This window comes from Micromonospora sp. NPDC005710, assembly GCF_040630995.1.
Classification (GTDB): Bacteria; Actinomycetota; Actinomycetes; order Mycobacteriales; family Micromonosporaceae; genus Micromonospora.
Genome location: NZ_JBEXYP010000004.1, coordinates 287871 through 400523, shown reverse-complemented (window position 1 = coordinate 400523; position 112653 = coordinate 287871). Strand labels below are relative to the sequence as shown.

Below are 112653 nucleotides of genomic sequence, written 5' to 3'. Positions count from 1 at the left end.
CGGACGGATCCGGTCCAGCTGGTCGAGGCAGGTGCTCGAGACCGGTGTCCGGGGCGACGTCCGGCCGTGGCCGACCTCGTCGGCCAGGGCGTCGTACGCCGATCGCAGGCGCCCGGCGGAGTCCCGCAGCAGGGCCGCCGCCTCGGGCCAACCGGCGAGGCAGCCGGGCGGGTTGCGGCGCAGCAGCGACTCCGCGCCCGGGACGACATGGTGCCCGGTGCTCAGGACGGCATCCCAGTTCACCCGCTGGCGGTGCGGATCGTGCCGCTCCGCGTGGTACTGGCAGTACGACGAGTCGATCAGGACCATCCGCCGACGGACCCGGCGGAGGGCTCCCTCGGGAGCCGGGGCGTCGCCGAGCACCGCCTGGATCGTCTGTTCGACAGCGTCCGCGCTGGCCGTGAGGTAGCGGGTGGCGTTGTGCCGCAGGTCGTGGTCCGCGCCGCGGGGCCACATGGCCACCCCGGCGAGTACGCCGATCACCGCGCCGAGCAGCACGTCGACGAGGCGAGCCTCGGCGAGCCGCCACCCGGCCGGGCTGAGCTGGGCGAAGACGACGGTCAGCAGCAGCGTGAACAGTGCCTGCTGCCACACCGGACCGAGGAGGCGACCGACGCCGAACGCCAGCAGCAGGGTGACCGGCAGGACGACTGCGTACACGATCGGCTCGTCGACGACGAGCATCACCCCGCCGCTGACCACCGCGCCGACGATGGTGCCCAGCACGGCCGGCCGCAGTGCCATGCGGGTGTCGGCGGCCGAGGTGCGCAGAACCGTGAGGGTGGCCAGCAGCACCCAGAAGCCGTGGGTCAGCTGCAGCAGCCCGGCGGCGACCCGGGCGATGGAGAGCGCCACGGCCAGCCGCAGTGAGCTGTGCAGGTGCGCCGAGCGCGGCGCCAGGTGTGAGCGGAACTGCCACCAGTACAGCGTCCACGGGCTGCGGCGGGTGTACTCGAACAGCTCCGACGAGGCGTCGGCGCCGTCGAGCGGCGCCCCGGTGGCCACCCGGCAACCGACGGCGAGGACCCGCACCCGGTCCGCGAGGGCCAGCGCCGTCGCGTCCCGACACAACCGGGGTACGTCCGGCGCGTCGCGGCCCTCGCCCACGGGGTACGCCGACTCGGCTCGTCCGACCGCGACGTCCAGGTCGGCGGGCACCACCGCCGGGGCTCCCGGCGACAGGCTCCGGCCGGCTGCGCGGGTGGTGTCCGCGCAGCAGCGCAGCAGACGCGCCGCCGCCAGATCAGCAATGGGCTCCGGTGGGGCGTCCGCCACCAACCGGTCGGCCTCGGCGAGCACCTCCCGTAACGCGGCCGCGCTGATCCGCAACGCCCGGTCCTGGGCGCCCGCCGCGGTGGGCGCCAGCGCCGGAGGGCTGCGGTTCAACTCGATCGCCGCCACCAGGTCGTACGCCCGCTCGCGCCGGGCGTCCCGATCACCCGCGGCGGCGGGCGGGGCGGTCAACCTCCCGGCGGCGGCGTCGAGGAAGGAGGCGACGCCGTCAGCCGCCTCGGCGAGGCGCTGCCGGTACGAGACCGGCACCGGGTCGGGCCAGAGGAACACCTCGGCCACGGCGAGCAGCACGACGGCGAGCGTCACCCCACCGAGTCGTGCCGGCAGGGCGTCCGGCTGGTACGGCGGGAACGACGCCAGGATGTAGAAGAGTTGGAACGCGCTGGCCAACCCCACCAGGCGCGGGTTGCCGACCCCGGCGAACGCCACCACGAACCCGACGACAAGCATCCCACCGGCGGCCGCCCACGTGCTCCACGCCAACAGTGAGCCCACCGCGATCAGCGCCCACACCGCCGGCAGCGACACCACGAGGATCCGTGCCCGTTGCGGCGCCGGACCGGGCAACTGGGCGAACGACCCGGCGGCGATCGTGCCGAACAGCCCGTAGGTGGCGAGTGTCGAGCTGCCCACTCCGTACCGGCAGCCGTAGAAGACGACTGACGCGACGAGCGTCAGTCGGGCCGCGCGTCGCAGGATGGCGTCGCCGGGGTCACGGCGGCGAAGCCGGCCCAGGAGGCTGGTTCCGAGCACTACCGCTCCCCCGGTTCGTCGCAGCGCCCCTCCCCGGCCCACCATTTTCCACGGCGCCCCGGCGGGAACGGCGGGTTCGGCGACGAATCACCCCCGAAAACGCCCAGCAGACCACCCGCAACGGGCGGTCCGCCGCAGGGCCTCCCCAACCAGCCCCGACCCGATTGATCAAGGGCTTTGCGTCACCGTATCGGCGTGTCGTGACCGAAACCTCTTGATCAACCAGGTGGGGGGTGGGGTGGGGGTGGTGGGGAGCTTTGGGGGGTGGACTTGGGTGTCTACTGTCTACAGCGCCTGCGTACCCGGGGGCCCCGGTGCACGCCCTGGACGTTCCGTCGAGAGGTCAACGCCATGCTGACGGCCGTGGATCTTCCCCCGTTTCAGCGCGCCGTGTCCGACGAGTCGCAGCGCGGCCAGCGCGTCTACGCGACAGTGATCGCACTGCGGCTGTCCCTGCTCCTGGTCGCCGCGGTGGCGGGAGTCGCCACCTGGAAACTCGACGACTTCAGTCTGGGCCCGGCGCTCGCCGCGGGCGCGTTCGCCGCCACCTCGATAGTCGAGGTCTTCCTACTCACCAGTCGTCCCGACGAACGGTGGTACGTCGGCAGGGCGCTCTCCGAATCCGTCAAGTCGCTCACCTGGCGGTTCACCATCGCTGCGGATCCTTTTCCCCGGTCGCAGAGCGACTCGGAAAGCATCGAGGAATTCAGCAGCCGACTGTTGGGCCTGACCCGAGACATGTCGGCCGCTGGGTTGATGGCCCCGGCGATGGCCGGTCACCAGATCACCGAAGGAATGCGGGCACTACGGGCGACCTCCCTCGAGGAGCGCCGCGCCGCGTACGTGACCGGCCGCCTGGAGGCACAGCGAGCCTGGTACGCCGAACGATCGCTGTCGAACCGGACGCGGGCGACCCGGTGGTCGGTCACCATGCTCGTGCTGGAGATCGTCGGGGTGACCCTCGCCGTGTCGAGGGCCGCCGGGCTGACCGACCTCGATCTGCTCGGAGTGGCCGCCGCAGCGGTAGCGGCCGGCGCGGCCTGGACGCAGACGCGGCAACACAGCGCGGTGGCGACCGCCTACGCCCTGGCAAGTCAGGAGCTTGCCGCCATCGGGTCGCTGACCACCCGGATCACGTCGGAGGCGGAGCTGTCCCGGTTCGTGAATGACACCGAGACGGCGATCTCCAGGGAACACACCATGTGGCGGGCCCGCCGCCGCTGACACCTGGACACACCGGCCACCGCCCCTGATCAACTCGATTTTCATAAAGTCGCAGTGTGCGGGCGGCTCGGATGCCCCGATTTTCGGGAAGCGGAGTGGATCACTGCGTGGACCGGGTTCGTGGCGGCCGAGGCGCGCCACGAACCCGGTCCACGCAGTGAATCAGGCCGGGGCTCCGGCCGGCGCGGACTCTTTCTCGTCGGCGCGGGGCTCCGCCTCGTCGTCGTGCTCGTCGAGCATCGTCGCCTCGTCGAACGGGTCGTTGCCGCTCAGCACCGCTGCCGCCTGCTCCCGGTCGAACTCCCCGGTCCACGTTCCCACGAGAACGGTCGCCACCGCGTTGCCGGCGAAGTTGGTGAGCGCCCGGGCCTCCGACATGAACCTGTCGATGCCGACGATCAGCCCGACCCCGTCGACGAGGTCCGGCCGGTGTGACTGGAGGCCCCCGGCCAGCGTGGCGAGCCCCGCGCCGGTGACACCGGCAGCACCCTTCGACGCAATGATCATGAACAGCAGCAGCGAGATCTGCTCGCCGATGGCCAACGGCTTGCCCAGCGCGTCGGCGATGAACAGCGACGCCATGGTCAGGTAGATCGCCGTACCGTCCAGGTTGAACGAGTAACCGGTCGGCACCGTGATGCCGACGACCGGCTTGCTCACGCCGAAGTGCTCCATCTTGGCGATCAACCGCGGCAGCGCCGACTCCGACGACGAGGTGGACAGGATCAGCAGGAACTCCCGGCCCAGGTAACGCAGCAGCGAGAAGATCGAGACCCGGGCCACGAACCACAGCAGCGCGCCCAGGAAGACCAGCACGAAGATCAGGCAGGTGGCGTAGAAGCCCACCATGATCTGCGCGAGGCTCTTGAGGGCGTCCACGCCGGTCGCGCCGACCACTGCTGCCATCGCGCCGAACGCGCCGATCGGCGCCAGCCACATGATCATGGCGAGGACCTTGAAGACGACCCGCTGGATGACGGTGATGGCGCTGAGCACCGGCTCACCCCGCCGGCCCATGGCCTGCACGGCGAAGCCGACCAGCAGGGCGACGAGCAGCGTCTGGAGCACCTTGCCCTCGGTGAGTGAGGAGAGCAGCGTCGTCGGGATGATCCCGAGCAGGAACTCCGCCGTACCGCCGGCCTCGTCACCGGCGGCGGCCTTGCCGGAGCCGGCGAGGTCCGCGCCGAGGTTCAGGCCGGAGCCGGGGTGGATGAGGTTGCCGACGACCAGGCCGATGGCGAGCGCGACAGTCGACATGGTCAGGAAGTAGCCGAGGGCCAGGCCGCCGACCTTGCCGACCTTCGCGGCCTGCCGGACGGAGCCGACGCCGAGCACGATGGTGCAGAAGATGACCGGGCTGATCATCATCTTGATCAGGTTGACGAAGCCGGTGCCGATCGGCTTGAGTTCCTTGCCGAAATCGGGTGCGACCAGGCCGACCACGATGCCGGCGAACACGGCCACGATGACGGCCAGATACAGGTAACGGGTACGGTCCCGGCGGACCGCCGGGGCCGGGGTGGTGGCGGATGCGGTGGTGTCCATGTCGACAATGTGAAACGCGTCTCACCCGTTGACAGCCTTGCGGTCATTCTGTTCACCGCGAACGCGCGACGAGGAGGTGGTGGTGGAGGTGGCCCGACGCCAGTGGAGCATCGCCGGGCAGCTCTTCGCCCTCCAGGCGATGGTGGTGACGCTCCTCGTGCTGGCCGGCGCGGCGGGGGCCGTCTGGCTGGCCCGCAGCGACGCCCGCCAGGCCGCGCAGGAGGAGGTGCTCGCGGTGGCGCAGACAGTGGCCGGCTCCCCCGACGTCCGCGCGGCCCTCACCACCACCGACCCCGCGAGCATCCTCCAGCCGTACGCCGAATCGACCCGGCAGGCCACCGGCATCGACTTCGTGGTGGTGATGGCCCCCGACCGCACCCGCTTCTCGCACCCCACCAGGGAACGGATCGGCGAGCCGTTCGTCGGCGAGATCGGGCCCGCCCTGGCGGGCCACCCGTTCACCACCACGAACGTCGGGACGCTCGGCGAGTCGGTGCGCGCTGTCGTTCCCGTGTACGACGAGCAGCGACACCTCATCGGTCTGGTCTCGGTGGGCATCACCACCCGGGCGATCGACCGGAAGCTGCTCAGCCAGCTGCCTGTGCTCTTCGGGGTGGTCACGCCGGCTCTGGCGCTCGCCGCGACGGGATCGTGGCTGCTCAGCCGCCGGCTTCGTCGCCAGACGCACGGTCTGGGGCCGGCACAGATGACCAGGATGTACGAGTACTACGACGCCGTTCTGCACTCGGTGCGCGAGGGTCTCGTCGTGCTGACCACCGATCGTCGGGTGGCGCTGGTCAACGACGAGGGCCGCCGGCTGTTGGGGCTCGACGCGGACGCACCGGTGATCGACCAGCCGGTGGCCGGTATCGCTCTGCCCCCCGCCGCGGCCGAACTGCTCGACTCCGGGCGCGACGCCCGCGACGAGCCGATCCTCGCCGGTGACCGGGTGCTCGTCGCCAACCAGCTGACCACCCGCTTCGAGGGCGCTGTGCTCGGCACCGTGCTGACCCTGCGCGACCAGACCGAGCTGCGCACGCTGGCCAGCGAGCTGGATTCGGTGCGCGCGCTGACCGAGGCGTTGCAGGCGCAGACCCACGAGTCGGCGAACCGGCTGCACACAGTGCTGACCCTGGTGGAGCTGGGCCGCGCCGACGAGGCGGTCCGGCTCGGCACCAGGGACCTGGTCCTCGCCCAACAACTGACTGACCGGGTGGTCGGCGCGGTGACCGAACCGGCGTTGGCGGCTCTGCTGCTGGGCAAGTCCGCGCAGGCCGGCGAGCGTGGGGTGGACCTGGTCATCGAGCCCGACTGCCACCTCGACGACAGTCCCCTGCCGACCGGCGACCTGCTCACCGTGGTCGGCAACCTGGTCGACAACGCGCTGGAGGCGGTGGCCGGCACGCCGGCCCCACGCCGGGTGCGGGTCTTCGTCGGTACGACAGACGACGAGCTGGTGGTCCGGGTCGCCGACAGCGGCCCCGGGCTGGCGCCCGAGCGGGTGGCCGACGCGTTCCGGCGCGGGTGGTCCACCAAGAGCACCGGCCGTGGCCTCGGCCTGGCGCTCGTCGGGCAGGTGGTACGCCGGCACGGCGGCAGCGCCGAGGTGGGTCGCTCGGAGGACGGCGGCAGCCTGTTCACCGTCCGACTGCCGGGCAGGATCGAGCCGTCATGACCGACATCCGCGTGCTGGTCGTCGAGGACGAACCGCTGCTGGCCGAGGCGCACAGCGCGTACGCCGAACGGGTTCCCGGTTTCGTGGTGGTCGGGGTGGCGCACACCGCACGGGCGGCGATGGCGGCCCTGCGCGCCAATGACGGCGGCGACGTGGACCTCGTACTCCTTGATTTTCGGCTGCCCGACCTGCACGGCCTGGACGTCTGCCGGGCGCTGCGCGCGGCCGGCAGCAGCGTCGACGTGCTCGCGGTGACCTCCGCGCGGGACCTGGCGGTGGTGCGCACCGCCGTGTCCCTCGGGGTGACGCACTACCTGCTCAAACCGTTCACGTTCGCCGCGTTCCGCGACAAGCTGGAGCGGTACGCCGACTACCGCGCCCAGGCGCTCGCCGACGGCGAGGTCGCCGCCCAGCACGAGGTGGACCAGATGTTCGCCACCCTGCGCGGCACCGCCGGGCACAGCCTGCCCAAGGGGCTCGACGCGCAGACCCTCGATCGGGTACGCGCCGCACTCACCGACGGCACCCGCGTGGAGGCCGGGCTGTCCGCGACCGAGGTGAGCGCGCTGACCGGCATGTCCCGGGTGACCGCCCGCCGCTACCTGGAGTATCTGGTGACCGTCGACCGGGCCGCCCGGTCCTCCCGCTACGGGACCCCCGGCCGCCCCGAGGTCGAGTACCGACCCCGCTGAGCCCCGCGCCAACCTCGCCGATCTTGCACTTTCTGTCGAGACTACTGACCACAAGAACGACATTTCGTCAGCAGTAATTGCAAGATCGCCGGGGTGGCCGGAAACTCGGTGGCGGGGTGAAGATCCGTTGTTAGACTCGGCGGAGTTGGGTTAACGGTACGACCAGGGAGACCAGACATGGCGGGTGACGACGACATCTCCGGGTGAGACCGGACATGTTCGGCCATCGGTGCGGCGCGCGTAGACGCAGCCGCCGTGGCCGTGACGTCGTTTCACCGGTTCCCGTTGTCGTCGGGCGGCTCCGGCACGCCCGCCCCACCCTTTGAGGTCACTCGCATGTCTGATGCGTTCATTGTCTGCTCGAATCTGTCCTTCTCCTGGCCGGACGACACCCCGGTCTTCGCGGAGCTGTCCTTCACCGTGCCGGGCGGGCGCACCGGCCTGGTCGCGCCCAACGGCGCCGGTAAGAGCACCCTGCTGCGACTGATCGCCGGGGAGCTGCGGCCCAGCGGCGGCAGCGTCACCGTCGACGGTGTGCTCGGCTACCTCCCGCAGACGTTGCCGCTGGTCGGCGACCTGACCGTGGCGCAGGTGCTGGGCGTGGCCGAACGGATCGGAGCGCTGCACGCCATCGAGGCCGGCGATGCCGGCGAGGAGCACTTCGCCACCATCGGCGACGACTGGGACATCGAGGAACGCACCCGTGCCGAGCTGGACCGGCTCGGCCTTGGTGAGCTGGAACTCGACAGGCGGCTGCACACCCTCAGCGGGGGCCAGGTGGTCTCCCTCGGTCTGGCGGCCCAACTGCTGCGCCGCCCGGACGTGCTGCTGCTCGACGAGCCGACCAACAACCTGGACGTGGTGACCCGGCACAAGCTGTACGACGTGCTGACCGAATGGTCCGGGTGCCTGCTGCTGGTCAGCCACGACCGGGAACTGCTGGACCGGATGGACCGCATCGCCGAGCTGGACCAGGGCGAGATCCGCTGGTACGGGGGCAACTTCACCGCGTACACCGAGGCGGTGCAGGCGGCGCGGGAGGTGGCCGAGAGCAACCTGCGCAACGCCGAGCAGGAGGTCAAGCGGGAGAAACGGGAGATGCAGCAGGCCCGGGAGCGGGCCGACCGCCGGGCCAGCAACGCCTCGAAGAACCTGAAGAACGCCGGCCTGGCCCGGATCGTCGCCGGTGGGCTCAAGCGGAGCGCACAGGAGTCGGCGGGCAGGGCGCAGGAGACCCACTCGTCCCGGCTCGGTCAGGCCAAGGCGCGGCTCGACGAAGCCGGCCGGGCGGTACGCGACGAGGACCGGATCGTCGTGGATCTTCCGGACACCACAGTCCCCGGCGGGCGCACCGTCTTCTCCGGCCACGGGATGCGGGCCCGCTTCGACGACCGGGAGCTGTTCGGCGGCGACGGTGCCGAACTGGTGATCCGGGGGCCGGAACGGATCGCGCTCACCGGGGCGAACGGCGTCGGCAAGTCCACACTGCTGCGGCTGGTGCAGGGTGACCTGGAACCGTCCGGCGGTGAGTTGAAGCGCGGCGACGGGCGGATCGCGTACCTGTCGCAGCGGCTGGACCTGCTGGACCTCGACCGCACGGTGGCGGAGAACTTCGCCGCGTACGCACCGAACCTGCCGGACGCCAAGCGGATGAACCTGCTCGCCCGGTTCCTGTTCCGGGGCGCCCGGGTGAACCTGCCCGTCGGGGTGCTGTCCGGGGGCGAGCGGCTGCGCGCCACCCTCGCCTGTGTGCTGTGCGCCGAACCGGCGCCGCAACTGCTGCTGCTCGACGAGCCGACGAACAACCTGGACCTGGTCAGCGTCGGTCAGTTGGAGAGCGCGCTGTCGGCGTACCAGGGGGCGTTCGTCGTGGTCAGCCACGACGAGCGGTTCCTCGCCGAGATCGGCGTGCAGCGGTGGTTGCGGCTGGCCGACGGCCAGTTGCGGGAGATCAGCGCCCCCGAGCGGGGCTGAGCCCGGCGGTCCGGCCGGCGCACGCCGGCCGGACCGAGGCTCGGCTCAGCTCACGTTGGCCGGGCCGAGGACGCTCTTCAGGTCACCCATCAGCGCGGTCGTCGCCGCCACCCGGAACGGGCCCAGCCGCAGGGTGGTGGTGCGCCCGCCGTTCTGGAGTTTGACGTGCACCTCGGTGTCGCCCGGGTGCAGCACGAGGGTTTCCTTGAGTTTCTCCATGAGTGGCGGTGTGCAGCGGTGCACCGGGATGGTGAGGGTGACCGGCTTGTTGGTGGCGCTGGTGCTGACGTCCGGCATGGACATGTCCATCGCCATGATCCGTGGGGTGTCGTCGCGGCGGTCCACCCGACCCTTGACCACCACGATGGCGTCCTCGGCGATGTACTGCCCGATCACCTCGTAGGTGTTGGGGAAGAACAGCGTCTCCACCCCACCGGCCAGGTCCTCGAGGGTGGCCGACGCCCAGGCCCGGCCCTGCTTGGTGACCCGGCGTTGCACCCCGGAGAGGATGCCGGCGAGGGTGACGATCGCCCCGTCGGGCACCGCGCCCTCCTCGGCCAGGGACGCGATGGTGGTGTCGGCCGCCGCGTTGAGGATGTGCTCCAGGCCGAACAGCGGGTGGTCGGAGACGTACAGGCCGAGCATCTCCCGCTCGAAGGCCAACTTGTCGCGCTTGTCCCACTCGCTGTCGCCGATCGTCGGCATCACAGTGGTGCTGCCGGTGTCGGCGTCACCGAAGCCGGCGCCGAACAGGTCGTACTGGCCGACTGCCTCCTTGCGCTTGACGTCGGCGTACGCGTCGATGGCGTCCGCGTGCACCGCGAGCAGGCCCTTGCGGGGGTGGTCGAGGGAGTCGAACGCGCCCGCCTTGATCAACGATTCGATCGTCTTCTTGTTGCAGACCACAGCGTCCACCTTGGACAGGAAGTCGTAGAAGTCGGTGTACTCGCCCTTGTCATTGCGGCAGCGCATGATCGAGGCGACCACGTTCGCCCCGACGTTGCGGACGGCGGCGAGGCCGAAGCGGATGTCCTTGCCGACCGGGGTGAACGGCCCGGCCGAGGTGTTCACGTCCGGCGGCAGCACCTGGATGCGCATCCGGCGACACTCGGCCAGGTACAGCGCCATCTTGTCCTTGTCGTCGCCGACCGAGGTCAGCAGCCCGGCCATGTACTCGGCCGGGTAGTGCGCCTTCAGGTACGCGGTCCAGTAGGAGACCAGGCCGTACGCGGCGGAGTGCGCCTTGTTGAAGGCGTACCCGGCGAACGGCACCAGGACGTCCCACACCGCCTGGATCGCCTCGTCGGAGTAGCCGCGCTCCCGGCAGCCGTCCCGGAACGGGATGAACTCCTTGTCCAGGATCTCCTTCTTCTTCTTACCCATGGCCCGGCGCAGCAGGTCCGCCTGACCGAGGGTGTAGCCGGCGAGGATCTGCGCGGCGCGCTGCACCTGCTCCTGGTAGACGATCAGGCCGTGGGTGGGTGCCAGGATCTCCCGCAGTGGCTCCTCCAGCTGCGGATGGATCGGCGTGATCTCCTGGAGGTTGTTCTTGCGCAACGCGTAGTTGGTGTGCGAGTCGACACCCATCGGCCCGGGCCGGTACAGGGCCAGGACGGCGGAGATGTCCTCGAAGTTGTCCGGTTTCATCAACCGCAGCAGGGACCGCATCGGCCCGCCGTCGAGCTGGAACACGCCGAGGGTGTCACCGCGGGCCAGCAGCTCGTAGGCGGGCTTGTCGTCGAGCGGCAGGGCCAGCAGGTCGAGCTTGCGGCCGTGGTTCAGCTCGATGTTCTTGACCGCGTCGTCGATGATCGTCAGGTTGCGCAGGCCGAGGAAGTCCATCTTCAGCAGCCCGAGCGACTCGCACGTCGGATAGTCGAACTGCGTGATGATCGCCCCGTCGGCGTCGCGGCGCGTCAACGGGATGTGCTCGATGATCGGCTCGGCGGACATGATGACGCCCGCGGCGTGCACACCTGTCTGCCGGATCAGCCCCTCGATGCCCTTGGCGGTGTCGATCACCTTGCGGACGTCCGGGTCGGAGTCGTACAGGCCACGGATCTCGCCCGCCTCGGCGTAGCGGGGGTGCTTGTTGTCGAAGATGCCGGTGAGCGGGATGTCCTTGCCCATCACCGCCGGTGGCATCGCCTTGGTGATCCGGTCACCGACCGCGTACGGGAAACCGAGCACCCGGGCCGAGTCCTTGATCGCGGCCTTCGCCTTGATCGTGCCGAAGGTGGCGATCTGGGCGACCTTGTCCTCACCCCACTTGTCGGTGACGTACTTGATCACCTCGCCGCGCCGACGCTCGTCGAAGTCGATGTCGACATCCGGCATCGAGACCCGCTCGGGGTTCAGGAACCGCTCGAAGATCAGGCCGTGCTGGATCGGGTCCAGGTCGGTGATGCCCAGCGCGTACGCGACGAGCGACCCGGCGGCCGAACCACGGCCCGGACCCACGGCGATGCCCTGGCTCTTCGCCCACTGGATGAAGTCGGCGACCACGAGGAAGTACGACGGGAAGCCCATCTGGTTGATGACGCCCAGCTCGTACTCCGCCTGGACGACGTGCCCCTCCGGGATGCCGTTCGGGTAACGGCGACCCAGGCCGGCGAAGGTCTCCTTGCGGAACCAGGACTCCTCGGTCTCGCCCTCGGGCACCGGAAAGCGCGGCATCAGGTTGTGGAACTCGAACATGCCCTTCGGGTCGACCTTCTCGGCGACCAGCAGGGTGTTGCGGCAGCCCTCCTGCCACAGCTCGGACGAGTCCACGGCGCGCATCTGGTCGGCGCTCTTGATGAAGTAGCCACCGCCCTCGAACCGGAACCGGTTGGGGTCGTCGATGTTGCTGCCGGTCTGCACGCAGAGCAGCACGTCGTGGGCGGTGGCCTGCGCCTCGTGGGTGTAGTGGGAGTCGTTGGTGACCACCGGCGGGATGTCCAGCTTGCGGGCGATCTCGGTGAGGCCCTCGCGGACCCGGCTCTCGATGGAGAGGCCGTGGTCCATGATCTCCAGGAAGTAGTTGTCCTTGCCGAAGATGTCCTGGTAGCTGGCGGCGACCTTGAGGGCCTCGTCGAACTGGCCCAGCCGCAGCCGGGTCTGCACCGCGCCGGACGGGCAGCCGGTGGTCGCCATGATGCCCTCGGCGTGCTGGGCGATCAGCTCCATGTCCATCCGGGGCCACTTGACGTAGTGACCCTCCATGGAGGCGCGTGAGTTGAGGGTGAAGAGGTTCTTCAGGCCCTGCGCGTTCTTCGCCCACATGGTCTTGTGGGTGATCGCGCCGTTACCGGAGATGTCGTCGCTCTTCTGCTCCGGGCGACCCCACTTGACCCGCGCCTTGTGATAGCGCGACTCCGGCGCCACGTACGCCTCGACGCCGAGGATCGGGGTGATCCCGGCGGCCATCGCCTGGTTGTAGAAGTCGTTCGCGCCGTGCATGTTGCCGTGGTCGGTGATCGCCACGGCGGACATGCCCAGCCGCTTGGCCTCGGCGAACAGGTCCTTCAGCCGGGCCGCTCCGTCGAGCATCGAGTACTCGGTGTGCACGTGCAGATGCGCGAACGAGTCGGCCATGCGTGGCGCCCCCCGGCGGTGTGGATCTTGTTGGTCGGAGCCGACCGGGACCTACCCTACCGAGGCGATCTCGGCGGCTCCACCGTCCGCGCCGAGGGTGTCCCTCGTCTCCTGATCGCCCCGGAGAGGGCCTAGGCTCTTCAGGATGGCGAGGTACTACGACGTGCACCCCGACAACCCACAGCCCCGGGTCATCGGGCAGGTCGCGGACCTGATCCGCGGTGGTGGGCTGGTCGCCTACCCCACCGACTCCTGCTATGCGCTCGGCATCCAGTTGGGCAACCAGGACGGGCTGGACCGCATTCGCCAGATCCGGCATCTCGACGATCGGCACCACTTCACGCTCATCTGCCGGGACTTCGCACAGCTCGGCCAGTTCGTCCGGATCAGCAACGCCGTCTTCCGCCTGGTGAAGGCGTCCACCCCGGGCAGCTACACCTTCATCCTCCCGGCCACCCGGGAGGTGCCGCGCCGGATGCTGCACCCGAAGAAGCGCACCGTCGGTGTCCGTGTCCCCCGGCACACTGTCACCCAGGCGCTGCTGGCCGAGCTGGGCGAGCCGCTGGTGTCGAGCACCCTGGTCCTGCCCGGCGACGACGAGCCGATGACGCAGGGCTGGGAGATCAAGGAACGGCTCGACCACCAGCTCGACGCCGTGCTCGACGCCGGCGAGTGCGGCAGGGAACCGACGACCGTGATCGACCTGTCCGGGCCCGAGCCGGAGATCCTGCGCCGGGGTGCCGGCGACGTGTCCCGCTTCGAGTGACGCGGCGGTCCGGGTCGGGTGCCGGACGGTAAGGGGTCGTCGCGACGTCGCCGGTCGTACGCTCGGGATCGGCACCGGCGAGCATTGGACACCCGCTATGCCCGACGCGGACGACATCGACGCCCTGGCCCGTTCCGCCGCACACGGCGACCCGGCGGCGGTGGACGCCCTGCTGCTCGCGGTGCGCCCGGAGGTGCTGCGGCTGTGCGCCCGGTTCCTGCCCAACCGGGAGGACGCCGAGGAGGCTTGCCAGGACACGTTGCTGGCCCTGGCCAACGGCATCACCCGGTTCGAGGGACGCTCCTCGTTCCGCACCTGGCTGCACCGGCTGGCCGCCAACCGGGCCCGCTCCACGTACCGCACGCTGCGCCGCCGCTGCCGACTGGAGGCCGGCGGCGTGCCGGTGCCCGACCGGGCCGACCCCCGCCGGACCAGTGTGGTCGCGGGCACCCGTCTCGACCTGCTCGACGCCTTCGACGCGGTCCACCCCGACCTCGCCGAGGTGGTGGCCCTGCGCGACGTCCTCGGGCTGAGCTATCCCGAGATCGCCGCCCTGCTCGACGTGCCGGTGGGCACCGTGAAGTCCCGGTTGCACCTGGCCCGCCGGCAGGTCCGACAGCGGCTCGACGCCGGATCGGGCTGAGTCCGCACCGGCGGTGACATTCACGATCCGGGAAGGGGGTCGGGTGGTTCCGCTTCGCCGGGCCGTCGGCCGTGTCGTCACCGCCCTCGCGGCGGCCGCGTCGGTCGCCGCCTGCGGCAGCGACGCGGTCTCGCCACTGCCCGTACAGCCGCCCGGGCCGTCGGCGTCGGCGTCGGCGCTGCCGTCACCGCCGCCCACTCCGTCGGTGACGGCGGGCACCAGCCGGTCGCCAACCCGGCCGCCGTCGGCCGCCGGACGGCCCGTGCCGGTGCCGCCCGCACCGACCAGGACCCGGGGTACGCCCCAACGGCCGACCTCGCCACCTCCGACGCCGACGAGCAGTTGTCAGGGTGCGGTCCGCTACGACCTGCCGGTGGCCGACACCGAACTGGAACTGCTGCGCTCGCTCTGCTTCGCCACCGGCGCGGTGCTGCGGATCCAGGGCATCGGGCCCGGTCTGGTCACCGTCGACCGGCCGGATCTGGTATCGCAGCACTACGAGGCAGGGGTGGTGGACATCCGCTTCGTCCGACCCGGCACCGTCGCGGTCACCATCCCCAAGGATGACCGCGCGCACACCATCGACGTGGTGGTCCGCTGACCGTCGGCTCTGGTGGATGCCGGCGTCAGGGGGTCACCGACGCCGGGGTGGGTCGGCGTCTCCTGCAGACCAGTTCGCCGAGCGCCACACCGGACAGCACCAGGGCGGCCGCCACGCCCATTACCAGCCCGGGCAGGTGCGCGGCGAGCGGCGCGAGGACGACGGTGGCGGCCACGCCGAGGACGTGGGACAGCGCCACCCGCCCGTAGACCTCGTGCTCCAGGAACGCCCGACCGCAGAGGAACAGCCCGGTGCCGCCCAGGATGAGCGCCGTCATCACACTGCCAGGGCGTTCACCGGGCTCCGCGACGACCCGCTCGACGCCGGCCGCCGTGCTCACCACACCGGCCAGCATCAACCAGTGGGCGTACGGGTTGGTCTGCACCAGCCGGGCCCGGTGCGGTGACGCCTCGATGGCGGTACTCAGGGTCGCCCCCGCTCCTCCCGCGTAGCTCCACCACAGCACCACGGCCGTCAGGAACGCCGTGCCGAAGGCGGCTGTCCGGTCCGGCGTGAAGGGCGCGTGGCTCAGGCTGAGGACGGTGACCAGGACGAGTTCGCCCAGGGTGAGGGTGTAGATCTGCTGGTAACGCTCGGCGAGGTGCTCCGGCGCCACCTCGTACTGCGGCAGGGCGGCCCGTCCGGGGACGGGGAAGCGGAACCCGAAACCCACGTAGTCGACGGCCAGCGCGGCGAGCCAGACACCGAGCCGCCAGCCGGGGTCGGCCAGCACACCGCCCACCAGCCAGAGGGCCCCCGCGCTGAGGGACCAGACGAGGGCACGGAGGGAGCGCTCCCGTCCCTGCCCACCGTGCTGTGACCGGACGAGCACCAGCCCCCGGCCCAGGTTTATCGCGGCCCAGGCCCCGCCGAAGACCAGACCGTGGTCGCTGAAGGCCGTCGGCAGTGCGGCGGACATCAGCATGACGCCGAACATGATGCCGAGGATCAGGTAGGGAATCGGCCGCCTGCGCGGGCTGTAGGTGTCGGTGATCAGCGTCGTGGTCACCCACACCGCCCAGAGCGTCGACAGCAGGAGCAGCGCCTGACCGAGGCCGGTCCAGCTCTGCTCGGCGGCCATCTTCTGCGAGACCAGGGTCAGGCTCGCGACGAAGGCGATGTCGAAGAAGAGTTCCAGCAGGTCCGCACGCTGCGGCCCGCCCTTCACCCGGGTCAGCGGCCGACGCGGGTCGTCCGTCACGCTGACAGCCTCACACCGGGAGACACCCGGTCGGGGCCTTTTCCCGCAGCGGGCGGTCAGCGCACCCGCACTCCGGCGAGCAGGGTGTCCACGAACGCGCTGTCGGTGTCTGGCGGTGGCGTGATCTGCACGTACACCAGTGCGGCCGAGCCGGGGTGCAGGGCGGCCGACTCGACGATGCGCGGCCGGCCCTGGTCGCAGCGGTACGCCACCACCGTCCACTCAACGCCCGCCTGGCGGGTCGTGCGGGTCGGCGCGGGTGTGCAGTTCCCGTGCGTCCGCTCGGCCAGGAATCCGGCCGGTGAGGTGCGGGCCGCCGTGGCGGCGGAGAGACCGACGAACGCGCCGGGCAGGCGTGGGTCGGCGGCCCACCGGCGGGGTTGCGGCGACAGCACCAGGGCCGGCTCGGGTTCGCCGTCGGTGCCGTACTGACCGGCCCAGGTGGCGCCCGCCGCCGACCAGCCGGGCGGCAGCGCCACTGTTAGCGGCCCGGTCGTGTACGTGTCGCCGCCCGACCGGGCCGACCCGGTGCCGCCCGGCTCGACGCCCACCGCCCCCACCGCGGCGAGGGCCACCACCGCCGCGGTGGCCCGCCGCCACCGGTGACGGCGGCGTGCCGCTGCCCGGGGGCCCGGTGGTCGCCGCGCATCGGCCGGCGCAGCCCGCCCCGACGGGCCGGCCGACGCGACAGGGCCACTCACGCGGATCAGCGCGGAGTGCAGGGTCGCGGCGTCGGGGTAGCGGTCGGCCGGTCGGTGCGCGGTGGCCCGGGCAAGCACCGCCGCGACCGCCGGAGGCACGCCGTCGCGAAGGAGAAGCCCCGCTGGCTGCCGACCCGGGTCGCGCCGCGTCGGGTTCGGGCGCGACGGCTCGGCGGCCAGCAGTCGGATGCCGAGCCGGCCGAGCCCGTACACGTCGGCGCGGGTGTCAACCACCGCGCCCGGATGGTCCTGCTCGGGGGCCATGTAGCCGGGAGTGCCGGCCCGGGCGGTCAGCCCGGACGCGGCGGCGAGCGCCTTGGCGAGGCCGAGGTCGGCGATCAGCACCTGTTCGCCGCCGGGGCCGCCGGAGCGGAACAGGATGTTGCCGGGCGTGAGGTCGCGGTGCACGACGCCGTGGCGGTGCAGCACGGCGACCCCGGCGCAGATCTCGCCGAGCAGCCGCAACGCCGTGGGCGCGGGGATCTCGCCGGCAGCCAGGCGGTCCCGCAGGCTGCCCCCGTCCGCCCAGGCCAGGACCGCGTACGGGCGGCCGTCGGGTAACTCACCGACGGTGTGCACCCGGATCAACCGCTCGTGCTCCAACCGGCGCAGCAACCGGGCCTCGTCGAGGAAGCGTTCCCGTACCCGCAGGTCATGGCTCCAGTTCTCGGCCAACACCTTGATTGCCACGTACGCGTCGAGCGCAGGGTCGTAGCCCAGCCAGACCATCGCGAACGAACCGACGCCGAGCAGGCGTTCGACGGCGTAGGGCCCGATCCGCAGCGGAGCCGTCACCGTGTCACCTCCGGCGGGCGTCTCCCTGCACGGTAGACCGGGCCAGGCGTGAAACCCACGAACCGTCGGCCCCGGCGCGGTGACTAACAGGGCAGGAGTCCCATCACCGAAGGAGCCACCATGAACCGTCCCGCGACCCTCCTCACCACCGCCGCGCTGGCGCTCGGCACACTCGTCCCGACGACAGTGGCCGGTCCGGCGGCGGCGTCGCCGCTGGCCGACGCTGCCGCGTCCGTAACGGCGCGCGGCCCGCTGCTCGCCGTCGGGCACGGCCACCCGCAGGTGCTCAGCGTCGCCGGCGCCGGGGTGTACCGGATCGGCGCCAGCCTGGCGGCGCTCACCACGAACGGGCACATCGACTGGACCACCCCGGGGTGCGGCGGGGTGGTGAACGCCGGCGCGACCGGCGCCTGGGCGGGTGTGCTCCTGCTGGCCTTCCGCGACGGTCGGCTGGTGGAGGTCGGTACGGCCACCGCGCCGCCGCAGTCCCCCGCCGGCGCCACCGTCGGCATGTCCTTCGCCGAGGTGGCGGCGATCTACGGCGGGCGGGGGTCGCTGATCCGCAACGACGCGGGGGACGCCGAGGCGTACCTGGTCCGGGTCGGGTCGCGGGTGGAGCTGTTCACCGGGCACCCGATCCGGCCGGGGGTGGGCTACTTCCAGGTCGGTCCGGCCAGTTTCGTCGAGCGCAACTTCCGGCAGGGCCCGTCCTGCTGACCGTTTTCCCAGGTACGGGGCGTCCGGTGTCGACCGGGCGCCCCGTTCGTCGTAGCACCGGTGGAGGGTGGGCGGACACGATGATGTCGCGCTAGACAACAGTGTGTGGCACACAGTATGGTGTGACACATGGTTAGCGAGGACGTTCTACGGACGCACCTACAGGAATTGCGTCGAGGCACCGTCGTGGTGGCCAGCCTGGTCGCGCTGCGCCGACCGGACTACGGCTACGCACTGCTGCAACGGCTCAGCGACCACGGCTTCCCGGTCGACGCCAACACCCTCTATCCGCTGCTGCGCCGCCTGGAGGACCAGGGGCTGCTGACCAGCGAGTGGAACACCGAAGAGAGCCGACCGCGCAAGTTCTACCGGACCAGCGACGAGGGCGAGTCGATGCTGAACCGGCTCCTCGACGACCTCGCCGCCGTGCAGACCTCCATCACCAGCCTGATCCAAGGAGTGGACCGATGAACACCCTGACCAACCGCTACCTCGCCGCTACCCTGCGCTCGGTGCCCACCCAACGCCGCGACGAGCTCGCCACCGAGCTGCGCGCCTCCATCGAGGACATGATCGAGGACCGCACCAGCGGTGGCGCGGACCCGACAGCGGCCGAGCGGGAGGTGCTCACCGAGCTGGGCAACCCGGACGAGCTGGCCGCCCGGTACGCCGACCGCCGGTTGCAGCTCATCGGCCCGACCTACTACCTGATCTGGTTGCGACTGCTGAAGCTGCTGCTCAGCTTCATCCCGGCGCTCGCCGGCACCGTCGTCACCATCGTCAAGGTCGCCGAGGGCGGCGGTTTCGGGGCCATCGGGCCAGGCATCGTCGTGGCCATGCAGGTGGCCGTGCAGATCACCTTCTGGCTCACGGTGGTCTTCGCCATCATCGAGCGCACCCAGACGGCAGTGGACCTGCCGACGTGGACCGTCGACCAACTGCCCGACGCACCTGCGCAACGACGCATTCCCCTCGCCGACACCATCGCCTCCGTCATCATGCTGGCGGTCACCATCGCGTACCTGCCGTTCCAGCACTTCCAGTCCTGGGTGGACGGCGCCGACGGCGAGAACATCCCGATCCTCGACCCGGCTCTGTGGTCGTTCTGGCTGCCGGCGCTCATCGTCGTCCTGGCCGCCGGCGCGGTGGTCGAGATCGTCAAGTACCGGATCGGGCGCTGGACCTGGACGCTCTTCGGCATCCGAGCGGTGCTCAACCTGGCGTTCGCGGTGCCGCTGATGTGGCTGGCGCTCTCCGACCGGCTCCTCAACCCGGCCCTGGCCGAGCGACTCAGCTGGCTGGCGGAACCGGACAACCGCAACGTCCTCGGGGCGACCATCGCGGCTGGCGCGGCAGTGGTCGCGATCTGGGACCTGATCGACACCGCCCTGAAGACCCGGCGGCAGCCCGTGTGAGTGGTCCCCGACCCGACGGCCCGGCGCGTACCCCGCGCCGGGCCGTCGCCCGTCGTGGTGACCACGGCGGCGCGCCCGGTTGGAGGGCCCGGTGCGCGGCGTGGCATCGTTCCCGGATGACAGTGGCACCTCGACCGCAATGGCGTCGTCCGGGTCCGACGGCAGAGCAACGCCGTAACGACCTGTGGATCGGGCTGGCGGTGACGGGGTTGGCGCTGGTCAGCCTCACCCTGGCCCGCAGCGCGGGGGCGTTCCTGCTGGGACCACCGCCGTCCGGGCCGGAGCAGGTGTTCTGGACCGTCGCGGTGACGCTGCCGCTGGTGTGGCGGCGGCGTTGGCCGGTTGCCACCCTGCTCGTCGTCGCGGTGGTGTTCGTCGCCGCGCAGGTCCGCTCGGCGCCGGAAACCCAGTTCTCCGCCTGGGCGCTGTTCTGCGTGCTCTACACCTCCGGCGCCTGGGGCAGGGACCACCAGATGGCAAGCCGTGTACGGCTCGGCGTGATCGCCACGATGTTCGCCTGGCTGGGGATCTACTACGCCGTGATGATCGACCACATCCCTCCCGGCGCGTTCGACGAGGCGGTCGGTCCGGTGCCGCCAGTGCTCGCCGCGATGGTCACCGGTGTGCTTGTCAACCTGCTGACGCTCGGTTTCGCGTACTTCTTCGGCGAGACCGCGTGGGTGGCCGCGCGCCGCGAGCACGAGTTGCGCGCCCAGGCCGAGGACCTGCGCCGGTCACAGGCCGAGGCCCGGGAACGCGCGGTGCTCGGCGAACGGGTCCGGATCGCCCGGGAGTTGCACGACGTGGTCGCCCACCACGTCTCCGTGATGGGTGTGCAGGCGTCCGCCTGCCGCCGGGTGTTCGACCGCGACCCGGGCAAGGCCCGCACCGCGCTGACCGCCATCGAGCAGAGCGCCCGCACCGCCGTCGACGAGCTTCGTCGGATGCTCGGCGTGCTGCGGACCTCCGGCGGCGCCGACCCCGAGCCGCCGGCGGCCGGCGGTGTCGAACGCATCGACGAGCTTGTCGAGCGGGCCCGGGCCGCCGGGCTGACAGCCACCCTCGGGGTGTACGGCGAGCCGGTCGCGTTGCCCGAATCGGTGTCCCAGACGGCCTACCGGGTGACCCAGGAGGCGGTGACCAACACCCTGAAGCACGCCGAGGCGGCCCTGCTCGACGTGCGCGTCAGGTATCTGGCCCGGGAGGTGGAGGTCGACGTGACCGACGACGGGCGGGGCGGCGGCCCGGCCGACGCCGTCGGCCTGGGGTTGATCGGGATGCGCGAACGGGTCACCGCACACGACGGTGACCTGGAGGTCGGGCCGAGGGCCGGCGGCGGCTGGCGGGTCCGCGCCCGCTTCCCCCTCGCGCTGTCGGCGGACCCTCCGGTCGGCTGGCAACGGGAGCCGAGCGACGGGCAGCAGGCGGCGGCCGCGGAGCCGACGGCATGAGCGCGGCAGACCCCCACGCGCCCGGGACCGGCCCGACGGTCCGGGTGCTGCTCGCCGACGACCAGCACCTCGTCCGTACCGGCTTCCGGGTCATCCTGGAGGTGGAGGACGACATCACTGTGGTCGGTGAGGCCGCCGACGGCGAACGGGCCGTCAGCATGACCCGGGCCACCCGCCCCGACGTCGTACTCATGGATGTGGAGATGCCCGGGATGGACGGCCTGGAGGCCACCCGGCAGATCGTCGCCGGCGGGCCCGGGGCGCCCGCGGTGCTGATCCTCACCACCTTCGACCGCGACGACTACCTGTTCGCCGCGTTGCGGGCCGGGGCCAGCGGCTTCCTGCTCAAGAACGGCACACCGGAGGAACTGGTCGAGGCGATCCGGGTGCTGGCCAGGGGCGACGGCCTGCTCGCCCCGGAGATCACCCGCCGGGTGATCTCCACATTCGCCCGACCCGGCGACCCGACGGGCACCGCCCACCGGGGCCCGGACGCCGAGGCCGCGCTGGCGGAGCTGACCCCGCGCGAACGGGAGGTCCTGATGCTGCTCGCCGCCGGGTCGAGCAACGCGGAGATCGCCGCGACCATCCACCTCGGCGAGGCGACGGTGAAGACGCACGTGAGTCGGGTCCTGGCCAAACTCGGCCTGCGCGACCGGGTCCAGGCGGTGGTGTTCGCGTACGAGAACGGGGTGGTCCGGCCCGGCGGGTGACATCTGTCCGCCGCGAGGTGGACCCGTCGGCTCACCCGCCGGGCGGACGGCGCGACGGCGTCCGCGATCTAGCGTGAGTACGTGACCAGAACGCTTCGCCTCGACGGCGTCGACCGCAGCTTCGGCGACCGTCAGGTGCTCAGGAACGTGTCCTTCGAGGTGTCCGCCGGCAGGATGACCGGTTTCGTGGGCGCCAACGGCGCCGGCAAGACCACCACCATGCGGATCATCCTGGGTGTCCTCGCCCCCGACGCCGGAGAGGTGAGCTGGGGCGGCACCACACTGACCCGGCAGGACCGGCGGCGCTTCGGCTACATGCCGGAGGAGCGGGGCCTCTACCCCAAGATGACCACCCGCGAGCAGGTGACCTACCTGGGCCGGCTGCACGGGTTGGACGCCGCGGCGGCCCGGCGTTCCACCGACGCGCTGCTGGACCGGGTCGGGCTCGGTGAGCGCGGCGACGACCTGCTGGAGACGCTGTCGCTGGGCAACCAGCAGCGCGCCCAGATCGCCGCCGCGCTGGTGCACGATCCCGAGGTGCTGGTGCTCGACGAACCCTTCTCGGGCCTCGACCCGCTGGCGGTGGAGACCGTCGTGACGGTGCTGCGGGAACGGGCCTCGGCCGGGGCGCCGGTGCTCTTCTCCAGCCACCAGCTCGACGTCGTGGAACGCCTCTGCGACGACCTGGTGATCATCGGGGACGGCGTCATCCGGGCCGCCGGCAGTCGGCAGCAGCTGCGCGACTCGTACACGGTGCCCCGGTTCGAACTCGTCGTCGAGCACGACGCCGGCTGGGTACGCGACCACCCCGCAGTGACAGTGGTCGAGCTGGACGGCGCGCGGGTGGTCTTCGACCTGCCGGCCGGCACCGACGAACAGCCAGTGCTGCGGGCGGCCCTGGCGCGCGGCCCGGTCCGCGCCTTCCGCCCGGTCAGCCCCTCGCTCACCGAGATCTTCCGAGAGGTCACCCAGTGAACGTCACCCAGGCCACCCGGCTGGTCGCCGAACGCGAGATCAGGGTCAAGCTCCGCGACCGTACCTTCCTGTTCGGCACGCTGTTCTTCCTGCTGATCGCCGCGGCGGGCACCATCCTGCCCCCGCTGTTCTCCGGCGGACCGTCGACTGTGGCGGTGACCGAGAGCCTTGCCGCGCCGCTGCGCGCCGCCGGCCTGGAGGTCCGGGTCGTCCCCGACGACCGGGCCGCCGAGCAGGCCGTCCGCGACGACGACGTGGACGCCGCGGTGGTCACCGGACCGGCCGTCCTGGCCATGGACGAGGCCCCCGACGACGTGGTGAAGGCCCTGAGCAGCCAGCCGACCGTACGCCTGCTCGACCCGGACGCCGTCGACCCGGTGGTGGCGTTCCTGGTGCCGTTCGTCTTCGCGTTCGTCTTCTTCCTCACCTCGCAGACGTTCGGCGTGCAGATCGCGCAGAGCGTCATCGAGGAGAAGCAGACCCGCATCGTGGAGATCCTGGTCGCCGCCGTGCCGGTCCGGGCCCTGCTGGCCGGGAAGGTGGTGGCGGGGGCCATCCTGGCGTTCGCCCAGATCGCCCTGATCGCCGTGGTGGCGGTGATCGGGCTGCAGATCGGCGACAGCGGAGGTCTGCTCACCCTGCTCGCCCCGGCGATCGGCTGGTTCGTGCCGTTCTTCCTGGTCGGCTTCGTGCTGCTCGCCGCCATGTGGGCGGCGGCCGGCGCACTGGCCAACAGGCAGGAGGACATCGCCGCCGTCTCGACTCCTGTGCAGCTCGCCGTCATGCTGCCGTTCTTCGCGGTGATCTTCCTGAACGACAACGCCACAGCGATGCGGGTGCTGTCCTACCTGCCGTTCTCGTCGCCCACTGCCATGCCACTGCGACTGTTCACCGGCGACGCGGCCGGGTGGGAGCCGATCGTCTCACTCGTCATCCTGCTGCTCGCCGCCGGCGCGTTCCTCCTCGCCGGGGCCCGGGTGTACGAGGGGTCGCTGCTGCGAACCAACGGCCGGACCTCGCTGCGTACGGCCTGGCGGGAACGGGAGACGATCGGCTGAGCCTCCGGTCCGCCCCCGCGCGGGCGCCGGTGTCCTGATCGGATTCCGGCGCCCGCCGCCATCGTTGGACTGCAGCAGGCCGGACCGCTACGCCGCGCAGTTCCAGTGGCCGAAGTCGCCGGTACGCGACCAGACCTCCCGGGCCGTCCCGATGTTCCACGCCGGATCCAGCGCCGTCCGACGGTCGACGCCGAACCGGGACACCTCCATGTCGCTGAACTGGAACAACCCCCAACGTCGTGACCCGTCCTCGACGGCCTCCACCCGGTACGGGTCCAGTCCGGACAGGCAGCGCGCCACCTCCACGGCACCGGCCGGGTCCTCCGGGAACATCTGCCGCAGGTGCTTACGGATCCTCTCCTGCGGCCAACCGACCGGCACCTTCCGATCACCCGCCAACTCGTCGAACAACCGCGCGTCAGCGGTGCCGCTGACCGGCAGGCCACCAAACGCCTGGAACACCATCACCCGGCTGGTGGTGTCCGGGCCGAACCAACCGTCCACCGGCACGTTGAGGCCGTCGGCCACCAGGTGTTCCTGGAGGCGTAGCACGCAGGGGTCGTGCATGCCCTGGCGCAGCACCGCCGGACAGGCGGCGGTCGGCGAGCTGTCGACAGTGGGAGGGGTGAGTGGTCGCAGCGCCCCGGTCACCCCGACCGTCAGGACGCCGAGCACCACCAGCAGCGCGAGCCGAAGCCAGCGACGGGCCGGCCAGGGCGCTGTGGGTCGCGGCGGGACCAGACCGACGCTCGGGCGGATGGCCGCCGGAACGGTAGCGGACGGGCCGGCAGGGGTCGGTGCCGCGTGGCTCTCCCCCCGCCCCTGCTCGCCGAGGCGGGCCTCGATGTCCCGCCGTGTCTCCAGCCACCTGTCGACCTCGACCGGCGGGATGTCGCATGCGGCCAGCAGGGCGAGGACGGTGCGCTCCCGGGGCAGCGTCGTCCGCCCCAGCATCGTGGCCAGGGTGCTCGGTGGCAGCCAGTGTCCGGCCGCCGAGGCGCGCCTGGCGATCTCCCGGTAGGTCAGGCCGGAGCGCCGCCGCGTCTCCCTGAGCAACGCCACGTAATCTCCCGGCGTGGCCGCCGGCGGCACCGGATTCCGGGCAGCGTCCTCCATCGAACCTCCCCGTGTCGTTCGTGTGGTCGAGCCCGAACCGTTGCCGGCGCGCGCCCGTCGGTCGCACACCGCTCAGCGGGGCGACCGTCGACAAGGACGCTAGGCAAACTGCGGCGCGAGGACAATGCCCTGGTGGCCGTAGCGGGCTGTCCGGGCAGCTCAGGGCCGCCTGTCCGGGTCTGTCCGACCACGTCGGACAGGCGCTGTGGACCCGACTTGCCCACGCGTCGGCGGTGTCTGGACAATCGTGCGATGACCACGGGGGAGCTACGCCCGGACGACGCGTCCGACCCGGCCGCGTTCGTCGAGCTGCTGCGCCAGCTCAAGGACCGGTCGGGGCTCACCTACCGGCAACTGGAGCAGCGCGCCGCGACAGCGGGTGACGTGCTCGCCCGGAGCACCGCTGCCGACATCCTGCGCCGGTCCACACTGCCCCGACCCGAGGTGCTCACCGCATTCGTTCGGGCCTGCGGCGCGGGAGATCAGCTCGACACGTGGCTACGGGCCCGGCACCGCCTCGCGGCAGGTCAGTTCACCGCGCCGTCGCCGACATCGGCCCCAACGCCGGTCGACGCCGGCACTGCCGCGGCCCCGGAGCGCTCCGGCGCGGCCCGCCAACGCTGGTTCGCACGGCCCGCGCCGTTGGCACTGCTTGTCGTCGCCGCCCTGCTGGCCGCGCTCGGCGTGGGCTTCTGGATGGAGCGACGCGACGACGAGCAACGCAGAGCCGGGCAAGACGCCGATCCGACCGCGTCAGCCGGTGGCGGTGCCCGTTCGCCGAGCGCGGGGCGCAGCCAGATCCGCCCCGTCGGCAGCCCGCACCTCTGCCTCACCGAGGGCCGCGACCGCACCGGCCAGTACACGAAGGAGATAGCGGTTCAGCGGCCCTGCACCGAGGCCACCCCACCGGACACCTCGCTGGAACAGGTGGCCGACGGAAGGTACTTCATCACCTGGTTCCACCCGGCGCACGGGAAAGGCTGCCTCACCATCCGCGAGGACGATCCCGGCCGGAATCTGCTCGAACCCTGGGATGAGAAGGATTGCAGCGCGAGCAGGTCGAAGCAGGTGTTCCACTTCGAACCGATCGGACCGGCGCCCGACACGTACCGCATCCGACCCGACCACAGCGAGCTGTGCGTCGGCCTACGCGACGACGACAGCACCGAGTCGGACGCGGCGCTTGTCGAGCCGTGCACCGGCGGCCCGGATCAGGTGTTCCTGGTCAACGCCCGGCCGGCGGACTGACCACCGCGTCGCTCAGCGGGCGGGTGGCACCCGGTCCCAGCCGGCCGGCAGCGGGGGCGCCGTCCAGGCGGGGTCGGGCCGCCAGGTCGCCCACGCCGGGTCCCACCAGCGCTCACCGCCGTCGAGCAGGGCGGCGATCCGGTCGCCCTCGGCCTGGATGGCATCCCCCAGGCCCGGGTAACGCCCCTCGACGAGGCGCTGGGCGAACAACTCCACGTCCTTCCAGACGTACCGGTCGGCGTCCGCTCCCCACCACAGGTCCAGCTCGTGGTCCAGGGTGTCCACCCCGATCGGCGTACGCCGCACCGGGTCCTGGAGGTTGAAGTACCAGCCGGCGAAGTCGCGCCCCGGCCCGCTCCAGAACACGTCGATCGAGTGCGCCTCACCGGGGCGTTGCAGCATCAGCTTGCCGTGCCCGGACCAGGACCGGTGCCCGGCGGTCTCCCACGGGTGCCGGCCGCACGGAAAGGCGCCGGTCTCCGGGAAGCCGAACTGTGCCCCCGGTGGAAGGTAGAGGGCGAGCAGGTCGGGCGAATCCTCGACACAGATCGTCGGACAACCGAACCAGACCTCGCCGCGCAGAACCTCACGCCGTACCACCGTCTCACCGGCCGCGAACCGCTCCGCCACCACTGCACCTCCGCGCTCGACCCGACGGCGCCCGGCGCCGGCGGGACCGACTCCATGTCGGGCCCCCGTGGCAGGGGACAGCCCACATCAGTGGCACCAAGCCGGTCATTGCGCCCATCTGACTCTACCTGCACGTATGCCGACGGCACTGTGAAAGGCCCGGCACCCCAGGTGGCAGACGGGCCGACTCGAAACGGTCGCCGCGCAGGCACTTTCGCACAATCCGTTGTGGACGTTGGGGCGTGTAGCCAGTCGATCGCTGTCGGTAGCCTGTGCTGATGCGCATGGCTGTGGTTGAACCGTCCCGGTCGGCAGAAGGGGCACGTCGATGAGACCCGGTAGCCTGCGTCGAATCCTGCGCTGGGCAGCTGGTGTTCTGGTCACGCTACTGAGCGCCATCATTGTGGTGACGACGGCGACGTTCGTGCCTGCCTACCTGGCCGACAAGACGTTGAGCAACAAAGCCGGCTACCTTGGCACAATTCTGGGCGCGGTCAGCCTTCTCGCCTTCTTGATGCAGCAGTTGGTCGGCTTGTTGCGTCGGGAGAAGCCCGCCGCAGTGATCGAGCAGCTCAGATCGGATCTCCTCCGCGAACTCAGCGCGCGTCTCCGGCAGCTTCGCCGCACATCGGAACACATCGCACTCAGTTACCGGAGCGCCGGTGACTCGTCGGAGGTGCGACTGGAGGCGCTTGCCCAGGCGGTGTTACGCGGACCTCAGCGTGCGGTGCTTCTGGGGCATCCCGGTGGCGGGAAGTCGTACACCGCGCTGCAGCTTGCCCTGGAGATCCTGAAACAGGATCCTGCGGTCGTGCCGCTGGTGGTCCCGGTCGGCCGCTGGATCGACGGCGAAGAGGTCGACGCCTGGCTTCCGCAGTTCATCGCAACCGAGTTCAACGTATCCCGCGGCTCGGCCCAAGACCTTATCGAGTCGGGCCGCATCCTCCCGGTGCTTGATGGCATCGACGAGCTGTGCATCGATGAAACGAGCGTTGAGCCGGCCGAGCGGCTGCTGCGCCAACTCGCCGAGTGGCGGTTGCACGAGGAGCCGGCCCGATTTCTGGCCACCTGCCGGCGAGCCACCTGGAACGCCCTCGACAAGGATCTGCGCGACCATTACACGCTGCGGGTGTACACCATCCGACCCGTCGGCTACGCCGAGGCGACGAGGTACCTGTCCCGATCGATCGGCAGCGCCGACGTTTTCACTCCGGCGCTCGACTTGGCGATGTCACTGCAGGATGCGGGCCGGGCAACTCTGCTCGCCAGCCCCTGGCAGCTGAGCCTCGTCGCGGAACTGGCCAGGAGTCGGCTGGCTGCGCATCGCGACGACCCTGGCCGCACGCTGGTCACAGCGGCGGAGACTGCCAATGCCGCATCTCTGGTAGCGCATTACGTGGAGTCCGTCGGCACCGCCCGAGCAGCACTTCCGATACGGCTGCGGAATGTGCTGGACCTGTGGTGGTTGTCACGTTACGCAAAGTATTTGGAGCTGAATCGGTCTTCGCAGCGGGTCGTCGCCAAGCGTACGTTGCCCGGAGGCGCCATCATTCTGCACCGACTTTGGCCGATCGCCGGGCGGGCAGCGTTGGTCTGGGATTTCATCCTGTGTGTGCTCCTGTCTGTTCCAGGGTTCGTCTGGGCGGCCATGTTTTTCTGGGATCGCGGTTGGATAGCGCGTCTCGGACTCCTGCTCGGCGCTGCCGTCTGGTCGGCCATGCTGATACGGACAAGCACAAAGCCGTGGATGCCAGCCGCCACGCCGGACTGGTCACGGCTGACCGACCTGAGGTTCTCGCTGCGTCAGACCGCCACCGCACTTGTCATTGCGGTGGCGGCATGGCTGGTGCTGGGCCCGTGGATAGCATTGATCAGCTTCGTCACCGCCTGGCTTGCGATCGGGTTGACAGTCGGCTTCGGCCAGACCCTGGCGACGGACACCAGGCCCGAAATCGTCGGCCCGTTGGGCGTCCTGCGCCGCGAACGGACAGTGTCGCGACTATCGGCCGCAGTCATGTTTCCGATCCTGGCATGGGGCTTCAGCCTGGAATGGGGTGTGCTCGCAGGCGCCTCTCTGGCACTGGTCTACTGCGCGGTTGTCGGCGAGACGGTTGCTTGTGCGCTATGGCGGCGCTACCTTGCCATGATCGTCGCCTCGGCGTTCCGACTACCACCCGCCCCTGCCCGATTTCTGCAGCGGATGTGTGGGCTCGGGTTCGTTCGTGTCGCTGGGATCGCCTACCAGTTCCGTCACGAAGAGCTTCTGCGATACTTCGCCGACGGCTACGACGTGCGCGACCATTTTCGGCGGTCATGGCGAACCGGGGGACCGCAGCAGAATCGGACCTCACCGCCGCGAGCCGTGGTCGAGTAACGTACAGCCAACCTCCTGACTGCACCACAAAAACGGAGGGGGCCCGGTGAAGGCCCCCTCCGTTACCGTTGTCCGGGTCCGTTACCGCCCCTGCTCGGCACGGTCGGGCCACCGCCGTCAGGCGTCGACGGCCGCCATGACGTCGTCGCTGATGTCGAAGTTGGCGTAGACGTTCTGGACGTCGTCGCAGTCTTCGAGGACGTCGATCAGCTTGAAGATCTTGCGGGCGCCCTCTTCGTCGAGGGGCACGTTGACGCTGGGGATCAGCGAAGACTCGGCCGACTCGTACTCGATGCCGGCGTCCTGCAACGCCGTCCGCACCGGGACCAGGTCGGTCGGCTCGGAGACCACCTCGTACGCCTCGCCGATGTCGTTGACCTCTTCGGCACCGGCGTCCAGGACGGCGAGCATGACGTCGTCCTCGCTGGTGCCCTCCTTGGGGACGATCACCACACCCTTGCGGGAGAACATGTACGACACCGAACCGGCGTCGGCGAGCGAGCCGCCGTTGCGGGTCAGCGCGGTGCGCACCTCGGTCGCCGCGCGGTTGCGGTTGTCGGTGAGGCACTCGATGAGCATCGCCACGCCGCTCGGGCCGTACCCCTCATACATGATCGTCTGCCAGTCGGCGCCGCCGGCTTCCAGGCCGGAGCCGCGCTTGACGGCGCGATCGATGTTGTCGTTCGGCACCGAACTCTTCTTCGCCTTCTGAATGGCGTCGAAGAGTGTCGGGTTACCGGTGGGGTCGCCGCCGCCGATCCGCGCGGCCACCTCGACGTTCTTGATCAGCTTGGCGAACATCTTGCCGCGCTTGGCGTCGATGACGGCCTTCTTGTGCTTGGTCGTCGCCCACTTTGAGTGGCCGGACATCTTCTACCTCCGTTGCTACCCGCCGTCTGCATCGACCGCACCGCTCACGCCCCGCTCCCACCGGCGCACGCGGAGGTGCCGGTCAGCTCTGGTGGAAGCCGTGGCGGGCAGATGGCCCTGCCGAATCTCCGCAATCCTACCGACGTCCCCCCGGCCGCTGTCATGCACCGCGCGCGGCACTACCGCCCGGGCTCCCCGCACCAGGGCAGACGGGACAAAAAGCCCGGGCGAGCATCATGGACAGCGCGGCGCTGTCGCCCCGCCCCAGTCAGGAGGCGGAGCGGACCAGCTCCACGAAGTACGCGTGCACCCGCAGGTCGCCGGTCAGCTCCGGGTGGAACGAGGTGGCCAGCAGGTTGCCCTGTCGGACCGCCACGATCCGGTCGGCGGCAGGGCCGCCGGCCACCACCCCGATGACCTGGACGCCGGCACCGACCCGCTCGACCCACGGCGCACGGATGAACACCGCGTGGAACGGCTCGCCGGGCACCCCGGCGACGGTCACCGGCGCCTCGAACGAGTCGACCTGCCGACCGAACGCGTTGCGCCGCACCGTCATGTCGATGCCGGCGAAGCCCCGCTGGTCGGGTCGGCCGTCGAGCACCTCGGTCGCCAACATGATCATGCCGGCGCAGGAGCCGTACACCGGCGTGCCGTCGGCGATCCGCTTGTCGATCGGCTCGCGCATCTCGAAGATGTCCGCGAGCTTGCTCATGGTGGTGGACTCGCCACCGGGGATGACCAGGCCGTCGACCGCGTCCAACTCCGCCGGACGGCGGACCGGGCGGGCGTCCGCGCCCGCCGCGGCCAGCGCCGCCACGTGCTCGCGGACGTCGCCCTGGAGCGCGAGCACACCGATCACCGGTGCCGTCACCGTCGCACCATTCCTCTCCGCGTCACGCTCTGCCGTCCTCGACCCGACCGTGGACCGTTCACTCCCAGGGCGCGCAGCTCACCAACCGCGCTCGGCCAGGCGGTGCGGCTGCGGGATCTCGTCGACGTTGATGCCGACCATCGCCTCGCCGAGACCACGGGAGACCTTCGCCAGCACGTCCGGGTCGTCGTGGAAGGTGGTCGCCTTGACGATCGCGGCAGCCCGCTGAGCCGGGTTGCCCGCCTTGAAGATGCCGGAGCCGACGAAGACACCCTCCGCGCCGAGCTGCATCATCATGGCCGCGTCGGCCGGCGTGGCGATGCCACCCGCGGTGAACAGCACCACCGGCAGCTTGCCGCTCTCGGCGACCTCCTTGACCAGCTCGTACGGGGCCTGCAACTCCTTGGCCGCGACGTACAGCTCGTCGGCGGGCAGCGAGGAGAGCCGGCGGATCTCCTGGCGGATCTTTCGCATGTGGGTGGTGGCGTTGGAGACGTCACCGGTGCCGGCCTCACCCTTGGAGCGGATCATGGCCGCGCCCTCGGTGATGCGACGCAGCGCCTCGCCCAGGTTCGTCGCGCCACAGACGAAGGGCACTGTGAACGCCCACTTGTCGATGTGGTTCGCGTAGTCGGCCGGGGTCAACACCTCGGACTCGTCGACGTAGTCCACGCCGAGCGACTGGAGGATCCGCGCCTCCACGAAGTGGCCGATGCGGGCCTTGGCCATCACCGGGATGGACACCGCCTCGATGATCCCGTCGATCATGTCGGGGTCGCTCATCCGGGACACCCCGCCCTGCGCGCGGATGTCGGCGGGCACCCGCTCCAGGGCCATCACCGCGACGGCACCGGCGTCCTCGGCGATCTTGGCCTGCTCGGCGTTGACGACATCCATGATCACGCCGCCCTTGAGCATCTCGGCCATGCCCCGCTTCACGCGGGCGGTGCCGACGACAGGGGCGGTACCGGTGTTCGACGCGGTGTTCTCGGGCACTGGTCATCGCTCCTTGGGCGGGCTCTGCGGGTGGCAGCGAAAATGCTACGCGCGGTCCAACGCCGTACCGACAGCCAATCAGACCCCCGGTGGCCTGCCCTGTGGCAGTGGTCACCGACCCGTCGCGGGAGCCACGGCGACCGTCGGAGGTCAGGCGGCGGGAACGTCCGCGGGGACGACGAGAGTCGGGTCGTCGATGTCGAAGTAACGCGGCCACTGCCGGCCCCGCCCCATTCGCAACAGGCGCACCAGCGGCCGGCTACGCGCCGACCGGGCGTCCCGGACCAGGTCGGTGTGCACCTGCCGGGACAACGCGAGCCGGCGACTCGCGGCGACGACGGCCGCGCAGTCCGGGTCACCCGGGTCCAACTGGACGCCGCGCAACTGCCTGGTGAGGTCGTTCTCCGCGGCCTCCCGCTCGTCCGGGCCGGCGTCCAGGGCGATCCGGGCCGCCGCGTACAGCTCGACGCCGAAACGCCGCTCAGCCAGGACCGCGGCTGCCGCCGCGCGGCGCAGCAGGTGGGCGTCGAGAGCCCGGGCCGCCAGCTCCGCGCGGCTCTGGAGCCGCTCGACCCGGCCGGCGGTCCAGATGAGGTACGCCGCGACCAGCCCCACGACCACGCTCGCGGCCACCACCCACCACATGTGCGGCATCGTAGTGCTGCTCCGTTTCGTCCGATTGGGCGCGGCCGGACCGGTTCCGCCGGTCGCCCCCGCACCGTCCGTCACACCGGCTCAGCCCAACCCCACCCATTCCTGGTCGATGACCCGCCCGTCGGTTGCCTCGATCGCCGCTGCGTATACCTCCACAACACGGCGAGCAACCACCGGCCAGTCGAAATTCGCGACCACCTGATCGCCGCAGGCGCTCAGAGCCGCCCGCCCGACCGGGTCGTCGAGCAGCTCGCTCAGCACGTCACGCAGACCCGCCGAGTCGCCGGTGGGAAAGAGCCGACCGGCCCGCCCGCCGTCGAGCACCCGCCGGAACGCGTCCAGGTCACTGGCCACCACAGTCGTACCCGCCGCCATCGCCTCGGTGAGGATCATGCCGAACGACTCACCGCCGGTGTTCGGTGCGACGTACAGGTGCACACTGCGCAGCATGCGCGCCTTGTCCGCTTCGCTGACCAGGCCGAGAAACGTGATCCGCTCGTGCAGTGCGGCGGGAAACTGGTCGTACAGGTCGTCGGGGTCACCCGGGCCGGCAACGAGCAACCGCAGACCGGGCCGGGTGCGGGCCAACGCCACGAACGCGTCGCGCAGCACCGGGAAGCCCTTACGCGCCTCGGTGAACCGGCCCAGGAAGCCCAGCGTGCCGGCCGCGCTGTCGCCCGGCCAGCCCGGCAACGGCTCGGCGTCGGCGAACTTGGCCACCGCCACCCCGTTGGGGATCTCCACCGCCCCGCCGTCCATGTGCTCGACCTGCACCTTGCGGGCCAGCGCGCTCACCGCGATCCGGGCCGTGATCCGCTCCAACACGATCTGGAGCACACCCTGCGCGGCGGCGAGGACCCGCGAGCGGGTCATCGCGGTGTGGAACGTGGCCACCACCGGACCACGGGCGGAGAGGACGGCCAGCAGCGACAGACTCAGCGTGAGCGGCTCGTGCACGTGCAACACGTCGAAGTCGCCGTTGGTGATCCACCGCCGCACCCGGGCGGTCGACACCGGGCCGAAAGCGATCCGGGCCACCGAACCGTTGTACGGCAGCGGAACGGCGCGGCCGGCGGACACCACGTACGCGGGCAGCGGCGAATCCTCGTCGGCCGGCGCGAGCACGCTGACCTCGTGACCCAGCGCGATGAGCGCCTCGGCGAGATCCATGACGTGGTTCTGCACCCCACCGGGCACGTCGAAGGAGTACGGGCACACGATGCCGATCCGCATGCGTCAGCGCCCCCCGTCCGCGATTGCGGGACACCGTCCCACAGTGCCCACCACCCCCTCAGGCCGGACCGGAGGCCGACGAGGGCAGCGCCGCGCCCTCCCCCGCCCTCCTCTGGTCCAGCCACATCCGCTGCAACATGTGCCAGTCTTCCGGATGCCGGGCGATACCCGCCGCCAGACGGTCAGCGATCAGCTGGGTCAGCGACCGGACCCGCTGGTCCAGCGGCCCCACCTCGGGCCCCGGCATCGGTAGCGGACCGGCGAGCGCCGCACAGGCGGCGTCCGGTTCGTACCACATCGAGGCCACGTAGAGCGGCGCGCCGGTGTGCAACGCGAGCAGCGCCGGCCCCGGGGGCATCTTGGTCTTCGCGCCGAAGAAGTCCACCTCCACCCCTCGGGCGGAGAGGTCCCGGTCGGCCAGCAGCGGCACCACCGCACCAGCACGCAAGCGATCGAGCAGCACGTCGAACGCCGGACGCGGCCCACCGTGGGTCGGCAGGATCTCCATCCCGAGGACCTCTCGGAATGCCAGGAACCGCTTGTACACGCCCTCCGGCTTGAGCCGCTCCATCACGGTGGTGATCGGCCAGCCGGTGGCCGCCACCCAGGCGCCCGCGGCGTCCCAGTTCCCGGCGTGCGGCAGTGCCACCACCGCGCCCCGACCGGCCGCCACGTCGGCGGCGAGCATCTCGGCACCGTCGAGCCGGAAGTTGGAGAGGATCTGCGACCGGCTCAGGCCGGGCAGCCGGAAGATCTCCACCCAGTACCTGGCGTACGAGCGCAACCCGCGCTTGACGAGAGCGTCCAGCTCGGCGTCGGGCAGGTCCGGGCCGACCACCCGGCGCAGGTTCGCGCGGAATCGGGCCGTACCCACGCCACCGGCGCGGTGCGCGCGGTCCGCGCCCGCCCGGAACGCCGTCGCCACCAGCGGCCGGGGCAACGCGCGGATGACCCGCCACCCGGCGAGGTAGCCCAGCTCGGTGAGGTTCACGCGACTCGGCCGCCGGTCGTCCGGCGCCCGGCCGGCGACGCGCCGCTCACGCCTGGCCGTCCGGCTGGAGCTGCTGGGCCTGGCGGTAGACGTGCGTCATCCGCTGGCCCACCGTGAAGATCGACACCGCGGCGAGCAGCCACAGGGCGATCTCCAGGGCCGGATCGACGCCCACGCCGGTGAGAATCCCACCGACCCCGACGATCAACAGCCGCTCGGTGCGCTCGGCGATGCCCACGTTGCAGGTCATGCCGAGCCCTTCGGCGCGGGCCTTCACGTAGGAGACCAGACCACCGGCGGCCAGGCAGACCAACGCGGCGGCCACCCCGGAGTGGTCGTTCTGCGTGGCCAGCCAGTACGCGACAGCGCCGAAGACGGCACTGTCGGCGACCCGGTCCATGCTTGAGTCGAGGAACGCGCCGAACTTGGTGGAGCCACCGCTCATCCGGGCCATCGTCCCGTCGAGCAGGTCGGTGAGCGCGAACAGGGTGACGATCAACGCGCCCGCGACCAGATGGCCGCGGGCACCGAAGCCGAGCGCACCGAAGAGCACACCAACGGTGCCCGCGACGGTGACGGCATTGGGGGTGACGCCCGCGCGCAGTAGGGCGCGGGCAATCGGCTCGACGACGCGGGTCATCCCCGCGCGGGCCGACACTTGGAAGATCTTCGCCATGGCGGTCCCCACGATAACGGTCCGCCCAGGTCCGCCGATACGGACGGTCCCGCCGACGCGCCCGGGAGAGGCTTGTGCCTACCCCGCGACGGGGTGTGAGATCGAGCCGGGAGGTGAGCCAGCTCACCCGTCTGCCCGTCCCGTTCCCGCTGTGCGGCAGACCACCGGAGGATGACGCAGCGCACTCGCCCCGGGCCGCACCCCGTCGCGCGGCGGTCGCCACCACCACCGGCTGAGGGAGGTGCGCCCCATGGCGCAGAAGAGTCACGAGAAGGGTTCCACCGGCGGCATGCCCGTGGTGACCGAACCCGAGCAGGTTCGCAACGTGGTGCTCGTCGGGCACTCCGGGGCGGGCAAGACCACACTCGTCGAGGCCCTGCTCGCGGCGACCGGCACGATCGGCCGCGCCGGCACCGTCGCCGACGGCACCACCGTCGGCGACCACGACCCCGCCGCCGTACGCCAGCAGCGCTCGGTCAGCCTGTCCTGCGCGCCGCTGCTGCACAACGGCATCAAGGTCAACCTGCTGGACACCCCCGGGTACGCCGATTTCGTCGGCGAGCTGCGCGCCGGGCTGCGAGCCGCCGACGCCGCGCTCTTCGTGGTCTCCGCGGCGGGCGGCCTGGACGCGGCCACCGTCGCGCTCTGGGAGGAGTGCGCCGCTGTCGACATGCCCCGCGCGGTAGCGGTGTCCCGACTGGACCAGCCCCGCGCCGACGTGGACGAGACGGTGGCGCTCTGCCAGCGGCTCTTCGGCGACAACGTGATGCCCCTCTACCTGCCGATGCTCGGCGACGACGGGGTCTCCACCGAGGGTCTGCTCGACCTGATCACCCGCCGGGTCTTCGACTACAGCGCCGGGCTCCCCGCCGACGTCCGCGACCCGGACCCGGAGCACCAACGGGCCATCGACGAGTCCCGCGGCGAGCTGATCGAGGGGATCATCGCCGAGAGCGAGAACGAGACCCTGATGGACCGCTACCTCGACGGCGAGGAGATCAGCGACGAGGTGCTCACCGACGACCTGGAGAAGGCCGTCGCCCGGGGCCACTTCTACCCGGTGGTGCCCGTCTGCGCACAGACCGGCGTCGGGCTGGACGTGCTGCTGGAGGTGCTGACCGCCGCGTTCCCGTCGCCGGTGGAACACGAACTGCCGGCGGTGACCGGCGTGGACGGCGACCCGCGTCCGCCGCTGACCTGCGACCCGGCCGGGCCCCTCGTCGCCGAGGTCGTCAAGACCACAGTCGACCGCCACGTCGGTCGGGTCTCGCTGGTCCGGGTCTTCTCCGGCACGCTGCGCCCCAACCAGACCATGCACGTCTCCGGCCACGGGATGACCGAACGTGGGCACCCCGACCACGACGCCGACGAGCGGGTCGGGCACATCTACACCCCGCTGGGCGCCACCCTGCGTGAGGTGCCGCTCTGCGTGGCCGGCGACCTCTGCGCGATCACCACGTCGGGCAGCGCCGAGACCGGCGACACCATCTCGGCCACCGACGATCCGCTGCTGATCGCCCCGTGGGAGATGCCGGAGCCGCTGCTGCCGGTGGCGGTCGTCGCCCGGAGCCGCGCCGACGAGGACTCCCTGGCCCGCAACCTCGCCCGCCTGGTAGCCAGCGACCCCACGCTGCGGCTGGAGCGCAACCCGGACACCCACCAACTGGTGCTCTGGTGCATGGGCGAGGCACACGCCGACGTGGTGCTCGACCGGCTGCGCGCCGGCGGCGTCGAACTGGACACCGAGGCGGTCAAGGTGTCGCCACGCGAGACCTGACCGAGCCCGCGACGGGGCACGGCCGCCACGTCACGCCCTCCGGCGGCCACGGCCAGTACGCGGTCTGCGACATCGAGGTCGAACCCCTGCCCCGACGGCCGCACCCTCGTCCGCGCCGAAATGCCGGCCACCGACCGGCCCGACCGGCCCGACCGGCCCGACCGGCCCGACCGGCCCGACCGGCCCGACCGGCCCGACCGGCCCGACCGGCCCGACCGGCCCGACCGGCGATCTTGCACTTTCTGCTGCCAATTTGTCGCTAATGAAGCATTTGCGCCAGCAGAAAGTGCAAGATCGGCGGAAGGTGGGTCGCGCGCGGATCGATCATGGAGTTTTGGTGGGCGGAAGGTAGGGGTATGCCCGATTCGCGGGGCACCACGAGTGCATGATCGACGCGGGCTGGCGCGAGCCCTCGGGGCGCACGGCGCGAGCAGGGCACGAACCGCCGGGGGGACAGCGTCGCGCGAGCAGGGCACGAGCCAGCAGGGGTGGGCCAGCAGAGCGTGGACCAGCCGAGCGCGGACCAGCCGAGCGCAGACCAGCCAGGCGCAGACCAGCCGAGCGCAGACCAGCCCAACGCAGACCAGCCAGGCGCAGACCAGCCAGGCGCAGACCAGCCGAGCGCAGACCAGCCCAACGCAGACCAGCCAGGCGCAGACCAGCCAGGCGCGCACCAGCAAAGCGCGCACCAGCAAAGCGCGCACCAGCAAAGCGCGCACCAGCAAAGCGCGCACCGGCAGGGTGTGGGCCCGCGCGGGGGCACGGCGTGGTTTGTGGGGCCTCGTTACGGGTGGACTGTGGGGTGGGCGGGGCGGGGCCAGTAGGGGCGGTCGGCGTCGCGGAGGGCGGCGGTGCGGACGGCGGCGAGCTGGCGCTCCACCTCGACGAACTGGTCCGCCGGCAGCGGGCCCAGGTGCAGCGCGGCGGCGTTCTCGTCGACCTGGGCGACCGTACGGCAGCCGGGGATCGGGATGGTGCGACCGCTGCGCGCCCAGATCCAGCCCAACGCGCCCTGGGCGAGGGTGCGCCCGTCGGCGGTGAGCGCGGCACGGACCGCGCCGACGCGGCGCAGCCACTCCGGTGCGGGCCGGCCGCCGCGGAACCACTCCAACCAGCCCGGGGCCAGCCCGCGTACGTCGTCGCGGGGCAGCGTCGAGTTGGCCGAGTACTTGCCGGTGAGCAGCCCCATTCCGAGGGGGCCGCGGTTGACGCTGGCGAGGTCGTACTTGTCGCAGACGGCGAGCAGTTCGGGGGCGTCGCGGAGCACCGACAGGTTGTGTTGCACGGCTGTGGCACCGGCGGCGGCGTGGCCGAACGACGCGGCCCGGTCGGGGCGGTCGGTGCTCCACCCGTACGCGCGGATGAGGCCTTCGGCCACCAGGTCCTCGCAGGTCCCGATCAGCGCCTGCGCCCTGGGCACCGGCAGGTCGGCCAGGTGGAGCTGGTAGAGGTCGATCCGGTCGGTGTGGAGCCGGCGCAGCGAGGCGGTCACGGCGTTGCGCAGGTACCCGGGTGACGCGTCCTCGCCGGTGGCCTGCCGGGCGGCCTCGTCGAAGGTGTAACCCCACTTGGTGGCGATGACGGCGTCGTCGCGACGGCCGGCGAGCGCGCGCCCGAGCACCCGCTCACCGTGCCCTGCCCCGTACGTGTCGGCGGTGTCGAAGAGGGTGATGCCCACCTCGAGTGCGCGGCGTACGGCCCGCACCGACTCGTCGTCGTCGACAGCGCCCCAGCCCAGCGGCTGGGTGCCCTCCGCCCAGGGCCCGCTGATCGCCCAGCACCCCATGCCGAGGGCGCTGACCTCGATGCCGCTGCGCCCCAACATCCGTGTCGTGACTGCCATCGGCCGATCGTGCCACCTTCGGCGGGCCGGGGAGTAGCGGATCCGTGGGCGGACACGCGGACACACGGGGCCGGTCACCCTGCGGCAGGATCGACGTCCGCGACGGCTGGCTGTGGACGTCGGCGGTGTGATGCCGACGGGGGCGCGGACGCGTCGGTTCTTCGGCGCGCACCAAGGCGTACCGCGAAGGTCGTCGTGGTGTGCGACGTGCTCCCGGCGCCGGGCCCGGACCGGCGCGGACGCCGCGCCACGGCGGCCAGGATGTCGTCCCGGAGCCGGGGCCGGGCAGCGGGGGCGGCGGCCGGCCTGCCGCCGGTGCCGGCGGTCAGGACGGCCAGGCGCGGGCGAACAGGTCGCGGGTGTCGCCGAGCAGTTGCGGCAGGACCTTGGTGCGGCCGATCACCGGCATGAAGTTCGCGTCGCCACCCCAGCGCGGCACCACGTGCTGGTGCAGGTGCGCGGCGATGCCGGCGCCGGCCACCCCGCCCTGGTTCATGCCCAGGTTGAAGCCGTGAGCGTTGCTGACCTGGCGGATCACCCGCATGGCCGTCTGGGTGTATGACGCCAGCTCGGTGGTCTCCGGCCCGTCCAGGTCGGTGTAGTCGGCGACGTGCCGGTAGGGGCAGACCAGCAGGTGACCAGGGTTGTACGGGTAGAGGTTGAGCACCGCGAACACGTGCTCACCCCGGGCCACCACCAGGCTCTCGTCCGGGGGCAGCTGGGGCCCTCGGCAGAAGGGGCAGCCGGTGGGCTTCTCGTAGCCTTCGGCCGGGCGGTCCTCGCCGGAGATGTAGGTCATCCGGTGCGGCGTCCAGAGCCGCTCCAGACCGTCCGCCATGCCGTCGATGTCCGTGTGCCGTTCCGCCCCTGTCACGAGCCGATCCTACGGAGCCGCCCGGCCGAGCCGCGACACCCACCGTTGCACAAAACTCGATGATGCAAGTTCTTGACGGATCAAATCCAAGCCCTGAAGATTCCATGCATCCACGAACTTCCATACGGAGGCGAGATGATCCGACGGCTCGGCAAGTTCCTCACGGCACTTGCGCTGACCGCCGCCACCACAGTGGTCGGCGTCACCTTCACCGCCGGCGCGGCCCAGGCGGACGGCTGCTACACCTGGGGACGGACCCTGTCCCAGGGGGCGTCCGGCGAGGACGTCCGGCAACTCCAGATCCGGGTCGCCGGCTACCCCGGCTACGGCGCGGTGCTCACCCTCGACGGCGCGTTCGGCCCGGCCACCCGGTCCGCGGTGATCCGCTTCCAGCAGGCGTACGGGCTGCCGGCCGACGGCATCGCCGGCCCGCAGACGTTCAACCGGCTCTACGCACTCCAGGACGACGACTGCACCCCGGCCAACTTCAGCTACGCCGAGCTGAACAAGTGCAACGGCGACTGGTCCGGCGGCGCGGTCTCGGCGAGCACGGCACGGGCCAACGCGCTGGTCTCCATGTGGAAACTCCAAGCCATGCGACACGCCCTCGGCGACGTGTCCATCTCGATCAGCAGCAGCTTCCGCAGCTACGCCTGCAACAGCGCGGTCGGCGGGGCATCCAACAGCCGGCACCTGTACGGCGACGGGGTGGACCTGGTCGGCTCCCCGTCGTTCTGCCGGCTGGCGCAGCAGGCCCGTAACCACGGCTTCGGGCAGATCCTCGGCCCCGGCTACCCGGACCACAACGACCACACCCACGTCGCGGCGGTCGGCGGTTGGTCAGCGCCCAACTGCGGCGTTTGACACCAGACCCACCAACCGAGCGCGATCTGCACACGCCTGACACCGGGGTCGCGGCGGAGATCACGCTCGAACATGGAAGTAGTGGCCTCCACCACCGTGGAGGCCACTACTTCCTGGATCGAGCACGATCATGCGTGCGCCCCGGCGGAACGCGCGGCCCGCCCAGATCGGCGGAGCGCGCGGCCCGCGCACCGCGCAGGCGGCGAGCCGGCCGACCGGCGGCCGTTACTCGGCGGCGGAGGGGCCGATGTTGGTACGGGAGCTGACCACGTCCAGCACGTGGGTCACCGCCTCGGCGACCGGCACCCCGTTGCGCTGGGAGCCGTCGCGGTAGCGGAAGGACACCGTGCCGGCGGCCACGTCGTCGTCACCGGCGATCACCATGAACGGGATCTTCTGCTGCTGCGCCGTCCGGATCTTCTTCTGCATCCGGTCGTCACCGGCGTCCACCTGGGCCCGGATACCGTCGGCGCGCAGCGCCGCGACGAAGCCGTGCAGGTAGTCGGTGTGGTCCTCGCGGATCGGGATGCCCACCACCTGCACCGGCGCCAGCCAGGCCGGGAAGGCGCCCGCGTAGTGCTCGGTGAGCACCCCGAAGAACCGTTCGATCGACCCGAACAACGCCCGGTGGATCATGACGGGCCGCTGCCGGGTGCCGTCGGCGGCCTGGTACTCCAACGCGAACCGCTCCGGCTGGTTGAAGTCGACCTGGATGGTGGACATCTGCCAGGTCCGACCGATGGCGTCGCGGGCCTGCACGGAGATCTTCGGCCCGTAGAACGCCGCGCCACCCGGGTCGGGCACCAGGTCCAGGCCGGAGGTCGCCGCTGCGGTCCGCAGCGCCTCGGTGGCCTCCCTCCAGTCCTCGTCCGCGCCGATGAACTTGGGCGAGTCGTCCCGGGTCGACAGCTCCAGGTAGAAGTCGTCCAGGCCGTAGTCGCGCAGCAGGTCCAGGACGAAGCTGAGCAGCGTGGACAGCTCGCCGGCCATCTGCTCGCGGGTGCAGTAGATGTGCGAGTCGTCCTGGGTCAGGCCACGGACCCGGGTGAGGCCGTGCACGACGCCGGACTTCTCGTACCGGTAGACGGTGCCGAACTCGAACATCCGCAGCGGCAGTTCCCGGTACGACCGCCCGCGCGACCTGAAGATCAGGTTGTGCATCGGGCAGTTCATCGCCTTGAGGTAGTAGTCCGCGCCCTCCAGTTGCATGGGCGGGAACATGGTGTCCGCGTAGTACGGCAGGTGACCGGAGGTCTGGAACAGCTGCGCCTTGGAGATGTGCGGGCTGTTGACGAACTCGTACCCCGCCTGCTCGTGCCGCTGCCGGGAGTAGTTCTCCATCTCCCGGCGGATGATGCCGCCCTTGGGGTGGAACACCGCGAGGCCGGAACCGATCTCGTCGGGGAAGCTGAACAGGTCGAGGTCCGCGCCGAGCTTGCGGTGGTCGCGCCGGGCGGCCTCCTCCAACAGCTTCAGGTACGCCTTCAGCTCGTCGCGGGTCGGCCACGCGGTGCCGTACACCCGCTGTAGTTGGGGGTTCTTCTCGGAGCCGCGCCAGTAGGCGGCGGCGGAACGCATCAGCTTGAACGCGCCAATGAGTCGGGTCGTCGGCAGGTGCGGGCCCCGGCACAGGTCCGACCAGCAGACCTTGTCCTCCTTGGCGTCGAGGTTGTCGTAGATGGTCAGCTCACCGCCGCCCACCTCCATGACCTCGTCGGTGTCCAGACCCTCGCCCTTGACCTCGATCAACTCCAGCTTGAACGGCTCGTCGGCCAGCTCGGAGCGCGCCTCGTCCAGGCTGCCGAAGCGGCGGCGACGGAACCGCTGCCCGGACTTGATGATCTCCTGCATGCGCTTCTCGAGCTTGCTGAGGTCATCGGGCTGGAACGGCTTGTCGACGTCGAAGTCGTAGTAGAAGCCGTTCTCGATGGGCGGGCCGATGCCCAGCTTGGCCTCGGGGAAGATGTCCTGCACGGCCTGCGCGAGCACGTGCGCGGTGGAGTGGCGCAGCACGGTGAGCCCGTCCGGCGAGTCCAGGCTGACCGGCTCGACGACGGTCTCCTCGGCCGGCGTCCAGTCCAGGTCGCGCAACTGGCCCTGCGGGTCGCGGACCACGACGATCGCCTTGGGGCCGTTCGCGGGCAGTCCGGCCGCGGCCACCGCGTCGGCCGCCGTGGTCCCGGCGGCGACGACGACGGGGTCGGCCACGGCGGGGGTACGGGGTGCGGACACGGTGACTCCTCCAACTGGTACGAAACGGTGCCGATCCTCGGCTCCTGCCGATGCTATCGGTCGCCCAGCCCCCGACCGGGAACGGCACCTCCTTACCGCCGACGTTGAACCTTTCGCGCCTCGCAGCCGAACCAATGGGTGTGGCCGGAAACCGGAGCCGGCCGCGTCGACACGGATGGGGGCACGAGATGGCGAGCACGTACGGCGGTGTCCGCCGGCGGCGGATCGTGGCGGCGACCGCTGTGGCAGCCGCTGGGCTGCTGCTCTGGCCCGGCACGGCCAACGCGGCGGACGTGACGACCACCCCGACCGAGGCCCGGCAGGGCGACGCGGTACGGCTGGAGTTCACCGTTCCGGAGGAGCGGGCCGGCACGAAGACCAACCAGATCGAGGTTCGGTTGCCGGCCGACGCGCTGATCGCCGAGGTCTACCCCATGTCAGTGGACGGCTGGGCGCCCCGGATCAGCTCCCGCGACCTGGACAAGCCGGTGGCCGGCATCCACTCCTCCGGGGTGAGCACTGTGACGACAGCGGTGACCTGGGTCCGGGTCGGTGCGAGTGCGCCCGGGCCGGCCCGGCTGGCGCTCTCCATGGGGCCGATGCCGCAAGCCGAGCGGCTCACCTTCGAGGTCGTCCAGACGTACGCCGACGGCACTGTGGTCCGGTGGGCGGACGCCACCGGGGCGCACCGGGCCCCAGTGCTCAGCCTGTTGCCGGCCGCACCGGGCGCCGCCGGACCGGCAGCGCACGGCGGTGGCCACGCGCCGGCCGCCGGCGGGCCGGCCGGCGAGGCCAGCGGTGTCGACACGGGCCCGCTCGCCCGCGCGGGCGACACCGACGAGGACTCCGGCAACGCGGACGGGATGTTGGCCGCCGGGCTGCTGGCCGGGCTGGGCGGTGGTGCGGCGATCGGTTGGCTGGTCAGCCGCTGGCGCCGACGCAACCCGGACGAGGCCACCGCGCTGGACGGCGTGACGGGCGACCCCGACGAGGCCGACGAGGCCCCGTCGCTGGCCGAGATCACCGGCCGCGTCGAGAACACCACCGCGCCGGCGGAACCAGCCACCCGGCCCGAAACCCCCACCCAGGCCGAGAGCGCCACCCCGGCCGGAAACGCCACGCAGGCCGAACCGGTCACCGCGCAGGCCGAGCCGGTCGCCGCTTCTCGTTGATCCACTCGGGTTCCTGGAAAACGCGGCATCGACGTCGCGCGGGCGACCCGACTTCCAGGAACCCGAGTGGATCACGACCAGGAGGATCAGGTCGCCGGGCACGCCGCAACGCGATCAACTTGCCAGGCCAAGTACGGTCTTGTCGTGGCCTCCGTGCTCCTGGTCGAAGACGATCACGTCGTACGCGGCGCGATGCTGCGGTCCCTCACCGACCGGGGGCATGCCGTGCACGCCGTGGGTACGGCGTTGGACGCGTTGCGTCGGGTCGCCGCGGAGACACCCGACCTCGTGGTGCTCGACCTCGGCCTGCCCGATCTGGACGGCTCGGACGCGCTGCGCATGCTTCGTGGCATCACCGACGTGCCGATCATCATCGCCACCGCCCGCGACGACGAGCAGTCGGTGGTGAAGTTGCTGCGCGCCGGCGCCGACGACTACATGGTGAAGCCGTTCACCGGGGCACACCTGGACGCCCGGATCACCACGGTCCTGCGCCGGGCCGGCCGGGCCAGCCGGTCCGTGCAGCCCGCTGTGCACAGCGTGGGCGGGCTGCGGGTGGACGTGGGTGAGCGCAGCGCCCAGCTCGACGGGGAGCCGTTGGCGTTGACCCGCAAGGAATTTGACCTGTTGGCGTATCTCGCCGCACGACCTGGACGGGTAGTGTCCCGCCGGGAACTTTTGGAGGAGGTATGGCGGCAGCCATCGGTCGGCGAGGATCAGACAATCGACGTTCACCTGTACTGGCTCCGCAGAAAGATGGGCGAGTCCGCGGCGAAGCCGCGCTACCTGCGCACCGTGCGGGGGGTCGGATTCCGGCTGGTGGCACCGGACTGAGGACGGCGCTGGCCCTGCTCACGGCCGGCATGTGCAGTCTCGTCGCGCTCGCGTTCCTGATCCCGCTCGGGCTCAGCCTGCGGGAGCAGAGCCGGGACGAGGCGATCGCGGACGCGGCCCGGCGCAGTGCGCTGGTGACCGGCGCGTTGGCGGTGAGCACCGACCCGGCGGTCGTCGAGCGTGCCGTGGTGGCGAGCGCCGAGGGCGCCCCCACCCGGCCCGTGGTGCACGGGTTGGGGTTGGACGAGTCAGCCGCTCGGGCCAGCGGCAGCGACCTGGAGCGGGCCCGAACCGAGCGCCAGTCGGTGGTCGTCGACGTCGACGGGGGTGTGGCCCGTCTCGACCCGGTCGTCCTCGGTGACCGGACGGCAGTGGTCGAGGTGTTCCTGCCGGACTCGACACTGGGCGAGGGCGGCGGCGGCACCTGGTTGCTGCTGTTCGCGGTCGGCGCGGCGATGGCCGGGGCGGCGGTGCTCGTTGTCGACCGGGTCGCTGCCCGCGCGGTGGACTCCACCAGGGGTCTGGTCAAGGCCGCGCTCTCCATCGGCGACGGCGACCTCGGCGTACGCGTCGAGCCGACCGGTCCCCGCGAGCTGGCCGAGGCCGGCTACGCCTTCAACCGGATGGCGGACCGGCTGGACGGCGTTCGCACCGACGAGCGGGAGTTGGTGGCCGACCTGTCGCATCGTCTGCGTACCCCGTTGACGGTGCTGCGTCTGGACGCGGAGGCGTTGGAGTCGGACGACACGAGCGTGGGTTCGTTCAGCCCCGCGGAGTTGGACCGGCTGCGGGGGATTCGGCGGATCCGGCAGGCGATCGTCACCCTGGAGGGTGAGATCGACGTGCTGATCAAGACCACCCGTAAGTCGGTGGCGCACGAGGTCGGGCCGGCGATGTGCGACGTCAGTGAGGTGGTCCGGGACCGGATGGTGTTCTGGGCGGCGCTGGCCGGCGACCAGAACCGGCCACACCGGGTCAACGGCGCGCAGTTGCGCATTCCGGCACCGGTGCCGCGTGCGGAGCTGGCCGCCGCGCTGGACGCGGTGATCGGCAACGTCTTCCGCTACACGCCGCAGGGCACCGCGTTCGAGGTGGCGGTGTCCCGGCGCGACGGTTATGTGGCGATCCGGATCGACGACGCCGGCCCCGGCATCGCCAACCCGGACCGGGCGCTGCGCCGGGGCACCAGTGACCAGGGCTCGACCGGCCTCGGCCTGGACATCGCCAAGCGGGTGGCGTTGCAGGCCAACGGGTCGGTGAGCATCGACCGCGCCCGGTTGGGCGGGGCCAGCGTGGTGATGCTGCTGGCCGACCCGGAGGCGACGCCCCGGCAGGTCAGCCGCTTCGGTCTGGTCGGGCGGATGGCCCGCGACGCCCGGGACACGAAGGCCACCGGCCGTCGCTGGCCCCGGCAGCGCCCCACCGACGACTGACCCGACCGAACCCCGGGGCTGTGCGGCGGCGCAAGTCTTCCTTAGATCGCGGTTAACGACCGCGTTGGATCGGTCGCGGGCTGACAGGATCACACACGAACCCACCAGTTCCACCGGTCGAACGCACCACGCACCCACTGCCGGTGGAGTCGCGCGCGCGGCGGGAGTCACAGGTCCCCCCACACCCACGCTCCCGCCGCGCGCCCTGCTCGACCGACCGGCCCGGCCCGCCCCCGAGCGGCCGACCAGCTCAGCCTGCGGCGGTGAGGTACGCGTCGATCTCGTCGAGGATCCCCTGCTGACCGGCGGAGTCGAGGAAGGACGCGGTCACCGCGTTGCGGGCCAGCCCGGCCACACCCTCGGCGCCCACCCCGAGCAGGCGGGCCGCGACCGCGTACTCGTCGTTGAGGGTGGTGCCGAACATCGGCGGGTCGTCGGAGTTGATGGTGACCAGCAGCCCGGCGGCCACCAGTTGGGGCAGCGGGTGCTCGTCGAGGGTCGCCACCGCCCGGGTGCGGACGTTCGACGTCGGGCAGATCTCCATCCCGATCTGCCGCTCGGCCAGGTACGCGAGCAGCTGCGGGTCCTGCGCGGCGGAGATGCCGTGCCCGATCCGCTCGGCGCCCAGCTCGTTCAGCGCGTCCCAGACGGTCTGCGGTCCGGTGGTCTCCCCGGCGTGCGGCACCGACCGCAGCCCGGCGGCGCGGGCCTGGTCGAAGTACTGCCGGAACTGTGGCCGGGGCACGCCGATCTCCGGGCCGCCCAGACCGAAACTGACCAGCCCGTCGGGGCGCTCGTCCAGCGCGATGCGCAGCGTCTCCTCGGCTGCCGGCAGGCCTGCCTCGCCGGGGATGTCGAAGCACCAGCGCAGCGCGATGCCGAAGTCGGCCAGGGCGCGCCTGCGGGCGTCCTCGATGGCCTCGCAGAACGCGGGCGCGGGAATGCCCCGTCGAACGTGCGAGTACGGGGTGATGGTCAGCTCGGCGTAGCGGACCTGTTGGCGGGCCAGCTCCCGGGCCACCTCGTGGGTGAGGATCCAGACGTCCTCCGGGTCGCGGATGAGGTCCACGACGCTCAGGTAGACCTCGATGAAGTGCGCGAAGTCGCGGAACTCGAAGTAGCTGGCGAGCGCGTCCGGGTCGGCCGGCACGGGAGTGCGCCCCTCGTGGCGGGCGGCCAGCTCGGCGACGATCCGGGGTGAGGCGGAGCCGACGTGGTGAACGTGCAGCTCCACCTTGGGCAGGCCGGCGATGAAGGTGGGCAGGTCGGTCACAAGTTCTCCTGGGCATGGTCGCCGGTGCGGGCGACGACGAAGACGCGGCGGAACGGGAAGTACACCTGACCCTGCCGCACCGGGTACGCCGCGGTGAGGCGTACTCCCAGCTCGGTGCGGAAGGCGGACCAGCCGGCGGCGTCCAGTGCGGCCCGGACCGGACGCAGCGCGGTGCCCTCCATCCAGGCCAGCACCGGGTGCTCGGCGGCGGGTCGAGCCGGCAGCAGGTGCACGTAGGTAGTCTCCCAGGCGTCCACGGCGCAGCCGGCGGCGGTCAGCAGCGCCGCGTAGTCGGCCGGGTCGTCGACCGGCTCCGCGCGCAGCAGCGGGGCGACGTGGGCCCGCCAGGTCGGCCGGTTGGCGACCTCCCGCAGGGCGCGGTGCGAGTCGGCGTCGAAGTTGCCGGGGACCTGGACGGCGAGCCAGGCGCCGGCGGGCAGCTCGGCGGCCCATCGGCGCAGCAGCTCCTGGTGGCCGGGAACCCACTGCAGCGCCGCGTTGCTGACGACCACGTCCTCGTCACCGCTCGGACGCCAGTCGCGCAGGTCGGCGACAGTGAAGTCGACACGCACGCCGAGGGCTTCGGCCCGCTCGATCATGTCGGGTGAGGAGTCGAGGCCGACCACCCGGCTCGTCGGCCAGCGGTCGGCGAGAACGGCGGTGAGCTGGCCTGGGCCGCAGCCGAGGTCGACCACCGTCCGGGGTCGCTCGGCCGGAACCCGGGCGAGGAGGTCGTGGAACGGCCGGGACCGCTCGTCGCCGAAGCGCAGGTAGGCCGTCGGGTCCCACATGGCCGCCTCCTTAACCGTACGTTCGTACTGTTGAAGGTACGGCTCGCGTGGCAGGGTGGCAACCCGGTCACTAGGCTCGGGGGCATGGAACAGCGCAGCTTCAACCGGCTCGGCCGGACCGTTGGCGCGGTCGGCCTGGGCGCATGGCAACTCGGCGCCGACTGGGGCACCGTCAGCGAGGACGACGCCATGGCGGTGCTCGCCGCCGCCGTGGACGCCGGGGTCACCTTCCTCGACACCGCCGACGTGTACGGCGACGGCCGCAGCGAGCAGCTGATCGGCCGCTTCCTGCGCACCCGGCCCGACGCCGGGCTCACTATCGCCACGAAGATGGGCCGCCGCGTGGAGCAGCAGCCGGAGGCGTACACCCTGGCCAACTTCCGGCAGTGGACCGACCGGTCCCGGGCCAACCTCGGCATGGACACCCTGGACCTGGTCCAGCTGCACTGCCCGCCCACCGAGGTCTTCTCCTCCGACGAGGTCTTCGACGGCCTGGACACCCTGGTCGCCGAGAAGGCCATCGCCGGGTACGGGGTCAGCGTCGAAACCTGCGACCAGGCCCTCACCGCGATCGCGCGACCGGGGGTGGCAAGCGTCCAGATCATCCTCAACGCGGTCCGCCACAAGCCCCTGGAGCAGGTTCTGCCGGCCGCCGCGGCAGCCGGAGTCGGGATCATCGCCCGGGTGCCGCTGGCCAGCGGCCTGCTCTCCGGCCGGTACGACGAGCACACCGAGTTCCCCGCCGACGACCACCGCAACTACAACCGGCACGGCGCGGCCTTCGACGTCGGGGAGACGTTCTCCGGAGTCGACTTCGACAGGGGCCTGGCCGCCGTACGCCGGTTGGCGCCGCTCGTCGACGCGGACCGCACGATGGCGCAGTTCGCGCTGCGCTGGGTGTTGGACCAGGCGGGCGTCACAGTGGTCATCCCCGGCGCCCGCGACGCCGACCAGGCCCGACGCAACGCCGCCGCGGCGACCCTGTCTCCGCTCACCGACGAGCAGTTGGCAGCCGTCCGCGAGACCTACGACGAGCTGATTCGCCCGCAGGTGCACGACAGGTGGTGACCCGCCCGCCCGAGGTGCTCGCGTCGCGCCGCCCGGCCCGCGATGCTGGGCTGGGGCGCGCCGCCCGGGGCGGCGGAAAGGGGACGCGATGAGGGGATGGCTTTCGCTCACCCTCGGCCTGCTGGCCGTGGTGATCGGTGCGGTGTGGACGGTCCAGGGCCTCGGCTACGTCAGCGGCAGCGTGATGACCGACGAGAAGATCTGGGCGGTGATCGGCCCGCTCGTGACGCTCGCCGGGCTGGTGGTGCTCTGGCTCGGCCTGCGCTCGCGTCGACGCTGACCGGCGAGCCCGAGCAGGCGAAAACCCCGCATCCCAACCGGGATGCGGGGCTTTCGCACGACCCGTGAGCCGGATCGCCCCACTGGCCGGCGGGGGCCGGCCGTTCTACTCAGATGGGACGGACCTGCTCAGCCTGCGGGCCCTTCTGACCCTGAGCAATCTCGAACTCCACCCGCTGGTTCTCCTCCAGCGAGCGGTAGCCGCTGGACTGGATGGCCGAGAAGTGGACGAACACGTCAGCACCCCCACCATCGACGGTGATGAAGCCGAAGCCCTTGTCAGCGTTGAACCACTTCACGGTTCCCTGAGCCATGTGAATCTCCCTCTAAAAACTGGCGGCCGTGCACGCCGTCCGGCCGATTGGCCGTTCTTGAGCAGCGGTGCCTGAGGTGGCCCCACGAAGGAGACTTCTCTCAACCCACGCCATCTCGCAACAGCGGGGACCAGCAAATCACGGACGCAAAAAGTCTGTCACGACCTCTCCGACGAATTTCTCCGACATGTGACCTGACGGATGCCTCAGGTGTGCCGGCCGGCGTCCGATGCCATGCGAAAGCCCCCTTCCCATCGATGCGGAAAGGGGGCTGAGGTCGCTGCTGGTCAGTCCGGCCAACTGCCGGTCATCCGGCGTACGCCGACCGCGCCGCCCCGGTCCACTGCGGCCCGGACGACAGCGAAGATGGCGCCCTGCAACGCCGCGGCGGCCAGGATCTCGCCCCAGCCGCGATCCTCGTCCGTCGCATTGGGCGCCTCACCGTCGCCCGCGGTGACCTTCCAGACCTGCCGGAAGATCGCCCCGGCCACGGTGCCCGCGGCGAGACCCAACAACACGCCGACCGGCCGGTACGCGACCCTGCCGATGCTCTTACTCACCTACGCCTCCCCCGCACGATCATCAGCACCACCACTGTGGCCACCGCACCGGCCGCGATGGCCGCCCACGGCACCGGGTTGCGGCGCACCAACTCACCCTTGTCGTACGCCTGCGCGCGCACGAACTCGCCCTTCTCGTACGCCTGCGCCCGCGCCATCCCGGCGCCACGCGCGGCCTGACCGCGGACCCGGGCGACGGTCTGCGCCGCCTGCTCACGCATCCGCTCCTTGGCCTGCTCGGCGGACTCCTTGAGACGCGCCTTGACGTCGGCCTTGGCGGCCAACGCCTCCATCGTCTCGCCCAACTCGACCCGGGTGCGACGGATCTCCTCGCGGAGGGCCTCCGCGTCGCCGGTCCCGTTGCCGGTCATTGCCGCCCCCTGTCCTTCACCGCGGCGGTGACAGTGTCCATGTCTGCCCGAAGGCTGCGGACCGTTGCCGCCGGCATCGGCGGGACGGCACGGCTGACCTGCTTCTTGCCCACCAGGGCGAGGATGCCGGCCACCAGGAAGCAGGCCACCGCCACGATCAGCGCCGCGGCCCAGGCGGGCAACACCAGGTCGAGCAGCAGGATCGCCGTGGCGACCAGCGCGCCCAGGCCGAAGAACGCAAGCGCGCCGCCGCCCCCGAACAGGCCGATCCCGATGCCCGCGTGCTTACCCTTCTGGGTCAACTCCGCTCGGGCCAGCGTCAGTTCGTCCCGTACGAGGCGGGAGATCTGCTCGGTGGCTCGTTGCACCAGCTCGGCGGTGGAGGGCTCGCTCCCGTTCTGGGATGTGCGGGCTTTCGCCACGTCAGCCATGCTGTCCTCCTTTCCTCATCACCGCGCTCTATGCCCGGACTCGCCGCCCGTCAATCCTAAAACGCGCCAAGGGGCTCACCGCCCCCGTTGTCCGGACGCCGCGCCGCCGATACGCGGCCACCCGTCGCGATACACGCCGGAGAAGCCCGGCAGCACATCCCCCACCCAAGCCCGAACAAACCTCGCAAACAAAACCCACCCACGCCCCCACCCTCCCCACCCCCATTCCCACCCTCCGCTCAGCGGCGATCATGAGGTTGCGGGGACAAATGAGGCCTACCGACTCGTCAACCCCATGATCGTCGGAATCCCGCGCCCAAGATCGCGCTCGATTCTGGTTGTGCTTTGGCGCGGTGGAGGGGGGACTACGACCAGGAAGTCGCACGATCTTGCGCGGCGGAGGGCCTTCAGGGGCGGGCTTCCTCGGGGCCGACGAAGGCTTCGCTGCGGGCGTCGCCGTCGTCGCTGCCGCCGAAGACCCGGGCGTCGTCGCGCGCCTCGGTGTCGGACGGGCGGCGGGCCGGCCGTCGCGGCTGCACCCACTGCCAGGACAGGTTGCTGCTGGAGTCGCCGAGTTCGGTGCGCAGCCGGGGCATCGCGGTCGGGCGGTTGTCCCGGATCCAGGCGACCAGGTGTTCCCGGACGAGGCAGCGCAGGTCCCACAGGCTGCCCGCGTCGGCGGCGCTCACCAATGCGCGCATCCGTACCGTCCCGCCGGTGGCGTCGGTGACCTGGAGGACGCAGACCCGCCCGTCCCACAGTTCGGTGCCCTCGACGAGGCGGCGCAGTTCCTCGCGCATGGTCTGCACCGGCACCGCCCAGTCCACGTCGAATTCGGCGGTGCCGAGCACCGCCGCCTCGGTGCGGGTCCAGTTCTGGAACGGTTTGCTGGTGAAGTACGAGGTGGGCAGGATCAACCGGCGGTCGTCCCAGATCTGCACCACGACGTAGCTGAGGGTCAGCTCCTCGATGCGACCCCACTCCCCCTCGACGACGACCACGTCGTCGAGCCGGACGGCGTCGCTGAAGGCGAGCTGGAGGCCGGCGAAGACGTTGCCGAGGAGGCTCTGCGCGGCGAGCGCGGCCACCACACCGACCACACCGGCGGAGGTCAGCACCCCGGCGCCGATGCCCCGCACGCTGGGGAACGTCATGAGCATCACGCCGACGGCCAGGATGACGATCACCGCGATCGTCAGTCGGCGCAGCATCACCACCTGGGTCCGGACCCGACGGGCGTGCCGATTGTCCGGTACGTCGACCCGGAACCGGGCCAGCGCGGTGTCCTCCACGACGATCAGGAGACCGGCGACCAGCCAGGCCACCGTGGCGATGACGCCGAGGACGAGCAGGTGCAGCAGCAGTCGTCGCCAGCCCTCGCCGACCGCGTAGCCGGTGCTGAAGCGGACGGCGAACTGGACGGCCAGGACCGTTGCGGCGACCTGGAACGGGCGGTGCGCGTGATCGGTCAATTCGGTCAACAGCAGTGACCGGCGGCCGAACCGCCGGGTCATCCGGTGCACGACCTCGACCAGGAAGAGCGCGACCGCCGCCGCGATGAGCGCGGCGACGGCCGTTTCGAGATAGTTCTGCACGGCTTCGATGCTTCCCTTCGTTCAGACGTCGGGCACTCCGGGCAAAAGCCCAAGAGTGCCCGACGTCCGTGAGATCGACCAGCTCAGACCTTGCGGTACCGGGACTGGAGGAAGCAGTAGACACCGAAGGCGGCGATGCCGAGGGCGACCAGGGCCAGCAGGAACGTGCCGTACGACTGCTCCCGCAGGGTGTGCAGTGCGGCGTCCAGACCACGGGCCTTCTCCGGGTCGTACTTCACCGCCGCCACGATGACCAGCAGACCGGAGATGCCGTAGGCGACGCCCTTGGCGATGTATCCGGCCATGCCCAGCCGGCGAGCGAGCTGGCGGGTCTTCGGGCTCATCTCGCCGGTCTTGAGGTGCTTCTCGAACTTCTTCAGGGCACCGTAGATCACCAGACCGATGCCGATCGCGGCGACCACCAGCCCGGCCAGGCCAACCAGCCAGCGGCCACCGCTGGAGGTCATCAGCTTGCCGGTCAACGCCTCCTGCTTGTCGGCGCTGTTCGACCCGGCGTCGGAGAAGACCTTGAAGGCCGTCCAGGCGAAGTAGAGGTAGACGATGGTCCGGCCGGCCGAGGCGAGCCGCTCCATGAGCCGCTCCTTGCCCCGCTCGGCGCGGTGCCCGACCGCCGCCTCCAGCCCCTGCCAGATCGCCATCGCGAGCAGGCCGATGCCGACGGCGATGACCAGGAACTTGCCCAGGGGCTGTGCGGAGAGGGTACGCAGCGCGCCGGACTGGTCGCCGTCGTCGGACGACGTGCCGAACGCGATCTGCAACGCCAACCAGGCGAAGAGGAGGTGGACGATGCCGTAGCCGATGAAGCCGGCCCGGGCGAGGAGTTCCAGCCACCGGCTGTCCGCCGTACGGGAGGCGGTGGCTTCGGCGCTACGGGTGAGTGACATGGCGTCACAATCTCCGATTCGGAAGATTCCCAAACGTCGGCCACCGCCGCCCGCCCAGGTCAGCTGCCCGGGTTGCGCGATACCCGAATCTTGACCTGCTGGTCGGTCACGCTGTCCAGGGTGACCGCGAAGCCCCCGGCCTCGGCGGCCTGCTGGCCGGTGGTGAGGGTGAGCTGTTCACCGGCGACCTCGACGGTCACCTGGTCGTTCTCGGCGCCGACCAGTTTGGCCTCGACACCCAGGATGGTGGCGCTGGCGTCGACACCCCGCTCGAAGGTGACTGTGCAGGCGTCCAGCCCGCAGTCGGTGGAGGCACCCTGGGAGCTGCACCCGGCGAGCACGGCGAGGCCGAGCGCCAGACCGGCGAAAAGCCCGGCGGCGCGGCGGACGGGGGGAATGGGCATGGTGGCGGGTCGGTTCGTCACCTCGCCAAGAGTACGAGACAACCGCGACGTCGCCGCCGAACGGTGATCACCTGGCGGCCGACCAGGGCCCGGGGAGCACCGGCTAGGGTCCGGGACATGCCGTTCGACATCGCCCGCACCCGGGCCGCGTATCCCGCCCTGACCGAGGGTTTCGTCCACTTCGACGGTGCCGGGGGCACTCAGACCGCGGCCGGTGTGATCGACGCGGTCACCGACGCCATGCGATCGGCGGTCGGCAACCGCAGCGCCGCCTTCGTTCCAGGTCGCCGCTCGTTGGAGTTGGTGGCCGAGGCCCGTTCGGCGGTGGCCGACCTGCTCGGCGCCGACCCGGCCGGGGTGGTGCTCGGCCCGAGCGCGACGGCGCTGACGTACACCCTGGCCCGCACGCTCGGCGCGACCTGGCGCCCGGGTGACGAGGTGGTGGTCTCCCGGCTCGACCACGACGCGAACGTCCGGCCGTGGGTGCAGGCCGCCGAGGCGGCCGGCGCGACGGTGCGCTGGGCCGAGGTCGACCGGCACACCGGTGAGCTGCCCGCTGCCCAGTACGCGGATCTGGTCGGTGAGCGGACCCGGTTGGTGGCGGTGACCGCCGCCAGCAACGCCATCGGCACCATGCCGGACGTGTCGGCGATCGCCAAGACCGCGCACGCGGTCGGCGCGTTGGTCTACGTCGACGGGGTGCACTCGGTGCCGCACCTGCCGACCGACCTGGCCGCACTCGGCGCCGACGTGCTGGTCACCAGCGCGTACAAGTGGTCCGGTCCGCACCTGGCGGCGATGGTGGCGGACCCGGCCCGGTGGGCGGCGCTGCGCCCGGCGAAGCTGGTGCCGTCCTCGGACGCGGTGCCGGACCGGTTCGAGTACGGCACGCCGAGCTTCCCGCTGCTGGCGGGTGTGGCCGCCGCCGTGGATCACCTGGCCGGCCTGGACCGGGACGCGGTCGGGGACCGGCGGGCGCGGTTGCGGGCCGGGCTGGCCGCCGCCCAGACGCACGAGGAGGCCCTGCTGGACCGGCTGCTCACCGGGCTGGCGCAGCGGCCGGCGATCACCGTCTACGGCTCGCCGGCACGGCGCTGCCCGACGGTCTCGTTCCGGGTGGCCGGGATGTCGCCGGCGGCCACCCAGGAGGCGTTGGGGGCCGCCGGGTTCTGCCTCTCCGTCGGCGACTACTACGCCTACGAGTACTTCCGGCTGATGGGGTTGCGCGACAGCGGCGGCGCGGTGCGGGCCAGCATCTACCACTACAACACCGCCGACGAGGTGGACCTGTTGCTCGGCGAACTCGACGCGCTCGCCGAGGCGGCGGGGAGAATGGCCGGATGAGCACCCTGGTCGAGGACAACCCGGCGAAGCACCGCTTCGAGATCCTGGTCGACGACGCGCTGGCCGGCTTCACCGCCTACCTGCCGCGCGGGGAGGTCCTGGTCTTCACGCACACCGAGGTGGACCGGGCCTTCCAGGGCAAGGGCGTGGGTGGCGCGCTGGTCCGGGGCACCCTGGACCAGCTCCGGGCACGCGGCACGACAGTGGTGCCGCAGTGCCCCTTCATGGCGGCGTTCATCGACAAGCACCCCGAGTACGCCGACCTGGTCGCCGACCTCCCGTAGGGCGGGCCGGTCAGCGGGTGCCGGTGAGCACCTCGGCGGCGGCCCGACCGCTGGCCCGGGTGGCCCCGTGGGTGGCCAGGTGCACCGCACCGGTGACCAGCTCCGGCACGCCCAGTTCGACCACCACCGCGTCCGGCCGGGCGGTCAACGCGCGCTGCACGGCGGCGCGCATCCAGTCGTGCCGGTGCAGGTCACGAACGACAAGGACCAGGGGGCGGCTGCCCGCCCCGGTGCCCGGGTCGGCCGGCACGTCGGGTTCGGCGTAGCGAATCGTGCTGGTGTCGGGCAGCAGTTCGGCCAGCGGGCCGCCGATTCCCCACGGGGTCTCGGCGCCGATGGCGATGTTGCGTACCGGCTCGAACTCGACGACGTGCGCCGCGCGGGTCAGGGGCAGCGCCACTGTCGTGCCGGGGGTGGCGGTGACCCGGACGGCCCGGCGGGCGGCGACGAGCCCGACGTCGGCGGCGTCGCGCGCTCCGGCCGAGCCGGCGCTGCGGGCGGCCACCGTCCAGGCGGCGAGTTGACCGACGCGTTTGGCGGCCTCGGCGAGGCGTTCTTCGGGCAGGTCGCCGGAGACGACGGCGGCGACGATGGCGTCGCGCAGTTCGCGGGCGTCCTGCTCGTCGGCCCGTTCGCCTCCGATGCAGATGGCGTCGGCCCCGGCGGCGAGGGCGCGGACGGTGGCGCCGGCGAAGCCGTACCGGTCGGAGACCGCGCGCATCTCCATCGCGTCGGTGACCACCACGCCGGAGAAGCCCAGCTCGTCGCGGAGCAACCCGCTCAGGATGCGGTGGCTGAGCGTCGCCGGCAGCTGCGGGTCGAGGGCGGGCACCAGCAGGTGGCCGGTCATCACCGCCTGCACGCCCGCTGCCACGGCCGCGCGGAACGGGGCCAGTTCGCAGGCGTCCAGCCGGTCGCGGTCGGCGGTGATCCGGGGCAGGTCGTGGTGTGAGTCGACCCGGGTGTCGCCGTGCCCGGGGAAGTGTTTGGCGCAGGCCGCGACGCCGCCGGCCTGGAGCCCGCGGACCCAGGCGGCGGTGTGCCGCGCGACGAGCACCGGATCGGCGCCGAAGGAGCGGACTCCGATCACCGGGTTCGCCGGGTTGGAGTTGACGTCGGCGTCCGGGGCGTAGTTGAGGGTGACCCCCGCGGCCGCCAGTTCGGCGCCGAGGTCCCGGGCGACGGCCTCGGTCAGCTCCGGGTCGTCGACGACGCCGAGGGCGAAGTTGCCGGGCCGGGAGCTGCCGTGCACCGATTCCAGCCGGGTGACGTCGCCGGCCTCCTCGTCGATCGCCACGATGACGTCCGGCCGTTCCGCGCGCAGCGTCGCGGTGAGCGCGGCCACCTGCTCGGTGTCGACGACGTTGCGGGCGAAGAGCACCACCGAGCCGAGACCGTCACCGAGCCAGCGGCACACCCACTGGGGTGGGGTGGTGCCGACGAAGCCTGGTTGCAGGACGGCGGCGGCGAGCGCCGGGAGGTGCCCGCTGGTCGTGGTCACGCCGCCCCCTGGCAGTGATCGGTGCCGATCGCCGGCGACGGTATGCCCCCGTCGATCCGCTGGTTGCGCTCGCTCATGCGGCCCCCGTACCCCATCTCTCGCGCGCCAACGGCGCACCGCCACCGGCAGGCGGTCCTGCCATGGTCACACTGAGCGATTCAATAGTCAATAAACCTTACAGTTGCTGGAAGCCCGGTTCTCCGGGGAGAGTGCGGGGATGGACCCCGCGCTGCTGGCCGACGCGACGAGCCCGGCCGACATCCCCGGCGTACGCCTGCTCGGCCTGCTGGTCGGCGCCCTGCTGCTGCTCGCCGCGATCCGGGCGATGTTCGGCCGACGCTGACCCGGCCCGGCGCGAACCAGTGTGACCGGGCGCCGCCTGGGTACGGCTCTCCCATCAGCAGGTCCGCGCGCCGAAGGGGAAGCCATGAAGATCGGATATTTCCTGTCCAGTGAGGAGTACACCCCAGCCGAGTTGCTGGAGCAGGCGCGGGGCGCCGAACGGGCCGGCTTCGAGGCACTGTGGATCTCCGACCACTACCACCCCTGGGTCGACGCACAGGGGCAGAGCCCGTTCGTCTGGTCGATGATCGGCGCGCTCAGCCAGGTCTGCTCGCTGCCGGTGACCACCGCGGTGACCTGCCCGACCGTACGGATCCACCCGGCCGTCATCGCGCAGGCGGCGGCGAGCAGCGCGGTGTTGCACGGTGGACGGTTCGTGCTCGGTGTCGGCACCGGCGAGGCGCTCAACGAGCACATCTTCGGCGACGCCTGGCCGCAGGCCGACGTCCGGCTGGAGATGCTGGAGGAAGCCGTCGAGGTGCTCCGGAAGCTGTGGACCGGCAGGTTCGTCAACCACCACGGCACGCACTACACGGTCGAGCACGCCCGGATCTACACGCTGCCCGAGACGCCACCGCCGATCTACGTCTCCGGCTTCGGGCCGAAGGCGATCGACCTGGCCGCCCGGATCGGAGACGGCTACGTGAGCACCATGCCCGACGGCGACATGGTCCGGCGCTTCCGCGAGAACGGTGGCGGCGACAAGCCGTGCCAGGGCGGTTTCAAGGCGGCGTACGCGGACAGCGCCGAGGAGGGGCTGCGCCTCGCATACGAGCGCTGGCCCAACGCGGGGGTGCCGGGCGAGTTGTCCCAGGTGCTGCCGTCGCCACGACACTTCGAGCAGGCCAGTGAGCTGGTCCGACCGGAGATGCTCAAGGAAGCGTTCGTCTGCGGCAACAGCGCCGACGCGCACCTGGAGATGATCGACAAGTACGCGAAGGCCGGCTTCGACGAGGTGTACGTGGCGAACACCGGCCCGCAGTACCAGGGTCTGTTCGACCTGTACCAGCGCGAGGTGCTGCCCCGCCTGCGCTGAGCCCGGGGTCACCCGAGCCCATGATTGTCCGAATGCGTTTCGGTTGTCCTGGGCTCGGGTACCTCCGGCCCTCGATGAAACTGTTCACGCACTCGATGACGTTGCGCCGCGCCGCCCGCAGCCTGTTCGGCTGGAAGGCGCTGCGGCCCAACCAGTTGGCCGCGATGCGCGCGGTGATGAAGCGACGCGACGCGCTTGTCGTGTTGCCCACCGGTGCCGGCAAGTCGGCGATCTACCAGATCCCGGCCAGTCTGATCCCCGGCCCCACCGTGGTGATCTCTCCGCTGCTGGCGCTCCAGCAGGACCAGATCGCCAGCCTCAACGAGCGACAACGCCCGGAGCTGCGGGCGGTGCGGATCAGCTCGAACGAGTCGGCCACCCAGCAGGCCGAGGCGCTCACCGAGGTGCGGGAGGGCCGGGCGGAGTTCCTCTTCATCACCCCGGAGCAGCTCAGCAACCCGGCCCGGATGGCCGAGGTCGCCGCACTGAAGCCGGCGCTCGTGGCGATCGACGAGGCGCACTGCATCTCCGCGTGGGGGCACGACTTCCGCCCCGACTACCTGGCGCTCGGGCACCTCATCGAGGGCATCGGCCGACCGCCGGTGGTAGCGCTCACCGCTACCGCCTCCCCTCCGGTGCGCGACGACATCATCGCCCGGCTGCGGCTGCGGGACCCGGACGTGGTGGTCTCCGGGCTGGACCGGCCGAACCTGTTCTTCGACGTGGCCCACTGCCCGGACGAGGACTACCGGTGGCGACGGCTGATGAAACTGCTGGCCGACGAGGGTCGGCCGGGCATCATCTACGTGCCGACCCGCCGGGCCGCCGAGGAGCTGTCCACCCGGTTGACCGACGCCGGTTTCCCGGCGCAGTTCTACCACGGTGGGATGCCGATGGGCGCCCGCGCGGAACTGCACGAGGCATTCCTCGCGGACCAGGTTCCGATCATGGTGGCGACCTCGGCGTTCGGCATGGGCATCGACAAGCCGAACATCGCCTGGGTGGTGCACATGGCGCTGCCCGACTCGCCGGACAGTTACTTCCAGGAGATCGGCCGGGCCGGGCGTAACGGGCAACCGGCCAGGGTGCTGCTGCTGTGGCGGGCCGAGGACGTGGGACTGCAACGGTTCTTCAGCGGCGGCCTGCCCGACGAGAACGAGCTGCGCGACCTTGCCGCCCTGCTGCGCGAGAAGGCAGCCACGAAGACCGAACTGCGCGAGACCAGCGGCCTCGGGCCGCGCAAGCTCGGCCAGTACCTCTCCCTGCTGGAGCACATCGGCGCCGCCGAGCCGCGCGCCCGGCAGCGCATCGGTGCTCCGCGCTACTCCCCCACCCCGGTGGACGCCGCCGCTGCGGCGCTCGCCGAGGCGGAACGCCAGCAGACGGTGACCCGCTCGCGCACCAACATGATGCGGGCCTTCGCCGAGACCAGGGCCTGTCGGGGGCAGACCCTTCTTGCCTACTTCGGCGAGCAGATGACCGAGGTGTGCGGCCACTGCGACAACTGCCACAACGGCACGAGCGTTGCCGACCAGGGGGCGGTGGGCCCGTTCCCGGTGCACAGCCAGGTGCGGCACCCGGAGTGGGGGCAGGGCATGGTGCTCTCCTACGAGGACGACAAGATGACGGTTCTCTTCGACGAGGTCGGGTACAAGACGCTGTCGGTGCGCGTGGTGTCCGAACAGGGCCTGCTGACCCTGGACTAGCCTGACGCGGGCACCGCTGTCGGGCCCGGTGGATCGACCAAGCGAAGCACCGATTGACCAAGCAGAGCAGGGCGGAAGGGGCATTGCCGTGATCGAGCAACCGGCGTACACCGGTTTCGGTTTCTCCGACGGGGAGTGGGGGCTGTTGGTCGGCCTGCCGCAGTCGGTGCTGACCGCGGCGAGCGCCGCCGAGTCCGACAGCACGCGCCGGACCATGGCGGAGAACGCGGCCGGGCTGGAGACCATCGCCGCCGGCCGGGAGTCGGCCAGCCCGCTGGTCGTCGCCGTGGCCGGCGAGATCGTGACCCGGGTCGGTGACCCGGACACCGGCGAGGAGTTGCCGGTGATCGCGCCCGCCGACCCGGTGGCGTACATCGACGACGTGCTGCTGCGGGCCGGCCAGGCGGCCGAACTGCTGGCCGGCCGGGTCGACGAGGGTGAGGCCGGCGCGTACAAGCACTGGCTCGTGAAGATCGCCGAGCAGGTGGTGGGCGCGGCGTCCAGCGGTGGGCTGCTGGGCATCGGCGGCGAGTCGGTGAGCGACTCGGAGCGCCGTTTCCGCGACCGCCTCGCGCACGTGCTCACCGACTGACCGACGACAACGAGGTGTCGACCGGACCGGTCGGCTCGGCGGCCAGCGCCGCCGGGTCGGCCGGTCGGACGCCGCGCAGCGCGACGAGCGCGGTGACAGCGCCCAGCAGCATCACCACCATGGCGGCGTACGCGGCCAGGTGCAGCCCGTCGGTGAACGCGACACCGGCGGCGTGCCGTACCGCGTCGGCCAGATCCGCCGGCAGCCCCTTGGCGACCGCGAGCGCACCGCCCAGGGTTTCCTGGGCCGCGTCGCCGGCGTCGGTGGGCAGCCCGTCCGGCAGGCCGTCGACGATCTCGCGACGGTAGACGGCAGCGCCCACGCTGCCCAGGATCGCCATTCCCAGCGCACCGCCCAGCTCGCTGCTGGACTCGGTGAGCGCCGACGCGACGCCGGCCTGCTCGGGTGGCGCCGCGCCGACGACCAGCTCGGTGACGAGGGACATCACCATCACCAGGCCACCGGCGTAGACACTCGCGCCGGCGAGCAGCAGCCACAGCGAACTCTCCGGCGTGACCTGGGTCAGCACCGCGAAGCCGACCACCGCGATCCCGAAGCCCGCACCGATCAGGTACGCCCGTTCGACGCGCTGGGCGAGAGCGGCCGCGGCCGGTGCGACACCGCCCACGGCGAGGGACGGTACGAGGCTCCACAGTGCCGCCCGCAGCGGGCTCAGGCCGAGCACCAGTTGCAGGTGCTGGGTGGTGAAGATGGCGAAGCCGACGATGGCGAACATCGCCAGCAGGTTGACGGCGAGCGAGCCGGCGAAGCCGCGCCGGCGGAACAGCGCGAGATCGACCATGGGGTACGGCCGGGTGCGCTGCCGGTGCAGGAAGAGCGCGCCCACCAGCAGACCGCCGACGATGGCGAGCACCCGCACCGGGCTGAGGCCGTCGCGGGCCATCTCCTTGATGCCGTAGATCACCGGCAGCAGCGCGCCGAGGGACAGGGCGGCGCTGACCAGGTCGAACCGCCCGGTCGCCCGGTTGCGGAACTCGGGCACCAGGAGCGGGACGAGCAGGAGCAGCATCAGCATCGCCGGGATGTTGATCAGGAAGATCGAGCCCCACCAGAAGTGCTCCAGCAGGATGCCGCTGAGAACGGGGCCGATCGCGATGCCGCCGGTGAGGGTGGCGGTCCAGATGCCGATGGCGGTGCCGCGCTGTTTCGCGTCGTGGAACATGTTGCGCACGAGGGCGAGGGTCGAGGGCATCAGGGTGGCCCCGCCGACGCCGAGCAGGGCACGCGCGGCGATGAGGGTCGCGGTGCTGTCGGCGTACGCGGCGAGCAGGGATGCCGCCCCGAACGCGGTGGCGCCGATCAGCAGGAGTCGGCGTCGGCCGATCCGGTCACCGAGGGCGCCCATGGTGATGAGCAGCCCGGCCAGCACGAAGCCGTAGATGTCGAAGATCCAGAGCTGTTCGGTGGCGGTGGGGCGCAGCTCCGCGCTGATGAACGGGACGGCGAAGTAGAGCACCGACACGTCCATCGAGACCAGGAGCAGCGGCAGCATCAGCACGGTGAGCCCGATCCACTCGCGTCGGCCCGCTCGCGGTGCCGGTGTAATGGTGATCGTCATGATCAGTTTCCCTTCTGCGTATGACGTACGCTGTTATGCGTAGACCATACGCAGAACTAGGATGCCAAAGCAAGGAGGAAAAGTGGCGGCGAAGACAGACGACAGCGGGCCCGTACTCCCGCCCGCGATCGAGAGCGCGTGGGGGCTACGGGAGCGACCACCCAAGGGCCCCAGGCCGGGAATGAGCGTGCCCGCGATAGTGGACGCCGCCGTCCGCGTGGCCGACGCCGACGGCCTGGCGGCCGTCTCGATGAGCCGGGTGGCCAAGGAGTTGGGCGCCGCGACGATGGCCCTCTACCGGTACGTCGGCTCGAAGGACGAACTGCTGAGGCTCATGGTGGACACCGGGTACGGCCCCTCCCCCGGGCCGCCCGCGCCGCAGGACGACTGGCGTGCCGGCCTCACCCGGTGGGCCTGGGCCGAGCACGAGGTGCTGCGGCAGCGGTCCTGGCTGCTGCACGTGCCGATCAGCGGCCCACCGATCACCCCCCAACTGCTCGGCTGGATGGAGGACGGGCTGCGCTGCCTCGACGGCACCGCGCTCGGCGAGGGCGAGAAGATGTCGGTGCTCCTGCTGATCACCGGGTACATCCGCAACGAGGCCACCCTCACCTCGCAGATCGCCGAGGGCAGTCGGGCGGCCGGCGTCGAGCCCAGCGAGATGATGCCGGCGTACGGTCGACTGGTGGCCCGGCTCATCGAACCGGCCCGTTTCCCCGCGCTGCACCGGGTGCTGAGCGCCGGTGTGCTCGATCAGGACGATGATCCCGACGACGAGTTCACCTTCGGCCTGGACCGGATCCTCGACGGCGTCGAGGCGCTGATCCGGCGCCGGTCGGGCTGAGGGGGCGCGATGCTACCGAAGGACACCGTCGACACCACGGTCCTGCCGCCTGGGGAACGGTTCGGCATGTGGCTGGACCTCGTCGCGCGCACCTCGGTGCCGCTGCGCATCCGGTCCGCGCACAGCGACGACTTCGCCGCCCGCGCCGACTTCATCTCGCTCGGCCCGATCCATCTCGTGCAGTACGAGTATCCGTCGCTGGACGCCACCCGGTCCCGGAAGCTGGTAGGTCAGTCGAGCCCGGACCTGTACATCCTCGCCCTCACCACCGGGGGCGTCGGCACATCCAGTCAGGACGGTCGACGCAGCGAGATCCTGGCCGGTGAGTTCACCTTCTACGACGCGTCCCGGCCACACGACGTGTGCCACCACGCGACCGAGCCGGAGCGGAACCAGGCCACCTCGATCATCACGATGATCCCGCACTCCGCGCTGCCGCTGCCACCACAGCGGATGGCAGCCCTGTATGGCGGCCGGATGTCCGGTAGCGAGGGCATCGGGGCGCTGCTGGCACAGTTCCTCGTGCAGGTGACGAGCCACCCGGAGCAGTACCACGCCGCCGACGCCAGCCGGCTCGGCGCGGTGGGGCTCGATCTGGCCACCACAATGCTCGGCCGACACCTCGTCGCCGAGGACGCCATCCCCACCGAGGTCCGCCGTCGGGCGCTGCTCACCCAGGTGCAGTCGTACATTCACCGCCGCCTCGGCGACGCGGCGCTCGGCCCACAGGTCGTCGCCGACGCCCATCACATCTCGGTGCGGTCCCTGCACCGGTTGTTCGAGGCCGAGGACACCACCGTGGCGTCGTACATCAGGGATCTGCGGTTGGCCCGGTGCCGGCGTGACCTGACCGACCCGGCGCTGCGCAAGCAGCCCGTGCAGACAGTCGCTGCGCGGTGGGGTTTTTCCGACAAGGCCCACTTCAGTCGGGCATTCCGGGCCGCCTACGGCACCACCGCGCAGCAATACCGCGACAGTGGCTCGGATCTGGCACGGATCGTCAACCGCCCGGCATCCACTGTCAACTCGCTGCCGGCAGACTGACACCAACGCGGTCGGCCATCACCTGGCAGGCCGCCAACGGGGGCCGTGGCGAGGCGCCCGCCGCGCGAGCGGCGGGCGGCCGCCCGGTGGCACCCAGCTGACGCCCGAGGCTCCGGCTCCGTCGCGCTTCCCCCCAGAATCGCCGACGGGGCCGGTCAGGCGCCTTCGAGGAGCTTCAGCACGACCTGCTCCGCCTCCTCCCGAGGGGCCTGCGGATCCACCGACGCCACCACCCCGTCGTGGTAGAGGTCGACCACGCGAGGATCCACGTACGACGCTCGGGCCACCGTCGGCGTGTTGCCCAGCAGCTCCGCCACCTCCCGCATGACAGCTACCACCGCCTTGCGGCGCGCGGTCATCGAACGGGCCGGAGCGGCGGTGGCCAGTTCGGTGGCCGCGAGGACTGTGGCGTGCCAGGTGCGGAAGTCCTTGGCGGTCATCTCCCCACCGCTGGCGTCCCGCAGGTAGCCGTTCACCTCGTCGCTGCGCACGTCACGCCACTCGCGACCGTCCCAGTAGCCGAACAGCCGCTCCGCCTGCCGCCGACGACGGCGCAGATTCACCAGCACCTGGCACAGCTCCGGGTCCTCGATCCGGCGTACCTGCTCGATGCCTCCCTTGGCGGGAAACACGAACACCACACAGCCGCGCCGGGACCGGGCATGCTCGGGGCGCAGGGTGGACACCCCGTACGTCGGGTCGTCGCCGTTCGCGTACTGGTCGCTGCCGACCCGGAACATCCCCATGTCCAGCAGCCGGGCCACCGTCGCCAGCACCCGGTCCCGGCCCAGTCCACTGCCGTCCAGGTCGCGCCCCACCCGTTCGCGCAGCGTCGGTAGCCGTCGGGCCACCTCCAGCATGTGGTCGAACTTCGCCTCGTCCTGCTTCTCCCGCCAGCGCGGGTGATAGATGTACTGCTTCCGCCCGGCCGCGTCGATCCCGATCGCCTGGATGTGCCCGTTGGCGTGTGGCGCGATCCAGACGTTCTGCCAGGCCGGAGGGATGACCAGCTCCCGCATCCGGGCCAGGACGTCCGGGTCCCGCACCGGGGCCCCGGACGGGTCGACGAAGAGCCAGCCCCGTCCACGCCGGCGCCGTCCGTACCCCGGTCGACCCGGGTCGCTACGCCGCAACCGCACCGGAGACCCGCACCACCCTCTCCACCTCAGCCACTGCGGCAAGTACCTCGTCGAGGCACAGAGCCGCCATCGTCGGGTGGCTTCCTACCCCGTCCCACCTGGGCCAATCCCCCTCACCTGCCCAGAGCACCCGGTGCCGGGGCCGGTCCGGTGGTGGCCCCCAGTGCGCCGGTGGCACCGGTCCGAAGAGGACCACCGACGGGGTCGCGTACCCGGTGGCCAGGTGGGCGACGCCGGTGTCTCCGCTGACCACCAACCGGGCGTCGGCGACCAGCGCGGCGAGCGCGCCGAGGTCGGTCCGGCCGGCCAGCACGGCGTCCGGGGTCAGGCCCGCCGCGTCGGCCACCCGGGCCGCCAGTGCCCGCTCGTCGGCCGAGCCGGTGAGCAGCACCCGGTGCCCCTGGTCGGTGAGCGCACGGGCCAGCCCGGCAAACCGCTCGGCCGGCCACCGCTTGGCGGGGATCTTGCTGCCCGGGTGCAGCACCGTCACACCACCGGGCAGCCCCGTCGACGCGGGCCGACGCAGGCCGAGGTCGGCGCGGTCGGCCGGGATGTCGAACCAGGACAGCAGCCGGCACCACCGGTCCACCTCGTGCTCGTCGACGGCCCAGCGCGGGCCGTCGACGACGCCGGCCTCCGGGTTGGCGAAGGCGAGCAGCCGGCCCGGCCGGGTGGCCGCCAGCAACAGGTGCGACTGCGGGCCGCGCCCGTGCAGGTTCACCGCGACGCGCGGCGGCGGCCCGACCCGCAGCGGCCGGTCCAGCCCGGCGGTGTCCACCAGCCGATCGACGCCACCGACCAGGTCGACGAGCGGGGCAAGCCAGGCGGGTGCGGCGAGCACCAGCTCCTGAGAGGGGTACGCGGCCCGCAGCGCCCGCAGCGCGGGCACCGCTGTCACCAGGTCGCCGACACCCAGGGCGCGCAGCACGAGGATCACGGGTACGACGTCTCCTGCTCGGCGCAGACCACCATCTCGCGTACCGCGCAGCCGGGCGGCTGGTGGAGCGCGAACATGATCGCGGCGGCGGTGTCGGCGGGATCGTTGAGGATCGCGTCCGGCCCCGGCTTGTACTGCGGGTCGCGTTCGTCGAAGAACGAGGTGCGCATCCCTCCCGGGATGAGCAGGGTCACGCCCACCTGGCCGGCCAGCTCGGCAGCGAGGGCGCGGGTGAAGCCCACCACGCCGAATTTCGCCGCGCAGTACGCGGTGGCGTCACTGACCGCCTTGACGCCCAGCGTGGAGGCGACAGTGACGATGCGACCCCGGGAGGTGAGCAGGAACGGCAGCGCGGCCCGGATCACCGCCGCCGTCGCCAGCAGGTCGACGGCGACGATCCGGTCCCAGGTCTTCCCCGGCACGTCGGCGAGTCGGCCCGGTACGTCGGTGCCGGCGGCGGTGACCACCGCGTCCAGGCCACCGGCCTGCTCGGCGAGGTGCTGGGTGGCCACCTCGGCGGCCCGCGTGTCGGCCAGGTCGCACTCGGTCCAGGACACCCCGTCGACGGGCGGCTGCCGGTCCAGCACGAGTGGTCGACCACCGGACGCCGCGACCGCGGCGACCACCGCGGCGCCGAGTCCGCTGGAGCCGCCGGTGACCAGGACGGTGGGCCCGACACCGGGCTGCGTGGCGGTCATCGGGTCCGCTCCGCGAGGGTGCGGACGATCAGGTCGGTGGTGGAGCGACCATCCAGGTAGGGCACCACCACGGTGTTGCCACCCCAGCGGCGCAGGACCTCCGCCTCCGGCAGGGTGGCGCTCGCGTCCCCACCGCCGGTGGCGTAGTCGCCGCCCTTGACCCAGACGTCGGGGCGTACCCAGGACAGGGCCGCCTCCGGGGTCGGCTCGTCGAAGACGAGCACCGCGTCGACGCAACTCAGGGCGGCCAGCAGCCGGCTGCGATCGCCTTCGGACTGCACCGGCCGATCCGGCCCCTTCAAACCGGCCACGCTGACGTCCGAGTTGAGGCAGACGATCAGGCAGTCGCCGAGCTGCCGGGCCGCCTCCAGGGTGGCCACGTGTCCGGCGTGCAGTAGGTCGAAGCAACCACCGGTCGCCACCACGGTGCCCCCCGCGGCCCGTACCTCACCCAGGAGCGCGGCGACGGCGGGGACCCCCACCCGGTCGGCCATCGCACCGCCGGGTGTCCGGAAACGCGCCTGCGGCGTGTTTCCCGCCCGTGCCGGTGGCAGCGCCGTCGCCACTCCCCCATTCGCGACGTACGCGGACGCCTCGGCCACCGCTGCCTGCACCGCCTCGGAGACCAGCGCGCCCTCGGCCAGCGCGAGGCTGGCCGCCGCCGCGAACCTGTCGCCGGCCCCGCAGGTGTCCCCCTCGGCGCTCCCCGGCCCCGCCACCACGAGCGGCGTCGAGCCGGCGTGGCAGAGCAGCGCGCCGTCACCGCCGAGCGTCACCGCCACCGCGCCCGCTCGCCAGCGCCGCCGCAGCCCCTGGGCGCCGCGGGACGCGGTGGCCAGTCGGGAGGCGCCGGGCAGCGCCGGGACCAACTCGCGCACCTCCGACTCGTTCGGGGTGGCTAGGTGTACGCCGGGAACCGCCGCCGGGCCACGCGGATGTGGATCCCACACCACCGGCGCGCGGGTGGCGGCCAGCGCGTCGCGCAGCGCGGGCTGGCGGGCCACTCCCCGGCCGTAATCGCTGACCAGCACCGCCGACGCCGCGGCGATCACCCGGAGCACCTCGTCGGAGGGCTGTCCCGGTTCCCCGGAGGTCCCGCCCCGGTCGTGGCGCAGCAGCACCCGCCCCCGTGCCCGCAGTCGGATCTTCTCCGGCGTCGCTCCGGAGAGGGCAAGCGGGAACACCTGCACGCCGGCGGCGGCGAGCAGGGCGCTCAGCCGAGCCCCGCCGGCATCGTCGGCGAGCGCTGTCACCAACACCACGTCGGCGCCCTGCGCGGCGGCGAACACGGCCGCCAGCCCGGCGCCCCCGGGTCGGTCGGTGGCCACCGTCTCGTCGAGCACCGGCACCGGGGAATCCGGGCAGAGCCGGTTGACCACACCTTCCACGTCCCGGTCGAGCAGGGTGTCCCCGAGCACCACCAACGGTCCCCTCACGCTTGCCTCCCCATCCTCACGCGTCGACCTGCTGTCCGGCGCCGCCGTCGAGCACCACCTCGACCCCGGTGCGCACCGGAGCCGGCGTCCCCGACGCGGCGTGGACGACCACCGGATCGGCGACTGCCGCCAGCGCGGCGGGCAACTCCTGTTCGAGGTACTCGCAGAGCAGATGACTTGTCACCAGGTGCAGCTCCTGCACGACCTGGGTGTCCGGGGACGCGACGGCAAGCACGTCGTCGCAGGCGTCGGCGAGCGGATTGGGGGCGGTGCCGGTCAACGCCCAGGTGGTCACCCCGATGTCGCGGGCGGCCTGCGCGGCGACAACCAGGTTGTGGCTGGTCCCGCTCGTGCTCAGCAGCAGCAGGACGTCGCCCGGCCGGCCGTGGGCGCGCACCTGGCGGGCGTACACGTCGGCGTAGCCGTAGTCGTTGGCGATGGCGGTGAGCGCGCTCGTCTCGGCGTGCAGCGCGATCGCGGACAGCGGCTGGCGGTCGTCGTGCAGCTTGCCGACCAGCTCGGCGGTGAGGTGCTGGGCCTCGGCGGCGCTGCCGCCGTTGCCGGCGACCAGCAGGCGACCTCCGGCGGCCAGCCGGTGCGCCAGGTCCGCGCCCCAGCGCGCCAACTGTCGCTCACACCGCCGGTACGGCACCAGCGCCGCCGCGAGGTTCGTCAGGTGGGTGTCGAGCAGGCTGCCCGTCGGCATCAGGCCACCACCCGGGTCGGCCGGCGCACTGCCGCCACCTCGCTGTACACCTCGACCAGCCGCTCGGCGGTTGCCGCCCAGGAGTACCGCGACCGGGCCCGCTCACGGGCCGCCGTCGCGTACGCGAAGCGCCTGATCCGGTCGTCGAGCAACCCCGTGATGGCGGTGGCCAACGCGTGCGGGTCCCGGGCCGGCACGAGATCACCTGTCGTCCCGTCGACGACGGTGTCCCGGATGCCACCCACCGCCGTGCCGACGACGGCCACCCCACACGCCATCGCCTCCAGCGGGGTCAACCCGAACGGCTCGTACCAGGGCGCCGCGACCAGCAGGTCCGCGGACCGGTACCAGCGGCCCATCTCCTCCCGGGGCACCGCGCCGACAAGGTGCACCCGGTCGGCCACCCCGCACGACTCGGCGAGGGCCCGCAGCCGGCGGGCGTACGGGTCGGTCTCCAACAGCCCCTCGGGTGGGCCGCCCACGACCACGCACTCGGCGTCCGGGACCAGCGCCATCGCGCGGATCACGGTCTGGAAGCCCTTGCGCTCGACCAGTCGACCCACCGTGAGGATCCGGGCCCGTCCCGGTTCCCGGTCGGCGGCCGGTCCGAGCGGGGCGAAGGTGCCGAGGTTGACCCCGGAGGGCACCACCGTCATCCGGGACCGGGGCACCCCCATCCGGACCAGCTCGCCCACCTCGTCGCGGCACTGCGCGACGATCCGGTCCACCGAGCGGCCCAACTCCCGTTCGTAGGAGACCCGGCGGGCCGGGCTGGTGTCCTGCACACCCTGGTAGCGGCGCTTCACAGTGCCCAACGCGTGGTACGTCTGCACCACCGGCACGCCGGTCTGCCGGCCGGCGGTCAGCCCGGCCAGACCACTCATCCAGAAGTGCGCATGGATCACCTCGGGCACCCAGTCGCCGCGCCAACGCTCGACCAGCCAGGCGCTGAACTCCCGCATGTGTGGCAGCAGCGCGTCCTTGGCCACCGGCTCGGCCGGGCCGGCCGGCACGTGCACCACGTCGTACCCGTCCGGGCTGCGGACTGTCACCGGCAGGTCGGGCGCGTCCCGGCGGGTGTAGACCCGCACCTCGTGCCCGGCGGCGGCGAGCGCGGCGGACAGCTCCGCGACGTGCGTGTTCTGGCCGCCGGCGTCCTCCCCTCCGAGGACGGCGAGCGGGCTGGCGTGCTCCGAGATCATCGCGATCCGCATACTTCCTCCTCCAGCAGCCGGTCCCAGTCAGCGAGGAAACGGTCGAGGCCGTACCTGTCGCGTGCGGCGGTCCGCGCCGCCGCTCCGGCCTGCCGCGCGGTGGCCGGTTCGGCGATGAACCGGCGGGCGGCGTCGAGCAGGGTGTCGGTCCGGGTGGCGAGCGCCCCCGCCTCCGGGGGAACCGCCATCACCGCCTCGGTCGTGGCGAGCGCGACGACGGGCATGCCGATCGCCATCGCCTCGATGAGGCTGAGCCCGAGGGAGGTCCACCGGCACAGGTGCAGGTACGCCCGCCGCCGGGCCAGTTCGGCGTGCATCCGGTCCTGGGGCACGTCGTCGTGGCTGGTGAGTCGTTCGGCGGGCAGCCCGAGGTGGTCGGCCAGACCGGCGACACCCATGCCGAACACGTCCAGTGGCGCGATCTCGGCGAACTGGGCCAGCAGGTCGGTGCCGGTGACCCGACCCCGCCGTACCGGCTCGTTGATCACCACAGCGAGTCGGTCCAGTTCGCCGGTGTACGACGCGGAGGGGGCGACGATCCCGTGGTCGACCACTGTGGTGCGGGTGGCACCGGCGTCCCAGAAGATCTGGTTGAACCCGGTGACGTGGGCGATGAGCAGGTCATCGCGGTCGGCCATCGGGTGGCGGGTGTTGGGCACGTCGCCCTTGGGGGTGTTGTGCTCGACGTAGATCGCGGGGACGTCGCGGCCGGGGCGGCGGCGAAGCCACTCCTCGGCCCGGTCGATCTCCTCGGGCCGTTGCAGGATGACCACGTCGACGTCGGCGTCCGGCAGCTCCTCCGGGCTGACCTCGACCGCGCTGTCCGGCCACTGGTAGGTGCGGGCCCGGCCGAGGCCGTAGGGGCCACGGTCGGGTGTGGTGGGAATCAGGTAGCGGTGGCTGCCGCGCACGAACGACGTGGTCCAGGAGCCGTGCACGTGCCAGAGCAGGATGTTCATCGGCTGCCACCACCGCTGACGGCGAGTGTCCGGAGCGCGTCGACCACCTCGTCCGGGTCGACTCCGCTGAGACACGGATGCCCGGGGACCGGGCAGGTGGCCGCCCTGGTGTCCCGGCACGGCGCGGCGGCGTCACCGAGCCGGACGGTGGGCACCCGGTAGGGCCCCCACTGACCGAACGGGACGGTGGGCGCGAAGAGACTCACCACCGGCACTCCGGCGGCGGCCGCCAGGTGCGCGGGCCCGGTGTTGCCGACCACCACCGCGCGGGCGTCCGCGACGATCGCCGCCAGCCCGGCCAGGTCGGTACGGCCGCCCAGGTCGGTGCCGCCGGCCGCGGCGACCCGGGCGGTGACGGCTCGCTCGTCCGGGCCGCCGGTGACGAGCACCCGGTGCCCGGCATCGGTGAGCGCCCCGACGATCCGGGCCGCCGCCTCGGGCGGGCAGGCCCGGCTCGACGCGTCCGAGCCGGGGTGCAGCACCACGTACCCCGGATCTCCGAGGTCGGCCGGGCGCGGCGGCACGGCATCCCGGCGGAGCCGCAGGACGGGTTCGTCGCCGTCGGGCAGCCGGTGGCCGGCAGCGGCGGCCAGCGAGAGGGCCCGTTCGGGTTCGGGGACGCCGACCGGCACCCGGTGCCGGATGTCCAGCAGCGAGCCCGGATAGTCGTCGCTTATCGCCGCGATCCGGTCGATCCCCGCCATCCGCAACAGCAGCGCCAGCGGCAGGGCGGACTGGTGGAACGAGGTGAACACCACCGCCTGGTCCGCGCCCACAGCGCCCAGCCGCGCGGTCAGGCTGCTCATCGCCGCCCCGTCGAGCGGGCCCGGTGTCGGGTCGATCCACGGCAGCGGATGCTCGATGATCTCGTCGACGCCGGGCAACAAATCGGCGGCGGCCCGCCCACGCGGACCGCACAACAGCACCACCCGCTCCGCCCCGGCCGCGACGGCGCGGATCGCCGGGCCAGTGACCAGCACGTCACCGGCCGAATCCGAGCGGACCACCAGCGCCGTCCGGACCGGGGCGCCGGGCGGGGTCGAGGGCTGCACTGCCTGTTGTCGGCGCAGGATCTCCGCCACCGCCGCCGGCAGGTCGGTGGCCACCCACCCGGCGGCGGCGACCTCCTCCGGCCGGGTCACCGGGGTGGGCACCAGCACCCCCGCCGCCCCGGCGGCGAGCGCGGCGCCGACGTCCCGGCCGATGTCGCCCACCAGCACGCACCGGGACGCGGTAGTGCCCAGCTCACGGGCGGCGGCGTACACCAGACCGGGCGCCGGCTTGCGGCAGTCACAGCCGTCGGCGTCGTCGTGCGGGCAGACCAGCCAGGCGTCGAACCGACCCAGCAACTCCTCGATTCGGGCGTGCACCGCCCGCATCTGCGCACCGGTGAAGTAACCCCGGGCCAGGCCCGACTGGTTCGTGACGACCGCCAGCCGCAGCCCGGCCGCGCGCAGACGGTCCAACGCCGCCCGCGCGCCCGGCACCGGCCGCACCTTCTCCGGGTCGCCGTTGTACGGCACGTCCTCGATCAGGGTGCCGTCACGGTCCAGCAGCACCGCGTCGTAGAGCACCCGTCGAGGGCTTGCGACAGACCCGGAACCGGCGCGGTCAGCAGCGGCGTACAGCTGGGCTGACCTGCGCTGATACGGATCCTCCTGGTCCTGTCGCACAGCCGGCGGGTTCCCTGCGCCCCGCTGAGTAAACGTCGTCGTCGGAGCGGTGGGCCAGCGCCGCCAGCGATGCCCCGCGTCGGCCTTACCCGCCGTCGCGGAGAAGCTAACCCGGTCGGTCGTTAGCCGGTGCCGTGCCCGGGTATGGGACTCAGGTGGCGATTGTGGAGAAAGTGATCGAAGCTCCCCCGCAGCAGGTGTTCGACGTGCTGGCGGACGGTTGGACCTACAGCGACTGGGTGGTCGGCACGGCGCACATGCGGAACGTGGACGACGCCTGGCCCCGGGTGGGCAGCCAACTGCACCACAAGGCCGGGCCCTGGCCGCTCTCCCTGCAGGACGCCTCGACGGTGCTCGTCTGCGAACCGCCGCACCGGCTCGTGCTCAAGGCCGGGCTCTGGCCGGCGGGCGAGGCGATCGTGGCGTTCACCCTGCAACCGGTGGGTGAGAGCGCCACCCGGGTGCGGATCGGGGAGGACTTCGCCGCCGGCCCGCTGCGATGGGCGCACAACAAGATCAACGATCTGGTGCTGCACCTGCGAAACCGGGAGACGCTGGACCGGCTCGCCGACATCGCCGTCCGGCGGAAGGGGGACTCGTGACCCGGACCGTGACCAGGGATTCGACGCCCGGACACGGTGGGCGGCGAGGGCCCGCAACGCCCGGTAGGGGTGCCTCCCTCGGACCGAATGCGGCAACTGGATACCCTTTTGCGTGACCCTTGTCCGCAAACCGAGGATGACCGACATGATCAAGCCGGTGGAGTTGCCGTCACCGTGGCGGGACGCACGCCTGACCGTCGTCGTGCCCACGTACAACGAGGCGGGCAACCTCCCGGCGCTTGTCGAGCGCCTGCTCGCGCTGCCGCTGCCGGGGCTGCGCATCCTCGTCGCCGACGACAACTCTCCCGACGGCACCGGCGAGGTGGCGGACAAGCTGGCCATCGAGCACCCCGACCGGATCGAGGTCGTGCACCGCGCCGGCAAGGAGGGCCTCGGCCGGGCGTATGTGGACGGGATGAGCCGGGCGATCGAGGGCGGCGCCGAGTACGTGGCGCAGATGGACGCCGACCTGTCGCACCCGCCGGAGGCGCTGCCGGGAATGCTTGGCGCGCTGCTCTCCACCCAGGCCAGCGTGGTGATCGGTTCCCGGTACGTGCCCGGCGGCGAGCTGGACGAGAACTGGCCGCTCTACCGTCGGGCGCTCAGTGGCTGGGCCAACCTCTACGTGCACACACTGCTGCGGGTACGCATCCGGGACCTCACCGCCGGCTTCAAGATCTGGCGGGCCGACGCCCTGCGCGACATCGACCTCGAGCGGGTGCAGTCCAACGGCTACAGCTTCCAGGTGGAGATGCACTACCTCGCCACCAAGCTGGGGCACACCATCCTGGAGGTCCCGATCCGCTTCGAGGAGCGGCGCGACGGCATCTCCAAGATGACCACCGCGACAAAGGTGGAGAGCGCGCTCATGCCGTTCCGCCTGCGCAGCAAGCACCGCAACATCACCCGCTGAACCAACCTCAACCCCAACCCGGCCCGGCCCGGCCCGGCCCGGCCGATCATGGAGTTGTGGTGCCCGGTTAGCACCCGGGCGCGTGCTTTGTCACCCACCACAACTCCATGATCGACGCGGTGGGGCGCGGTGAGCCCGGGCGCGGTAAGCCCGGGCGCGGTGAGCCCGGGCGCGGTGAGCCCGGGCCGTGAGGTTTCAGTCGGGGTAGATGGCCCGGTGGGCCGTGGCGATGGCGGCGGCGTAGGCGCGGCCGGTGAGCGCGCGGTCACGGGCCAGCGCCGCGCGGGCCGCGTTCGCACCTGGTGCGCCGTGCACGCCGCCGCCGGGGTGCGCCGACGCGCTGGCCAGGAAGAGCCGGTCCACCGGGGTGTCCGCCCGGCCCAGGCCGGGGATCGGGCGCAGGAAGAGCTGCTGGTACGCGGCGGCGGTCCCGCCGCCGAGCGCCCCACCGACCAGGCTCGGGTTGCCCTTCTCCAGGTCGGCCGGCCCGGCCACGTGTCGGCCCACGATCAACTGCCGGAAACCCGGGGCCGCCGCCTCCAGCACCTCCTCCATCCGCTGCACGTGCCCGGCGATCTCCTCGGCCCGCCAGTTGCGTCGGAACGGCAGATGGGTGTACGACCAGAGCGACTCGGTGCCCGGCGGTGAGTGGCTCGGGTCCGCCACCGACATCTGCCCGACCAGTAGGAACGGGTCGCGGGGCAGCTCGCCACGGGCCAGCTCGCTGGCGTAGTGGGTGAGCCCGTTCAGGTCCGCGCCGAGGTGCACGGTGCCGGCGCCGGCCACCTGCCTGTTGGTCCACGGGACCGGCGCGGAGAGCGCCCAGTCCACCTTCAGCGTGGAGCCGTCCCACCGAAAGTGCGCCAGGTCCTCGACCAGCCGGGGCGGGAGTGCGGCCGCGCCGACCAGGTCGAGGTAGAGCGCCGGCGCCGGGACATCGGCGAGCACTGCCCGCCGGGCCCGCCACAGTGCGCCGCCGACGGTCCGCACGCCCATCGCCCGGCCCCGGGCGGTGAGCACCCGCTCGGCCCGGGCACCGTAGACGATGGTGCCGCCGCGCCCCTGGAGCCGGTCCACGAGGGCGTCGGTGATGCGCTGCGCCCCGCCGTCGGGCACCGGCCAGCCGACCTGCTGGCCGAGCATGGCCAGCAGCCAGCCGTACACCCCGGAGCCGGCCTCCTCCGGGGAGAGGTCGGTGTGCAGGGCGCAGCCGGCCAGCAGGGCCGGCCCGCCGGGACCGTCGAAGAGTTCGTCGCCGAGTTTCCGGACCGGTACGACGAGCCGGCGCGCGAGTCGCAGCGCGCCGGCGACGCGCAGTCGACGTAGCAGACCCACCCCGCCGCGGACCGGCGGGAACGGCGAGGTGATCGCCTCCAGCATCGGCTCGGCCACGTCGAGCCAGTCGGTGTACGCGTTGAGCCAGCGTTTGCCGTCCCCGGGGGCGAACTGCTCCAGCGACGCGGCGGTGACGTCCGGGTCCCGATTGATCACGGCGGCCCGGCCGTCCGGCAGCAGGTGCGCCAACACGTCGGGCGAGTGCCGCCAGGACAGCCCGTGCCGACCGAGGTCGAGGCCGCCCAGCACCGGCGAGGCGTACCCGAGGGGGTAGAACGAGCTGTAGAGGTCGCTCAGGTAGCCGGGCGCGGTGACCTCGGCGGAGCGGACCGCGCCGCCCGGCACGGCCGTCGCCTCCAGCACCACCACGTCCCAGCCGGCGTCCGCCAGCAGGTTGGCCGCGACGAGACCGTTGTGGCCGGCCCCGACGACGACGGCGTCGGCGCTCTGCGCGGCGGTGGTTGTCATCGGATCCGCCTACCCGGCGCGCAACCGGGCGAAACGCGTTTGGCTCGCCGGGGCCGGGGCATCCAGCGCCGCATGTACACGGTTGCGCAGCTGGTGGGCGGGGTGTGGGGTGCGGGCGGTGACGGCGGCGAACTGGTCGTGCACGATCCGGCGGACGACACGCCGGTGAGCACGGTGCCGGTGGCCACTGCCGACGAGGTGGGCAAGGCGACCCAGGCGGCCCGCAACGCGGTGCCCCAGTGGGCGGCGACCGCGCCGGCGGAACGGGCGGCGGCGCTGCACCGGGCCGCGGACGCGGTGGAGGCGGTCGTCGAGGAGTTGGCGGCGGCGGTCACCGCGGAGATGGGCAAGCCCCTCGCGGACGCGCGCGGCGGCGTCGAGGCGGGGATCGGCACCCTGCGACAGTACGCGGAGCTGGCCCCGCTGCGGGGCGGGCGCTCGCTCAACGGTCAGGCCGACGCGCTGGATTTTATGACCCCGCAGCCCCGAGGGGTAGTCGCGGCGATCACCCCGTGGAACGACCCGGTCGCGGTCTCCTGTGGACTGCTCGGCGCGGCACTGGTGACCGGGAACGTGGTGCTCTACAAGCCGAGCGAACGGACACCGGCGACGGGTTGGCTACTGGCCCGGGCACTGGACCAGGCGCTGCCGGCCGGGGTGTTGTCGTTGCTCACCGGCGGCCCGGAGGTCGGTGCGGCGCTGGCGGCGCAGGAGGTCGACGTGGTGGCGCACGTGGGTGCCACCGCGACCGGGCGGGCGATCGCCGCGGCGGCGGCCCGCACCGGCGCGAAAGTGCTCCTGGAGAACGGGGGCAGTGACCCGTTGATCGTGGACGCGGGCGTCGACCCGGAGTGGGCGGCGGAGCAGGCCGCGCTCGGCGCGTTCGCCAACGCCGGGCAGATCTGCGTGGCGGTGGAGCGGCTCTACGTGCACCGGGAGGTGGCCGACGAGTTCGTGGCCGCTCTGGTCCGCCGCGCCGCGGCGCTGCGGCTCGGGCCGGGCCGGGACCCCGGCACCGAACTGGGCCCGCTCGTCGACCGGCGACACCGGGACCACGTGCACGGGCAGGTGGCGGCAGCGGTGGCGGATGGCGCCCGGGTGCGGGTGGGCGGCGAGGTGCCCGACGGGCCGGGGGCGTTCTACCCGGCCACTGTCGTCACCGACTGCCGTCACGACATGCCGCTGGTCCGGGAGGAGACGTTCGGGCCGGTCGCCCCGGTGGTGGTCGTCGACTCGTTCGACGAGGCGCTGCGCTGCGCGGCGGACTCCCCGTACGGGCTGGCCGCCACTGTGTTGACGCCGTCGATGAGTCACGCGCAGCGGGCCTGGCGGGAACTGCCGGTGGGCACTGTGAAGGTCAACGCGGTGTTCGGGGGCGCGCCGGGGGGTGCCGCGCATCCGCGTCGGGCCAGCGGGCAGGGCTTCGGGTACGGCCCGGAGCTGCTGGACGAGTTCACCGCCACGAAGGCGGTGCACATCGAGGCGCCGGGCGGCGGGCACTGGTGAGACCGCACGGGCGGACGCAGGGGTGGAGCGCCCGCCCGTACCGCGTCGGTGGTGGTGGTGCGGTGCGGCGGCGTCAATCGCCGCGGGCCCTGCGGGTGGCGCGGTCGTTGGCCTTCTCGATGGCGGTGACCAGCTCCGGTTTGGTCATGCTGGACCGGCCGGGCACGTCGAGTCTGCGGGCCACCGACATCAGGTGATCCTTTGTGGCGTTGGCGTCCACGCCGCCCGCCGTGGGGGCGCGTCGTTCCGGCCCGCCACCGGCGGCCTGCTGGTCGCTGGGGCCCTTGCGGCCCTTCGGCTCCCAGTGGTCGCCCACCTTCTCGAACTGGTGCTTCACGGCGGCGAAGGCGGTGCGATGCGACCGTTCCCCCTCGCCGTACGTCTCGACCGCCGAGTCGTGCGTCTTCTCCCAGGTGCGCTGCGCCTTCTCCGGGGAGCGCCGCAGCGTGCTGGGCAGGTCCTCGCGCCCGGGCATCTCGTCCTCCTCCGTGTGGACAGGGTGTCGGTAACCGTTCCCGGCTGACGCTGCCGCAAACCACAGCGGTGAATGTCGGCCGCGCTGCGGGTTTGTCGATTTCCGCATCCGGGTACCGGCGGGCCAGGCCAGACCGGACGACCGGTCATCCGGCGGCCGGGGCGCAGGGAGCGGGCATGACGACCACAGACCCCGGTACGACGCTCGACGGCACCCCGGGCACCGGAGTTCCTCGGCGGATGCGGCAGCTGAGCTGGCGGACCTGGCGCGGTGTGCTGGTCCGCAGTGTGCAGAACTTCGTCAACGACAACTGCTCCGACTGGGCCGCCGCGCTCACCTACTACGGCGTCCTGGCGCTCTTTCCGTCCGCCATCGTGGTGGTGGCGCTCGTCGGTCTGGTCTCCGACGGGGAGCGGACCCTGGACACGGTGGTCGACCTGGCCAACCAGGTGGGCGCCGGGTCGGTGCTGACGACGGAGAACGGCGGCGTGGTCGGGGTGATCAAGACCGTGGTGCTCGACCAGAGCAACCCCAAGCTGCTGCTGAGTTTCGGCCTGCTCGGCGCGCTCTGGTCCGCGTCGGGCTTCATCGGCGCGTTCACCCGGGCGTCCAACGCCGTCTACGGGGTGACCGAGGGCCGGCCGGTGTGGAAGCTCCGGCCGGTGCAGATCGGCCTGGCGGCGATCACGCTCGTGCTCCTCGCGGTGGTCGCCCTCGGCCTGATCGTCAGCGGGCCGGTCACCGATGCGGTCGGCGACCTGGTCAACGCCGGCGGCCTGGCCCGCACGGTGTGGAGGGTGGCGAAGTGGCCGGTCCTCGCCATGATCATGATGGTGCTGCTGTCGTTGCTGTTCTGGATCGCGCCGAACGTGCGCCAGCCCCGGTTCCGCTGGCTCACCCCGGGCGGCGCGGTGGCCCTGGTCTCGTGGGCGGCGGCCTCCTTCGGCTTCGGCCTCTACGTGGCCAACTTCAGCTCGTACGACACCACCTACGGCAGCCTCGGGGCGGCCATCGCGTTCCTGGTCTGGCTCTACCTGTCCAACTCGGCACTGATGCTCGGCGTGCAGATCAACGCGGAGGTGCAGCGCGGGCGGCGGTTGCAGGCCGGCGAAACGGACCCGGAGGACCCGGTGCTGCCGCCGCGCAAGCCCGCCGACGACTGAGCCTCCGTTTCCGGCCCCGATGTCCGGCCCGCGCCCGGACCGAGGGCCGGTGCCGGTTTATCGGCCCGGGTGCCGGGTAGCGCAGAAGGCATGGAGCGTGGCAACAGTAAGCACGGACCGAGGATCGACGAGCAGATGAGTCAGGAGGTCAGCGGCCTCGTACAGGGGCCGGGGACCGGTGGCTCTCGGGTCGACGAGTCGCGGGTGCCGGAACCGGCCGGCGAGGACCAGCCGGAGACGACCACCGCCCCGGCCGGCGACCTGCGCACCGGCACTCCGCAGGGCATGAGCTCCACGGACGTCGAGCAGCGCAGCCGGCTCGGCCGGTTCATCTCGATGAGCGCGCTGCCGGGTGACCGTCTGGTGCTCGTTGCCAGCGCCCGCGAGAACGAGGCGCCGGACGACATCGTGGCGGCGCTGGAGCGGCTGCCCGAGGGCACCGTCTACCAGACGGTCTCCGAGGTGTGGGCGGCGCTGGGCAACAAGAACGAGACAACTCGCTGGTGAGCCGGATCGCCCCCGATCCGACCAGCCACCAGCGCTGAAGGAGGTTCCCCGATGAGTGGCGTTACCGAACATGTGGACGTTTCCGTACCCGTGCGTACCGCGTACGACCAGTGGACGCAGTTCGAGGAGTTCCCCCAGTTCATGGAGGGTGTGCAGGAGGTCCGGCAACTCTCCGACACGATGACCCACTGGACCGTGGACATCGCCGGGGTGAAGCGCGAGTTCGACGCCGAGATCACCGAACAGCTCCCCGACGAGCGGGTCGCCTGGCGGTCGACCGACGGCACCCAGCAGGCCGGTGTGGTGACCTTCCACCGACTGGACCAGGACAAGACCCGGGTCACCCTCCAGCTCGAGTTCGAGCCGCACGGGGTGGTCGAGCAGGCCGGTGACAAGCTCGGCATCGTCGACCGGCGGGCCAAGGGCGACCTGGAACGGTTCAAGACCTACATCGAGCGACGCGGTCAGGAGACCGGCGCCTGGCGTGGTTCGGTGGACCGTCCGCAGCCGTGAACTGAGCAGTGACCTGAGATGGCCGCCGGTGTCCCGGCGGCCATCGCCGTGCCCGAGGTCGTTTGCGATCATCGGCCCCGGGTACGGCTGGAGGTATGACCGACGACAACATCAGGGTGTGGCGGGACGAGGAACGGCTTCCGTTGGAGGAGTTGGAGCGCGCGGTGTCGGGCTCCAGCCTTGACGGGCAGGCCGACGACGTGACGGGCAACGACGCCGGCGAGGAGGCCGCGTTCGGGCACGGGCCGGCGGCGTCGGACCGCGACGGGCAGGCCCGGGGCAACAGCCGGGAGGACACCGACCCGCAGCGCGCCTACCGCCCGTCCACCACCGGCCGGACCGGGCCGGACGTCTGACCCTCGGTGCTCCGGGGCTGGACGGACACCGCCCCTTCGGGCTGCCCGTCGGTGGGTCGGCGCGCGCCCCACTCGTAGAGCGCGATCAGCGCCAGCGCGAGCACCAGCAGGGCCGAGCCCAGCACCTGTACCGACGTGTTGCCGATCAGCACGCCCAGCCCGGCCGGGACCAGCGCCGCACCGACGCCCGCGGCACCGATCTGCAACCCGATGGCCCGGTCCGCGTGCGCCGCGCCGACCCGTTCGGCGGTGGTGAGGGTGAGCAGTGGGAACACCGGCGCTGCGGCGAAACCGACCACGACCAGGCCGAGGACCGCGATGGCGGCCGGCCCGGGCACCGCGATGAGCGCCGCGCCGACCGCCATGCCGGCCAGGCTGACGCGCAACACCAGGCCCGCCCCCAGGCGCTCGGCCACCAGACCCTGCACGACCCGGCCGACGAAGAGGCTGCCCCAGTACGCGGAGACGCAGCCGCCGGCCACCGCCGCGCCGAGCCCTCGCCCCTCGGTCAGCAGCAGGAACGCCCACAGACCGGCGGACACCTCGATCGCGACGTACAGCGCGAAGGCGAGCGTGCCCGACCAGACCGCCGGCAGTCGCAGCGTGTCGCGGACCGTCGGTGCCGGCCCGGCTTGCGCGGCCGGGGCGGTGTCGGAGGCCCCGGTGCTGGCCGGGACGTCCCGATGCCAGGCCCGCACGGTGAGCGCGAACGCGGCGGCGAGGACGAGCTGGGCGGCGGCCACGACGGCGTACCCCCACCGCCAGGCGAGCCCGGCGCTCAACACCGCCGTCATGATCAGCGGACCGATGGCCACACCGAGGCCGAAGAAGGCGTGCAACCAGTTCATGTGGCGGGGCCCGAACGCCCCGGCGGCGTACGCGTTGAGCCCCGAGTCGACAGCGCCGGAGCCGAGCCCGAGCAGCAGCGCACAGCCCACGAGCGCCGCCAGCACCGGGCTCACCGCGTAGCCGGTCAGCGCCAGGCTCGCGAGCAGGGTGCTGCCGGCGAGCAGGGCGCCCACGCCGACCCTTGCCAGCGTGAAGCCGGCCAGCACGCTCGAGGTGAGGTAGCCGATGGTGCCGGCGGTGAGCACCCACCCGACCGCCTCGGTCGGTACGTCGAACTCGCCCCGGATCGACGGCCAGCCGACGCCGAGCAGGCCGTCGGGCAGGCCCAGACTGACGAACGCGAGGTAGGCCAGCAGGAGCAGCGAGGCGCGGGGGCGCGCGGACGGGGTGGACATGAGGCACCATCCTGCCGCAACGCGGCCTAGCGCCGTCGGGGCCCGATCGCCCACGGCGCGAAGAAGTCGTGTCCGTACGGTCGAAAAAACGGACAGCTCATCCAGAATCGGCTGATCGGAGGACGGCAGAACGGCTTGTTCGCGTAAGAATTTCGGGATGCATCAAGGCTCCGGAATCCTCTCACCGCGTCAGCGCCAGGTCGCCTGGATCGGTTTCCTGCTCGCCGCGCTGCAGGCACCCGTGTCCGCCTGGCTCGTCAGCGACGAGTCCTGGCTGTTCAGCCTGTGCGTCGCGCTGATGGTGGCCACCGTGATCATCGCCGACGACGCGGCCCGGCGACGCCCAGCCGACGCGACAACCGACTAGCCTCCACCGTCCGGCCGGGCCTCGTGGCCCGGCCGTCCCCGGCTGCGGCGGCGTTCCTTCATCTCCGCCTCGTAGAGGTGGCGCCGCCCACCGACCAGCTCGTCGCGGGCCTGCTGGTCCACCTCCCGGAACAGCGCGTAGTAGCCGTCGTCAAAGTCCTCGACGATCTGGAACGTCCACCGTCCGGCGATGACGTTGCGGCCACGCAACTCAGTGGCGATCCGGTCGGCGAGGTGCGGATGCCCAGCGGCCTGAAGCTGCTCCACCGCGTCGTCGAGCATCAGATCGGCGTGACCGATCAACTGGTGCGTCGAGTAGAGGTGCCCCCGGGCCCGCTCCACACACTCGAGCGCCTCGCTGAGCTTTCCGAGCGCGGCGACCGTCTCGTCGCTGACGCCGTCCGGCCGCCGGTGCCGCTCGTCGGGTGCGTCCGCCTGCTGTCCCATCCGTGCCTCCGTGCCGTGTGCCGTCGCTTCTGGGTGTCTGTCCTGCTGCCCCGTCTGTACCGGATCAATCCCCCAGGTCAGCGGCGTTCACCCCAGTGGCGCAGCCGACATCCGCCGAGCGGACGAGGTCGGCGCCGTCACCGGTCGGTTAGCCTCGGTCACCATGCGTGTGCCGTTCAACCGGGTCGCCTCCCGTACCGCCGTCGACTCGGCGCGGTCCACCCTGGCCGCCCTCACCGTCTCCGTGGGCACTGTCGGGCTCGCCGCCGCCGCCGCGCGACCAGGGCTGCTGGCCCTGGTCGACCAGCACGCGGCGGCCGTCCGGGACAGCCTCGACGGGGACCGCACGCCGCTGACCACCGCGGCGCTCGCCGGCTACGCCGAGGGGGTGCGCACGGCCGCCCTGGAGCACGGGTGGACGCCACCCAGCGGGCCGGTGGACTGGAGTCACCCGGAGTGGCTGCTCGCCCGCCTGGTGGCGGTCTGCGCGTTGGCGCGCGCACTCGACCGGCACTGACACGTGGGGAGGGCACCCCGCGGCGTACGCGGAACGCCCTCCCACCCGTCGTGCCGTTACGCCCGCTACGAGCGGTACTGCTGGGCTTCGTCCACCCGAGGCATCGCCTGGGTGCGGTCACCCCCGCGGTCGGCCATCTGCCGCTCCACGTCGCTCCGCCCGGCCGATGCGGCCTGACGCTGCTGCTGCACCGCACGTGCCTCCTGGGCGGCCCGGTCCAGCCAGCCGTCCCAGCGCTTCTGCATCGGCCTCACGAGACCGCCACCGACACCGACGATCAGGATGCCGGCCACCGTGGCGAGCACCGCGATCAGCACCGGAGTGGTCACCGTCGTGGCGATACCCACCTGGTTCAGGGCGGCGATCACGCCGAGAGCGATGATGAAGATCGCCGTCAGGTCGGCCAGGACCTTGCCGTACGAGAGCCCGCCCAGCGCCCCGGTGACCAGATCCCGGACAGCGTTGGCGATCGCAGCCGCCACCACCACGATGACGATCGCGATGAACGCCCGTGGCAGCCAGGACACCACTCCCCTGATCAGGTCACTGATCGCGTTGGGCCCCCAGACTCCGAACGCGAACTGCAGTGTGAACAGCAGTACGGCGTAGTAGGCCAGTCTGGCCAGGATGTCGCTGGCGTCGTACTTCGTTCTCTCCAGGGCCCGTTTGATGCCGCCACGTTCGACCGCCTGGTCGAAGTGCACCCGTTCCAGCACCGTATCCACGATTTTGAGGACGGCTCTGGCGATGAGCCAGCCGACCACGAGGATGACGATGAAGGCCACTGCCTTCGGGATGAAGAGCAGCACCGACCTCCAGGTGTCGGCGACGGCATCGCCGATGTCGGCCTGCCGGACCGCGAGGGTTTTCAGCATGATGTCCCTCCTGTCGCATGGACTGCGCCGGGCGCATACCCGGCAACTGGTCCGGCAGTCCGCGCAGCGCACGGCGTTTTTTGCGAAGGACCTTCGGACCGGGGCCCTGAACTGCCCGAACGTCCACCTCGAGGGACGCGGCGACGGCCCGCCGCCGTGGTCGGATGCCTTTTCCGGCCGGCCGACTAGGCTGCGAACATGCCAGGAACGGTCGGGCGTGTCCCCACGCCAGCAACTCCGGGCCCGGGCGCACCCTCCGGGTCCGGTCCGGCGGTGGGTGTGCACGCCCACGACTGGGCCGCCACCCCGTTGGGTCCCGTCGACGACTGGGACGTCGCCGTCCGGGCCGTGGTGGAGCTGATCGTCGACTCGCCGATGCCGATGGCCCTGGCCTACGGCGACGACCTCGTGCTGCTCTACAACGCCGGCTACGCCGAACTGCTGGGCACGAAGCACCCGAGTGCCCTCGGCCGTCCGGCCGCCGAGGTGTTCGCGGAGATCTGGGCGCTGCCCGGCGTCGGTGTGGTGATCGAGCGCTGCTACCGGGAGGGGGAGCCCTTCCTGGAGAAGGAGTCCACCCTGCCGCTGGTCCGTGGGCACTCCGCGACGGTGGAGCAGGCGGTCTTCACCAGGGGCTACTCGCCGGTGCGGGACAGCGCCGGGCAGATCGTCGGCGTGTTGACGGTCGCGGCCGAGACCACCCACGTCACCGAGCAGTTGCAGAGCCTCAGCGAGGTGGCCGCGGCGCTCGCCGGCACCCTCACCCTCGACGACGTGGCCCGGGTGGCGCTGCGGTACGCGATCACCACGTTCGACCCCGATCAGGCCTCGTTCGCTGTCGACGAGGGCGGCGGCGGCTGGCGCATGGTGCGTCGGGTCCGCGGCGAGTTGCTTGACGAGGCCGACGAGCGGCTGCCCCCGCTCTGGCGGCGCGCGCCGGCGGACTGGTCGGCCCCGGTGGTGCAGTCGGCCCGCTCCGGCGCCCCGTCGTTCACCAGGGACGGGCAGCCGCTGCGGGACATCGCCGTGGACCGCCACGACCAGAAGATCCGGGCGATGGCGGCCCTGCCGCTGGGCACCTCGGTGGTCCGCGGCGGGCTGGCGGTCGGCTACCAGGTCCCGCACACCTGGTCCCCCGCCGAACGGGCGCTGCTGGCCGCGTCGGCCGAGTTGATCGGTCAGGCCGCCGAGCGGGCCCGCCGGTTCGAGACCCAGCACGGCACCGCCCAACTGCTGCAACGCAGCATGTTGCCGGAGCACCTGCCCGACCTGCCCCGGCTGCGGATCGCGGCGCGCTACGACCCCGGTGTGGACGGCAACGCGGCCGGCGGTGACTTCTACGACGCGTTCCTGCTGCCCGACGGCTCGCTCGGTGTGGTGCTGGGTGACGTCGCCGGGCACGACGTGCAGGCCGCCGCGCGGATGGGGCAGGTGCGGGCGGCGTTGCGCGCCCTGGCCCTGGCCGACCCGACACCCGACGCGGTCCTCGCCGGCCTGGACCGGCTGGTGGACAGCCTCGGCACGGAGGCCGGCACCCACGAACTGTTCGTCACGGTGGCGTTCGGGGTGATCCATTCGGAACGGCGGGAGCTGACAGTGTCCAGCGCCGGCCACCCGGCGCCGCTGATCCGCCGCAGCGACCCGGATGGTCGGTTCCACGCCGAGTACGTCGACGTCCCGCCCGGCCCGCCGCTGGGGCTGGGCCGTCGGCCCGGCACCACTACCGTCCCGTTCCGCCCCGGTGACACGCTGCTGCTGTTCAGCGACGGGGTGGTGGAGCGCCGCCGGCAGAGCCTGAGCGCCGGGCTCGCCACCCTGAGCGACGCCATCGCCAAGGCCGGCAGTGGTGACCCCAGGGCACTCTGCGCGGTGGCCACCGCGGCGGTCCCGGGCGGCACGGAGGACGACGTGGCAGTGCTGGCGGTCGAGCACGCGCTCACACCGAGTCGTTCGGCGAGCATGGAGGTGCCCGCCGAGCCGACCGCGCCCAGCCGGGTCCGGCACTGGCTGACCGGCCAGCTCACCGAGTGGCAGGTGCCCGAGTCGGTGATCGGGGCGGCGGTGCTCTGCACCAGCGAGCTGACCACCAACGCGTTGCTGCACGCCGGCACTGCCGCCCGGGTGGAGATCGATCTCAGCGCCGAGCGGCTGCTCGTCTCGGTGGCGGATTCGGGCACCCGGGGCACCGTCACCCGGGCGCGTACCGACACGTTGAGCAGTCGCGGGCGCGGCCTCGGCCTGATCGAGGAGCTCAGCGACGCCTGGGGCACCGACCCGTCGGTCCGGGGTTCCACTGTCTGGTTCGAGATCCTCGCGCCGCCAGCCGCGCATCCCTGAGCCGCCCGAGGGTAGGAGGACGCCCATGGCTCCCGACCGGCCCGCCGGGGTCCTCTTCGATGTCGACGGCACCCTTGTCGACACCACGTACCTGCACACCGTGAGCTGGTGGGAGGCGCTGCGCCAGACTGACCAGCCGGTGCCGATGGCGGTGGTGCACCGCTCGATCGGCATGGGGTCGGACAAACTCCTCGACCATCTCCTCGGGCCGGAACGGGACCGCGACGCCGACGCGAAGCTGCGCGACGCCCACGACACCCTCTACGCCGAGTACTGGGAGCGCCTCACGCCGCTGCCCCGGGCGGCCGACCTGTTGCGGGCCTGCGCCGAGCGGGGGTTGCGGGTCGTGCTGGCCACCTCCGCCACGGAATCCGAGGTGGGCGCGCTTCGTCGGGCGCTGGCCGCCGACGACGTGATCGACACGGTCACCTCCTCCGCGGACGCCCAGCAGAGCAAACCGGCACCGGACATCCTGGTCGCCGCGTTGGAGCAGTCCGGGTTGGCCGCCGACCGGGTGGTCTTCGTCGGCGACTCGGTGTGGGACGTCGTCGCGGCCGGCAAGGTCAACATCCCGTGTGTGGGCCTCACCTGCGGTGGCACCAGCCGCGGCGAGCTGGCGGGGGCGGGTGCCGTGGCGGTGTACGAGGACCCGGCCGCACTGTTGGCCGAACTGGCCGACTCACCGCTCTCCCGGCTGCCCCGATGAGGATCACTCAGGCTCACCGCCGCGGGCACGCATAGCGGGAGCCTTTGCGGGGCAAGGACTGTCACCACCTGCCCGCGCCTCGCGGGTGCGGCTGAAGGGTGGTGCCGTGGAGCCGGTAGATGTGGCGTTCGCGCTCGTGGGCCTGGGCGCTCTGCTCGCGGGCATCCTGCCGCGGGTGCTGGAGCGGCGCCCGCTGTCCATGCCGATCGCCTTCCTCGCCCTCGGCATGCTGGTGTTCCTGCTGCCGATCGGGCTGCCGTCGCCGGACCCGCTGGCCCACCCGGAGTTGGCGACCCACCTCACCGAGATCGGGGTGATCGTTGCGCTGATGGGTGCCGGGCTGAAGATCGACCGGCCGTTGAGCTGGCGACGGTGGTCATCGACCTGGCGGCTGCTGGCGATCGCGATGCCGCTGTGCATCGCCGCGGTGGCACTGCTCGGCTGGTGGTGGGCGGGGCTGGTACCGGCCGCCGCGCTGTTGCTGGGGGCCGCGCTGGCACCCACCGATCCGGTGCTCGCCGCCGACGTGCAGGTCGGTGAGCCGACCGACGTGGAGGACTCCGAGGACGAGGTCCGGTTCGCGTTGACCTCCGAGGCCGGCCTCAACGACGGGCTGGCGTTCCCGTTCGTCTACGCCGCCATCGCCATCGCGTCGACCAGCCTCGCCCCGAGCGACTGGTTGGCCGAGTGGTTCACGGTGGACGTGCTCTGGAAGGTCGGCGTCGGCGTCGGCGGTGGCCTGCTCATCGGCTGGCTGCTCGGCAAGCTGTTCTTCCGCGCGCCAAGTGAGCTGCGGCTGGCCCGGCACGCCGAGGGTTTCCTGGCGCTGGCGGCGACGTTCCTCGCGTACGGGCTGGTGGAGGTCGTCGGCGGGTACGGCTTCCTGGCGGTGTTCGTGGCCGCCCGGGCGATCCGGGCCGCCGAGCGGACCCACGAGTTCCACTCGGTGCTGCACGACTTCGCCGAGCAGGTCGAACGGCTGCTCACACTGGTGTTGTTGCTGCTGCTCGGGGGCGCGATCGTGGGGGGCCTGCTGGGTCCGCTGACCTGGCCGGCGGCCGCCGTCGGGCTGGCGTTGGTGTTCGTGGTGCGACCGCTGATCGGCTGGTTGTCGCTGCGCGGGGCACCGGGCCGCCCGGCCGAGCACTGGGTCATCTCGTTGTTTGGCATCCGCGGCGTCGGCTCGTTCTACTACCTGGCGTACGCCACCACGAAGGCCGACTTCCCGCAGGCCGAGCTGCTCTGGGCGACCGTCGGGCTGGTGGTGCTCGTCTCCGTCGTGGTGCACGGCGTCACGGCGACCCCGGTGATGCAGCTACTCGACCGGGAGGGCGAACGGACCTCCGACCCGGCCGAGCGCAACGACGCGCGGCCCGTCGCGGCAGCGGGGCACGCCTGAGCACGCGCGTCTCAGGCCAGGCGGGCGGCCAGCGCGCGGCCCAGGTCCCGGCCGGAGCGCCAGGCGCTCTGCACCCGGGGCTTGCCGAACGCGTCACCGGCCAGGCCGACCCCGTCGGCGTCGAGGTGGTGGGTCGCGCCGCCGGCGTTGCTTGTCGGCTTCGCGTACGTCCAGCGGTGCACGTGCACGTCGACGGCCTGCTCGGGCAGCCCGAGCAGATCCTGGACGGCCTGTTCGATGGCCGGGCCGGCCCCGGTGGGTTGGGCCAGGTGCCCGGCCGCGAACTCGGGGACGGTGTGCGCGACGAGCACCGGGGCGCCGTCACCGCGCCGGTCGCCGTCGTCGCAGACGAGGCTGAGGACCGGATGGTCGTTGACGAACGCGCCCTGAAAGTCCGGCCAGCGCCGGGTCGGAAAGCGCAGCACCGCGGCCAGCGACGGCGACCAGCGCTGCGCCTGCACGACCCGGGTGGCGTCGGCGAGGGCCGGGTCGAGCAGCAGGGCGGCCTGCGGGCCCGGCATGGCCAGGGCGACCGCCGCACACGACTCACCGTCCACTACCGGGCCCGGCTCCACTGTGAGTACCAGCCGGTCGACTGTCACGGGCACCGCGCTGGCCAGGTGCTCGACCAACGAGCGCAGCCCACCGGGTGCGGCGAAGCGCGTCGGCCCGGGCACCTCGTGGTTTCCACTCCGGTCGTACGCCTGGAAGGTGTCGGTCCATTCGCGGACCAATCCGGCGGCGCGCCACTGCTCGACGAGCGCGGCGAAGTCCGGGTCGGTGGCGGTGAAGTAGGCGGCGCCGATGTCTGCGGGCCGCCCCTGGAAGCGTTTGCTGGCCATCCGGCCGCCGCGGACATGCCCCCGTTCCCAGACCTGCACCGGCACCCCGGCCAGGGTCAACTCGACAGCACAGGCCACCCCGGCGATGCCCGCCCCGACCACCACCACACCCGACTGGTCCACCGTCATCAGATGATCGTAGGTGGCGGACCGGTCGCCCTCTTTGATCGACTCGGGTTCCTTGAAAACGCGGTATCCAAGAGACTCGTGCACAGCGACATCGAGAAAACCGAGTCGATCACGCGAGCGGTCCGACATCACGGCCCGCAGAAACCCCATACCCCACTGCGACCGATGTGGTTCTGCCGGGCGGACGACCAGCGATGGCCCTGCGCGGAGGCCAGGCTTCTCCTGAGGGCCGAGTTCGGAGACAACAGGCCCAGCCTCTACAGCTCGCCCCGTCGATCAAGGAGTTGTGCTGGTTGACAAGTACCCCAGGTAAGCCCAAATCGGGCACCACAACTCCATGATCGACGGGGTCGAGGTGCCCGCCCTCGCGATCTTGCAGTTGCTGTCGCGGCATAGCAGGCATTCCGGGCATCTCGGCAACCGAAAGTGCAAGATCGGCGCGGGCGGGGAGGTTGTCGGGCTCGCGCGGCGCGTACCGACGACCAGGCAGGAATGAACTGCCGAGATCGGGGTACTGGCACACCTGTTCGAACGAAAGGGTGATGACGATGACGGACCGCAACACTGAGCAGGCCGACCAGAACGCCGCGATCAAGGACCCGGACGAGTGGGTGACCGGCGACGAGCCGCCGACCGCCGCTCAGGAGTCCTACCTGAACACGCTCGCCCGGGAGGCTCACGCCGATCTCCCGGACGACCTGACCAAGGCCGAGGCGTCCAAGCGCATCGACGAACTCCAGGCCAAGACCGGCCGAGGCCAGTAGCACCCCCCGCGATCTTGCACTTTCTGTCGGGACAAAATGGCGCACAAGCCACGAGTCACCAACAGAAAGTGCAAGATCGCGGGACTGGGCCGGGCCGGGCGCGGGAGCGCTCGCGGGGGTCAGGGGCGGTCAGGGGTGGGGCAGGTTGTGCAGGCGCACCTTTGTCAGGCTGGCGGCGTGGACCTCGGCGGTCAGGTAGGTGGCGTGGGGTTGGGATCGGCGGTCGGTGGGTGAGCCGGGGTTGAGCAGGCGCAGCCCGCCGGGTGCCTCGGTGTCCCAGGGGATGTGCGAGTGCCCGAAGACCAGCAGGTCGACGTCGGGAAAGAGGGCCGCACACCGCTTCTCCCGGCCGGTCCGTTGCCCGGTCTCGTGCACCACAGCCATCCGCAGACCGTCCAGCTCGACCCGGGCCACCTCCGGCAGCCGGGCGCGCAGCGCCGGGCCGTCGTTGTTGCCGTACACCCCGACCAGTCGGCGCGATCGTGCGGTCATCGCGTCGAGCAACGCCTCGTCCACCCAGTCGCCGGCGTGCACCACCAGGTCGGCAGCCTCGATGGCAGCCCAGAGAGGCCCGGGTAGGTCCCGGGCCCGCTTCGGTACGTGGGTGTCCGCCGTGAGCACGAGCCGCATAGCGGCATTGTCCCCCCAGTCCCGGCCGCCCACCCGGGGACGCGGGTGGGCGGCCGGGCTTTCGCGCCTCCGCCGCCGTAACCCGGGGCGTCACACCGACACCCCGGGGTACGGGTCAGAGGCTGGTCACGGGAGCGTCCAGCGTTGCGCCCCGGTGCCGTTGCAGGTCCAGATCTGCAGTTGCCGGCCGTCGGTCAGGTCCGAGCTGGGAATGTCCAGGCACCGCCCGGACTGGGGGTTGCGCAGGCTGCCGTCCGACTGGGCGGCCCACTGCTGGGCCCCGCTGCCGTTGCAGTCGTAGAGCTGCACGGGAGTGCCGTCGATGGTGCCGCTCGCCTTCACGTCCAGGCACTTGGCGAGCCCGCGCACCGTACCGTCGCCGGGTAGCGTCCAGCGTTGCGCGGCGGTGCCGTTGCAGGTCCAGGTCTGCACCTTGGTGCCGTTCGCGGTCTGGCTGGAGGCGATGTCCGCGCACTTGCCGAGGGCCTTGACCTCACCGGTGCGCGCCCCGCCGGTGCCGACGCCCGGGCCGGTGAAGGTGTAGCTGTCCACGTCCAGCAGCGCACCGCTGCCGCCGGTCACGACCAGGTACAGGTCGTGGGTGCCGTCGTCGGGCCTGGTCACCGTGGCGCTCAGCTCGGTGTAGTTGTCCCAGCCACCGGTGTTCGGCACCGCGATCCGGGCGACCTCGGTGCCGGTCGGTGAGTCGTACCGGAAGGAGAGGGTGCCGCCGGGGCCGCCGGAGGAGACCCGGGCCCGGACGCCGGTGATGCCCTTGAGGCTGACCGCGTGGTGCCGGACACTCTCGCCGTTCTGGACGTCACCCAGCCGCTTGCCGCCCTCGGCCGCCGCCTGGTCGATCACCTTGGGCCCGTTGAGCTGGACGAAGTGCTCGGCCTGCCACTGTTTCGGGTAGAGGAGGATCTCCTGCTCGCCGGTGAGCGCGACCGAGCCGGTCGCGCCGCGGTCGGTGTAGCTGCCCCGCAGGACGAAGAACAGCACCGAGTCGGGGCCGGCGTGGACTGGGCCGGTGTTGAAGGTGGCGCCGCAGCCGGTCCCCTCCCCCTCCTCGTGGGCGTGCTCCTGGTGGCCGAGCGCGGCCCGGACGACCACCGCCGAGCAGGCCGGTGTGCCGTCCTGCGGGTCGCTGGCGGAGGCGCCCACTGTGAGGTCCTGCTCCCAGTCGAAGAGCCCGCCGGCGGGCAGCCCGGTCAACGTGACGGTCGGCCGGTTGTTGCCGACCACCACCGAGACGACCGTGGTGGCGCTGCGGCCGGTGCCGTCGTTGACGGTGAGCCGGGCGCTGTAGGTGCCGTTCGCGGAGTACGTGAACGACGGGTTCGCGGCTGTCGAGTCGGTGCTGCCGTTGTTGGTGAAGTCCCAGGCGTACGTCAGCGGGTCGCCGTCCGGGTCCGAGCTGCCGGTGCTGGAGAAGGCCACGGACAGGGGGGCCAATCCGTTGTCCCGGTTGACAGTGGCAGTGGCCACCGGCGACCGGCCACCCTGGACGTAGTTGATTTTGTAGAGACCGGCGTCGACGGCGCCCGAGAAGTAGCCGCTGCCGTATTCCAGCAGGTAGAGGGAGCCGTCCGGGCCGAACTGCCAGTCGATCGGGTGCACGAGCTTCATGCCGGCGAGCACGGGCTCGATGACTGTCGGCGCGCCGGTGGACGGGTTGCCGTTGTCGAACTGGACCTCCTTGATCCAGTTGCGGCAGTACTCGGAGATCAGCCACTTGTTGTCGTAGTAGGCCGGCCACTTCACGTCGGAGACGAGGTTCGGGTCGTAGTGGTAGACCTCGACGTGGTTGGGCGACCCGCACCCGCCCGGGTTGTCCAGCGCCGGCCAGTCCTCACTGCCGCCGTGCTGCTCCCAGACCAGTGCCGGTGTGGTCGGCGGAAGCTGTTGGACGCCGGTGTTGCGGGGCGAGTTGTTGACCGGGCCGGTCGAGCCGCCGCAGGGGAACCAGCCGCGCGGGGTGGCGGTGGCGAAGTCCCAGTCGTTGTAGGCGACGTTGGGGCCACCGCAGTACGGCCAGCCGTAGTTGCCGGGCCCGTTGGCCCTGTTGAACTCGTCGTACGCGGCGGGGCCACGGTTGGCGAGGTCGGTGCCCGCGTCCGGGCCGACCTCACCCCAGTAGAGGGTGTTGTTGGCCTTGCGGTCCACCCAGATCCGGTACGGGTTGCGGACGCCCATCACGTAGATCTCGGGGCGGGTCCGCGCGGTGCCGGCAGCGAAGAGGTTGCCGGCGGGGACGGTGTAGCTGCCGTCGTTCTCCGGATGGATTCGGTTGATCTTGCCGCGCAGGTCGTTCGTGTTGCCCGAGGTGCGCTGGGCGTCGTACTGCGCGTTGCGGTTCGTCCGCTCGTCGATGGGCGCCATGCCGGCCGAGTCGCCGCCGGAGTTGGTGTTGTCGCCGACGGCGAAGTACAGGTTGCCGGCGGTGTCCCAGCTCATCGAGCCGGCCGAGTGGCAGCAGAGATCGCGTTCGGTGGGCCACTCGATGAGCATGTCCTCGCTGCCCGGGTCGAGCAGCAGTGTGGACGGGTTGAAGGTGAACCGGCTGATCCGGTTGACGAGTGGGGTGACCTTCGGCGAGTAGAAGAGGTAGACCCACCGGTTGCTCGCGAAGCTCGGGTGCAGGGTGATGCCGATCAGGCCGTCCTCGAAGCGGGCGTCCAACGCCAGGGTCAGGGCGACGGTGGTGGACCTGGTCGCCGGGTTGTAGAGGCGGACCTGGCCACCGGCGTTGCTGGTGCCCCGGTTGATGTAGAAGACCTTGCCGTCGGGGGCGACGGCCAGTTCGATCGGTTCGCCCATGGAGAGACCACCGTCGAGGGCGACCTTCTCGAAGCCGACTGTGGCGGGCGGCGCGAGGGCTACGGCCTGAGTCGGGGACGCGGCGGCCGGGCGGGCGCTCGCCTGCGGGACGAGACAGAGGGTGACCAGGACGGTGAGCAGGGTGGTGGCGCTGACGAGACGTCGGCGCGGTGTGCGGGACACGAGACCTCCAGCTGTCCGGGATCTCGGTGCCGCTCCCGCCGACTGGAGGAGCACCGCAGGGTGTCCCGGACATTAACGTCTTTCACTGGAAAGCGATAGAACTTCGTGTCCACCGATAGAAAGTTGTCACCATCTCCACGAAAGTCCGGCTCAGCGGCCCACCGGCGAGAAGTACGCCGGGGGCATCCCGCACTGACGCAGCGTCGGGTCCCGCTCGACGTCGGTGAGCACACCGGCGGCGTTGATCAGGCCGATGTGGGAGAACGCCTGCGGGAAGTTGCCCAACTGCTCCCCGGTCAGCGGGTCGATCTGCTCGGCGAACAGGCCGAGGTCGTTGACCCGCTCCGCCAACCCTCGGAACAACTCGTGCGCCCGGTCCCGCTCACCGGCGAGCGCCAGGCAGCACACCAGCCAGAACGAGCAGATGAGGAACCCCGCCGGGTCGCCGTCCCAGCGCCGCAGCAGGCCGTCGTGGGAGAGGCGCTGCTCCACCGCGCGGATCGTCGAGAGCATCCGCGGATCGTCGGCCCGCAGGAACCCGACAAGCGGCATCACCAACACCGACGCGTCCAACTCGTCGGATCCAAAACTCCCCGTGTACGCCTGGAGCCGCTCGTTCCAGCCCCGCTCGACGACCTCCGCGCGCACCGCGTCCCGGGCTGCCGCCCAGCGGGCCACGTCCTGCGGCTCGCCGAGCCGGTCACCGAAGCGGACCGCCCGGTCGAGGGCGACCCAGCACTGCACCTTCGAGGAGACGTGGTGGTGCTGGGTGCCACGCTCCTCCCACATGCCCGCGTCCGGCAACTCCCAGTCCCGCTCGGCCTGGTCCGCGAGCACCCGGAGCACGTGGTGCACCTCCGTGCCCAGCGGCTCCAGCTTGTCGCGCATCAACCAGGCCGCGTCCATCGCCTCGCCGAAGATGTCGGTCTGCCGCTGCTGCCACGCGTTGTTGCCGATCACCACCGGAGGGCTGTCCCGGTAGCCACCGAGCTGGTCCAGGCGGTGCTCGGTGAGGTCGCGCTCCCCCAGCACGCCGTACATGATGGGCACCGGCCGGTTGTCGATGCGGCCCATCGCCCGGCCCAACCAGGCGAACTGCCGCTGCACCTCGTCCAGGCACGCCGTCCGCCACAGCGCCCGCAGGGTCAGGCTGAAGTCGCGTACCCACACGTAGCGGTAGTCGTAGTTGCGGTCACCGCCGAGCTTCTCTGGCAGCGAGGTGGTCACCGAGGCGACCACCGCTCCGCTGGGCCGGTACGTCATGCCCTGCACCACGAGCCGGCTGCGCCGCACCTCGTCGGCGTAGAGCCCGTCGTAGGGGTGGCCGCTCGACCAGGAACGCCAGCCGGCGACGGTGTCGGCGATGGTCTGGTCGGCGTCCGGCACCTCGGGCAACGGTGCGTCGTACGTCGGGGCGTACCCGAGGGTGAAGGTGTGTCTCGTGCCGGCGCCGGCGGTGAACGTCCCGGTGGCCTCGCCGTCGCCGGCGGTCAACCGCTCGCTGCCGCGCAGGGTGAGTCGCGCGGCCCCGGCGATGGCCTCCAGCATGTCCTCCCGCTCGATGAGGTACGCGATGGTGCGGCCGTACTCGAAGCGCGGCCGGTAGTGCACCCGCATCGGCACCGAACCCGACAGCCCTTCCACCATTCGGACGAGCACCTGCGGCGAGTGCAGGCCGATGTCGTGATCGCGCGAGCCGGGCTCGAAGGCGAGCGCGTCGGTGAGCGCGACGTCCCCCTGCGGGGTGCGGAAGACCGTCCGCAGCACCAGTGTGTCGTCGAGATAGTCGCGTTCGACGCGGTAGTCGCCCACGGGCTGGATCGACCAGTGCCCGGCGTTGTCGTCGAGCAGCCGCCCGAAGACCGACGGGGCGTCGAACCGACCCGGGCACCACCAGTTCACCGAGCCCGAGCGGTCCACGAGCGCCGCGCTGCGTCCGTCGGCGAGGAAACCGTAGTCGCTGATCTGTCCGCTCTCCACCTGACTGGCTACCCGGGCAGTCCGCGCTCATTCCCCTCCGGCCGCCCGAGCGACACGACGTCACGGCTTTGCGTTACCGCTCGGCCTGGACGGGAACCCGGGGAGCTGACGAGGGAGGATGCTCATGACGTCAGCTTCGGGGCCGACCGCCGCGTGGCGGTCCGGCACACAGGGTGGCGACCTGCTTCCATCCGGGCCGGCCGGCCGCCTGTCGACGCCGACCGGGGACGGCCACGGGCCGGAATCCGGCCCACCGACCGTGACGATCGGCTCGTACCCGGACTATCCGACCGCGCAGCGGGTCGTCGACTACCTGGCCGACAACCGCTTCCCGGTGGAGCACAGCGCCATCGTCGGCACCAACCTCGCCCTGGTGGAGACGGTGCTCGGGCGGATGACCACCGGTCGAGCCGGCCTGCTCGGCGCCGGCACAGGTGCCTGGTTCGGGCTCTTCATCGGCCTGTTGTTCGGTATCTTCACCGTCGGCAACTGGCTGGCGGTGATTTTGGTCGGCCTGGTCATCGGCGCGATCTGGGGTGCCGTCTTCGGCGCTGTCGCGCACGCGATGACAGGCGGGCAACGTGACTTCACGTCGGCCAGCTCACTGCGCGCCGGCCAGTACGCGGTGACCGTCGACGCGCAGCTCGCCGACCAGGCGCGACAGTTGCTCGGTCGGATGCAGATGCCCAACTCGGCGGACAACGCCCGCTGAACGACGACCGACCGGCCGTCCCGGCAGCACGCCGGGGCGGCCGGCCGTTCAGTCGTGGTACGTCAGCTCGCCGGCGCGGATCTCGACCTCGACCCGGTTCTCCGGGGGCGCCAGGGGGCAGGCCCAGCGGTCGTCGTAGGCGCAGCTCGGGTTGTAGAGGAAGTTGGCGTCCAGCCGGACCCGGTCGCCGGGCAGCAGCTCGACACCCCGACCGAAGGTGCCCTTCACCGTGTCGGTGAGGTACCGGCCTCCCCCGTAGCTCTCCCACCCGCAGGTGCCGTCGCGCAGTGGCACGAACAACCCGCCCCCGTACGCCTCGATCCACCACAGGGTCAGCGGCCCCCAGGGTGTCTCGGCCACTGCCACCCGCCGGTAGGCGACCACCCCGTCCGGGCCGCCGGTGTCGATGCGCAGCTCCCCGCTGGCCGGTCGCAGGGGCGCTTCGACAACGGCTTCGGGATTGGGCGGGAAGTACCGCAGCCCGGGAAAGCCGGGCCGATCCGCAGCGGGGATGGGGCTCTGCGAGTGGGTGGCGAAGATTTCGTCGCGGCCGGCGCGGAAGCCGGTCAGGTCGGCGTCGGACAGGTACAGCCGGGCCACCCGCTCGCGCCAGTCGGCCAACTCCAGGTCGGTCAGCATGCTGGGGACTCCTGATCGAATGACAGCTCTCCGGACCGGAGGGGCTCGCCACACGCCCGGCAGCGCACCTCGGCGACGAAGACCTGGCCGCAGACGTCGTGGACGAAGTCGACAGTGGGCACGTCGCCCCCGCTGTAGGTGTCACCCCAGCGCTTGAGCACGAGGATGACCTGCCCGAGGTCCTTGCCCTTCTGGGTGAGTTCGTACCCGGCGGCCTTGCCGTCCTCGATGGCACGGGCCTGGAGGATGCCGGTTTCGGCGAGTTTGCGCAGTCGGGCGGCGAGAACATCCCTGGGCGCACCGACGGCGCGAAGGATCTCGGTGTACCGCGAGGCGCCGAATGCGAGCGCACGCACGATGTGCAGCGACCACCTGTCGTTGACTGCGTCGAGCGCCACAGCGAGGGTGTCCCGCTCCGGTTTGGTTTTCAAACCGTCGGTGCTACGGTTCGTTTGGTTGGACATTCAAACCACACTACCCGAGGAGACACCGATGACGTCGCCATCCGATCCACCTACCAACGGCCCAACACCCGTCGTCACCCAGCGCCGAGCCTGGACGACACTCGTGATCACCGGGCTGATCATCGGCACGGCGTTCATCGCGGTCTATGTCGGGCTGCAACGCAGCCCCCAGCCGAGCCGGCTGCCGATCGCCGTTGTCAGCGCCCAACTGGCGAACACCGCACAGGCCGGCTTCGGCGACACGGTGGCAGTCACCGAGGTCGCGACCGTCGCGGACGGTGAGGCAATGGTGCGACACGGCGACGCCGTCGCCGTCCTCGGCGCGACGTCCCCCAGCACGCTGACACTCGACTACGCGGGCGCGAGCGGGTTCAGCGAGAGTGGCGCCGCGCGCCAGCTCGCCGCCGGCCTCGCCGAGAAGGCCGGGGCGACCGTTCAGGAGAACGACATCGTGCCGCTGGCTACCTACGACAGCCGAGGGCTGTCCGCCTTCTACGTGGTGTTCGGCGTCACCCTTTCGTCGTTCGTCCTCGCGCAGGGGCTCACCGCGGCCACCGCGAAGGTGCGACTGCGCCACCGCATCTACGCGATGGGCGGATTCGCCGTCCTGATCGGGGTGATCGCGGCGACCGTCGCAGGCCCGGTATACGGATCACTGACGGCCCCGTTCCCGCTGCTCGCGCTCTCGCTCATCCTCCTGTCCGCCGCCAGCGCCTTCACGACGAAGGCTCTCGGGGCCTGGCTCGGCCCGGCGGGAATCGCCCTCGCCGTCCTCACCCTCACGACGATCGGCAACGCGACGAGCGGGGCGACGATCGGCGTCGACCTGCTGCCGGACTGGGCGCAGGCGATCTCGGGCAAGCTCCCGCCGGGAGCGGCGGTGCGGGCCGTCAACAACTTCGGCTACTTCGACGGCGCGCACACAGTGGCACCCCTCGTCATCCTCGCCACCTGGTTCCTGGCGGGCCTCGGGTTCGTCCTGCTCCGCCAGCGAACCGCGCAACGCCGCCCGGTCCGCGCTGAGGTGGCACGGTGACCGCCCGGAACCGACTGGCTGGTGAACGTCACCGCGCCGGCGACGCTGTGACCTGAGCGCCGGCCGGGCGGGGAGACGCAGGCCCGGCCGGCCGTCAGCGCGACGGCCAGTTGGTGAGGACGGCGTCGAGGGCGTCCAGGGTGCGCGACCACGAGTCGTCGGTGGGGCGTGGGGTGTGCCGGAAGCCGCCCGTTCGCTCCAGGCTCACGAACCCGTGGAACGTGCTGTGCATCATCCGCACCGCGTCGGTCTGGTCCGGCTCGGAGAGCCGGTAGCCGCGCAGGATCGCCCTGGTCATCTCGGCGTGCCGGATGCCCGCGCTGGCGGCGGCGGTCTCCGGGTCGAGGTCGATCTGCATGGCGGCGTAGCGGCCCGGGTGCTCTCGCGCGTAGTCGCGGTACGCGTTGGCGAAGGCCACCAGCGCGTCCTTGCCGGCCCGGCCGGCGAGCGCGGCGGCGACCCGGTCGGCCAGCTCCGCCAACGCCAGCAGGGCGATCCTGACCCGCAGGTCGTGCGCGTTCTTCAGATGGAAGTAGAGGCTGGCGTCCTTCACCCCGAACTGGCGGGCGAGAGCGGCCACGGTGACGTTCTCGACGCCCACCTGGTCGGCCATCTCCGCCGCAGCACGTGTCAGGCGCTCGACTGTCACCCCTGCGCGTGCCATCCACCACACTCCAGAACCTAGCTTTGTTAATCGTTTGCCTAGGAGAGCTAGGCTACTACCTATGTTGGTCCTGACCGAATCCGCCATCCGCGCCTCCTTCGTCAACTGCAGCCGGGGCGAGGCGAAAAGGCTGGCCGTACCGAATGATCTTGAGAAGCGTCAGTGGGACGACCTCGACTTCCTCGGCTGGCGGGATCCCGCCGCGCCACAGCGGGCCTACCTGGTCGCCGAGACCGACAGCGGGCTGGCCGGGGTGGTGCTGCGGGCCGCGACGCACCAGACCGGGCGCGTCCGGCACAGCATGTGCTCGTTCTGCCTGACCACGCACCTCGGTGGCGGAGTCTCGCTGATGACGGCCCCCAAGGCCGGCCCGAGCGGACGGCAGGGCGATTCGGTGGGCACCTACCTGTGCTCCGACCTGGCCTGCTCCCTGTACCTGCGGGGAAAGAAGCACGCCGGGCCCCCCGCGCCCGAGCCGCTCCCCCTTCCGGAACGGATCGACCGGGTCCGGAACGCCCTCGCGACATTCCTCCGCAAGGTCGCCGACTGACTCTTCAGGGCGGCCGGAGCCGGGGCCTGTTCGGGCCCCGGACCGCCGCCGGCTAGCTGTCGGTCGCCAGGCGGGCGTGCAGGTGCTCGTCGTAGCGGCGACCGTCGCCGTACCGGTACGACTCCCGCAACGTCCCCTCCGCCGCGTAGCCGGCGCGGTCGGCGACCCGGCAGGACGCCGGGTTAGCCACCGCGTGGCACAACTCAACCCGGTGCAGCCCGAGGTCGGCGAACGCCCACTCGGTGAGCCGGACGACGGCACGCACCGCCACCTGACGCCCCCGTGCCGCGGGCACCGTCCAGTACCCGATGGACGCGTCGCCGCCACGGATCTGGTGCAGCGACACCGAGCCGAGCAGTTTCCCGTCCGCCGCCGCGGTGACCGCCATCGACGCGTGGTCGCCGGTGGACCAGTCGGCCCGCCGGCGCACCCAGAGCAGTGCCACCTCGTCGTCGATCGAGCCGCCCTGCGGGTTCCACTGGGCGATCGCGGGGTCGCGGAGGGCGTCGCGGACCACCGGAGCGTCCTCGTCTCGCCACTGTCGCAGCAACAGGTCGGCGGCGGCGAGTTCCACATGTTCCACGGGGCCGGAGTCTGGCACAGGCCGCCGCCGTCGCGCCGCCGGACCACCGCAGGTGTTGTTCAAAGCTGCACGATTTGCTCCCCGAGGCACGCACAGGTGACCCAGAAGACGCTCAAAGACTGTTAGTTAAATTTTGAAAGAGTGCTATCGTCATGGGCATGACCGAGAGCCTGGACAGCACCCGAGGGGCCGCCTGGCGCGCCTACATCGAGGCCAGCCAGCGTCTCTTCACCCAACTGGAAGAGGACCTGCGGGTCGACAGCGACCTCAGCTTCGCCGACTACCACGTGCTGGTCCTGCTCTCCGAGGCGCCAGGGCAACGGCTGCGGATGGGCGAGCTGGCCAGCCGGTTGATCTTCTCGCCCAGCCGCCTCACGTACCAGGTCTCCTCCATGCAGCGCCGTGGCCTGGTCAGCAAGGAACCCTGCCCGGACGACAGACGCGGCAGCGAGGCGGTCCTCACCGCCGCCGGGCTGCTCGCCCTGCGGGAAGCCGCACCCCACCATCTGGCGTCGGTGCGTACCCACCTGATGGACGACCTCGACGACGCCGAGGTCGCCTGCCTCACCCGGATCTTCGACAGGCTCGGCGAGCGCCTGCGGGCATCACGGGTCAGCTCGGCCACCCCTACCGCACGTTAGGAGCCCTCGACATGCCCGCGATCACCGTCGACAACGTCCTCGTCCTACCCCGCCTGCCCCGACTCGACGAGACCACCACGATCCGACCGGTCCGCACGGTGACCACGGCGCCCAGCGGCTTCGAGGGTGAGGGCTTCCCGGTCCGTCGCGCCTTCGCCGGGGTGTCGACCACCGACCTGGACCCGTTCATCCACCTCGACCAGATGGGCGAGGTCGACTACGCGCCGGGCGAGCCCAAGGGCACTCCGTGGCACCCGCACCGCGGCTTCGAGACCGTCACGTACATCATCGACGGCATCTTCGACCACCAGGACTCCAACGGCGGTGGTGGCACCATCACCGACGGCGACACCCAGTGGATGACCGCCGGAAGCGGCCTGCTGCACATCGAGGCGCCGCCGGAGCACCTGGTGGCGAGCGGCGGGCTCTTCCACGGCACCCAACTGTGGGTCAACCTGCCCCGCTCGGCCAAGATGAACCCGCCCCGCTACCAGGACATCCGAGGTCGGGAGTCGGCGCTGCTCACCACGCCCGACGGCGGTGCGCTGATCCGGGTCATCGCCGGCGAGGTCGCCGGGCACCGCGGCCCGGGTTCGACATTCACCCCGATCACCATCACCCACGTCACCGTGCAACCGGGCGCCCAGGTCGACCTGCCCTGGCGGCCCGACTTCAACGCCCTGGTGTACGTGCTGGGCGGTCGCGGCACCGTCGGCGCCGACCGGCGGCCGGTGCGGACCGGTCAGCTCGCCGTGCACGGCCCGGGTGACGCGCTGCGGTTCGATGCCGACACCACGCAGGACAGCAACACCCCGGCACTGGACCTCTACATCATGGGCGGTCAGCCCATCCGGGAGCCGGTGGCACAGTACGGCCCGTTCGTGATGAACACCCGTGACGAACTGCTCAAGGCGTTCGAGGACTTCCAGGCCGGTCGCCTCGGCGTGATCCCCACCGAGCGGCTCCCGCACACCGGCGGCCAGGGCACCCGGCCCTGACCCTGCCGGGCTACTGAGATCGGCGCCGACGCCTCCGGTTCACCCCGGGGGCGTCGGCGCCGCCTCAGGAGACCGCAAAGATCCCGGCCACGCCCAGGATCACCATCACCAACACCGCTACCAGCGCCCCCCGCTCGCTCTCCACCGCCGGCTCGCGGTTCTCGGTCACGGGATTCGTCGTCTCGCGGGGCATGGTGTGGCCTCCTTGGCTGTTGTCTGCGTCGCTTCCGATGGCGTTGGCCAGGTCACCGGTCTGCCGGCCTGGCGTGCGGACCCGCGCCCGGGGTCCTACCGTGGAGGACGTTGCCGACCTCCAGGGGGGCTGGACGGTGCCGTTGCAGGACTGGTTTCTCACCGCTGAGGAACGTGCCAACCCGGTGTCTGGCATACCCGTATGGACCACGGGAAACCTCGCCGAGCCGTTGATTCACGGCGCCGCGTACTTCGACCGGCTGGTCGACGAGGTCGAGGCCCTGGGCCCCGGAGACCACCTGTTCTTCACCGACTGGCGCGGTGACCCGGACCAGCGGTTGCGCGCCGACGGCCCGACAGTCGCCCAGCTCTTCGCGCAGGCCGCGCAGCGCGGTGTGGTGGTCAAGGGGTTGATCTGGCGTTCGCACCTCGACGTCCTGGCGTACAGCGAGGCGGAGAACCGCGACCTGAGCGAGACGATCTCGGCCGCCGGTGGCGAGGTGCTGCTCGATCAACGGGTCCGACGCGGCGGGTCACACCATCAGAAGCTCGTGGTGCTGCGGCACCTGGGCGCGCCCGAGCGGGACGTCGCCTTCGCCGGCGGGATCGACCTGTGCCACAGCCGCCGCGACGACGCCGCGCACCACGGCGACCCGCAACCGGTGCAGATGTCCCCCCGGTACGGGTCGAATCCGCCCTGGCACGACGTGCAGCTCGCGGTGCGCGGTCCGGTGGTCGGCGCGTTGGACACCCTGTTCCGGGAACGGTGGACCGACCCGATGCCGCTGGACTCGGAGAACCCGATGGCGTACCTGCGGGATCGGTTGCGCGGCTCGGACCTGAAGCCCGACCCGCTGCCCGAGCAACCGGCCGATCCGCCACCCTGCGGTCCGCACCAGGTCCAGGTGCTGCGCACCTACCCCGCCGTCCGTCCCCGCTACTCGTTCGCGCCGGATGGGGAGCGCACCGTGGCCCGGGGCTACACCAAGGCGGTACGCCGAGCCCGCCGGCTCATCTATCTTGAGGACCAGTACCTGTGGTCGGCCGAGGTCGCGGACCTGTTCGCGCACGCGCTGCGGGACAACCCGGACCTGCACCTGATCGCTGTCGTCCCCCGCCACCCGGACGTGGACGGCAGGCTGGCCCTGCCGCCGAACATGGTCGGGCGCGAGCAGGCGCTGTCGTTGTGCGAGCGGGCCGCACCGGACCGGGTGCACGTGTTCGACGTGGAGAACCACGCCGGCGACCCGGTCTACGTGCACGCGAAGGTCTGCGTGGTCGACGACGTCTGGGCCAGCGTGGGCAGCGACAACCTCAACCGGCGGTCCTGGACGCACGACAGCGAACTGTCCTGTGCGGTGCTCGACGAGACCCCGGACCAGCGGGAGCCCGCCGACCCCGCTGGGCGGGGTGACGGCGCGCGCAGCTTCGCCCGCGACCTGCGACTGCGGCTGTGGCGGGAGCACCTGGACCGGGACCCGGACGGCGCGGACGACGCCGACCTGTTGGATCCGGCGGACGCCGTCGCGGCCGTCACGGCCGCCGCCGACGCGCTTCAGCAGTGGTACGACGACGGCCGGGTGGGAGAACGCCCACCCGGGCGGCTGCGCCCGCACCGCCCCGAGCGGCTGCCGTGGTATACCCGGGCCTGGGCGCTGCCGGTGTACCGGTTGGTCTACGACCCGGACGGCAGGCCGCTGCGGGCGAGGCTTGCCGGCACCTGGTGAAGCGGCCGGGCCGGTTCCGGCGCGGCGACCGCGTGCACGCTCAGCCCGCCGGGGTAGGCGAACGAGGAGCGCGGTGAGTAGTAGCCGAAGCCGATTGTCAACGGGTTGGCCGGGCGCAGCGCGTACATCGGATGGCTGGGCTGGAGGAACTCCACTGACTCGATCTCGAACGGGGCGACCGGCTCGGCGACGAACGGGTAGGCGGAGCTGAGCAGTTGGCCGTCGCGCCTGGTGAAGTAGCGGTGGTGTCCACTGCTGATGACATGCCCGGTCTCCCCCACGCGACAGCGCGCCCGGACCAGCGGCGTGCCGTCGATCTCCGTCTCGGACAGCAGGTCCTCACCACTGACCTCGATGCGGGTGCGCCCGGCGAGCACCGGCGCGCCGCGGGCGACGGCGTACTCACGGACCCGCCGGGTGGAGGCCACGTAGTGGGTCCACCAGCCGCCCGGGTTGAGGCCGCCGGGGGCGTCGACGCCCAGGAGCGAGACCCCGAGGTAGGTGAGCGAGTACGCGCCGAAGCCAGAGGTCTGCGTCTCGTCGTCGACGACGTACTGGTTGAGGAAGACCTGGCGGTCGGGGCGGGGGCAGAGCCCCGGAGGGACCAGTGCGGCGACCGCGTCCGGATCCGCCGGCAGCCAGCTGAAGTAGAGGGTGCGACTGTTCACGACGAGCTGGGGAGCGGCGGGATCGAGCACGGTGCCTCCGAACCGGGTGTGTACAGGCGACGCTACGGCCGGTCCCACCAGCGGGACAACGACGGATAGTCGACACTGCTGGCGACTTGTCGGATCCCGTGTTGACCGATCGACACTGCCTGTGGGCCGATCGGCCCCACCGGTTGGCCGGCCGGGCAGTGCAACACGGTCGGAAAAGCGGGTAAGGAGCCTCACAGCGATCCTGACTTCTGCACTACTTGTCCGATTTGTTATTTAACACACCTTAAGTACATCAACCTTTCGGCTAGATTTCCGGGAGACGATCAGGTTAAGGTGACTCCCGAACGGACCATTGAGAGTTAAACCAAAGCGTCACACCTTTTTCGTCAGCGGACGAGGTGCAGGGAGGACCACCCATGACCGCGCCAACGATCACCGAGCAGCCGAGCGCAGCCGCCAAGCCCACCACCAAGCTTGACCCGCGCGCTCTCACCGACAGCGCTGCCGACCTGCTCAACGCGATGGCGGCGCTGCCCGCCAACCACCCGTCGCGCGCCTCGCTGCGGGACCGGGCGATCGAGGCCTGGCTGCCGCTCGCCAACCACCTGGCCCACCGCTACAGCGGGCGCGGCGAGCCCAACGACGACCTGGCGCAGACCGCCGCGATCGGCCTGATCAAGGCCATCGACAAGTTCGACCCCTCGCGCGGTGTCGACTTCGCCGGCTACGCGATCCCCACCATCATCGGTGAGCTGAAGCGGCACTTCCGGGACCGCACCTGGGACATCCGGGTGCCCCGCCGGCTCCAGGAGCTGCGGCTGGCCATCTCGGACGCCAACAGCTCGCTCCTGCAGACCCTCGGTCGCTCGCCGACGGTCGCCGACATCGCCGCGCACCTCAAGCTCACCGAGGAAGAGGTGCTGGAGGGTCTGGAAGGCGCCCGCGCGTACAACGCGGTGTCGCTGTCCACCCCGACCGGCGACGGCGAGCGCGCCACCGAGCTGGGTGACATGCTCGGCGGCGAGGACACCGAGTTCGAGCTGGCGGAGCTGCGCGTGGCCCTCGGCCCGGCGCTGGCCACCCTCGACGAGCGCGAGCAGAAGATCCTCACGCTGCGCTTCTACGGCAACCTGACCCAGTCGCAGATCGCCGACCAGATCGGTGTCTCGCAGATGCACGTCTCGCGGTTGCTGACCCGCGCACTGACCAAGCTGCGTGGCCAGCTCGACGGCACGTACTGACCAGCTGACGACGGAAGGGCCGGGTCCGTGGACCCGGCCCTTCCGTCGTGCCGCCTGTCACGCGAGCGTGACACCGGTATCACGCCGTCGGTCCGACCGGCTCAGTGCCCGGCCGGCTCCCGCCACATCGGCCAGAACGGCGTGCCGTCGGGCACCCGGAACGGCTCGCCGGCCAGGTAGCCGTGCTTCGCGTACAGGTCCCGGCTACGCGGGCTGCTCGCCTCCAGGTAGGCAGGCATCCCGTTGGCGTCCAACCAGGCGTGGTGGTGGCGCATCAGCGCACTCCCCAACCCCTGCCCCTGCCGGTCGGGCCGGGTCGCCAGGAACGCGAGGTGATGGTGGTCCGGATGCGGGTGGTTGGCCGCGAACAGCTCGTCGAGGTGCTGGAACCGGTCGGTCCACTCGCCGCAGGCGGCGGCCAGTCGGGCGTCGTAGTCCTCCGGCGGCGGTGCCGGCTCGCCGACCGACGGGAACCAGACCGCTACCGAGGCCCGGTCCGCCGTGGCGTGGACCATGCCGTGCCGCATCGCGTGCCCGACCAGGATCTCGAAGTCCCCGGCCAGCACCGCCTCCCGCTTGCTCGGGTCGGGTACCAGCCAGGACGTCACCTCCAGCACGATGAACGCCTCGGCGATCCGGCCCGCGACGAGGTCCGTCTCCTCCGGCCCGAGTTGCTCGATGACCAGGCTCATCGGGTCACCTCCACGGGGGCCGGCGTCTCCGGCCGGACGGCGGCAGTGGCGCTCGCCGCGCCCAGACCGATCCGGGCGTACGTGTCCGGGCGGTTGCTGCGCAGCAGCAGGGCCCAGCCGATGCCCAGCAGGGCGGCCACCGGGTACGCGGCGGGCAGCGCCCAGCGCAGCGTCGAGTCCGGTGCGACGCCGAGCAGGTTGGCGAAGTTCGACACGGCCAACCAGATGATCACGAAGAGCGCGATGGTGGCCAGGCCGGGTGCGATGGCCCGTCGCCAGAGGTTCTCACCTCCGGCGGAGCGGGCGAAGTAGGCGATAACCGCGACCGAGGTGGTGGCGATCAGCAGCAGGACACCGAAGCCGCCCGTGGTGCCGACCCAGAAGAAGAGCTGAACCACCGGGTCCCAGCCGTTGACCGCGTACAGCAGGATGACGAGCAGTCCGAGGACGCTCTGCGCCACCGAGGCGGCCCGCGGCGCCCCGGTGCGGGCCGAGGTCTGCCCGAACACCGCCGGCAGCACCCGCTCCCGACCGAGCGCGAACGTGTAGCGGGCGGTGGTGTTGTGGAACGAGATCATCGCGGCGAGCACGGAGGTCAGGAAGAGCACCTGTCCGATGGTGACAGCGGTGTCACCGAGGTGCGCGGCGGCCAGGTTGAAGATGAGCCCGACGCTCTGCTCACCGGCCGCGGCGACGATCTGGTCCTGCCCGACCGCGACGGTCATGGTCCAGGACGACAACGCGTACAGCCCGGCGATGATCGCCACCGAGAGGTAGGTGGCCAGCGGCACCGTCCGCTTCGGGTCCTTGCTCTCCTCGCTGAAGACCACCGCCGACTCGAAGCCGACGAAACCGAGGACGGCGAGCACCAGCACCGCGCCAACTCCCGGCACGAAGAGGTTGTCCGGTGAGAACGAGGCGAAACCGACCTCACCGCCGGCCGGGTTGCCGAGCTGCCCCAGGTCGAAGACGAGGACCACCACGATCTCGGCGACCAGCAGCGCGGCCAGGACCATGCCGTTGAGGTCGACCCGGAGCAGGCCGAGCAGGCCGACCAACGCCCACGCCACCAGGGCCACGACGGCCCAGTGCGGGTGCCCGCCGAAGAGCCGGTCGAGCACCGGCTCGGCCGCGACGCCGATGGTGCCGTACAGCCCGACCTGCAGCGCGTTGTACGCGATGAGCGCTACCCAGGCGGCGCCCACGCCGGCCGGCCGGCCGAGGCCACGGGAGACGTAGGCGTAGAAGGCGCCGGCGTTCTCCACCCGGCGGGACATCGCCACGTAACCCACCGAGAACAGGGCGAGCACCGCGGCGATCAGCAGGAAGGCCAGCGGGATGCCGGTCACCCCGATGACGCCGTAGCCGGTGGTGACGACGCCGGCCACCACAGTCAGCGGCGCGGCGGCGGAGAGGACGAAGAAGATCACCGAGGGGATGCCGAGGCGGCCTCGGGCCAGGGCGTCGGAGACGTTGCTGGGTCGGTCGACTGTCGATGTCGGGGGCATGCGACTACTCCGGTTGTCGAGGGGAGGGTTGGGGGTTACCGGGAGGGTCAGGGGATGCCGCGCAGCACGGCGGCGCCGACGGCGGCCTCGGTGTGCCCGACGAGTTCCTTGAGCGGTGCCGGCAGCGCCGGGATGAGGACGTTGAGCCGGTGGTGCGCGCGGGGGCCGGCGCTCCACAGCACTTCGCGGGTCAGCCCGGCGGCCACGACCAGGCCCAGGAGCAGGGCGTCCGGGACGCCCGGCGGGTCCGGCCGGTCCAGCAGTGCCCGCAGCCGGGTGGCCGGCCAGGCCACCGCGTTGAGGTCGATCGGCAGGTAGCTGACCGAGGTACGCAGCAACCGGCGGCTCTCCTGGCGGCGCAGCACCCCGGCGCGGGCCAACCGCTCCCCCACCGAGGTCGTGGCGCTCTGCGCCAGGAAGCTCAGCCAGGTGCGCAGCTCCCGGTGCTGGGATTCACCGACCAACTGGTCCAGCACCGTGTGCGCCAGGGCATCGGCTGGCGGGCGTCTGTCGATGACGGTGATCTGCCCGGCCACGACAGTGATGTGTCCATAGAGGATCAGCTCGCCGAGGAGCCCGCCGGCCAGCCCGAGCCCGGTCGCCGCCGGGTGCAGTTTGGCCTTTCCACGACTGTCGTTGTGTGCGATCAGGAAGAACTCGTCGGCGATGAGCAACGGCCCTCCCGTACAGGTGTGTCCACAGTGATCGCGACCGGGAAAGGATGCACCGACAGCTACTGCAACGCAACTCCCAGATTCGAAAGTTGCACTCCGTGCATCTGCGACCTGGGGATCTTGTCGTGGCAGACTCGGACGGTGACCACCCCTGCCATCCGACCCGCCGCCAGCCCGACCGTGCGGCGACGTCGCATCGCCCGCGAACTTCGCCAACTTCGGGAACGCGCGGGCATGACCCTCGATGTGGCCGCCCGCCAACTCGACATGTCGAAGAGCAACCTCTCCCGGATCGAGACCGCCCAGATCGGCATCAAACCGCGTGACGTCCGGGCCGCTCTCGCGCTGTACCAGGTGACCGGTTCGGATGCCGAGGCGCTCATCGAGATCGCCCGGGGGGCACAGCAGCGCGGTTGGTGGCAGAACTACAGCGACGTCCTTCCCGAATGGTTCGAGTTCTACGTCGGCCTGGAGGCCGAGGCGGCGACGCTGCGCACGTACGAGGCCGAGTCCGTGCCGGGCCTGCTGCAGACCGAGGCGTACGCGCGGGAGATCTTCCGGCGTACCGCCGGCGAGGACGGCCTGGAGCGGAAGATCGCGGCCCGGCTGCACCGGCAGGAGGTGCTGCGCCGCGAGGACCCGGTCGACCTGTCGGTGGTCATCAACGAGGCGGTGCTCCTGCGACCGGTCGGCGGCACCGCGGTGATGGCCGCACAGCTGGTCCACCTGAGCCGGACCGCTCAACTACCCAACGTGACAATTCAGGTACTTCCCTTCGCCGCTGGCGGGCATCCGGCCATGAGCACCCCGTACGTGATCCTCCACTTCGCCGACGCCGCCGACGCGTCGGTGGTTTACCTGGATAACCTCACGATGGGACTGGCTCTGGAGGAAGCCGATCATGTGCGCGGGTATAGCCTTCTGCACGAGGAGCTGTGCCGGATGGCGCTCGATCCGGCGGCGTCGATGACCCGTCTTGAGCAGGCTTCTCGTAACTTTGCGTGACCGCCTCTGCGGCACGCCGACGCAGACGAGAGGCACCGCGGATGACGGCGTACGACCTGACCCGAGCGGACTGGCGCACCAGCACGCGCAGCAGCGGCAACGGCAACTGCGTGGAGGTCGCGACAGTCGACGGTCAGGTCGCCGTCCGGGACAGCAAGGACCGCTCCGGCCCGGTGCTCGCCTTCGGCGCGACGGCCTGGCGGGCCTTCGTGCTCGACGTCGGCGAGGTCCGTCGCTCCTGACGCACCCGCGCCGGTGCGAGACTGGGCCGTGCTCTCCGACGTAACCCTTGACCTGCCGGTCCGGCCGGTGCTGCCGGCGCTGGTCGCGGCACTCGACGCGGCCGGCACCGGTGTGCTGGTGGCCCCGCCGGGCACCGGCAAGACCACCCTGGCGCCGCTGGCCGTCGCCGACCGGGTGACCGGCCGGGTGGTGATCGCCCAACCCCGTCGGGTGGCGGCTCGTGCCGCCGCCCGTCGGATGGCCGAACTGCTCGGCGAGCGGGTCGGTGAGCGGGTCGGCTACGCGGTGCGTGGCGAGCGCCGGGTCGGCCCGGCCACCAGGATCGAGGTGGTCACCACCGGCCTGCTGGTCCGCCGGCTGCACCACGACCCGGAACTGCCGGGAGTCGGTGCCGTGCTGCTCGACGAGTGCCACGAACGCCAGCTCGACGCCGACCTCGCGCTGGCCTTCACGGTGGAGGCCCGCGCCACCCTCCGACCGGACCTGTGGCTGCTGGCCATGTCGGCGACCCCGGACACCGACCGGTTCGCCGCGCTGCTGGGTGGGCCCACCCCGGCCCCGGTGGTACGGGCCGACTCGGCGCTGCACCCGGTCCAGCGGATCTGGGTGCCCCCGGCGCGCCCCATCGCCCCACCCGGGGCCCGGCCGGTGGACCGGGCACTGCTCGACCACGTGGCCGCCACCGTCCGGCGGGCGCTACGCGAGCACGACGGCGACGTGCTCGTCTTCCTGCCCGGGGCCGGCGAGATCGCCGCGGTCACCGGCCGGCTGAACGACCTGCGGGACACCGTGGCACTGCTGCCCCTGCACGGCCGCCAACGCGGCACCGAGCAGGACGCCGCGCTGCGTCGCGCGGACCGACGGCGGGTGGTCCTGGCCACCGCGCTGGCCGAGACCAGTCTGACCGTGCCGGGCGTACGCATCGTGGTGGACGCCGGGCTCTCCCGGGTGCCCCGGATCGACCTGGCCCGAGGGCTGGGCGCGCTGGTCACGGTGCCGGTCTCCCGCGCCGCCGCCACTCAGCGGGCCGGACGGGCCGGCCGGGAGGCGCCCGGGTACGTCTACCGATGCTGGTCGGCGGCGACCCACGAGCGGCTGCCAGCCCGCGCCGAGCCGGAGATCGCCACCGCCGACCTGACCGGCTTCGCGCTGGAGCTGGCCGCCTGGGGCGCACCGGGTGGCGTCGGGCTGGAGTTGCCCGACGCGCCGCCGGCCGCCGCGATGACAGTGGCCCGGAGCACCCTGGAGACCCTGGGCGCTGTCGACGCCGACGGTCGGATCACCGCGCGGGGGCTGTCGATCGCCGCCGCCGGGGCGCACCCACGGCTGGCTCGGGCGCTGCTCGACGGCGCCGGCCGGGTCGGTGCCGACCGGGCCGCCGAGGTGGTCGCCCTGCTCGCCGAGGAGAGCGCTGCCGGTCCCGGTGACGACCTGGTCGCCGGGTGGCGTCGGCTGCGCACCGGCGTGGACGCCGGCGCCACCGCCCGCTGGCGCACCGAGGTACGCCGGCTCCGCGCCGCACTGCCGACCGGCACCGCACCGGGAGGCCGCACCGATGCCACCGACCGGACCGGCTCGGTCGGGCTGAGCGACGATCTCGCCGCCGGGCTGCTGGTCGGGCTGGCGTACCCGGAACGGTTGGCCCGGGTGCGGCGGCCGGGCGGTTCGGCGTACCTGATGACCGGCGGGACCGCCGCGGAGCTGGCCGCCGGCTCGGGCCTGACCGGGTCCGACTGGCTGGCGGTGGCGGTCGCGGACCGCACACCGGGCGCGCCGTCGGCCCGGATCCGCCGGGCCTCCCCGGTGGACGAGGCGACGGCGCGGGAGGCGGCCGGCCCGCTCCTGGGCACCGTCCGCGAGGTCG

The 112653-nt window shown here is 71.7% G+C and carries 108 protein-coding genes and 1 pseudogene (2 of these 109 running past the window's edge); 55 read left to right on the top strand and 54 right to left on the bottom strand.

The window, feature by feature from the left end:
• A protein-coding gene (locus ABZ406_RS08240; RefSeq protein ID WP_357757181.1) for an FUSC family protein crosses the window boundary here: on the bottom strand, positions 1-2046 show its 5' portion. 138 nt of this gene lie to the left of the window's left edge; only the first 2046 of its 2184 coding nucleotides appear in the window; the start codon lies at positions 2044-2046; the stop codon falls past the left edge of the window.
• A gap of 363 nt (positions 2047-2409) precedes the next feature.
• Here ABZ406_RS08240 and ABZ406_RS08235 point away from each other — a divergent pair, with 363 nt between their 5' ends.
• Positions 2410-3270, top strand: coding sequence for a DUF4231 domain-containing protein (locus tag ABZ406_RS08235; protein ID WP_357757179.1), 861 nt, complete (start codon positions 2410-2412; stop codon positions 3268-3270).
• 162 nt (positions 3271-3432) lie between these two features.
• Here the strand turns inward: ABZ406_RS08235 and ABZ406_RS08230 are convergent, their stop codons facing one another.
• Positions 3433-4815, bottom strand: a complete 1383-nt coding sequence (locus tag ABZ406_RS08230; protein WP_357757176.1) for a cation:dicarboxylase symporter family transporter — start codon at positions 4813-4815, stop codon at positions 3433-3435.
• Between the two features lie 82 nt (positions 4816-4897).
• Between ABZ406_RS08230 and ABZ406_RS08225 the strand changes: the two genes are divergently transcribed.
• The 3 genes from ABZ406_RS08225 to abc-f all read left to right on the top strand — a co-directional run bounded on the left by ABZ406_RS08225 (position 4898) and on the right by abc-f (position 9156).
• Positions 4898-6490 carry a sensor histidine kinase gene (locus ABZ406_RS08225; RefSeq protein WP_357757174.1) on the top strand — a complete coding sequence of 531 codons (1593 nt, stop codon included), beginning with the start codon at positions 4898-4900 and terminating at the stop codon, positions 6488-6490.
• Positions 6487-7182 carry a response regulator gene (locus tag ABZ406_RS08220; RefSeq protein ID WP_357757171.1) on the top strand — a complete coding sequence of 232 codons (696 nt, stop codon included), beginning with the start codon at positions 6487-6489 and terminating at the stop codon, positions 7180-7182. Before ABZ406_RS08225 ends, ABZ406_RS08220 begins: the two co-directional genes overlap by 4 nt.
• Before the next feature lie 336 nt (positions 7183-7518).
• Positions 7519-9156 carry a ribosomal protection-like ABC-F family protein gene (gene abc-f / locus ABZ406_RS08215; protein WP_357757169.1) on the top strand — a complete coding sequence of 546 codons (1638 nt, stop codon included), beginning with the start codon at positions 7519-7521 and terminating at the stop codon, positions 9154-9156.
• Between the two features lie 45 nt (positions 9157-9201).
• On the opposite strand, the gene dnaE is transcribed toward abc-f, so the two are convergent.
• A complete protein-coding gene (gene dnaE, locus ABZ406_RS08210; RefSeq protein ID WP_357757166.1) occupies positions 9202-12732 on the bottom strand; it encodes a DNA polymerase III subunit alpha in 3531 nt (1176 codons plus the stop codon).
• 145 nt (positions 12733-12877) lie between these two features.
• Between dnaE and ABZ406_RS08205 the strand changes: the two genes are divergently transcribed.
• From ABZ406_RS08205 to ABZ406_RS08195, 3 genes are all read left to right on the top strand, one after another.
• Positions 12878-13498, top strand: a complete 621-nt coding sequence (locus ABZ406_RS08205) for an L-threonylcarbamoyladenylate synthase (protein ID WP_357757163.1) — start codon at positions 12878-12880, stop codon at positions 13496-13498.
• Positions 13499-13595: 97 nt separating this feature from the next.
• Positions 13596-14141: an RNA polymerase sigma factor gene (locus ABZ406_RS08200; RefSeq protein ID WP_357757160.1), complete on the top strand. Its 546-nt coding sequence runs from the start codon at positions 13596-13598 to the stop codon at positions 14139-14141.
• A gap of 43 nt (positions 14142-14184) precedes the next feature.
• Positions 14185-14742 carry a hypothetical protein gene (locus ABZ406_RS08195; RefSeq protein ID WP_357757158.1) on the top strand — a complete coding sequence of 186 codons (558 nt, stop codon included), beginning with the start codon at positions 14185-14187 and terminating at the stop codon, positions 14740-14742.
• Positions 14743-14767: 25 nt separating this feature from the next.
• Here the strand turns inward: ABZ406_RS08195 and ABZ406_RS08190 are convergent, their stop codons facing one another.
• Complete coding sequence (locus ABZ406_RS08190; RefSeq protein WP_357757155.1) at positions 14768-15943, bottom strand: low temperature requirement protein A; 1176 nt, start codon at positions 15941-15943, stop codon at positions 14768-14770.
• Positions 15944-15999: 56 nt separating this feature from the next.
• On the bottom strand, positions 16000-17439 hold the full coding sequence (locus ABZ406_RS08185) for a serine/threonine-protein kinase (RefSeq protein ID WP_357757152.1): 1440 nt from the start codon (positions 17437-17439) through the stop codon (positions 16000-16002).
• Positions 17440-17559: 120 nt separating this feature from the next.
• Between ABZ406_RS08185 and ABZ406_RS08180 the strand changes: the two genes are divergently transcribed.
• The 7 genes from ABZ406_RS08180 (at position 17560) to ABZ406_RS08150 (ending at position 23768) form a co-directional block, all read left to right on the top strand.
• Positions 17560-18156, top strand: a complete 597-nt coding sequence (locus ABZ406_RS08180; RefSeq protein ID WP_357757149.1) for a hypothetical protein — start codon at positions 17560-17562, stop codon at positions 18154-18156.
• Between the two features lie 129 nt (positions 18157-18285).
• Entirely contained in the window at positions 18286-18627 is a 342-nt protein-coding gene (locus tag ABZ406_RS08175) for a PadR family transcriptional regulator (protein ID WP_357757147.1), read from the top strand.
• Positions 18624-19571 carry a permease prefix domain 1-containing protein gene (locus ABZ406_RS08170; RefSeq protein WP_357757144.1) on the top strand — a complete coding sequence of 316 codons (948 nt, stop codon included), beginning with the start codon at positions 18624-18626 and terminating at the stop codon, positions 19569-19571. The genes ABZ406_RS08175 and ABZ406_RS08170 overlap by 4 nt, the downstream gene beginning before the upstream one ends.
• 116 nt (positions 19572-19687) lie before the next feature.
• Positions 19688-21022, top strand: a complete 1335-nt coding sequence (locus tag ABZ406_RS08165) for a sensor histidine kinase (RefSeq protein ID WP_357757141.1) — start codon at positions 19688-19690, stop codon at positions 21020-21022.
• The gene (locus ABZ406_RS08160) at positions 21019-21735 is read left to right on the top strand and encodes a response regulator transcription factor (protein WP_357757138.1); all 717 of its coding nucleotides are present in this window, start codon (positions 21019-21021) and stop codon (positions 21733-21735) included. The genes ABZ406_RS08165 and ABZ406_RS08160 overlap by 4 nt, the downstream gene beginning before the upstream one ends.
• Before the next feature lie 81 nt (positions 21736-21816).
• Positions 21817-22710, top strand: a complete 894-nt coding sequence (locus ABZ406_RS08155; RefSeq protein WP_357757135.1) for an ATP-binding cassette domain-containing protein — start codon at positions 21817-21819, stop codon at positions 22708-22710.
• Positions 22707-23768 (top strand): ABC transporter permease, encoded by a 1062-nt coding sequence (locus ABZ406_RS08150; RefSeq protein WP_357757133.1) that lies wholly within the window; start codon positions 22707-22709, stop codon positions 23766-23768. Before ABZ406_RS08155 ends, ABZ406_RS08150 begins: the two co-directional genes overlap by 4 nt.
• An 87-nt stretch (positions 23769-23855) precedes the next feature.
• Here ABZ406_RS08150 and ABZ406_RS08145 read toward each other — a convergent pair whose 3' ends face one another.
• On the bottom strand, positions 23856-24884 hold the full coding sequence (locus tag ABZ406_RS08145) for a peptidoglycan-binding protein (protein ID WP_357757130.1): 1029 nt from the start codon (positions 24882-24884) through the stop codon (positions 23856-23858).
• 252 nt (positions 24885-25136) lie between these two features.
• On the opposite strand from ABZ406_RS08145, the gene ABZ406_RS08140 reads away from it, so the two are divergent.
• On the top strand, positions 25137-26132 hold the full coding sequence (locus tag ABZ406_RS08140; protein ID WP_357757127.1) for a helix-turn-helix domain-containing protein: 996 nt from the start codon (positions 25137-25139) through the stop codon (positions 26130-26132).
• A gap of 12 nt (positions 26133-26144) precedes the next feature.
• On the opposite strand, the gene ABZ406_RS08135 is transcribed toward ABZ406_RS08140, so the two are convergent.
• Positions 26145-26762: a DUF402 domain-containing protein gene (locus tag ABZ406_RS08135; protein ID WP_357757124.1), complete on the bottom strand. Its 618-nt coding sequence runs from the start codon at positions 26760-26762 to the stop codon at positions 26145-26147.
• A gap of 328 nt (positions 26763-27090) precedes the next feature.
• Here ABZ406_RS08135 and ABZ406_RS08130 point away from each other — a divergent pair, with 328 nt between their 5' ends.
• Positions 27091-29136, top strand: a complete 2046-nt coding sequence (locus ABZ406_RS08130) for an NACHT domain-containing protein (protein ID WP_357757122.1) — start codon at positions 27091-27093, stop codon at positions 29134-29136.
• Between the two features lie 117 nt (positions 29137-29253).
• Here the strand turns inward: ABZ406_RS08130 and ABZ406_RS08125 are convergent, their stop codons facing one another.
• The 7 genes from ABZ406_RS08125 to pgsA all read right to left on the bottom strand — a co-directional run bounded on the left by ABZ406_RS08125 (position 29254) and on the right by pgsA (position 35430).
• Positions 29254-30006 (bottom strand): YebC/PmpR family DNA-binding transcriptional regulator, encoded by a 753-nt coding sequence (locus ABZ406_RS08125; protein ID WP_357757119.1) that lies wholly within the window; start codon positions 30004-30006, stop codon positions 29254-29256.
• Positions 30007-30274: 268 nt separating this feature from the next.
• On the bottom strand, positions 30275-30880 hold the full coding sequence (pdxT, locus tag ABZ406_RS08120) for a pyridoxal 5'-phosphate synthase glutaminase subunit PdxT (RefSeq protein ID WP_357757116.1): 606 nt from the start codon (positions 30878-30880) through the stop codon (positions 30275-30277).
• A gap of 78 nt (positions 30881-30958) precedes the next feature.
• Positions 30959-31876, bottom strand: coding sequence for a pyridoxal 5'-phosphate synthase lyase subunit PdxS (gene pdxS, locus ABZ406_RS08115; protein ID WP_357757114.1), 918 nt, complete (start codon positions 31874-31876; stop codon positions 30959-30961).
• A gap of 150 nt (positions 31877-32026) precedes the next feature.
• Positions 32027-32521: a hypothetical protein gene (locus tag ABZ406_RS08110; RefSeq protein WP_357757302.1), complete on the bottom strand. Its 495-nt coding sequence runs from the start codon at positions 32519-32521 to the stop codon at positions 32027-32029.
• A 90-nt stretch (positions 32522-32611) separates the two neighbouring features.
• On the bottom strand, positions 32612-33763 hold the full coding sequence (locus tag ABZ406_RS08105; RefSeq protein WP_357757111.1) for a glycosyltransferase family 4 protein: 1152 nt from the start codon (positions 33761-33763) through the stop codon (positions 32612-32614).
• Between the two features lie 58 nt (positions 33764-33821).
• Positions 33822-34754, bottom strand: coding sequence for a phosphatidylinositol mannoside acyltransferase (locus tag ABZ406_RS08100; protein WP_357757108.1), 933 nt, complete (start codon positions 34752-34754; stop codon positions 33822-33824).
• 46 nt (positions 34755-34800) lie between these two features.
• The gene (pgsA, locus tag ABZ406_RS08095; RefSeq protein ID WP_357757105.1) at positions 34801-35430 is read right to left on the bottom strand and encodes a phosphatidylinositol phosphate synthase; all 630 of its coding nucleotides are present in this window, start codon (positions 35428-35430) and stop codon (positions 34801-34803) included.
• Positions 35431-35680: 250 nt separating this feature from the next.
• On the opposite strand from pgsA, the pseudogene ABZ406_RS08090 reads away from it, so the two are divergent.
• Positions 35681-37302 (top strand): annotated as a pseudogene (locus tag ABZ406_RS08090) (elongation factor G); the annotation flags it as partial.
• A gap of 689 nt (positions 37303-37991) precedes the next feature.
• Here the strand turns inward: ABZ406_RS08090 and ABZ406_RS08085 are convergent.
• Both ABZ406_RS08085 and ABZ406_RS08080 read right to left on the bottom strand, forming a co-directional pair.
• Positions 37992-39050, bottom strand: a complete 1059-nt coding sequence (locus tag ABZ406_RS08085; RefSeq protein ID WP_357757102.1) for an aldo/keto reductase — start codon at positions 39048-39050, stop codon at positions 37992-37994.
• A 325-nt stretch (positions 39051-39375) separates the two neighbouring features.
• Positions 39376-39888 carry an HIT domain-containing protein gene (locus ABZ406_RS08080; protein ID WP_357757299.1) on the bottom strand — a complete coding sequence of 171 codons (513 nt, stop codon included), beginning with the start codon at positions 39886-39888 and terminating at the stop codon, positions 39376-39378.
• A gap of 171 nt (positions 39889-40059) precedes the next feature.
• Between ABZ406_RS08080 and ABZ406_RS08075 the strand changes: the two genes are divergently transcribed.
• On the top strand, positions 40060-40788 hold the full coding sequence (locus tag ABZ406_RS08075; protein WP_357757099.1) for a D-Ala-D-Ala carboxypeptidase family metallohydrolase: 729 nt from the start codon (positions 40060-40062) through the stop codon (positions 40786-40788).
• A gap of 225 nt (positions 40789-41013) precedes the next feature.
• On the opposite strand, the gene thrS is transcribed toward ABZ406_RS08075, so the two are convergent.
• On the bottom strand, positions 41014-43020 hold the full coding sequence (gene thrS / locus ABZ406_RS08070) for a threonine--tRNA ligase (protein WP_357757096.1): 2007 nt from the start codon (positions 43018-43020) through the stop codon (positions 41014-41016).
• Positions 43021-43208: 188 nt separating this feature from the next.
• Here thrS and ABZ406_RS08065 point away from each other — a divergent pair, with 188 nt between their 5' ends.
• The 3 genes from ABZ406_RS08065 (at position 43209) to ABZ406_RS08055 (ending at position 46459) form a co-directional block, all read left to right on the top strand.
• Positions 43209-44192 (top strand): DUF1775 domain-containing protein, encoded by a 984-nt coding sequence (locus tag ABZ406_RS08065; RefSeq protein WP_357757093.1) that lies wholly within the window; start codon positions 43209-43211, stop codon positions 44190-44192.
• Positions 44193-44336: 144 nt separating this feature from the next.
• Positions 44337-45026, top strand: coding sequence for a response regulator transcription factor (locus ABZ406_RS08060; protein ID WP_091401712.1), 690 nt, complete (start codon positions 44337-44339; stop codon positions 45024-45026).
• Positions 45027-45055: 29 nt separating this feature from the next.
• Positions 45056-46459, top strand: a complete 1404-nt coding sequence (locus tag ABZ406_RS08055; protein WP_357757090.1) for a HAMP domain-containing sensor histidine kinase — start codon at positions 45056-45058, stop codon at positions 46457-46459.
• 250 nt (positions 46460-46709) lie between these two features.
• On the opposite strand, the gene ABZ406_RS08050 is transcribed toward ABZ406_RS08055, so the two are convergent.
• Positions 46710-47732, bottom strand: a complete 1023-nt coding sequence (locus ABZ406_RS08050) for an adenosine deaminase (RefSeq protein WP_357757088.1) — start codon at positions 47730-47732, stop codon at positions 46710-46712.
• A complete protein-coding gene (locus tag ABZ406_RS08045) occupies positions 47729-48523 on the bottom strand; it encodes a trans-aconitate 2-methyltransferase (RefSeq protein ID WP_357757086.1) in 795 nt (264 codons plus the stop codon). The genes ABZ406_RS08050 and ABZ406_RS08045 overlap by 4 nt, the downstream gene beginning before the upstream one ends.
• An 84-nt stretch (positions 48524-48607) precedes the next feature.
• Here ABZ406_RS08045 and ABZ406_RS08040 point away from each other — a divergent pair, with 84 nt between their 5' ends.
• Together ABZ406_RS08040 and ABZ406_RS08035 are read left to right on the top strand one after the other, a co-directional pair.
• Positions 48608-49591: an aldo/keto reductase gene (locus tag ABZ406_RS08040; protein WP_357757083.1), complete on the top strand. Its 984-nt coding sequence runs from the start codon at positions 48608-48610 to the stop codon at positions 49589-49591.
• Positions 49592-49679: 88 nt separating this feature from the next.
• On the top strand, positions 49680-49871 hold the full coding sequence (locus ABZ406_RS08035) for a hypothetical protein (RefSeq protein ID WP_357757080.1): 192 nt from the start codon (positions 49680-49682) through the stop codon (positions 49869-49871).
• A 109-nt stretch (positions 49872-49980) separates the two neighbouring features.
• Here ABZ406_RS08035 and ABZ406_RS08030 read toward each other — a convergent pair whose 3' ends face one another.
• From ABZ406_RS08030 to ABZ406_RS08000, 7 genes are all read right to left on the bottom strand, one after another.
• Entirely contained in the window at positions 49981-50184 is a 204-nt protein-coding gene (locus ABZ406_RS08030) for a cold-shock protein (protein ID WP_088962828.1), read from the bottom strand.
• A 287-nt stretch (positions 50185-50471) separates the two neighbouring features.
• A complete protein-coding gene (locus ABZ406_RS08025) occupies positions 50472-50744 on the bottom strand; it encodes a DUF4235 domain-containing protein (protein ID WP_357757077.1) in 273 nt (90 codons plus the stop codon).
• Positions 50741-51115 (bottom strand): DUF3618 domain-containing protein, encoded by a 375-nt coding sequence (locus ABZ406_RS08020; protein WP_357757074.1) that lies wholly within the window; start codon positions 51113-51115, stop codon positions 50741-50743. Before ABZ406_RS08020 ends, ABZ406_RS08025 begins: the two co-directional genes overlap by 4 nt.
• Positions 51112-51546 (bottom strand): phage holin family protein, encoded by a 435-nt coding sequence (locus tag ABZ406_RS08015; protein ID WP_238661390.1) that lies wholly within the window; start codon positions 51544-51546, stop codon positions 51112-51114. The genes ABZ406_RS08020 and ABZ406_RS08015 overlap by 4 nt, the downstream gene beginning before the upstream one ends.
• Before the next feature lie 407 nt (positions 51547-51953).
• On the bottom strand, positions 51954-53141 hold the full coding sequence (locus tag ABZ406_RS08010) for a mechanosensitive ion channel domain-containing protein (protein WP_357757071.1): 1188 nt from the start codon (positions 53139-53141) through the stop codon (positions 51954-51956).
• Between the two features lie 83 nt (positions 53142-53224).
• A complete protein-coding gene (locus tag ABZ406_RS08005; RefSeq protein WP_357757068.1) occupies positions 53225-54046 on the bottom strand; it encodes a DUF1206 domain-containing protein in 822 nt (273 codons plus the stop codon).
• Positions 54047-54105: 59 nt separating this feature from the next.
• Positions 54106-54450 carry a hypothetical protein gene (locus ABZ406_RS08000; protein ID WP_357757295.1) on the bottom strand — a complete coding sequence of 115 codons (345 nt, stop codon included), beginning with the start codon at positions 54448-54450 and terminating at the stop codon, positions 54106-54108.
• 117 nt (positions 54451-54567) lie between these two features.
• On the opposite strand from ABZ406_RS08000, the gene ABZ406_RS07995 reads away from it, so the two are divergent.
• Positions 54568-55794, top strand: coding sequence for a cysteine desulfurase-like protein (locus ABZ406_RS07995; RefSeq protein ID WP_357757066.1), 1227 nt, complete (start codon positions 54568-54570; stop codon positions 55792-55794).
• Positions 55791-56078: a GNAT family N-acetyltransferase gene (locus ABZ406_RS07990; protein ID WP_357757064.1), complete on the top strand. Its 288-nt coding sequence runs from the start codon at positions 55791-55793 to the stop codon at positions 56076-56078. The genes ABZ406_RS07995 and ABZ406_RS07990 overlap by 4 nt, the downstream gene beginning before the upstream one ends.
• Positions 56079-56088: 10 nt before the next feature.
• Here ABZ406_RS07990 and ABZ406_RS07985 read toward each other — a convergent pair whose 3' ends face one another.
• Positions 56089-57579, bottom strand: coding sequence for a glycoside hydrolase family 3 N-terminal domain-containing protein (locus ABZ406_RS07985; protein ID WP_357757062.1), 1491 nt, complete (start codon positions 57577-57579; stop codon positions 56089-56091).
• Between the two features lie 217 nt (positions 57580-57796).
• On the opposite strand from ABZ406_RS07985, the gene ABZ406_RS07980 reads away from it, so the two are divergent.
• The 4 genes from ABZ406_RS07980 (at position 57797) to ABZ406_RS07965 (ending at position 61255) form a co-directional block, all read left to right on the top strand.
• Entirely contained in the window at positions 57797-57922 is a 126-nt protein-coding gene (locus tag ABZ406_RS07980) for a hypothetical protein (protein WP_357757059.1), read from the top strand.
• Between the two features lie 84 nt (positions 57923-58006).
• On the top strand, positions 58007-58957 hold the full coding sequence (locus ABZ406_RS07975) for a TIGR03557 family F420-dependent LLM class oxidoreductase (protein WP_357757056.1): 951 nt from the start codon (positions 58007-58009) through the stop codon (positions 58955-58957).
• 74 nt (positions 58958-59031) lie between these two features.
• The gene (locus tag ABZ406_RS07970) at positions 59032-60663 is read left to right on the top strand and encodes a RecQ family ATP-dependent DNA helicase (RefSeq protein ID WP_357757053.1); all 1632 of its coding nucleotides are present in this window, start codon (positions 59032-59034) and stop codon (positions 60661-60663) included.
• Positions 60664-60751: 88 nt separating this feature from the next.
• Positions 60752-61255: a hypothetical protein gene (locus tag ABZ406_RS07965; RefSeq protein ID WP_357757050.1), complete on the top strand. Its 504-nt coding sequence runs from the start codon at positions 60752-60754 to the stop codon at positions 61253-61255.
• Here the strand turns inward: ABZ406_RS07965 and ABZ406_RS07960 are convergent.
• Positions 61245-62834, bottom strand: coding sequence for an MFS transporter (locus ABZ406_RS07960; RefSeq protein WP_357757048.1), 1590 nt, complete (start codon positions 62832-62834; stop codon positions 61245-61247). The genes ABZ406_RS07965 and ABZ406_RS07960 overlap by 11 nt on opposite strands.
• Positions 62835-62916: 82 nt before the next feature.
• Here ABZ406_RS07960 and ABZ406_RS07955 point away from each other — a divergent pair, with 82 nt between their 5' ends.
• Positions 62917-63678, top strand: coding sequence for a TetR/AcrR family transcriptional regulator (locus ABZ406_RS07955; protein ID WP_357757045.1), 762 nt, complete (start codon positions 62917-62919; stop codon positions 63676-63678).
• Between the two features lie 9 nt (positions 63679-63687).
• On the top strand, positions 63688-64722 hold the full coding sequence (locus ABZ406_RS07950; RefSeq protein WP_357757042.1) for a helix-turn-helix domain-containing protein: 1035 nt from the start codon (positions 63688-63690) through the stop codon (positions 64720-64722).
• A 155-nt stretch (positions 64723-64877) separates the two neighbouring features.
• Here the strand turns inward: ABZ406_RS07950 and ABZ406_RS07945 are convergent, their stop codons facing one another.
• The 8 genes from ABZ406_RS07945 to ABZ406_RS07910 are packed head-to-tail and all read right to left on the bottom strand — an operon-like array spanning position 64878 to position 73484.
• Positions 64878-65861 (bottom strand): DNA topoisomerase IB, encoded by a 984-nt coding sequence (locus ABZ406_RS07945; protein ID WP_357757040.1) that lies wholly within the window; start codon positions 65859-65861, stop codon positions 64878-64880.
• On the bottom strand, positions 65845-66798 hold the full coding sequence (locus ABZ406_RS07940; protein WP_357757038.1) for a glycosyltransferase family 9 protein: 954 nt from the start codon (positions 66796-66798) through the stop codon (positions 65845-65847). Before ABZ406_RS07940 ends, ABZ406_RS07945 begins: the two co-directional genes overlap by 17 nt.
• Positions 66795-67496, bottom strand: a complete 702-nt coding sequence (locus tag ABZ406_RS07935; RefSeq protein WP_357757035.1) for an SDR family oxidoreductase — start codon at positions 67494-67496, stop codon at positions 66795-66797. The genes ABZ406_RS07940 and ABZ406_RS07935 overlap by 4 nt, the downstream gene beginning before the upstream one ends.
• Positions 67493-68932: a PfkB family carbohydrate kinase gene (locus tag ABZ406_RS07930; RefSeq protein ID WP_357757032.1), complete on the bottom strand. Its 1440-nt coding sequence runs from the start codon at positions 68930-68932 to the stop codon at positions 67493-67495. The genes ABZ406_RS07935 and ABZ406_RS07930 overlap by 4 nt, the downstream gene beginning before the upstream one ends.
• A 16-nt stretch (positions 68933-68948) precedes the next feature.
• Positions 68949-69641, bottom strand: a complete 693-nt coding sequence (locus ABZ406_RS07925; protein WP_357757293.1) for an SIS domain-containing protein — start codon at positions 69639-69641, stop codon at positions 68949-68951.
• A complete protein-coding gene (locus ABZ406_RS07920; RefSeq protein ID WP_357757029.1) occupies positions 69638-70852 on the bottom strand; it encodes a glycosyltransferase in 1215 nt (404 codons plus the stop codon). Before ABZ406_RS07920 ends, ABZ406_RS07925 begins: the two co-directional genes overlap by 4 nt.
• Positions 70837-71811, bottom strand: coding sequence for a glycosyltransferase (locus tag ABZ406_RS07915; RefSeq protein WP_357757026.1), 975 nt, complete (start codon positions 71809-71811; stop codon positions 70837-70839). Before ABZ406_RS07915 ends, ABZ406_RS07920 begins: the two co-directional genes overlap by 16 nt.
• Positions 71808-73484 (bottom strand): HAD-IIIA family hydrolase, encoded by a 1677-nt coding sequence (locus ABZ406_RS07910; protein WP_357757023.1) that lies wholly within the window; start codon positions 73482-73484, stop codon positions 71808-71810. Before ABZ406_RS07910 ends, ABZ406_RS07915 begins: the two co-directional genes overlap by 4 nt.
• A 164-nt stretch (positions 73485-73648) precedes the next feature.
• On the opposite strand from ABZ406_RS07910, the gene ABZ406_RS07905 reads away from it, so the two are divergent.
• Entirely contained in the window at positions 73649-74086 is a 438-nt protein-coding gene (locus tag ABZ406_RS07905) for an SRPBCC family protein (RefSeq protein ID WP_357757021.1), read from the top strand.
• Positions 74087-74231: 145 nt separating this feature from the next.
• Positions 74232-74999: a polyprenol monophosphomannose synthase gene (locus ABZ406_RS07900; RefSeq protein WP_357757018.1), complete on the top strand. Its 768-nt coding sequence runs from the start codon at positions 74232-74234 to the stop codon at positions 74997-74999.
• A gap of 195 nt (positions 75000-75194) precedes the next feature.
• Here the strand turns inward: ABZ406_RS07900 and ABZ406_RS07895 are convergent, their stop codons facing one another.
• Complete coding sequence (locus ABZ406_RS07895; protein WP_357757015.1) at positions 75195-76802, bottom strand: NAD(P)/FAD-dependent oxidoreductase; 1608 nt, start codon at positions 76800-76802, stop codon at positions 75195-75197.
• 72 nt (positions 76803-76874) lie between these two features.
• Here ABZ406_RS07895 and ABZ406_RS07890 point away from each other — a divergent pair, with 72 nt between their 5' ends.
• Positions 76875-78308 carry an aldehyde dehydrogenase family protein gene (locus ABZ406_RS07890; RefSeq protein ID WP_357757012.1) on the top strand — a complete coding sequence of 478 codons (1434 nt, stop codon included), beginning with the start codon at positions 76875-76877 and terminating at the stop codon, positions 78306-78308.
• Between the two features lie 73 nt (positions 78309-78381).
• Here the strand turns inward: ABZ406_RS07890 and ABZ406_RS07885 are convergent, their stop codons facing one another.
• Positions 78382-78783, bottom strand: coding sequence for a ChaB family protein (locus ABZ406_RS07885; protein WP_357757010.1), 402 nt, complete (start codon positions 78781-78783; stop codon positions 78382-78384).
• Between the two features lie 176 nt (positions 78784-78959).
• Here ABZ406_RS07885 and ABZ406_RS07880 point away from each other — a divergent pair, with 176 nt between their 5' ends.
• The 4 genes from ABZ406_RS07880 to ABZ406_RS07865 all read left to right on the top strand — a co-directional run bounded on the left by ABZ406_RS07880 (position 78960) and on the right by ABZ406_RS07865 (position 81322).
• Positions 78960-79946: a YihY/virulence factor BrkB family protein gene (locus tag ABZ406_RS07880; protein ID WP_357757007.1), complete on the top strand. Its 987-nt coding sequence runs from the start codon at positions 78960-78962 to the stop codon at positions 79944-79946.
• 90 nt (positions 79947-80036) lie between these two features.
• Positions 80037-80453, top strand: a complete 417-nt coding sequence (locus tag ABZ406_RS07875; RefSeq protein ID WP_203149384.1) for a DUF2795 domain-containing protein — start codon at positions 80037-80039, stop codon at positions 80451-80453.
• 51 nt (positions 80454-80504) lie between these two features.
• The gene (locus ABZ406_RS07870; RefSeq protein WP_357757004.1) at positions 80505-80966 is read left to right on the top strand and encodes an SRPBCC family protein; all 462 of its coding nucleotides are present in this window, start codon (positions 80505-80507) and stop codon (positions 80964-80966) included.
• 95 nt (positions 80967-81061) lie between these two features.
• Positions 81062-81322 carry a hypothetical protein gene (locus ABZ406_RS07865; protein ID WP_357757001.1) on the top strand — a complete coding sequence of 87 codons (261 nt, stop codon included), beginning with the start codon at positions 81062-81064 and terminating at the stop codon, positions 81320-81322.
• Here the strand turns inward: ABZ406_RS07865 and ABZ406_RS07860 are convergent.
• A complete protein-coding gene (locus ABZ406_RS07860) occupies positions 81280-82566 on the bottom strand; it encodes an MFS transporter (protein WP_357756998.1) in 1287 nt (428 codons plus the stop codon). The two genes, ABZ406_RS07865 and ABZ406_RS07860, sit on opposite strands and share 43 nt — an antisense overlap.
• A 157-nt stretch (positions 82567-82723) precedes the next feature.
• Here ABZ406_RS07860 and ABZ406_RS07855 point away from each other — a divergent pair, with 157 nt between their 5' ends.
• The gene (locus tag ABZ406_RS07855; RefSeq protein WP_357756996.1) at positions 82724-82933 is read left to right on the top strand and encodes a hypothetical protein; all 210 of its coding nucleotides are present in this window, start codon (positions 82724-82726) and stop codon (positions 82931-82933) included.
• On the opposite strand, the gene ABZ406_RS07850 is transcribed toward ABZ406_RS07855, so the two are convergent.
• Complete coding sequence (locus ABZ406_RS07850) at positions 82930-83379, bottom strand: hypothetical protein (RefSeq protein ID WP_357756993.1); 450 nt, start codon at positions 83377-83379, stop codon at positions 82930-82932. The genes ABZ406_RS07855 and ABZ406_RS07850 overlap by 4 nt on opposite strands.
• Positions 83380-83542: 163 nt before the next feature.
• Between ABZ406_RS07850 and ABZ406_RS07845 the strand changes: the two genes are divergently transcribed.
• Positions 83543-83896 carry a DUF6401 family natural product biosynthesis protein gene (locus tag ABZ406_RS07845; RefSeq protein ID WP_357756990.1) on the top strand — a complete coding sequence of 118 codons (354 nt, stop codon included), beginning with the start codon at positions 83543-83545 and terminating at the stop codon, positions 83894-83896.
• A 65-nt stretch (positions 83897-83961) separates the two neighbouring features.
• Here the strand turns inward: ABZ406_RS07845 and ABZ406_RS07840 are convergent, their stop codons facing one another.
• Positions 83962-84771: a hypothetical protein gene (locus tag ABZ406_RS07840; RefSeq protein WP_357756988.1), complete on the bottom strand. Its 810-nt coding sequence runs from the start codon at positions 84769-84771 to the stop codon at positions 83962-83964.
• A gap of 198 nt (positions 84772-84969) precedes the next feature.
• Here ABZ406_RS07840 and ABZ406_RS07835 point away from each other — a divergent pair, with 198 nt between their 5' ends.
• The 3 genes from ABZ406_RS07835 to ABZ406_RS07825 all read left to right on the top strand — a co-directional run bounded on the left by ABZ406_RS07835 (position 84970) and on the right by ABZ406_RS07825 (position 89213).
• A complete protein-coding gene (locus ABZ406_RS07835; protein WP_357756985.1) occupies positions 84970-87108 on the top strand; it encodes a SpoIIE family protein phosphatase in 2139 nt (712 codons plus the stop codon).
• Positions 87109-87133: 25 nt separating this feature from the next.
• On the top strand, positions 87134-87814 hold the full coding sequence (locus tag ABZ406_RS07830; RefSeq protein ID WP_357756982.1) for an HAD family hydrolase: 681 nt from the start codon (positions 87134-87136) through the stop codon (positions 87812-87814).
• Positions 87815-87920: 106 nt separating this feature from the next.
• Entirely contained in the window at positions 87921-89213 is a 1293-nt protein-coding gene (locus tag ABZ406_RS07825; RefSeq protein WP_357756979.1) for a cation:proton antiporter, read from the top strand.
• Between the two features lie 11 nt (positions 89214-89224).
• Here ABZ406_RS07825 and ABZ406_RS07820 read toward each other — a convergent pair whose 3' ends face one another.
• Positions 89225-90163 carry an FAD-dependent oxidoreductase gene (locus ABZ406_RS07820; protein WP_357757290.1) on the bottom strand — a complete coding sequence of 313 codons (939 nt, stop codon included), beginning with the start codon at positions 90161-90163 and terminating at the stop codon, positions 89225-89227.
• 358 nt (positions 90164-90521) lie between these two features.
• Between ABZ406_RS07820 and ABZ406_RS07815 the strand changes: the two genes are divergently transcribed.
• Both ABZ406_RS07815 and ABZ406_RS07810 read left to right on the top strand, forming a co-directional pair.
• Positions 90522-90680: a hypothetical protein gene (locus tag ABZ406_RS07815; RefSeq protein ID WP_357756976.1), complete on the top strand. Its 159-nt coding sequence runs from the start codon at positions 90522-90524 to the stop codon at positions 90678-90680.
• Positions 90681-90732: 52 nt separating this feature from the next.
• A complete protein-coding gene (locus ABZ406_RS07810; protein ID WP_357756972.1) occupies positions 90733-90948 on the top strand; it encodes a DUF3072 domain-containing protein in 216 nt (71 codons plus the stop codon).
• Positions 90949-91077: 129 nt separating this feature from the next.
• Here ABZ406_RS07810 and ABZ406_RS07805 read toward each other — a convergent pair whose 3' ends face one another.
• The 3 genes from ABZ406_RS07805 to ABZ406_RS07795 form a co-directional block, all read right to left on the bottom strand.
• The gene (locus ABZ406_RS07805; RefSeq protein ID WP_357756969.1) at positions 91078-91578 is read right to left on the bottom strand and encodes a YfcE family phosphodiesterase; all 501 of its coding nucleotides are present in this window, start codon (positions 91576-91578) and stop codon (positions 91078-91080) included.
• Between the two features lie 126 nt (positions 91579-91704).
• Complete coding sequence (locus tag ABZ406_RS07800) at positions 91705-94581, bottom strand: ricin-type beta-trefoil lectin domain protein (RefSeq protein WP_357756967.1); 2877 nt, start codon at positions 94579-94581, stop codon at positions 91705-91707.
• A 150-nt stretch (positions 94582-94731) separates the two neighbouring features.
• Positions 94732-96561 carry a glycoside hydrolase family 15 protein gene (locus tag ABZ406_RS07795; RefSeq protein WP_357756964.1) on the bottom strand — a complete coding sequence of 610 codons (1830 nt, stop codon included), beginning with the start codon at positions 96559-96561 and terminating at the stop codon, positions 94732-94734.
• Between the two features lie 124 nt (positions 96562-96685).
• Here ABZ406_RS07795 and ABZ406_RS07790 point away from each other — a divergent pair, with 124 nt between their 5' ends.
• On the top strand, positions 96686-97273 hold the full coding sequence (locus tag ABZ406_RS07790; protein ID WP_357756962.1) for a general stress protein: 588 nt from the start codon (positions 96686-96688) through the stop codon (positions 97271-97273).
• Between the two features lie 48 nt (positions 97274-97321).
• On the opposite strand, the gene ABZ406_RS07785 is transcribed toward ABZ406_RS07790, so the two are convergent.
• On the bottom strand, positions 97322-97909 hold the full coding sequence (locus ABZ406_RS07785) for a DUF1684 domain-containing protein (RefSeq protein WP_357757288.1): 588 nt from the start codon (positions 97907-97909) through the stop codon (positions 97322-97324).
• Complete coding sequence (locus ABZ406_RS07780; protein ID WP_357756958.1) at positions 97906-98343, bottom strand: helix-turn-helix domain-containing protein; 438 nt, start codon at positions 98341-98343, stop codon at positions 97906-97908. The genes ABZ406_RS07785 and ABZ406_RS07780 overlap by 4 nt, the downstream gene beginning before the upstream one ends.
• A gap of 61 nt (positions 98344-98404) precedes the next feature.
• Here ABZ406_RS07780 and ABZ406_RS07775 point away from each other — a divergent pair, with 61 nt between their 5' ends.
• Positions 98405-99412 (top strand): hypothetical protein, encoded by a 1008-nt coding sequence (locus ABZ406_RS07775; RefSeq protein WP_357756955.1) that lies wholly within the window; start codon positions 98405-98407, stop codon positions 99410-99412.
• 94 nt (positions 99413-99506) lie between these two features.
• On the opposite strand, the gene ABZ406_RS07770 is transcribed toward ABZ406_RS07775, so the two are convergent.
• Positions 99507-100076: a WHG domain-containing protein gene (locus ABZ406_RS07770; protein ID WP_357756952.1), complete on the bottom strand. Its 570-nt coding sequence runs from the start codon at positions 100074-100076 to the stop codon at positions 99507-99509.
• Positions 100077-100137: 61 nt separating this feature from the next.
• Between ABZ406_RS07770 and ABZ406_RS07765 the strand changes: the two genes are divergently transcribed.
• Positions 100138-100626, top strand: coding sequence for an FBP domain-containing protein (locus tag ABZ406_RS07765; RefSeq protein WP_357756949.1), 489 nt, complete (start codon positions 100138-100140; stop codon positions 100624-100626).
• Positions 100627-100678: 52 nt separating this feature from the next.
• Here the strand turns inward: ABZ406_RS07765 and ABZ406_RS07760 are convergent, their stop codons facing one another.
• Positions 100679-101209 carry a GNAT family protein gene (locus ABZ406_RS07760; RefSeq protein WP_357756947.1) on the bottom strand — a complete coding sequence of 177 codons (531 nt, stop codon included), beginning with the start codon at positions 101207-101209 and terminating at the stop codon, positions 100679-100681.
• 158 nt (positions 101210-101367) lie between these two features.
• Between ABZ406_RS07760 and ABZ406_RS07755 the strand changes: the two genes are divergently transcribed.
• On the top strand, positions 101368-101850 hold the full coding sequence (locus tag ABZ406_RS07755) for a MarR family transcriptional regulator (protein WP_357756944.1): 483 nt from the start codon (positions 101368-101370) through the stop codon (positions 101848-101850).
• 11 nt (positions 101851-101861) lie between these two features.
• The gene (locus tag ABZ406_RS07750; protein WP_357756941.1) at positions 101862-102848 is read left to right on the top strand and encodes a pirin family protein; all 987 of its coding nucleotides are present in this window, start codon (positions 101862-101864) and stop codon (positions 102846-102848) included.
• A gap of 64 nt (positions 102849-102912) precedes the next feature.
• Here the strand turns inward: ABZ406_RS07750 and ABZ406_RS07745 are convergent, their stop codons facing one another.
• On the bottom strand, positions 102913-103041 hold the full coding sequence (locus ABZ406_RS07745; protein ID WP_327031894.1) for a hypothetical protein: 129 nt from the start codon (positions 103039-103041) through the stop codon (positions 102913-102915).
• A 136-nt stretch (positions 103042-103177) separates the two neighbouring features.
• On the opposite strand from ABZ406_RS07745, the gene ABZ406_RS07740 reads away from it, so the two are divergent.
• Complete coding sequence (locus ABZ406_RS07740) at positions 103178-104767, top strand: phospholipase D-like domain-containing protein (RefSeq protein WP_357757285.1); 1590 nt, start codon at positions 103178-103180, stop codon at positions 104765-104767.
• On the opposite strand, the gene ABZ406_RS07735 is transcribed toward ABZ406_RS07740, so the two are convergent.
• Positions 104716-105465 (bottom strand): hypothetical protein, encoded by a 750-nt coding sequence (locus tag ABZ406_RS07735; protein WP_357756938.1) that lies wholly within the window; start codon positions 105463-105465, stop codon positions 104716-104718. The genes ABZ406_RS07740 and ABZ406_RS07735 overlap by 52 nt on opposite strands.
• 377 nt (positions 105466-105842) lie before the next feature.
• On the opposite strand from ABZ406_RS07735, the gene ABZ406_RS07730 reads away from it, so the two are divergent.
• Positions 105843-106667, top strand: coding sequence for a SigB/SigF/SigG family RNA polymerase sigma factor (locus ABZ406_RS07730; RefSeq protein ID WP_357756934.1), 825 nt, complete (start codon positions 105843-105845; stop codon positions 106665-106667).
• A gap of 101 nt (positions 106668-106768) precedes the next feature.
• On the opposite strand, the gene ABZ406_RS07725 is transcribed toward ABZ406_RS07730, so the two are convergent.
• Genes ABZ406_RS07725 through ABZ406_RS07715 form a run of 3 tightly spaced genes read right to left on the bottom strand, consistent with a single transcriptional unit; the run spans position 106769 to position 109541 of the window.
• Positions 106769-107359, bottom strand: coding sequence for a GNAT family N-acetyltransferase (locus tag ABZ406_RS07725; RefSeq protein ID WP_357756932.1), 591 nt, complete (start codon positions 107357-107359; stop codon positions 106769-106771).
• Complete coding sequence (locus ABZ406_RS07720; protein WP_357756929.1) at positions 107356-108867, bottom strand: APC family permease; 1512 nt, start codon at positions 108865-108867, stop codon at positions 107356-107358. Before ABZ406_RS07720 ends, ABZ406_RS07725 begins: the two co-directional genes overlap by 4 nt.
• Positions 108868-108914: 47 nt before the next feature.
• A complete protein-coding gene (locus ABZ406_RS07715; protein ID WP_357756926.1) occupies positions 108915-109541 on the bottom strand; it encodes a GPP34 family phosphoprotein in 627 nt (208 codons plus the stop codon).
• A gap of 180 nt (positions 109542-109721) precedes the next feature.
• On the opposite strand from ABZ406_RS07715, the gene ABZ406_RS07710 reads away from it, so the two are divergent.
• The 3 genes in view from ABZ406_RS07710 to hrpB are tightly spaced (at most 41 nt apart) and all read left to right on the top strand, a layout consistent with a single transcriptional unit that may run on beyond the window.
• A complete protein-coding gene (locus ABZ406_RS07710) occupies positions 109722-110546 on the top strand; it encodes a helix-turn-helix transcriptional regulator (RefSeq protein WP_357757283.1) in 825 nt (274 codons plus the stop codon).
• Positions 110547-110587: 41 nt separating this feature from the next.
• On the top strand, positions 110588-110788 hold the full coding sequence (locus ABZ406_RS07705; protein ID WP_357756923.1) for a DUF397 domain-containing protein: 201 nt from the start codon (positions 110588-110590) through the stop codon (positions 110786-110788).
• A 28-nt stretch (positions 110789-110816) separates the two neighbouring features.
• Positions 110817-112653 carry the 5' portion of an ATP-dependent helicase HrpB gene (gene hrpB / locus ABZ406_RS07700; protein WP_357756921.1) on the top strand. 704 nt of this gene lie beyond the right edge of the window, so only the first 1837 of its 2541 coding nucleotides appear in the window; it begins with the start codon at positions 110817-110819; its stop codon lies off the right edge, out of view.

What these genes read in the sequence shown, in the direction of transcription:
- ABZ406_RS08005 (WP_357757068.1), bottom strand. Translation starts at nt 54,046, where the DNA reads ATGTCACTCACCCGTAGCGCCGAAGCCACCGCCTCCCGTACGGCGGAC.
- ABZ406_RS08065 (WP_357757093.1), top strand. Translation starts at nt 43,209, where the DNA reads ATGGCGAGCACGTACGGCGGTGTCCGCCGGCGGCGGATCGTGGCGGCG.
- dnaE (WP_357757166.1), bottom strand. Translation starts at nt 12,732, where the DNA reads ATGGCCGACTCGTTCGCGCATCTGCACGTGCACACCGAGTACTCGATG.
- ABZ406_RS08110 (WP_357757302.1), bottom strand. Translation starts at nt 32,521, where the DNA reads ATGTGGTGGGTGGTGGCCGCGAGCGTGGTCGTGGGGCTGGTCGCGGCG.
- ABZ406_RS07725 (WP_357756932.1), bottom strand. Translation starts at nt 107,359, where the DNA reads ATGAGCCTGGTCATCGAGCAACTCGGGCCGGAGGAGACGGACCTCGTC.
- ABZ406_RS08205 (WP_357757163.1), top strand. Translation starts at nt 12,878, where the DNA reads ATGGCGAGGTACTACGACGTGCACCCCGACAACCCACAGCCCCGGGTC.
- ABZ406_RS07835 (WP_357756985.1), top strand. Translation starts at nt 84,970, where the DNA reads ATGCCAGGAACGGTCGGGCGTGTCCCCACGCCAGCAACTCCGGGCCCG.
- ABZ406_RS08075 (WP_357757099.1), top strand. Translation starts at nt 40,060, where the DNA reads ATGATCCGACGGCTCGGCAAGTTCCTCACGGCACTTGCGCTGACCGCC.
- ABZ406_RS08105 (WP_357757111.1), bottom strand. Translation starts at nt 33,763, where the DNA reads ATGCGGATCGGCATCGTGTGCCCGTACTCCTTCGACGTGCCCGGTGGG.
- ABZ406_RS08030 (WP_088962828.1), bottom strand. Translation starts at nt 50,184, where the DNA reads ATGGCTCAGGGAACCGTGAAGTGGTTCAACGCTGACAAGGGCTTCGGC.
- ABZ406_RS07870 (WP_357757004.1), top strand. Translation starts at nt 80,505, where the DNA reads ATGAGTGGCGTTACCGAACATGTGGACGTTTCCGTACCCGTGCGTACC.
- ABZ406_RS08055 (WP_357757090.1), top strand. Translation starts at nt 45,056, where the DNA reads ATGTGCAGTCTCGTCGCGCTCGCGTTCCTGATCCCGCTCGGGCTCAGC.
- pgsA (WP_357757105.1), bottom strand. Translation starts at nt 35,430, where the DNA reads ATGGCGAAGATCTTCCAAGTGTCGGCCCGCGCGGGGATGACCCGCGTC.
- ABZ406_RS07885 (WP_357757010.1), bottom strand. Translation starts at nt 78,783, where the DNA reads ATGCCCGGGCGCGAGGACCTGCCCAGCACGCTGCGGCGCTCCCCGGAG.
- ABZ406_RS08000 (WP_357757295.1), bottom strand. Translation starts at nt 54,450, where the DNA reads ATGCCCATTCCCCCCGTCCGCCGCGCCGCCGGGCTTTTCGCCGGTCTG.
- ABZ406_RS08080 (WP_357757299.1), bottom strand. Translation starts at nt 39,888, where the DNA reads ATGGCGGACGGTCTGGAGCGGCTCTGGACGCCGCACCGGATGACCTAC.
- ABZ406_RS07775 (WP_357756955.1), top strand. Translation starts at nt 98,405, where the DNA reads ATGACGTCGCCATCCGATCCACCTACCAACGGCCCAACACCCGTCGTC.
- ABZ406_RS07895 (WP_357757015.1), bottom strand. Translation starts at nt 76,802, where the DNA reads ATGACAACCACCGCCGCGCAGAGCGCCGACGCCGTCGTCGTCGGGGCC.
- ABZ406_RS07875 (WP_203149384.1), top strand. Translation starts at nt 80,037, where the DNA reads ATGGAGCGTGGCAACAGTAAGCACGGACCGAGGATCGACGAGCAGATG.
- ABZ406_RS07920 (WP_357757029.1), bottom strand. Translation starts at nt 70,852, where the DNA reads ATGCGGATCGCGATGATCTCGGAGCACGCCAGCCCGCTCGCCGTCCTC.
- ABZ406_RS07815 (WP_357756976.1), top strand. Translation starts at nt 90,522, where the DNA reads ATGATCGACGGGGTCGAGGTGCCCGCCCTCGCGATCTTGCAGTTGCTG.
- ABZ406_RS08230 (WP_357757176.1), bottom strand. Translation starts at nt 4,815, where the DNA reads ATGGACACCACCGCATCCGCCACCACCCCGGCCCCGGCGGTCCGCCGG.
- ABZ406_RS07890 (WP_357757012.1), top strand. Translation starts at nt 76,875, where the DNA reads ATGTACACGGTTGCGCAGCTGGTGGGCGGGGTGTGGGGTGCGGGCGGT.
- ABZ406_RS07720 (WP_357756929.1), bottom strand. Translation starts at nt 108,867, where the DNA reads ATGCCCCCGACATCGACAGTCGACCGACCCAGCAACGTCTCCGACGCC.
- ABZ406_RS07845 (WP_357756990.1), top strand. Translation starts at nt 83,543, where the DNA reads ATGCGTGTGCCGTTCAACCGGGTCGCCTCCCGTACCGCCGTCGACTCG.
- abc-f (WP_357757169.1), top strand. Translation starts at nt 7,519, where the DNA reads ATGTCTGATGCGTTCATTGTCTGCTCGAATCTGTCCTTCTCCTGGCCG.
- ABZ406_RS07765 (WP_357756949.1), top strand. Translation starts at nt 100,138, where the DNA reads ATGTTGGTCCTGACCGAATCCGCCATCCGCGCCTCCTTCGTCAACTGC.
- ABZ406_RS07935 (WP_357757035.1), bottom strand. Translation starts at nt 67,496, where the DNA reads ATGACCGCCACGCAGCCCGGTGTCGGGCCCACCGTCCTGGTCACCGGC.
- ABZ406_RS08175 (WP_357757147.1), top strand. Translation starts at nt 18,286, where the DNA reads ATGGTTAGCGAGGACGTTCTACGGACGCACCTACAGGAATTGCGTCGA.
- ABZ406_RS07970 (WP_357757053.1), top strand. Translation starts at nt 59,032, where the DNA reads ATGAAACTGTTCACGCACTCGATGACGTTGCGCCGCGCCGCCCGCAGC.
- ABZ406_RS08020 (WP_357757074.1), bottom strand. Translation starts at nt 51,115, where the DNA reads ATGACCGGCAACGGGACCGGCGACGCGGAGGCCCTCCGCGAGGAGATC.
- ABZ406_RS07830 (WP_357756982.1), top strand. Translation starts at nt 87,134, where the DNA reads ATGGCTCCCGACCGGCCCGCCGGGGTCCTCTTCGATGTCGACGGCACC.
- ABZ406_RS08035 (WP_357757080.1), top strand. Translation starts at nt 49,680, where the DNA reads ATGAGGGGATGGCTTTCGCTCACCCTCGGCCTGCTGGCCGTGGTGATC.
- ABZ406_RS07750 (WP_357756941.1), top strand. Translation starts at nt 101,862, where the DNA reads ATGCCCGCGATCACCGTCGACAACGTCCTCGTCCTACCCCGCCTGCCC.
- ABZ406_RS08045 (WP_357757086.1), bottom strand. Translation starts at nt 48,523, where the DNA reads ATGTGGGACCCGACGGCCTACCTGCGCTTCGGCGACGAGCGGTCCCGG.
- ABZ406_RS07840 (WP_357756988.1), bottom strand. Translation starts at nt 84,771, where the DNA reads ATGCTGAAAACCCTCGCGGTCCGGCAGGCCGACATCGGCGATGCCGTC.
- ABZ406_RS07915 (WP_357757026.1), bottom strand. Translation starts at nt 71,811, where the DNA reads ATGAACATCCTGCTCTGGCACGTGCACGGCTCCTGGACCACGTCGTTC.
- ABZ406_RS07960 (WP_357757048.1), bottom strand. Translation starts at nt 62,834, where the DNA reads ATGACGATCACCATTACACCGGCACCGCGAGCGGGCCGACGCGAGTGG.
- ABZ406_RS07860 (WP_357756998.1), bottom strand. Translation starts at nt 82,566, where the DNA reads ATGTCCACCCCGTCCGCGCGCCCCCGCGCCTCGCTGCTCCTGCTGGCC.
- ABZ406_RS07705 (WP_357756923.1), top strand. Translation starts at nt 110,588, where the DNA reads ATGACGGCGTACGACCTGACCCGAGCGGACTGGCGCACCAGCACGCGC.
- ABZ406_RS08180 (WP_357757149.1), top strand. Translation starts at nt 17,560, where the DNA reads ATGAACCGTCCCGCGACCCTCCTCACCACCGCCGCGCTGGCGCTCGGC.
- ABZ406_RS07730 (WP_357756934.1), top strand. Translation starts at nt 105,843, where the DNA reads ATGACCGCGCCAACGATCACCGAGCAGCCGAGCGCAGCCGCCAAGCCC.
- ABZ406_RS07880 (WP_357757007.1), top strand. Translation starts at nt 78,960, where the DNA reads ATGACGACCACAGACCCCGGTACGACGCTCGACGGCACCCCGGGCACC.
- ABZ406_RS08160 (WP_357757138.1), top strand. Translation starts at nt 21,019, where the DNA reads ATGAGCGCGGCAGACCCCCACGCGCCCGGGACCGGCCCGACGGTCCGG.
- ABZ406_RS07790 (WP_357756962.1), top strand. Translation starts at nt 96,686, where the DNA reads ATGACGTCAGCTTCGGGGCCGACCGCCGCGTGGCGGTCCGGCACACAG.
- ABZ406_RS08165 (WP_357757141.1), top strand. Translation starts at nt 19,688, where the DNA reads ATGACAGTGGCACCTCGACCGCAATGGCGTCGTCCGGGTCCGACGGCA.
- ABZ406_RS07805 (WP_357756969.1), bottom strand. Translation starts at nt 91,578, where the DNA reads ATGCGGCTCGTGCTCACGGCGGACACCCACGTACCGAAGCGGGCCCGG.
- ABZ406_RS08170 (WP_357757144.1), top strand. Translation starts at nt 18,624, where the DNA reads ATGAACACCCTGACCAACCGCTACCTCGCCGCTACCCTGCGCTCGGTG.
- ABZ406_RS07975 (WP_357757056.1), top strand. Translation starts at nt 58,007, where the DNA reads ATGAAGATCGGATATTTCCTGTCCAGTGAGGAGTACACCCCAGCCGAG.
- ABZ406_RS07900 (WP_357757018.1), top strand. Translation starts at nt 74,232, where the DNA reads ATGATCAAGCCGGTGGAGTTGCCGTCACCGTGGCGGGACGCACGCCTG.
- ABZ406_RS08140 (WP_357757127.1), top strand. Translation starts at nt 25,137, where the DNA reads ATGACCACGGGGGAGCTACGCCCGGACGACGCGTCCGACCCGGCCGCG.
- ABZ406_RS08220 (WP_357757171.1), top strand. Translation starts at nt 6,487, where the DNA reads ATGACCGACATCCGCGTGCTGGTCGTCGAGGACGAACCGCTGCTGGCC.
- ABZ406_RS07850 (WP_357756993.1), bottom strand. Translation starts at nt 83,379, where the DNA reads ATGGGACAGCAGGCGGACGCACCCGACGAGCGGCACCGGCGGCCGGAC.
- ABZ406_RS07745 (WP_327031894.1), bottom strand. Translation starts at nt 103,041, where the DNA reads ATGCCCCGCGAGACGACGAATCCCGTGACCGAGAACCGCGAGCCGGCG.
- ABZ406_RS07865 (WP_357757001.1), top strand. Translation starts at nt 81,062, where the DNA reads ATGACCGACGACAACATCAGGGTGTGGCGGGACGAGGAACGGCTTCCG.
- ABZ406_RS07770 (WP_357756952.1), bottom strand. Translation starts at nt 100,076, where the DNA reads ATGGCACGCGCAGGGGTGACAGTCGAGCGCCTGACACGTGCTGCGGCG.
- ABZ406_RS08130 (WP_357757122.1), top strand. Translation starts at nt 27,091, where the DNA reads ATGAGACCCGGTAGCCTGCGTCGAATCCTGCGCTGGGCAGCTGGTGTT.
- ABZ406_RS08125 (WP_357757119.1), bottom strand. Translation starts at nt 30,006, where the DNA reads ATGTCCGGCCACTCAAAGTGGGCGACGACCAAGCACAAGAAGGCCGTC.
- ABZ406_RS07810 (WP_357756972.1), top strand. Translation starts at nt 90,733, where the DNA reads ATGACGGACCGCAACACTGAGCAGGCCGACCAGAACGCCGCGATCAAG.
- ABZ406_RS07950 (WP_357757042.1), top strand. Translation starts at nt 63,688, where the DNA reads ATGCTACCGAAGGACACCGTCGACACCACGGTCCTGCCGCCTGGGGAA.
- ABZ406_RS07855 (WP_357756996.1), top strand. Translation starts at nt 82,724, where the DNA reads ATGCATCAAGGCTCCGGAATCCTCTCACCGCGTCAGCGCCAGGTCGCC.
- ABZ406_RS07995 (WP_357757066.1), top strand. Translation starts at nt 54,568, where the DNA reads ATGCCGTTCGACATCGCCCGCACCCGGGCCGCGTATCCCGCCCTGACC.
- ABZ406_RS07755 (WP_357756944.1), top strand. Translation starts at nt 101,368, where the DNA reads ATGACCGAGAGCCTGGACAGCACCCGAGGGGCCGCCTGGCGCGCCTAC.
- ABZ406_RS08040 (WP_357757083.1), top strand. Translation starts at nt 48,608, where the DNA reads ATGGAACAGCGCAGCTTCAACCGGCTCGGCCGGACCGTTGGCGCGGTC.
- ABZ406_RS08015 (WP_238661390.1), bottom strand. Translation starts at nt 51,546, where the DNA reads ATGGCTGACGTGGCGAAAGCCCGCACATCCCAGAACGGGAGCGAGCCC.
- ABZ406_RS07980 (WP_357757059.1), top strand. Translation starts at nt 57,797, where the DNA reads ATGGACCCCGCGCTGCTGGCCGACGCGACGAGCCCGGCCGACATCCCC.
- ABZ406_RS08145 (WP_357757130.1), bottom strand. Translation starts at nt 24,884, where the DNA reads ATGGAGGACGCTGCCCGGAATCCGGTGCCGCCGGCGGCCACGCCGGGA.
- ABZ406_RS08085 (WP_357757102.1), bottom strand. Translation starts at nt 39,050, where the DNA reads ATGGCAGTCACGACACGGATGTTGGGGCGCAGCGGCATCGAGGTCAGC.
- ABZ406_RS08200 (WP_357757160.1), top strand. Translation starts at nt 13,596, where the DNA reads ATGCCCGACGCGGACGACATCGACGCCCTGGCCCGTTCCGCCGCACAC.
- ABZ406_RS07990 (WP_357757064.1), top strand. Translation starts at nt 55,791, where the DNA reads ATGAGCACCCTGGTCGAGGACAACCCGGCGAAGCACCGCTTCGAGATC.